Source organism: Pseudomonas sp. NY15435, assembly GCF_048068295.1.
Taxonomy (GTDB): Bacteria; Pseudomonadota; Gammaproteobacteria; order Pseudomonadales; family Pseudomonadaceae; genus Pseudomonas.
In genome coordinates this window covers 1-110,921 of the sequence record NZ_JBLUQA010000002.1, presented here as the reverse complement: position 1 = coordinate 110,921, position 110,921 = coordinate 1, and the positions used below count along the sequence as shown (strand labels likewise).

104 protein-coding genes and 1 pseudogene (1 of these 105 running past the window's edge) are annotated in these 110,921 nt (G+C 64.8%); 58 read left to right on the top strand and 47 right to left on the bottom strand.

Annotation, left to right across the window (positions count from 1 at the left end):
- The 4 genes from ACNFH5_RS04580 to leuA all read right to left on the bottom strand — a co-directional run.
- On the bottom strand, positions 1–161 hold the 5' portion of the coding sequence (locus ACNFH5_RS04580) for an OprD family porin (RefSeq protein ID WP_416744538.1). It extends 1,078 nt beyond the left edge of the window; the window shows 161 of its 1,239 coding nt (coding positions 1–161); its start codon is at positions 159–161; its stop codon lies off the left edge, out of view.
- Positions 162–242: 81 nt separating this feature from the next.
- Positions 243–1,610: a spinster family MFS transporter gene (locus tag ACNFH5_RS04575; RefSeq protein WP_416744537.1), complete on the bottom strand. Its 1,368-nt coding sequence runs from the start codon at positions 1,608–1,610 to the stop codon at positions 243–245.
- A gap of 262 nt (positions 1,611–1,872) precedes the next feature.
- A complete protein-coding gene (locus ACNFH5_RS04570) occupies positions 1,873–2,349 on the bottom strand; it encodes a hypothetical protein (protein ID WP_416744536.1) in 477 nt (158 codons plus the stop codon).
- An 81-nt stretch (positions 2,350–2,430) separates the two neighbouring features.
- Positions 2,431–4,101, bottom strand: coding sequence for a 2-isopropylmalate synthase (gene leuA / locus ACNFH5_RS04565; protein WP_416744535.1), 1,671 nt, complete (start codon positions 4,099–4,101; stop codon positions 2,431–2,433).
- A gap of 400 nt (positions 4,102–4,501) precedes the next feature.
- Between leuA and ACNFH5_RS04560 the strand changes: the two genes are divergently transcribed.
- The 5 genes from ACNFH5_RS04560 (at position 4,502) to ACNFH5_RS04540 (ending at position 9,766) form a co-directional block, all read left to right on the top strand.
- Positions 4,502–4,966: a DUF2946 domain-containing protein gene (locus ACNFH5_RS04560; protein WP_416744534.1), complete on the top strand. Its 465-nt coding sequence runs from the start codon at positions 4,502–4,504 to the stop codon at positions 4,964–4,966.
- 105 nt (positions 4,967–5,071) lie between these two features.
- Positions 5,072–7,183: a TonB-dependent copper receptor gene (locus ACNFH5_RS04555; RefSeq protein WP_416744533.1), complete on the top strand. Its 2,112-nt coding sequence runs from the start codon at positions 5,072–5,074 to the stop codon at positions 7,181–7,183.
- A gap of 52 nt (positions 7,184–7,235) precedes the next feature.
- Positions 7,236–8,606, top strand: a complete 1,371-nt coding sequence (locus ACNFH5_RS04550) for a PepSY-associated TM helix domain-containing protein (RefSeq protein WP_416744532.1) — start codon at positions 7,236–7,238, stop codon at positions 8,604–8,606.
- Between the two features lie 129 nt (positions 8,607–8,735).
- Positions 8,736–9,224 (top strand): copper chaperone PCu(A)C, encoded by a 489-nt coding sequence (locus tag ACNFH5_RS04545; protein WP_416744531.1) that lies wholly within the window; start codon positions 8,736–8,738, stop codon positions 9,222–9,224.
- Positions 9,224–9,766 carry a GNAT family N-acetyltransferase gene (locus ACNFH5_RS04540; protein ID WP_416744530.1) on the top strand — a complete coding sequence of 181 codons (543 nt, stop codon included), beginning with the start codon at positions 9,224–9,226 and terminating at the stop codon, positions 9,764–9,766. The genes ACNFH5_RS04545 and ACNFH5_RS04540 overlap by 1 nt, the downstream gene beginning before the upstream one ends.
- Here ACNFH5_RS04540 and ACNFH5_RS04535 read toward each other — a convergent pair.
- The 4 genes from ACNFH5_RS04535 to xseA form a co-directional block, all read right to left on the bottom strand.
- Positions 9,747–10,136, bottom strand: coding sequence for a DUF2809 domain-containing protein (locus ACNFH5_RS04535; protein ID WP_416744529.1), 390 nt, complete (start codon positions 10,134–10,136; stop codon positions 9,747–9,749). The two genes, ACNFH5_RS04540 and ACNFH5_RS04535, sit on opposite strands and share 20 nt — an antisense overlap.
- Positions 10,136–10,972 carry a peptidoglycan DD-metalloendopeptidase family protein gene (locus tag ACNFH5_RS04530; RefSeq protein WP_416744528.1) on the bottom strand — a complete coding sequence of 279 codons (837 nt, stop codon included), beginning with the start codon at positions 10,970–10,972 and terminating at the stop codon, positions 10,136–10,138. Before ACNFH5_RS04530 ends, ACNFH5_RS04535 begins: the two co-directional genes overlap by 1 nt.
- Positions 10,973–11,157: 185 nt before the next feature.
- A complete protein-coding gene (locus tag ACNFH5_RS04525; RefSeq protein ID WP_416744527.1) occupies positions 11,158–11,916 on the bottom strand; it encodes a M15 family metallopeptidase in 759 nt (252 codons plus the stop codon).
- Between the two features lie 6 nt (positions 11,917–11,922).
- Positions 11,923–13,302: an exodeoxyribonuclease VII large subunit gene (gene xseA, locus ACNFH5_RS04520; protein WP_416744526.1), complete on the bottom strand. Its 1,380-nt coding sequence runs from the start codon at positions 13,300–13,302 to the stop codon at positions 11,923–11,925.
- Positions 13,303–13,450: 148 nt separating this feature from the next.
- On the opposite strand from xseA, the gene guaB reads away from it, so the two are divergent.
- From guaB to tadA, 5 genes are all read left to right on the top strand, one after another.
- Complete coding sequence (guaB, locus tag ACNFH5_RS04515; protein WP_024762983.1) at positions 13,451–14,920, top strand: IMP dehydrogenase; 1,470 nt, start codon at positions 13,451–13,453, stop codon at positions 14,918–14,920.
- A gap of 3 nt (positions 14,921–14,923) precedes the next feature.
- Positions 14,924–15,088: a hypothetical protein gene (locus ACNFH5_RS04510; RefSeq protein WP_416744525.1), complete on the top strand. Its 165-nt coding sequence runs from the start codon at positions 14,924–14,926 to the stop codon at positions 15,086–15,088.
- A 43-nt stretch (positions 15,089–15,131) separates the two neighbouring features.
- Entirely contained in the window at positions 15,132–16,709 is a 1,578-nt protein-coding gene (guaA, locus tag ACNFH5_RS04505; RefSeq protein WP_045211294.1) for a glutamine-hydrolyzing GMP synthase, read from the top strand.
- 255 nt (positions 16,710–16,964) lie between these two features.
- A complete protein-coding gene (locus ACNFH5_RS04500; RefSeq protein WP_416744524.1) occupies positions 16,965–18,368 on the top strand; it encodes a multicopper oxidase family protein in 1,404 nt (467 codons plus the stop codon).
- Complete coding sequence (gene tadA / locus ACNFH5_RS04495; RefSeq protein WP_416744523.1) at positions 18,356–18,874, top strand: tRNA adenosine(34) deaminase TadA; 519 nt, start codon at positions 18,356–18,358, stop codon at positions 18,872–18,874. Before ACNFH5_RS04500 ends, tadA begins: the two co-directional genes overlap by 13 nt.
- Positions 18,875–19,037: 163 nt before the next feature.
- Here tadA and mltF read toward each other — a convergent pair whose 3' ends face one another.
- Positions 19,038–20,513: a membrane-bound lytic murein transglycosylase MltF gene (gene mltF, locus ACNFH5_RS04490; protein WP_416744522.1), complete on the bottom strand. Its 1,476-nt coding sequence runs from the start codon at positions 20,511–20,513 to the stop codon at positions 19,038–19,040.
- A 290-nt stretch (positions 20,514–20,803) separates the two neighbouring features.
- On the opposite strand from mltF, the gene purL reads away from it, so the two are divergent.
- The 3 genes from purL (at position 20,804) to ACNFH5_RS04475 (ending at position 25,632) form a co-directional block, all read left to right on the top strand.
- Positions 20,804–24,697 (top strand): phosphoribosylformylglycinamidine synthase, encoded by a 3,894-nt coding sequence (gene purL / locus ACNFH5_RS04485; protein ID WP_416744521.1) that lies wholly within the window; start codon positions 20,804–20,806, stop codon positions 24,695–24,697.
- 173 nt (positions 24,698–24,870) lie between these two features.
- Complete coding sequence (locus tag ACNFH5_RS04480; RefSeq protein WP_416744520.1) at positions 24,871–25,131, top strand: CDGSH iron-sulfur domain-containing protein; 261 nt, start codon at positions 24,871–24,873, stop codon at positions 25,129–25,131.
- Between the two features lie 183 nt (positions 25,132–25,314).
- On the top strand, positions 25,315–25,632 hold the full coding sequence (locus tag ACNFH5_RS04475; protein WP_416744519.1) for an NGG1p interacting factor NIF3: 318 nt from the start codon (positions 25,315–25,317) through the stop codon (positions 25,630–25,632).
- A gap of 44 nt (positions 25,633–25,676) precedes the next feature.
- Here the strand turns inward: ACNFH5_RS04475 and nagE are convergent, their stop codons facing one another.
- The 7 genes from nagE to ACNFH5_RS04440 all read right to left on the bottom strand — a co-directional run bounded on the left by nagE (position 25,677) and on the right by ACNFH5_RS04440 (position 34,232).
- On the bottom strand, positions 25,677–27,335 hold the full coding sequence (gene nagE, locus ACNFH5_RS04470) for an N-acetylglucosamine-specific PTS transporter subunit IIBC (protein ID WP_416744948.1): 1,659 nt from the start codon (positions 27,333–27,335) through the stop codon (positions 25,677–25,679).
- A gap of 131 nt (positions 27,336–27,466) precedes the next feature.
- Complete coding sequence (gene ptsP / locus ACNFH5_RS04465) at positions 27,467–29,980, bottom strand: phosphoenolpyruvate--protein phosphotransferase (protein WP_416744518.1); 2,514 nt, start codon at positions 29,978–29,980, stop codon at positions 27,467–27,469.
- Between the two features lie 11 nt (positions 29,981–29,991).
- The gene (locus ACNFH5_RS04460) at positions 29,992–31,014 is read right to left on the bottom strand and encodes an SIS domain-containing protein (RefSeq protein ID WP_416744517.1); all 1,023 of its coding nucleotides are present in this window, start codon (positions 31,012–31,014) and stop codon (positions 29,992–29,994) included.
- Positions 30,995–32,101: an N-acetylglucosamine-6-phosphate deacetylase gene (gene nagA / locus ACNFH5_RS04455; protein WP_416744516.1), complete on the bottom strand. Its 1,107-nt coding sequence runs from the start codon at positions 32,099–32,101 to the stop codon at positions 30,995–30,997. The genes ACNFH5_RS04460 and nagA overlap by 20 nt, the downstream gene beginning before the upstream one ends.
- A gap of 15 nt (positions 32,102–32,116) precedes the next feature.
- A complete protein-coding gene (locus tag ACNFH5_RS04450; protein ID WP_416744514.1) occupies positions 32,117–32,878 on the bottom strand; it encodes a GntR family transcriptional regulator in 762 nt (253 codons plus the stop codon).
- A 248-nt stretch (positions 32,879–33,126) separates the two neighbouring features.
- Entirely contained in the window at positions 33,127–33,627 is a 501-nt protein-coding gene (locus ACNFH5_RS04445; RefSeq protein WP_416744512.1) for a L,D-transpeptidase family protein, read from the bottom strand.
- 53 nt (positions 33,628–33,680) lie between these two features.
- Positions 33,681–34,232 carry an NUDIX hydrolase gene (locus ACNFH5_RS04440; protein ID WP_416744510.1) on the bottom strand — a complete coding sequence of 184 codons (552 nt, stop codon included), beginning with the start codon at positions 34,230–34,232 and terminating at the stop codon, positions 33,681–33,683.
- 135 nt (positions 34,233–34,367) lie between these two features.
- Between ACNFH5_RS04440 and ACNFH5_RS04435 the strand changes: the two genes are divergently transcribed.
- From ACNFH5_RS04435 to ACNFH5_RS04415, 5 genes are read left to right on the top strand one after another with little or no spacing between them, the layout of a single operon-like run.
- Entirely contained in the window at positions 34,368–34,964 is a 597-nt protein-coding gene (locus ACNFH5_RS04435) for a CoA pyrophosphatase (protein ID WP_017522246.1), read from the top strand.
- A gap of 40 nt (positions 34,965–35,004) precedes the next feature.
- On the top strand, positions 35,005–35,532 hold the full coding sequence (locus tag ACNFH5_RS04430; RefSeq protein WP_416744508.1) for a gamma carbonic anhydrase family protein: 528 nt from the start codon (positions 35,005–35,007) through the stop codon (positions 35,530–35,532).
- On the top strand, positions 35,525–35,713 hold the full coding sequence (locus tag ACNFH5_RS04425; protein WP_416744506.1) for a DUF1289 domain-containing protein: 189 nt from the start codon (positions 35,525–35,527) through the stop codon (positions 35,711–35,713). Before ACNFH5_RS04430 ends, ACNFH5_RS04425 begins: the two co-directional genes overlap by 8 nt.
- A 51-nt stretch (positions 35,714–35,764) precedes the next feature.
- Complete coding sequence (gene purT, locus ACNFH5_RS04420) at positions 35,765–36,946, top strand: formate-dependent phosphoribosylglycinamide formyltransferase (RefSeq protein ID WP_416744504.1); 1,182 nt, start codon at positions 35,765–35,767, stop codon at positions 36,944–36,946.
- Positions 36,943–37,671, top strand: coding sequence for an SGNH/GDSL hydrolase family protein (locus ACNFH5_RS04415; protein ID WP_416744503.1), 729 nt, complete (start codon positions 36,943–36,945; stop codon positions 37,669–37,671). The genes purT and ACNFH5_RS04415 overlap by 4 nt, the downstream gene beginning before the upstream one ends.
- Before the next feature lie 99 nt (positions 37,672–37,770).
- Here ACNFH5_RS04415 and ACNFH5_RS04410 read toward each other — a convergent pair whose 3' ends face one another.
- The 3 genes from ACNFH5_RS04410 to ACNFH5_RS04400 form a co-directional block, all read right to left on the bottom strand.
- On the bottom strand, positions 37,771–39,084 hold the full coding sequence (locus ACNFH5_RS04410; protein ID WP_416744501.1) for an MFS transporter: 1,314 nt from the start codon (positions 39,082–39,084) through the stop codon (positions 37,771–37,773).
- 285 nt (positions 39,085–39,369) lie between these two features.
- Positions 39,370–40,662: an HlyC/CorC family transporter gene (locus ACNFH5_RS04405; RefSeq protein WP_416744499.1), complete on the bottom strand. Its 1,293-nt coding sequence runs from the start codon at positions 40,660–40,662 to the stop codon at positions 39,370–39,372.
- 42 nt (positions 40,663–40,704) lie between these two features.
- Positions 40,705–41,505 (bottom strand): cytochrome C assembly family protein, encoded by an 801-nt coding sequence (locus tag ACNFH5_RS04400; protein ID WP_416744497.1) that lies wholly within the window; start codon positions 41,503–41,505, stop codon positions 40,705–40,707.
- A gap of 221 nt (positions 41,506–41,726) precedes the next feature.
- On the opposite strand from ACNFH5_RS04400, the gene ffh reads away from it, so the two are divergent.
- The 6 genes from ffh (at position 41,727) to ACNFH5_RS04370 (ending at position 45,771) form a co-directional block, all read left to right on the top strand.
- Positions 41,727–43,100 carry a signal recognition particle protein gene (gene ffh / locus ACNFH5_RS04395; RefSeq protein WP_138215401.1) on the top strand — a complete coding sequence of 458 codons (1,374 nt, stop codon included), beginning with the start codon at positions 41,727–41,729 and terminating at the stop codon, positions 43,098–43,100.
- A 144-nt stretch (positions 43,101–43,244) separates the two neighbouring features.
- Positions 43,245–43,493, top strand: coding sequence for a 30S ribosomal protein S16 (gene rpsP, locus ACNFH5_RS04390; RefSeq protein ID WP_192291507.1), 249 nt, complete (start codon positions 43,245–43,247; stop codon positions 43,491–43,493).
- 5 nt (positions 43,494–43,498) lie between these two features.
- A complete protein-coding gene (rimM, locus tag ACNFH5_RS04385) occupies positions 43,499–44,035 on the top strand; it encodes a ribosome maturation factor RimM (RefSeq protein ID WP_169937128.1) in 537 nt (178 codons plus the stop codon).
- 26 nt (positions 44,036–44,061) lie between these two features.
- Positions 44,062–44,805 (top strand): tRNA (guanosine(37)-N1)-methyltransferase TrmD, encoded by a 744-nt coding sequence (gene trmD, locus ACNFH5_RS04380; RefSeq protein ID WP_024766884.1) that lies wholly within the window; start codon positions 44,062–44,064, stop codon positions 44,803–44,805.
- Between the two features lie 43 nt (positions 44,806–44,848).
- Entirely contained in the window at positions 44,849–45,199 is a 351-nt protein-coding gene (gene rplS, locus ACNFH5_RS04375) for a 50S ribosomal protein L19 (protein ID WP_017522234.1), read from the top strand.
- A gap of 158 nt (positions 45,200–45,357) precedes the next feature.
- Positions 45,358–45,771: an acyl-CoA thioesterase gene (locus ACNFH5_RS04370; protein WP_416744493.1), complete on the top strand. Its 414-nt coding sequence runs from the start codon at positions 45,358–45,360 to the stop codon at positions 45,769–45,771.
- Between the two features lie 138 nt (positions 45,772–45,909).
- Here the strand turns inward: ACNFH5_RS04370 and ACNFH5_RS04365 are convergent, their stop codons facing one another.
- Positions 45,910–46,587: a hypothetical protein gene (locus ACNFH5_RS04365; RefSeq protein WP_416744491.1), complete on the bottom strand. Its 678-nt coding sequence runs from the start codon at positions 46,585–46,587 to the stop codon at positions 45,910–45,912.
- A 98-nt stretch (positions 46,588–46,685) separates the two neighbouring features.
- Complete coding sequence (locus ACNFH5_RS04360) at positions 46,686–48,530, bottom strand: cation:proton antiporter (RefSeq protein ID WP_416744489.1); 1,845 nt, start codon at positions 48,528–48,530, stop codon at positions 46,686–46,688.
- Positions 48,531–48,618: 88 nt separating this feature from the next.
- Between ACNFH5_RS04360 and xerD the strand changes: the two genes are divergently transcribed.
- The 5 genes from xerD (at position 48,619) to ACNFH5_RS04335 (ending at position 53,884) form a co-directional block, all read left to right on the top strand.
- The gene (gene xerD, locus ACNFH5_RS04355; protein WP_416744487.1) at positions 48,619–49,515 is read left to right on the top strand and encodes a site-specific tyrosine recombinase XerD; all 897 of its coding nucleotides are present in this window, start codon (positions 48,619–48,621) and stop codon (positions 49,513–49,515) included.
- Between the two features lie 247 nt (positions 49,516–49,762).
- Positions 49,763–50,491 carry a DsbC family protein gene (locus ACNFH5_RS04350; RefSeq protein ID WP_416744485.1) on the top strand — a complete coding sequence of 243 codons (729 nt, stop codon included), beginning with the start codon at positions 49,763–49,765 and terminating at the stop codon, positions 50,489–50,491.
- Positions 50,492–50,665: 174 nt separating this feature from the next.
- Entirely contained in the window at positions 50,666–51,970 is a 1,305-nt protein-coding gene (locus tag ACNFH5_RS04345; protein WP_296285349.1) for a homoserine dehydrogenase, read from the top strand.
- 51 nt (positions 51,971–52,021) lie between these two features.
- Positions 52,022–53,431, top strand: a complete 1,410-nt coding sequence (gene thrC / locus ACNFH5_RS04340) for a threonine synthase (RefSeq protein WP_413350657.1) — start codon at positions 52,022–52,024, stop codon at positions 53,429–53,431.
- 171 nt (positions 53,432–53,602) lie between these two features.
- Positions 53,603–53,884 carry a DUF3509 domain-containing protein gene (locus ACNFH5_RS04335; protein ID WP_045210456.1) on the top strand — a complete coding sequence of 94 codons (282 nt, stop codon included), beginning with the start codon at positions 53,603–53,605 and terminating at the stop codon, positions 53,882–53,884.
- A 557-nt stretch (positions 53,885–54,441) separates the two neighbouring features.
- On the opposite strand, the gene ACNFH5_RS04330 is transcribed toward ACNFH5_RS04335, so the two are convergent.
- The 5 genes from ACNFH5_RS04330 to ACNFH5_RS04310 all read right to left on the bottom strand — a co-directional run bounded on the left by ACNFH5_RS04330 (position 54,442) and on the right by ACNFH5_RS04310 (position 59,325).
- Positions 54,442–55,143, bottom strand: coding sequence for an ABC transporter ATP-binding protein (locus ACNFH5_RS04330; protein ID WP_045210454.1), 702 nt, complete (start codon positions 55,141–55,143; stop codon positions 54,442–54,444).
- A 3-nt stretch (positions 55,144–55,146) separates the two neighbouring features.
- Positions 55,147–55,914: a high-affinity branched-chain amino acid ABC transporter ATP-binding protein LivG gene (gene livG / locus ACNFH5_RS04325; RefSeq protein WP_045210453.1), complete on the bottom strand. Its 768-nt coding sequence runs from the start codon at positions 55,912–55,914 to the stop codon at positions 55,147–55,149.
- Positions 55,911–57,167 carry a high-affinity branched-chain amino acid ABC transporter permease LivM gene (locus tag ACNFH5_RS04320; protein ID WP_416744481.1) on the bottom strand — a complete coding sequence of 419 codons (1,257 nt, stop codon included), beginning with the start codon at positions 57,165–57,167 and terminating at the stop codon, positions 55,911–55,913. The genes livG and ACNFH5_RS04320 overlap by 4 nt, the downstream gene beginning before the upstream one ends.
- The gene (livH, locus tag ACNFH5_RS04315; protein ID WP_416744479.1) at positions 57,164–58,087 is read right to left on the bottom strand and encodes a high-affinity branched-chain amino acid ABC transporter permease LivH; all 924 of its coding nucleotides are present in this window, start codon (positions 58,085–58,087) and stop codon (positions 57,164–57,166) included. Before livH ends, ACNFH5_RS04320 begins: the two co-directional genes overlap by 4 nt.
- A gap of 116 nt (positions 58,088–58,203) precedes the next feature.
- Positions 58,204–59,325 carry a branched-chain amino acid ABC transporter substrate-binding protein gene (locus tag ACNFH5_RS04310; protein ID WP_045210450.1) on the bottom strand — a complete coding sequence of 374 codons (1,122 nt, stop codon included), beginning with the start codon at positions 59,323–59,325 and terminating at the stop codon, positions 58,204–58,206.
- A 309-nt stretch (positions 59,326–59,634) separates the two neighbouring features.
- Between ACNFH5_RS04310 and ACNFH5_RS04305 the strand changes: the two genes are divergently transcribed.
- Positions 59,635–59,952 carry a DUF2288 domain-containing protein gene (locus ACNFH5_RS04305; RefSeq protein ID WP_416744477.1) on the top strand — a complete coding sequence of 106 codons (318 nt, stop codon included), beginning with the start codon at positions 59,635–59,637 and terminating at the stop codon, positions 59,950–59,952.
- Positions 59,953–60,018: 66 nt separating this feature from the next.
- Entirely contained in the window at positions 60,019–60,384 is a 366-nt protein-coding gene (locus tag ACNFH5_RS04300; RefSeq protein ID WP_024766898.1) for a DUF5064 family protein, read from the top strand.
- A gap of 161 nt (positions 60,385–60,545) precedes the next feature.
- Here the strand turns inward: ACNFH5_RS04300 and phnE are convergent, their stop codons facing one another.
- From phnE to ACNFH5_RS04280, 4 genes are read right to left on the bottom strand one after another with little or no spacing between them, the layout of a single operon-like run.
- A complete protein-coding gene (gene phnE, locus ACNFH5_RS04295) occupies positions 60,546–61,316 on the bottom strand; it encodes a phosphonate ABC transporter, permease protein PhnE (protein WP_416744475.1) in 771 nt (256 codons plus the stop codon).
- Positions 61,313–62,155: a PhnE/PtxC family ABC transporter permease gene (locus ACNFH5_RS04290; RefSeq protein ID WP_416744473.1), complete on the bottom strand. Its 843-nt coding sequence runs from the start codon at positions 62,153–62,155 to the stop codon at positions 61,313–61,315. Before ACNFH5_RS04290 ends, phnE begins: the two co-directional genes overlap by 4 nt.
- The gene (locus tag ACNFH5_RS04285) at positions 62,149–62,955 is read right to left on the bottom strand and encodes a phosphonate ABC transporter ATP-binding protein (protein WP_416744471.1); all 807 of its coding nucleotides are present in this window, start codon (positions 62,953–62,955) and stop codon (positions 62,149–62,151) included. The genes ACNFH5_RS04290 and ACNFH5_RS04285 overlap by 7 nt, the downstream gene beginning before the upstream one ends.
- The gene (locus tag ACNFH5_RS04280) at positions 62,952–63,809 is read right to left on the bottom strand and encodes a putative selenate ABC transporter substrate-binding protein (protein ID WP_416744469.1); all 858 of its coding nucleotides are present in this window, start codon (positions 63,807–63,809) and stop codon (positions 62,952–62,954) included. The genes ACNFH5_RS04285 and ACNFH5_RS04280 overlap by 4 nt, the downstream gene beginning before the upstream one ends.
- Positions 63,810–63,974: 165 nt before the next feature.
- On the opposite strand from ACNFH5_RS04280, the gene ACNFH5_RS04275 reads away from it, so the two are divergent.
- Both ACNFH5_RS04275 and ACNFH5_RS04270 read left to right on the top strand, forming a co-directional pair.
- A complete protein-coding gene (locus ACNFH5_RS04275; RefSeq protein WP_416744467.1) occupies positions 63,975–64,874 on the top strand; it encodes an NAD(P)-dependent oxidoreductase in 900 nt (299 codons plus the stop codon).
- Entirely contained in the window at positions 64,871–65,662 is a 792-nt protein-coding gene (locus ACNFH5_RS04270; RefSeq protein WP_416744466.1) for a hydroxypyruvate isomerase family protein, read from the top strand. Before ACNFH5_RS04275 ends, ACNFH5_RS04270 begins: the two co-directional genes overlap by 4 nt.
- 12 nt (positions 65,663–65,674) lie before the next feature.
- Here the strand turns inward: ACNFH5_RS04270 and ACNFH5_RS04265 are convergent, their stop codons facing one another.
- Positions 65,675–67,837 (bottom strand): putative bifunctional diguanylate cyclase/phosphodiesterase, encoded by a 2,163-nt coding sequence (locus tag ACNFH5_RS04265; protein WP_416744465.1) that lies wholly within the window; start codon positions 67,835–67,837, stop codon positions 65,675–65,677.
- Positions 67,838–68,133: 296 nt separating this feature from the next.
- Here ACNFH5_RS04265 and ACNFH5_RS04260 point away from each other — a divergent pair, with 296 nt between their 5' ends.
- On the top strand, positions 68,134–69,792 hold the full coding sequence (locus ACNFH5_RS04260) for a phosphoethanolamine transferase (RefSeq protein WP_416744463.1): 1,659 nt from the start codon (positions 68,134–68,136) through the stop codon (positions 69,790–69,792).
- A gap of 78 nt (positions 69,793–69,870) precedes the next feature.
- On the opposite strand, the gene ACNFH5_RS04255 is transcribed toward ACNFH5_RS04260, so the two are convergent.
- The gene (locus ACNFH5_RS04255; RefSeq protein WP_416744461.1) at positions 69,871–70,323 is read right to left on the bottom strand and encodes a universal stress protein; all 453 of its coding nucleotides are present in this window, start codon (positions 70,321–70,323) and stop codon (positions 69,871–69,873) included.
- A 250-nt stretch (positions 70,324–70,573) separates the two neighbouring features.
- Entirely contained in the window at positions 70,574–73,426 is a 2,853-nt protein-coding gene (gene rapA / locus ACNFH5_RS04250) for an RNA polymerase-associated protein RapA (RefSeq protein ID WP_416744460.1), read from the bottom strand.
- Between the two features lie 223 nt (positions 73,427–73,649).
- Here rapA and ACNFH5_RS04245 point away from each other — a divergent pair, with 223 nt between their 5' ends.
- The 7 genes from ACNFH5_RS04245 (at position 73,650) to ACNFH5_RS04215 (ending at position 78,325) form a co-directional block, all read left to right on the top strand.
- Positions 73,650–73,955, top strand: a complete 306-nt coding sequence (locus tag ACNFH5_RS04245) for an aspartate-semialdehyde dehydrogenase (RefSeq protein ID WP_416744458.1) — start codon at positions 73,650–73,652, stop codon at positions 73,953–73,955.
- A gap of 48 nt (positions 73,956–74,003) precedes the next feature.
- Complete coding sequence (locus ACNFH5_RS04240) at positions 74,004–74,603, top strand: alpha-ketoglutarate-dependent dioxygenase AlkB family protein (protein ID WP_416744456.1); 600 nt, start codon at positions 74,004–74,006, stop codon at positions 74,601–74,603.
- The gene (locus ACNFH5_RS04235; protein ID WP_416744454.1) at positions 74,600–74,761 is read left to right on the top strand and encodes a hypothetical protein; all 162 of its coding nucleotides are present in this window, start codon (positions 74,600–74,602) and stop codon (positions 74,759–74,761) included. Before ACNFH5_RS04240 ends, ACNFH5_RS04235 begins: the two co-directional genes overlap by 4 nt.
- Before the next feature lie 215 nt (positions 74,762–74,976).
- Positions 74,977–75,087 carry a cytochrome c oxidase subunit CcoM gene (gene ccoM, locus ACNFH5_RS04230; RefSeq protein ID WP_024764625.1) on the top strand — a complete coding sequence of 37 codons (111 nt, stop codon included), beginning with the start codon at positions 74,977–74,979 and terminating at the stop codon, positions 75,085–75,087.
- Between the two features lie 182 nt (positions 75,088–75,269).
- Positions 75,270–77,258 (top strand): FUSC family protein, encoded by a 1,989-nt coding sequence (locus ACNFH5_RS04225; RefSeq protein ID WP_416744452.1) that lies wholly within the window; start codon positions 75,270–75,272, stop codon positions 77,256–77,258.
- Positions 77,245–77,454, top strand: coding sequence for a DUF1656 domain-containing protein (locus ACNFH5_RS04220; protein ID WP_416744450.1), 210 nt, complete (start codon positions 77,245–77,247; stop codon positions 77,452–77,454). The genes ACNFH5_RS04225 and ACNFH5_RS04220 overlap by 14 nt, the downstream gene beginning before the upstream one ends.
- Positions 77,455–77,467: 13 nt before the next feature.
- Positions 77,468–78,325, top strand: a complete 858-nt coding sequence (locus ACNFH5_RS04215) for an efflux RND transporter periplasmic adaptor subunit (protein WP_416744448.1) — start codon at positions 77,468–77,470, stop codon at positions 78,323–78,325.
- On the opposite strand, the gene ACNFH5_RS04210 is transcribed toward ACNFH5_RS04215, so the two are convergent.
- The 3 genes from ACNFH5_RS04210 to ACNFH5_RS04200 form a co-directional block, all read right to left on the bottom strand.
- Positions 78,306–79,484, bottom strand: a complete 1,179-nt coding sequence (locus ACNFH5_RS04210; protein ID WP_416744447.1) for an MFS transporter — start codon at positions 79,482–79,484, stop codon at positions 78,306–78,308. The two genes, ACNFH5_RS04215 and ACNFH5_RS04210, sit on opposite strands and share 20 nt — an antisense overlap.
- Positions 79,485–79,626: 142 nt before the next feature.
- Positions 79,627–80,097, bottom strand: a complete 471-nt coding sequence (locus tag ACNFH5_RS04205; protein WP_416744445.1) for a MaoC family dehydratase — start codon at positions 80,095–80,097, stop codon at positions 79,627–79,629.
- The gene (locus tag ACNFH5_RS04200) at positions 80,094–81,047 is read right to left on the bottom strand and encodes a lysophospholipase (protein WP_416744443.1); all 954 of its coding nucleotides are present in this window, start codon (positions 81,045–81,047) and stop codon (positions 80,094–80,096) included. The genes ACNFH5_RS04205 and ACNFH5_RS04200 overlap by 4 nt, the downstream gene beginning before the upstream one ends.
- Positions 81,048–81,353: 306 nt before the next feature.
- Between ACNFH5_RS04200 and fadD2 the strand changes: the two genes are divergently transcribed.
- Complete coding sequence (gene fadD2, locus ACNFH5_RS04195) at positions 81,354–83,042, top strand: long-chain-fatty-acid--CoA ligase FadD2 (RefSeq protein ID WP_416744442.1); 1,689 nt, start codon at positions 81,354–81,356, stop codon at positions 83,040–83,042.
- 76 nt (positions 83,043–83,118) lie between these two features.
- Here fadD2 and ACNFH5_RS04190 read toward each other — a convergent pair whose 3' ends face one another.
- Entirely contained in the window at positions 83,119–83,355 is a 237-nt protein-coding gene (locus tag ACNFH5_RS04190) for a YdcH family protein (RefSeq protein ID WP_416744440.1), read from the bottom strand.
- Positions 83,356–83,802: 447 nt separating this feature from the next.
- On the opposite strand from ACNFH5_RS04190, the gene fadD1 reads away from it, so the two are divergent.
- From fadD1 to hrpA, 5 genes are all read left to right on the top strand, one after another.
- Positions 83,803–85,488, top strand: a complete 1,686-nt coding sequence (gene fadD1, locus ACNFH5_RS04185) for a long-chain-fatty-acid--CoA ligase FadD1 (protein ID WP_416744439.1) — start codon at positions 83,803–83,805, stop codon at positions 85,486–85,488.
- An 84-nt stretch (positions 85,489–85,572) separates the two neighbouring features.
- Positions 85,573–87,258: a methyl-accepting chemotaxis protein gene (locus ACNFH5_RS04180; protein WP_416744437.1), complete on the top strand. Its 1,686-nt coding sequence runs from the start codon at positions 85,573–85,575 to the stop codon at positions 87,256–87,258.
- Between the two features lie 226 nt (positions 87,259–87,484).
- The gene (locus tag ACNFH5_RS04175) at positions 87,485–87,736 is read left to right on the top strand and encodes a GlsB/YeaQ/YmgE family stress response membrane protein (protein WP_416744436.1); all 252 of its coding nucleotides are present in this window, start codon (positions 87,485–87,487) and stop codon (positions 87,734–87,736) included.
- A gap of 11 nt (positions 87,737–87,747) precedes the next feature.
- Positions 87,748–88,224, top strand: a complete 477-nt coding sequence (locus ACNFH5_RS04170; protein WP_416744434.1) for a hypothetical protein — start codon at positions 87,748–87,750, stop codon at positions 88,222–88,224.
- A 165-nt stretch (positions 88,225–88,389) separates the two neighbouring features.
- Positions 88,390–92,451 carry an ATP-dependent RNA helicase HrpA gene (hrpA, locus tag ACNFH5_RS04165; protein WP_416744432.1) on the top strand — a complete coding sequence of 1,354 codons (4,062 nt, stop codon included), beginning with the start codon at positions 88,390–88,392 and terminating at the stop codon, positions 92,449–92,451.
- Positions 92,452–92,550: 99 nt separating this feature from the next.
- On the opposite strand, the gene ACNFH5_RS04160 is transcribed toward hrpA, so the two are convergent.
- The gene (locus tag ACNFH5_RS04160; protein ID WP_416744431.1) at positions 92,551–93,255 is read right to left on the bottom strand and encodes a glutathione binding-like protein; all 705 of its coding nucleotides are present in this window, start codon (positions 93,253–93,255) and stop codon (positions 92,551–92,553) included.
- A gap of 156 nt (positions 93,256–93,411) precedes the next feature.
- Between ACNFH5_RS04160 and ACNFH5_RS04155 the strand changes: the two genes are divergently transcribed.
- A complete protein-coding gene (locus tag ACNFH5_RS04155) occupies positions 93,412–93,849 on the top strand; it encodes an HIT family protein (RefSeq protein ID WP_416744429.1) in 438 nt (145 codons plus the stop codon).
- Positions 93,850–93,870: 21 nt separating this feature from the next.
- Here the strand turns inward: ACNFH5_RS04155 and ACNFH5_RS04150 are convergent, their stop codons facing one another.
- Positions 93,871–94,305, bottom strand: a complete 435-nt coding sequence (locus ACNFH5_RS04150) for a 3-isopropylmalate dehydratase (RefSeq protein ID WP_416744427.1) — start codon at positions 94,303–94,305, stop codon at positions 93,871–93,873.
- Positions 94,306–94,479: 174 nt separating this feature from the next.
- On the opposite strand from ACNFH5_RS04150, the gene ACNFH5_RS04145 reads away from it, so the two are divergent.
- Complete coding sequence (locus ACNFH5_RS04145) at positions 94,480–95,544, top strand: GGDEF domain-containing protein (protein ID WP_416744425.1); 1,065 nt, start codon at positions 94,480–94,482, stop codon at positions 95,542–95,544.
- On the opposite strand, the gene ACNFH5_RS04140 is transcribed toward ACNFH5_RS04145, so the two are convergent.
- Complete coding sequence (locus ACNFH5_RS04140) at positions 95,526–96,569, bottom strand: acyltransferase family protein (protein ID WP_416744423.1); 1,044 nt, start codon at positions 96,567–96,569, stop codon at positions 95,526–95,528. The two genes, ACNFH5_RS04145 and ACNFH5_RS04140, sit on opposite strands and share 19 nt — an antisense overlap.
- 88 nt (positions 96,570–96,657) lie before the next feature.
- On the bottom strand, positions 96,658–97,842 hold the full coding sequence (locus ACNFH5_RS04135; protein ID WP_416744422.1) for an MFS transporter: 1,185 nt from the start codon (positions 97,840–97,842) through the stop codon (positions 96,658–96,660).
- A gap of 114 nt (positions 97,843–97,956) precedes the next feature.
- Between ACNFH5_RS04135 and ACNFH5_RS04130 the strand changes: the two genes are divergently transcribed.
- Positions 97,957–98,859 carry a LysR family transcriptional regulator gene (locus ACNFH5_RS04130; protein WP_416744420.1) on the top strand — a complete coding sequence of 301 codons (903 nt, stop codon included), beginning with the start codon at positions 97,957–97,959 and terminating at the stop codon, positions 98,857–98,859.
- A 1-nt stretch (position 98,860) separates the two neighbouring features.
- Here the strand turns inward: ACNFH5_RS04130 and ACNFH5_RS04125 are convergent, their stop codons facing one another.
- Positions 98,861–99,373, bottom strand: coding sequence for an ankyrin repeat domain-containing protein (locus ACNFH5_RS04125; protein ID WP_416744418.1), 513 nt, complete (start codon positions 99,371–99,373; stop codon positions 98,861–98,863).
- A gap of 426 nt (positions 99,374–99,799) precedes the next feature.
- On the opposite strand from ACNFH5_RS04125, the gene ACNFH5_RS04120 reads away from it, so the two are divergent.
- The 3 genes from ACNFH5_RS04120 to ACNFH5_RS04110 are packed head-to-tail and all read left to right on the top strand — an operon-like array spanning position 99,800 to position 101,765.
- Complete coding sequence (locus ACNFH5_RS04120) at positions 99,800–100,921, top strand: beta-ketoacyl-ACP synthase III (protein ID WP_416744416.1); 1,122 nt, start codon at positions 99,800–99,802, stop codon at positions 100,919–100,921.
- Complete coding sequence (locus tag ACNFH5_RS04115) at positions 100,921–101,532, top strand: RNA polymerase sigma factor (RefSeq protein ID WP_416744947.1); 612 nt, start codon at positions 100,921–100,923, stop codon at positions 101,530–101,532. Before ACNFH5_RS04120 ends, ACNFH5_RS04115 begins: the two co-directional genes overlap by 1 nt.
- Positions 101,526–101,765: an anti-sigma factor family protein gene (locus ACNFH5_RS04110; protein ID WP_169937215.1), complete on the top strand. Its 240-nt coding sequence runs from the start codon at positions 101,526–101,528 to the stop codon at positions 101,763–101,765. Before ACNFH5_RS04115 ends, ACNFH5_RS04110 begins: the two co-directional genes overlap by 7 nt.
- A 111-nt stretch (positions 101,766–101,876) precedes the next feature.
- On the opposite strand, the gene ACNFH5_RS04105 is transcribed toward ACNFH5_RS04110, so the two are convergent.
- Positions 101,877–102,791 (bottom strand): DedA family protein/thiosulfate sulfurtransferase GlpE, encoded by a 915-nt coding sequence (locus tag ACNFH5_RS04105; RefSeq protein ID WP_416744414.1) that lies wholly within the window; start codon positions 102,789–102,791, stop codon positions 101,877–101,879.
- A gap of 301 nt (positions 102,792–103,092) precedes the next feature.
- On the opposite strand from ACNFH5_RS04105, the gene ACNFH5_RS04100 reads away from it, so the two are divergent.
- Positions 103,093–104,409: an OprO/OprP family phosphate-selective porin gene (locus ACNFH5_RS04100; RefSeq protein ID WP_416744412.1), complete on the top strand. Its 1,317-nt coding sequence runs from the start codon at positions 103,093–103,095 to the stop codon at positions 104,407–104,409.
- Positions 104,410–104,589: 180 nt separating this feature from the next.
- On the opposite strand, the gene ACNFH5_RS04095 is transcribed toward ACNFH5_RS04100, so the two are convergent.
- Positions 104,590–105,054, bottom strand: a complete 465-nt coding sequence (locus ACNFH5_RS04095; RefSeq protein WP_416744410.1) for a GNAT family N-acetyltransferase — start codon at positions 105,052–105,054, stop codon at positions 104,590–104,592.
- 145 nt (positions 105,055–105,199) lie between these two features.
- On the opposite strand from ACNFH5_RS04095, the gene ACNFH5_RS04090 reads away from it, so the two are divergent.
- Together ACNFH5_RS04090 and ACNFH5_RS04085 are read left to right on the top strand one after the other, a co-directional pair.
- Positions 105,200–106,339, top strand: coding sequence for an acyl-CoA dehydrogenase family protein (locus ACNFH5_RS04090; protein ID WP_416744408.1), 1,140 nt, complete (start codon positions 105,200–105,202; stop codon positions 106,337–106,339).
- Between the two features lie 42 nt (positions 106,340–106,381).
- Positions 106,382–107,563: a CaiB/BaiF CoA transferase family protein gene (locus ACNFH5_RS04085; RefSeq protein ID WP_416744407.1), complete on the top strand. Its 1,182-nt coding sequence runs from the start codon at positions 106,382–106,384 to the stop codon at positions 107,561–107,563.
- 6 nt (positions 107,564–107,569) lie between these two features.
- Here the strand turns inward: ACNFH5_RS04085 and ACNFH5_RS04080 are convergent, their stop codons facing one another.
- From ACNFH5_RS04080 to ACNFH5_RS04070, 3 genes are all read right to left on the bottom strand, one after another.
- Positions 107,570–108,067 carry a SprT family zinc-dependent metalloprotease gene (locus ACNFH5_RS04080; RefSeq protein ID WP_081515827.1) on the bottom strand — a complete coding sequence of 166 codons (498 nt, stop codon included), beginning with the start codon at positions 108,065–108,067 and terminating at the stop codon, positions 107,570–107,572.
- Between the two features lie 253 nt (positions 108,068–108,320).
- A complete protein-coding gene (locus tag ACNFH5_RS04075) occupies positions 108,321–108,917 on the bottom strand; it encodes a Yip1 family protein (RefSeq protein ID WP_024764594.1) in 597 nt (198 codons plus the stop codon).
- A 160-nt stretch (positions 108,918–109,077) separates the two neighbouring features.
- On the bottom strand, positions 109,078–109,674 hold the full coding sequence (locus ACNFH5_RS04070; RefSeq protein ID WP_416744404.1) for a DNA-J related domain-containing protein: 597 nt from the start codon (positions 109,672–109,674) through the stop codon (positions 109,078–109,080).
- Between the two features lie 33 nt (positions 109,675–109,707).
- On the opposite strand from ACNFH5_RS04070, the pseudogene ACNFH5_RS04065 reads away from it, so the two are divergent.
- Positions 109,708–110,256, top strand: a pseudogene (locus ACNFH5_RS04065) (hypothetical protein); the annotation flags it as partial.
- Positions 110,256–110,822: a hypothetical protein gene (locus ACNFH5_RS04060; RefSeq protein WP_416744402.1), complete on the top strand. Its 567-nt coding sequence runs from the start codon at positions 110,256–110,258 to the stop codon at positions 110,820–110,822. The pseudogene ACNFH5_RS04065 and the gene ACNFH5_RS04060, both read left to right, overlap by 1 nt.
- The last annotated feature ends 99 nt before the right edge of the window (positions 110,823–110,921 follow it).

Sequence of the window (110,921 nt, the reverse complement as noted above, 5' to 3'; positions counted from 1 at the left end):
CCGGCCTGGGATTGCGGGGCGTTGTCCTGGCGGTAGTCGCGCAGCATGTAGAAGTTGCGCAGGGTGGTGTCCAGGCGGCTGTCGTCGATCAGGTCGGCCTGGGCGCAGAGGGGCATCAGCGCGCTGGACAGCAGCGCACCGACAAAGCGAATACGGAACATCGTCATCTCCTGGGGGCCGTTCGCCGGGGTGCGGGTCGCCACGCCGGCGAACAGATGTGCGTCTTGTCGAGGCGGGCGCGGTCAGTTCGCGGTGGCGGCGCTGTCCAGCGGTGCGGCTTCAGGCTGGGCCGTCTGCTCCAGGCCCAGGCTGCGGCGGAAGTGCTTGCGCCCGTTGCCCAGCAACCACAGACAGAGCAGCCCGGCGAGGGTGACGATGATGCCGATGGAGGAGCCGACGGCCTTCGGGTCCTTGAAGTACTGATCGGTGAGCAGCGCCACCAGGGTGGTGCCGACGCCCAGGCCGATCAGGTTGGAGACCAGCAGGAACAGCGCCGACACCTGCGCGCGCAGGCGATTGGGCGTGAGCACCTGCATGGCGGCTGCCGAGGTGGAGATGCAGAAGGCGCAGAAGAACATCGCCGGGCCCATCAACAGCACCGACAACTGCAGGTTGCCGGCGGTGACCGAGCCTATGACGAAGGGAATGGTACAGGCCGCGCCGAGCATGCCGCTGATCATCGCGGCATCGCTGCGCCCGCGCTTCTGCAGCACGTCCACCAGCCAGCCGGCGCAGAACACCCCGGCGGTGTTGAGCACCAGCAGGATGCCGCCGAGGATGTAGCCGACCTCCAGTGGCGTCAGGCCGTACTGGCGGATATACATGGCCGGCGCCCAGCCCATCAGCGCGTACTGGCACATGGCGAAGAAGGAGAAGCCCAGATAGTGACAGGTGAAGGTCTTGCGGTGGCGGCGCAGGAAGCGCAGGCCGTCGCCGATGGTCGCCTTGTGCTGCGGGTTCGCCTCCTTGCGCGCCGGGTCGCGGATGGTCAGTGCGATCAGCAGCGCTACCAGCACGCCGGGCAGGCCGACGATGAAGAACGCGATCTGCCAGGAGCGCACCTGGCCCAGCCAGCCCATGTCGATGGCCGGCACGTCGCGCAGCGCCTCGATCACGTAGCCGCCAACGAGGAAGGCCAGGCCGCCGCCGAGAAACGCGCCCATGGAGTACAGCCCCAGCGCGCGGCCGAGTTTTTCCTTGGGGAACAGATCGGCGAGCATCGAGTAGGTCGCCGGCGTCAGCGCTGCCTCGCCGACGCCCACGCTCATGCGTGCCAGGAACATCTGCAGGAAGTTCTTCGACAGCCCGCACGCGGCGGTGGCGATGCTCCAGAACGCTACGCCGATGGCGATGATCTTCACCCGCGAGGAGCGGTCGGCGAGATACGCGATGGGCAGACCCATGAAAGCGTAGAACAGCGAGAAGGCCAGCCCGCTGAGCAGGCTGAACTGGGTATCGGTGATCTGCAGGTCGGCCTTGATCGGCTCGATCATCAGCGAAAGGATCTGCCGGTCAACGAAGGAAAAGATGTACGCCACCATGCACAGCACGACGACATACCAGGAATAACGCGGAGTGAAGACGGATTTCGAGTGGGATTGCGGGTTCACGGTTACTGGCTCCTGAAGCGGGTGAAGGCAGATGGCCAAGCACGTCGAGCTCGTTGTTGTTGTAGGTAACCGGGCGCCTCTGTACGCAAGGCAGGGGCGGCCGTAGGTGTCTGATTGCGTGACACGGTTTTTTGATTGCCTGCCGCTTTACGGCAGTGCACGCAAGACTAGGGAAGGGGGCAGGCGGGGGTAATCGGGGCGAGTACCAGCATTGCGGAGACTGCCCCCTAGGGAACTAGGGGGAATCTTTAGGCGGGACTGGTCAGATGAGGCCGAGCAGGGTGAGCACGAAGGCGCCGCCGAAGATTACGGCCATGACGGCGGCGAGGATCAGCAGACTGACGCCGAAGGCACGCCAGTTGGAGGCGAATTGGCCGCCCTGAGCCGCATGTTGCTCGACGGCGGCACCGAACTGCTGCTTGGCGTAGTGATACATGCCCAGGACTGCGGCAATGTTGATCGGCGTGGCAGGGACGTTTTCTGGCAGGAGCAGGCCTAACAGGAAGATGGCGATCAGGGCGCCGACACCGGCAATCCAGGTATTACGTACCTGGGGGTGGCGTCCCAGTCGTTTGAGGTTCTGCGCCATGACCCAGGCGCCGGCGACCGGCGTGCCGAAGAAGGTGGCGATGCCGACGGCGGCGAGACGGTAGAGCGGCTCGCCGGTGGCAACGGCGGGGCCATCCTGGAGGACTGCAGTCGGCGTCTGGAAGGGATTTTCCTGCGGCGTGATCGTCATTTTTCACTCCATTGAAAAAGCCCCGGACGCACGAAGCGTCCGGGGCAAAGGGACTTCCTTTTTGACCAGCGTAGACCAGGCTTACGCGGCTTTCGCGTGGCCCAGCGTCACCGCACGGTTCAGCGCACTGAACAGCGCACGGAAGCTCGCGGTGGTGATGTTTTCATCGATGCCGATACCGTGCAGCGAACGACCACCCTCGACACGCAGCTCGATGTAGGCGGCCGCGCGGGCGTTGGTGCCGGCGCCGATGGCGTGCTCGTTGTAGTCCATGATCTCGACGTCCACCGGCAGCGAAGCGACCAGGGCTTCCAGGGTGCCCTTGCCCTTGCCGTGCCAGCGGTGCTGCTCGCCCTTGTGGGTCACGTCGATGTCGATGGCGCAGACGCCGTTTTCTTCCTGCAGGCGGTAGTTCTTCAGGCCGAACGGGGAAACGGCCTGCAGGTACTCGGTCTGCAGCAGGGTGTAGATCTGCTCGGCGGTCATTTCCAGGCCAAGACGGTCGGTCTCGTTCTGTACCACCTGGCTGAATTCGATCTGCATGCGGCGCGGCAGGCTGATGCCGTATTCCTGTTCGAGCAGGAAGGTGATGCCGCCCTTGCCGGACTGGCTGTTCACACGGATCACCGCCTCGTAGCTGCGGCCGATGTCCGCCGGGTCGATCGGCAGGTACGGGACTTCCCACACGGCGTCTTCCTTCTGCTGGGCGAAGCCCTTGCGGATGGCGTCCTGGTGGGAACCGGAGAACGCGGTGTGGACCAGGTCGCCGACGTACGGGTGACGCGGGTGCACCGGAATCTGGTTGCACTCTTCCACCACCTTGCGCACGGCGTCGATGTCGGAGAAGTCCAGCTCAGGGTCGATGCCCTGGGTGTACATGTTCAGCGCCATGGTCACCAGGCACAGGTTGCCGGTGCGCTCGCCATTGCCGAACAGGCAGCCTTCGACGCGGTCGGCGCCGGCCATCAGGGCCAGTTCCGAAGCGGCCACGCCGGTGCCACGGTCGTTGTGGGTGTGCAGACTGAGCAGCACACTGTCGCGCTTGTTGATCTGGCGGCCGAACCACTCGATCTGGTCGGCATAGTTGTTCGGGGTGGCGCACTCGACAGTGGCGGGCAGGTTGAGGATCAGGCGGTTGGCCGGGGTCGGCTGGAACACGTCGATCACCGCATTGCACACCTCGACGGCGAAATCGGTCTCGGTGGAGCTGAACACTTCCGGCGAGTACTCGAAGCCCCACTGGGTTTCCGGCGCGGCTTCAGCCAGGCGCTTGATGGTCTGGCCAGCGGCCACGGCGATGGCCTTCACGCCAGCCTTGTCCTGGTTGAAGACAATCTTGCGGAAGCTCGGCGCGCAGGCGTTGTAGTAGTGGACGATGGCCTTCTTCGCGCCCTTGAGGGACTCGAAGGTGCGCTCGATGAGGTCGTCGCGGGCCTGGGTCAGCACCTGGATGGTGACGTCATCGGGAATGTGGCCGCCCTCGATCAGCTCGCGAACGAAGTCGAAGTCAGTCTGCGAGGCGGACGGGAAGCCCACTTCGATTTCCTTCAGGCCGACCTGAACCAGGCACTTGAAGAAGCGCATCTTCTTCTCCGCGTCCATCGGCTCGATCAGGGACTGGTTACCGTCGCGCAGGTCGGTGGACAGCCAGATCGGTGCCTTGTCGATGATCTTGTCCGGCCAGGTGCGGTCGGGCAGGGTGATCTGGGTGAAGGCGCGGTATTTCTTCGACGGGTCTTTCAACATGCTCATGAGCGGAATCCTTGTTCTCTGCGGCCTGCGGGCCTGCGCAAATAAAACGAAATGAGGCGAAACCGGGGGAGGGGGGGCTCAGCTACGCAGTCGCGGGCTGACCAGACGCAGGCAGGCGTGTTGGCGAAGCAGGATGAGGGTGTGTGCGGTTTTCATGAGTGCCAAGCTAATGGCCTGAGAGAGCTATGGCAAGCATTTGGGGAAATTTGGTAGAAAAAGTCTCTGCTGGGTATTTCATGATGATTAATTGTTGTGATGAGTGGTTTTTAGCAATTTTTCCTAGTGCTTAACGCTGTGCTTAACTGATTCTGCGTCTACTTGCCGCAGCGGAGCTTTGTAACTCCATGCGATCATTGCGCACCCGTCTGAGGCGGGTACCTTCCATCCGCAAGGACATTTCGTGATCCGTCGTACTCGACAAGGCGTAGGCACCTGGCTGGCGTTGTTCGCCATGCTGATGATCTATGTCGGCCCGCTGGTTTCCCAGTCGATGCCGATGGATCACGCCATGCCCATGGATCACGTCATGCCGATGGAGCATGGCAAGGCGCCGGCCCATGAAATGTCCCACGACATGGCCGGCATGGACGACATGGCCTGCTCCGACGGCCAACGCGCCGCGGGCCATCACGCCGCACCGGATTCCCATGGCGAGCAGCCGCTCACCGCCGACGCCTTCATGGAGAAGTGCGGCTACTGCAGCCTGCTGATCCACAGCCCGCCGTTGACGCCGCCGCCGGTAGTGCTCGACCACGGTGTCCCCGCCGTCGGCGCACCGGTTGCACTGTTCACTGCCTCCCGCATTCCCGCTTCGCCGGTCTTCCCCGGCGCCCGCTCCCGCGCTCCTCCGTTCCTGATCGGCTGACCCGCAATCCCGACTCCCCGACCCCGGCGCGGATGCCTGCATTCGCTTGCGCGCCGTGCGAGTACGCGTGGAGCGGGCGTCATCACCGATCATGGAATTCATGGAATGACCCGCATGCCCCTGCGCCGTCGGCACACTGCCGTCGGCCTGCGCGCCCTGTGCGCGCTGACCGCCCTTGGCGGTTTCACTGCCGTCCCTGTGCTGGCCGAGGAAGAAGATCACTCGGCGCACGCCACCAATGCGTCGGTTACCGAACTGTCGCCCAGCGTCATCACCGCCGTGGCGCAGAGTTCGCCGCTGACCATCGTCACCGACCCCAAGCAGCCGCGCCAGCCGATCCCCGCCAGCGATGGTGCTGACTACCTAAAGACCATTCCCGGTTTCTCCGCCATCCGCAACGGCGGCACCAATGGCGATCCCGTACTGCGCGGCATGTTCGGCTCGCGCCTGAACATCCTCACCAACGGCACTACCATGCTCGGCGCCTGCCCGGCGCGGATGGACGCGCCCACCTCTTATATATCGCCGGAAACCTTCGACAAGCTCACTGTGGTCAAGGGCCCGGAGACCGTGATCTGGGGCCCCGGTGCATCGGCCGGGACCATCCGCTTCGACCGTGAACCCGAGCGCTTCGGCGAGCTGGGAACCCGCGTCAATGGCAGCATCGTCGCCGGCTCCAACGGCCGCTTCGACCGCGTGCTGGATGCCGCTGCTGGCGGGCCGCTGGGGTATGTGCGGGTCACCGGCAATAAGTCGCAGTCCGATGACTACGAAGACGGCAGCGGCAATACCGTGCCCTCGCGCTGGAACAAGTGGAACGGCGACGTGGCCGTGGGCTGGACGCCGGACGCCGACACCCTCGTCGAACTCACCGCCGGCAAGGGGGACGGCGAAGCGCGTTATGCCGGGCGCGGCATGGACGGCTCGCAGTTCAAGCGCGAAAGCCTCGGCCTGCGCTTCGAGAAGTCCAACATCGGCGAGGTGCTCGACAAGCTGGAGGCGCAGGTCTACTACAACTACGCCGACCACGTGATGGACAACTACAGCCTGCGCACGCCCTCGGGTACCGGCATGATGGCCGGCCCCATGGCCTCCAACGTTGATCGACGCACCCTCGGCGGACGCCTGGCCGCCACCTGGCGCTGGGACGACTTCAAGCTCATCACCGGGGTCGATGCGCAGACCAACGAACACCGCGAACGCTCCGGCATGGGGATCAATACCTATGACGAGCAGCCGTGGGACAAGGACGCCGTGTTCCACAACTACGGCGCCTTCGGCGAGCTGACCTGGTACGCCGCCGAGCGTGATCGGGTGATCACCGGCGCGCGCCTGGACCGCGCTTCGGTCAAGGATCACCGGCAAAGCACCGGCTCGGGCATGATGGCGATGCCCAACCCCACCGCCGATGACACCCGCGCCGACACGCTGCCCAGTGGCTTTGCGCGCTACGAGCACGACCTGGCCGACACACCGACCACCCTCTACGTCGGCCTCGGACACGTGCAGCGCTTCCCCGACTACTGGGAGCTGTTCTCCCCGGACAAGGGCCCGAGCGGCTCGGTCAACGCCTTCGACAGCATCAAGCCGGAGAAGACCACCCAGTTGGACTTCGGTGCGCAGTACGAGGACGAGAAGCTCAAGGCCTGGGCGTCGGGCTACGTCGGCGTGATCCGCGACTACATCCTGTTCGATTACATGCCCGGCGGCATGATGGGCCGTACCTCCCAGGCTCGGAACGTCGATGCCCGCATCATGGGCGGTGAGCTGGGCGCGGCCTACGCACTGACCGGCAACTGGACCGCCGACGGCACCCTGGCCTACGCCTGGGGCAAGAACACCACCGACGACACCGCGCTGCCGCAGATGCCGCCGCTGGAGGCGCGTTTCGGCCTGAGCTACGAGGACGGTGACTGGAGCGCCGGCGGACTCTGGCGCGTGGTTGCGCACCAGGGCCGGATCGCTGAGAACCAGGGCAACGTGGTCGGTTACGACTTCGACGAAAGCCCTGGCTTCGCCGTGTTCTCGCTCAACGGCGCGTACAAGCTGAGCAAGAACCTCAAGGTCAGCACCGGCGTCGACAACCTGTTCGACAAGGACTACGCCGAGCATCTGAACCTGGCGGGCAACGCCGGCTTCGGCTACCCGGCCAACGACCCCGAATCGATCCATGAGCCGGGACGTACGTTCTGGACCAAAGTGGACTTCAGCTTTTAAGCCCGACCGGCCCCCGCCGGTTGGGGGCCTCCTTGCGTGAGGAGACCAACGAATGCAGCACAAGACATTCGATTTCTACAACCTGGCCTGGCGCTGGCACTTCTATGCCGGGCTGTTCGTCGCGCCGTTCATGATCCTGCTGTCGCTCACCGGGATCATCTACCTGTTCAAACCTCAGCTCGACCCGCTGATGTACAGCGACCTGCTGACGGTGAAGCCAGGCGAGGTACGGCTGTCCGCCGATGAGCAACTGATGCACCTGCATCACCAGAACCCGCAGTTGCAGGTCAGCCAGTACCTGCCGGCGCCGGCTGCCGACCGCAGCGCGCAGTTCGTTGCCCGGCTCGACGGGCGCGAGGTGAACGCCTTCATCGATCCGTACAGCGGCAAGCTGCTGGGTGTGCAGGACGCCAAGTCCAACCTGCAGGCCGTGGCCCGTGCGCTGCACGGCGAGCTGATGATCGGCACCATCGGCGACCGGCTGATCGAGCTGGCTGCGGGCTGGGGCATCGTGCTCGTCGTCTCCGGCCTGTACCTGTGGTGGCCGCGCAAGCGCTCGCTGCGGGTGCTGCTGTGGCCGGACCTGTCGCGCCGCGGCCGTGCGCTTTGGCGTGAGGTGCACATGGTGGTCGGCTTCTGGGGCTCGCTGCTGATGCTTTTCATGCTGCTCACCGGCATGACCTGGACCGGCTTCTGGGGAAAGTCCTTCGCCGACGTGTGGAACCGCTTCCCGGCTGCCATGTGGAATGAGGTGCCCAAGTCGGACCTGGAGGCGCGCACGCTCAACGAGGCGCACCGCCAGACCATTCCCTGGGCGATGGAAAACACCCCGATGCCGATGTCCGGCGGCGCCCATGCCGAGCACATGGCCCATGGTTCCGGCGGCATGGCGATGCCGCAGATCAGCCTGCAGCAGGTGGTCGACACCGCCGACCAGGCTGGTGTGACGCCGGGCTACGCCATCGCGCTGCCCAAGGGCGAGCAAGGCGTGTTCACCGTCTCGGTGTTTGCTGACGACTCGCGCAACGACGCCACCCTGCACATCGACCAGTACACCGGCAAAGTGCTCGCCGACGTGCGCTGGAAGGACTACGGCCTGGTGGCCAAGGGCGTTGAATCCGGGGTGATGCTGCACGAAGGCAAGATGTTCGGCCTGTTCAACCAGCTGCTCATGCTGGGCGTCTGCCTGATGATCCTGCTCAGCGCCGTCAGCGGCCTGTGGATCTGGTGGAAACGCCGCCCGCAGGGCCGCCTCGGTGTACCGCCGATGCCTCACGCGCTGCCGGTGTGGAAGGGCGGCGTGGTGATCATGATCATCCTTGGCGTTGCCTTCCCGCTGGTGGGCGCGTCGCTGCTGCTGGTGTGGGCGCTGGACTGGGCCGTACTGTCGCGCATCAAACCGCGCAGTCCGGCGCTGGGCTGATGCCGGCGCTGTTCCAACCTGACGCCTGCCGTGAGGCAGGCTATGCTGCGGCGCGATCGTTGCGCCCGCGGCGCCAAGCTCTTCCGCCGCTCCGGCGGACTCGATCACAAGCCAACTGGAGTCTCGAACATGCGTAAAACCCTGCTCGCTTTCGCTGTCCTGCTGGGCTTCTCCGGCGGCGCCATGGCCCACGAATACGAGGCCGGCAACCTGCATATCGACCACCCGTGGTCGCTGCTGCTGCCGGCCAACTCGGTGAACGGCGCCGCCTACTTCATCGTGCAGAACCATGGCCAGTCGGCAGACCGCCTGCTCGGCGCCGACACCGACCGCGCCGCCAGCGCCGAGGTTCACCAGCACGTGGAGAAGGACGGCATGATGAAAATGCAGAAGGTCGAAGGCGTGGACATCCCCGCCGGCGGCAAGATTGTCTTCGCGCCTGGCCAGTATCACCTGATGCTGTTCGGCCTGAAGAAGCCGCTCACCGATGGCGAGCGCTTCCCGCTGACCCTGCACTTCCAGAAGGCCGGCGACGTGAAGGTGGAGGTCGCGGTGCAGAAGGACGCACCGAAGGGCACTGACATGGGCCACGACATGCACGGCATGAAGATGAACTGATGAGCGACCGGCTCCTGCGCCCGCTGGTGTGGGCGCAAGACGGCGAGTGGCTGCTGGGTTTCGACGGCAGCTACTCGAGTGACTCGATCCTGCGCATCGAGAGCGCCGCCGATGGTTTCATCCTGCGCGAGGAACGACTGGCCGAGACGCAGACCAAGCGCTACCCCTTCGCCGACCTGAAGGACGACGTCACGGCGGCCGACTGGACTGCCGTGGTTGTCGACGAGGAAGGCGAACGCCTGGGCTTCGCCATCGCCCGCTACGAAATCTGGAATCGCCGCGCGGTGCTGGACGACCTGTTCGTCCTCGCCAGCGTGCGCGGCCAGGGTGTCGGCCGGCAACTGCTGGAAGGCTGCCTGGAATGGGCGCGCGGCACCGAGGCGCGCCATCTGTGGCTGGAAACCCAGAACCTCAATCTGCCGGCGGTGGGCTTCTATCGCTCCCGTGGCTTCGCCCTCAGCGGGTTGTCCACCGACCTCTACGACCCGGCACAGGTGCTGCCCGGCGAAATGGCGCTGTTCTTCAGCTACCCGCTGGCCTGAGCGCTACGCGCGCTTGCCGCGCGGCGAGGATCAGCACGCAGCCGATGCAGTAGGCCAGCACATCCAGCCAGTCCGGCGTGGCGCCCAACACGATGCGCAGTGCGCGGTTGCCGATCTGCCAGTGGAGGGTCGCGGCGAGGTACTGGCCGAACTCGATCAGCAGCCCGCAGCCCAGCGCCGCAGCGGCCAGCCAATGCGCTGGTGCATCCAGCACGGCGCGCAGCAGGCAATACAGCCAGATGACCGCCAGCACGTCGCCGCCGAAGCCGCGCAGCCAGCCGAGATTCGCCCCGGCCGTGGCCAGCCAGACGAGCACGGCGAACCAGAGCAGCGCGAAGATTGCACTGCGCCCCTCGAAACGAAGGCGCATCAGGGTTTGAAGGCGCCGATGAAGATCGCCGGATCGACGCGGGCATCGTTCAGGCTGACGTTCCAGTGCATGTGCGGCCCGGTGGCGCGGCCGGTAGCGCCAACGCGGCCGACCACCCCGCCACGCGCGACCTGGTCACCGAGCTTCACGTCGATCTTCGACATGTGACAGAACATGCTGATGAAGCCCTGGCCGTGGTCGACGAACACGGTGTTGCCGTTGAAGAAGTAGTTGCCGATCAGGATCACCTTGCCGGCGGCCGGGGATTTGATCGGCGTGCCGGCGGGCACGGCGAAGTCCAGCCCGGAGTGCGGGTTGCGCTCCTCGCCGTTGAAGAAGCGGCGCAGGCCGAAGGGGCTGGAGAGCGGGCCGCTGACCGGTTTGTCCAACACCAGGTTGCTCGGCGTGCCGGGGCTGAAGCTGCGGTAGGCGGCGGTCTGCTCGGCCAGTTCGCGGTTGATGCGCTTGAGGTCTTCGGGCAGCGGGTTCACCTGGCGGGTGTTCTTCAGGGTGATGCGCTGCTCTTTATAGTGCTTGCTGCCCACGCTGAAACCGAGGTTGCGGCTGGCGCCGGCCTGCTTCACGACGATCTGCTGACTGCCGGTCCTGGCGGTCAGCGGGATACCGACGATGGCGATCCAGTCGCGGCCTTCCTCGCGCACCACCAGCACCGGTTTGCCCTGGTAGGTAGCGGTGGGCACGGCGGCATCCTGGCCCAGTTGCACCACGGCGACGCCGCCGGGAACCGGCTTGTTCAGGGTGCGGCTGATGAAGCCTTCAGCGTGGGCGGACAGGGTGACGAGGGAGGCGATGAGCAGGCAGGAGAGTCGGAACATGGCGCAATCCGTGGACGTTTCGGCGGATGAAGCGGGCAGTCTACACGGGGCTATTCGGCGAGCGGGGCGATTTCGTCGAAAGCGGAACGTTGTGGCACGGCGCTTTTTTGTAGGACCGAGGGGGGCGCCCAGCCCTTGCTCGCGAACCCACCCCGCAGCGAAACCGTTCGCGAGCAAGCTCGCTCCTACAGGTTATGCAGGCCCTCGAGCTGCTGGCGCCACAGCTGCTCCAGCGACAGCACCTGCGCGGGACCATAGATGGCGTGGGGCTTGCCCAGGTGCGCGGCCCACAGCTGGTCGCCGTAGTCGTAGTGCCACCACTCGCTGGACAGGTTGCTGAAACCTGCCGCTTTCATGGCATTGAACAGAATTCGGCGGTTGCCGCGGATGCGCAGCTGTAGTTCGTCCGGCGCGTCGATCTCTTCGTAATGGCGGGTATAGGAACGTGGTGTGGCCTCGTCGAACAGGCTGCCCATGTCCAGCCAGCGGCCTTCGCCGTCGCACAGGGTCAGGTCGATGGCGCCGCCGGTCAGGTGTGGGCTGGGCGATTCGGTGCGGGTGCTGGGCGGCGCCACAAACTCGCGGGTGCGCCGGGTCAGCTCGGCCGGATCGGCGTCCGGATCATGCTGACGGAGGATGTCGTAGAGCGTGTCGTACAGGTGCTGCTGCACTGCAAAGGGTCGCCAGGCGTCGAGGATGACCAGGCGCAGGCCGTCGGGCAGCAGGCTGGCGGCCTGCAGCAGGCGCTCGAAGACTTCCGTGCGGGCATAACATTCCGGCTGGGCGTTGGGCACGCCGAGACGGTGATAGGCCGGCCATACCGCGAAACCCGTAGCAATGCCCATGGCCTGCAACGGTTGCTCGCACTCGACGATGGGCACGCGGAAGGCCTCGGCCCAGTCCGGATCGGGTTGCGGCAGGATCGGTGCGAGCAGGTCGGTCATCGGTTCTCAATCCAGCAGCGACAGGGTGACGGGCGCCTGGTGATTGTCTTCAACGCGTACCTCAAGCTCACCGTCGCCCAGCTTGGCCTTGAGGCGCTGACCGTTCTTCGTCTGCGTGGCGCTGCGGATGGCCTGGCCCTTGTCGTCCAGCAGGATGCTGTAGCCACGGCCGAGGGTCGCCAGCGGGCTGACGATGTGCAACGTCTGCATCAGGCCGTCCAGGCGCTGGCGCTGTTCGCGCAGGATCGCGTTGGTGGCGCGGGGTAGACGGGCGCTGAGGTTCTCCAGGCGCTGCCGAAGCAAGGCCAGGTTACGGCCGGGATGTTGCGCGGCGAGGCGCGTATCCAGCCGCGCGACGCGCTCCTGACGGATGTGCAGTTGGCGCTCGAAGGCGCGGCGCAGGCGCATGTCCAGATCGTCCAGGCGTTGGGACTGCTGGCGCAGGCGCTCGCCGGGGTGACGCAGGCGTCGGGCGGTGCCTTCCAGGCGCAGACGTTCGCGGGTCAGGCGGTCCTGGATGCGCAGGATCAGCCGGCGACGCAGGCTGTCCAGGCGTTGTTGCAGGTCGCCGCTGTGCGGCGCCAGCAATTCGGCGGCGGCCGAGGGAGTGGGCGCGCGCACGTCGGCGACGAAATCGCTGATGGAGACGTCGGTCTCATGGCCCACGGCGCTGACGATGGGGGTCACGCAGGCGGCAATGGCACGGGCCACCGGTTCCTCGTTGAAGCACCAGAGGTCCTCCAGCGAGCCGCCGCCACGGGCCAGGATCAGTGCGTCGAAGCCCTGGGCGTCGGCCAGCTTCAGCGCGCGGACGATCTGCCCGATGGCCTCGCGGCCCTGCACGGCGGTGGGAATCAGGGTCAGCTCGACCTGCGGTGCGCGGCGGCGGAACACGCTGATGATGTCGCGGATCACCGCGCCGGTGGGCGAGCTGATGATGCCGATGCGCCGTGGATGGGCGGGCAACTCCTGCTTGCGCTCGGCGGCGAACAGGCCCTCGGCGGCGAGCTTTTCCTTCAATGCCTCGAAGGCCAGGCGCAGTGCGCCGTCACCGGCCGGTTCGACGGTATCGGCGATCAGTTGATAGTCGCCACGCCCCTCGAACAGCGAGACCTTGCCTCGTACCCGCACGGCCAGGCCATCACGCAGGGCCTGGCGCACGCGCAGGGCGTTCTGCCGGAACAGCGCGCAACGCACCTGGGCGTTGCTGTCCTTGAGGGTGAAATACATGTGGCCGGACGCGGGGCGGGCGAGGTTGGAGATTTCGCCCTCCACCCAGACCTGCGGGAACACGTCCTCCAGCAGGTGGCGGGCGCGCTGGTTGAGCTGGCTGACGGTCAGAACCTCACGGTCGAGGCCCAGCCGTTGGAAGGGATCTTTCTGCATGGCGAAGGATGATAAGCGCGCCCGTGGACAGGGGCCAGCGCGCAAGATGGAGAAAGGCTTTATTCAGATCGTCTGGTCACGTTGAGCCGCAGCCCCCAGCTGGGATATAATGCCGCGCTTCCATTTTTCCCGATCGGGAGCCCCCGCCATGCTGCGCATCAGCCAAGAAGCCCTCACTTTCGACGACGTCCTCCTGATTCCGGGTTATTCGGAAGTCCTACCCAAGGACGTGAGCCTGAAAACTCGCCTGACCCGAGGCATCGAGCTGAACATCCCGCTGGTGTCCGCCGCGATGGATACCGTGACCGAAGCCCGCCTGGCCATCGCCATGGCGCAGGAAGGCGGCATCGGCATCATCCACAAGAACATGAGCATCGAGCAGCAGGCCGCCGAGGTCCGCAAGGTCAAGAAGCACGAGACCGCGATTGTTCGCGACCCGGTCACCGTGACCCCGTCGACCAAGATCATCGAGCTGCTGCAGATTGCCCGCGAGTACGGCTTCTCCGGCTTCCCGGTGGTGGAAGAGGGTGAGCTGGTCGGTATCGTCACTGGTCGCGACCTGCGCGTGAAGCCGAACATCGGCGACAGCGTCGCCGCGATCATGACCCCGAAGGACAAGCTGGTCACCGCTCGCGAAAACACCCCGCTGGAAGAGATCAAGGCCGCGCTCTACGAGAACCGCATCGAGAAGATGCTGATCGTCGACGAGAACTTCTACCTCACTGGCCTTGTGACCTTCCGCGACATCGAGAAGGCCAAGACCTACCCGCTGGCGTCCAAGGATGACCTGGGTCGCCTGCGCGTCGGCGCAGCCGTCGGTACCGGTGCAGACACTGGCGAGCGCGTTTCCGCGCTGGTTGCCGCTGGCGTTGACGTGGTAGTCGTCGATACCGCCCACGGCCACTCCAAAGGCGTGATCGACCGCGTGCGCTGGGTGAAGGAAACCTTCCCGCAGGTACAGGTCATCGGCGGCAACATCGCCACCGGCGAAGCCGCGAAAGCCCTGGCAGACGCCGGCGCCGACGCTGTGAAAGTCGGCATCGGCCCGGGTTCCATCTGCACCACCCGTATCGTTGCTGGCGTTGGCGTGCCGCAGATTTCCGCCATTGCCAACGTCGCCGCTGCCCTGGAAGGCACCGGTGTACCGCTGATCGCCGACGGTGGCATCCGCTTCTCCGGCGACCTGGCCAAGGCCATGGTGGCTGGCGCTTACTGCGTGATGATGGGTTCGATGTTCGCCGGTACCGAAGAAGCGCCGGGCGAGATCGAGCTGTTCCAGGGCCGCTCCTACAAGTCCTACCGTGGCATGGGCTCCCTGGGCGCCATGGCCGGTTCCACCGGTTCCTCCGACCGCTACTTCCAGGACGCCTCCGCCGGCGCCGAGAAGCTGGTGCCCGAAGGCATCGAAGGCCGCGTGCCCTATAAGGGCCAGCTGACCGCCATCGTCCACCAGCTGATGGGTGGCCTGCGCGCCGCCATGGGCTACACCGGCAGCGCCGATATCCAGGACATGCGCACCAAGCCGCAGTTCGTGCGCATCACTGGCGCCGGCATGGCCGAGTCCCACGTCCACGATGTACAGATCACCAAGGAAGCGCCGAATTACCGCGTAGGTTAAAAAATGACTTTGACGCTGCTGCGCTTGAACATGCTGCGTTGGAAAAACAGTCGAAATGCTCATTTGCTTCAGCAAACTCCGCTTTCTCCTGTTTTCCCGCCTTGCCTGTCCTGCGCTCGCGACGCGGCAATGCCATTTTTAAAAGTTGCAGGACACGGGGCTGCTTGATACAGCCCCGTGTCGTTTAAGAATTTCGCTACGAGAGATGGCCATGGCCCAAGACATTCACGCTCACCGGATCCTGATCCTCGACTTCGGCTCCCAGTACACCCAGCTGATCGCCCGCCGCGTCCGCGAGATCGGTGTGTACTGCGAAATCCATCCGTTCGACATGAGCGACGACGAAGTTCGTGCCTTCGCCCCGCGCGGCATCATCCTGGCCGGTGGCCCGGAGTCGGTGCACGAAGCCAACAGCCCGCGCGCGCCGCAGGCGGTGTTCGATCTGAAGGTGCCGCTGTTCGGCATCTGCTATGGCATGCAGACCATGGCCGAGCAGATGGGCGGCAAGGTGCTGGGCTCTGACCTGCGCGAATTCGGCTACGCCCGCGTCGACGTGGTCGGCAAGGCACGCCTGCTGGACGGCATCGAAGATTGCGTCAGCGAAGACGGCGTGTTCGGTCTCGACGTCTGGATGAGCCACGGCGACAAGGTCACCGAGATCCCGGCCGGCTTCCACATCCTCGCCAGCACCCCGAGCTGCCCGATCGCCGCCATGGCTGACGACGCTCGCGGCTACTACGGCGTGCAGTTCCACCCGGAAGTGACCCACACCAAGCAGGGCGGTCGCATCCTCTCCCGCTTCGTGCTGGACATCTGCGGCTGCGAAGCCCTGTGGACCCCGTCCAACATCGTCAACGACGCCATCGCCACCGTGCGTGCCCAGGTCGGCAACTCCAAAGTGCTGCTGGGCCTGTCCGGCGGCGTCGACTCCTCGGTGGTCGCAGCCCTGCTGCACAAGGCCATCGGCGACCAGCTGACCTGCGTCTTCGTCGACAACGGCCTGCTGCGCCTGCACGAGGGTGACCAGGTGATGGCCATGTTCGCCGAGAACATGGGCGTCAAGGTGATCCGTGCCAACGCCGAAGAGAAGTTCCTCAGCCGCCTGGCCGGCGTCAGCGACCCGGAGCAGAAGCGCAAGATCATCGGCGGCAGCTTCATCGAAGTCTTCGATGAGGAAGCCACCAAGCTGAAGGACGTGAAGTTCCTCGCCCAGGGCACCATCTACCCGGACGTGATCGAGTCGGCCGGCGCCAAGACCGGCAAGGCCCACGTGATCAAGTCGCACCACAACGTCGGCGGCCTGCCCGAAGACATGCAGTTCGAACTGGTCGAACCGCTGCGCGAGCTGTTCAAGGACGAAGTCCGCAAGATCGGCCTGGAGCTGGGCCTGCCCTACGACATGGTCTACCGCCACCCGTTCCCGGGCCCGGGTCTGGGCGTGCGCATCCTCGGCGAAGTGAAGAAGGAATACGCCGACCTGCTGCGTCGCGCGGACCACATCTTCATCGAAGAGCTGCGCAACTTCGACTGGTACCACAAGACCAGCCAGGCCTTCGTAGTGTTCCAGCCGGTGAAATCCGTCGGCGTGGTCGGCGATGGCCGTCGCTACGCCTGGGTCGTGGCCCTGCGCGCCGTGGAAACCATCGACTTCATGACCGCTCGCTGGGCGCACCTGCCGTACGAGCTGCTGGAGAAGGTCTCGAACCGTATCATCAACGAGATCGAAGGCATCTCCCGCGTCACCTACGACGTGTCGAGCAAGCCGCCGGCAACCATCGAGTGGGAATGATCGGAGACGTTTAACGTTTCCTTAACGAGGAAAGCGGCAATCTCGCCGCTTTCTTCGACAGGCGAGGACGCGGATGCCTGTCCTTGACCTGGCGCATGAGAGGCGTTAGCGCCTTCATGCACAGTTGCTTCTGCTTTCGTATCAAAAAAGCAGGACAGTGCAGCCGGCCGCAAGAGCCTGGCGCCGGGCGCGAACGCGCCAATCTCCGTGAAAGCCGATGGGGTCGCAAGTCCCTTGTTTGAGGAGTCTGGACCCATGTCGTTTACCCGTAGACAAATACTCGGTGGCCTTGCTGGCCTGGCCGTCGTCGGCCTGGGCGCCGGTGGCGCGCGCATCTGGCTGGCACGTCCGCAGGTCGCCGCCGAGCATGATTACGAACTGATCGCCGCGCCGCTGGACCTGGAGCTGGTGCCTGGCCACAAGACCCCCGGCCTGGGCTATGGCGGCCAGGCTCCCGGCGTGGAAATCCGCGCGCGCCAGGGCGACTGGCTGCGGGTGCGCTTCACCAACAAGCTGGACGAGCCGACCACCATCCATTGGCACGGCATCCGCCTGCCCATCGAGATGGATGGCGTGCCTTATATCTCGCAGCCGCCGGTGCAGCCGGGCGAGAGTTTCGTCTACCAGTTCAAGACGCCGGACGCCGGCAGCTACTGGTATCACCCGCACCTGATGAGCAGCGAGCAGCTGGGCCGTGGCCTGGTCGGGCCGCTGATCATCGACGAGCGCGAGCCGAGCGAGTTCACCAGCGAGAAGATCCTCAACCTGAAGACCTGGCATGTAGACGAGGAGGGCAACTTCACGCCCTTCAGCGTACCGCGCGAGGCTGCACGCGAAGGTACTCGCGGGCGCCTGTCGACCATCAACGGCGAACGCACGCCGGTGATCGAACTGCCGGCCGGCGAGATCGTCCGGGTGCGCATTCTCAACGTCGACAACACCGTGACTTACCGCCTCAACCTGCCGGACGCCGAGGCGAAGATCTACGCCATCGACGGCCACCCGGTGGAGCCGCGCGACTTCGGCAAGGGCCCGAGCGATCAGTACTGGATCGGCCCGGGCATGCGCCTGGAACTGGGCATCCGTGGCCCGGCGCAAGGCACCGAGCTTTCGCTGCGCAACGGCCCGGTGCGCCTGGCGACCATTCGTGGCGTGGCCAACCCCAAGGCGCCGACGGCCAAGTGGCCGGCGCCCCTGCCGCGCAACCCGGTAGCCGAGCCGGACCTGAAGAGCGCCGAGACCATCAACTTCAAGTTCGAGTGGGTCGGCGCCATGTCCGACTATTCCAAGGGCCAGTCGGCGCCTTCGCTGTGGCAGATCAATGGCGTGGCCTGGCAGGGCGGTGAAGAGCACAAGCACAACTCGCCGCCGCTGGCGAAGCTCAAGGAAGGCAACAGCTACATCTTCGTGCTGCGCAACATGACCCAGTACCAGCACCCGATCCACCTGCACGGCATGACCTTCAAGGTGCTGGATTCGGATCGCCGGGACATCATTCCGTACTTCACCGACACCTACCTGCTGGGCAAGAATGAGACGGCGCGCGTGGCGCTGGTGGCGGATAACCCCGGCCTGTGGATGTTCCACTGCCACGTGATCGATCACATGGAGACCGGGCTGATGGGAACCATCGCGGTGGGCGAGGCATGGTGCGGCTGACCAACAGCAAGGGGCACCCGACGGTGAAGGGGCTGGCGCCGGTCATCGACCGCAGCCAGGACATCCCCTTCATGCGCGAAGCCATGGCGCTGGCTGAGCAGGGCGCGGCGCTGGGCGAAGTGCCGGTGGGCGCCGTGCTGGTGCTGGACGGGAAGATCGTCGGCCGAGGCTTCAACCGGCCGATCACCTCCCACGACCCCAGTGCCCACGCAGAAATGGTCGCCATCCGCGAGGCCGCTGCCGCCGCGCAGAACTACCGTCTGCCCGGCAGCACCCTCTACGTCACCCTCGAGCCGTGCAGCATGTGCGCCGGCCTGCTGGTGCACTCGCGCATCCAGCGCGTGGTGTTCGGCGCCACCGAGCCCAAGTCGGGGGTGGTGGTCAGCCGGGGCAACTTCTTCGAACAGGACTTCCTCAACCATCGGGTGCTGGTGGAGGGCGGGGTCCTGGGGGAGGAGTGCAGCGCGATGCTCTCGGCCTTCTTCAAGGCGCGGCGCAAGGGCTGAGTTCGGCCTTTTTGTAGGAGCGAGCTTGCTCGCGAACGGCGCAACGCCAAGCCTATCGCGGACGGAGTCCGCTCCTACCCAATGCTCGACATCCGCGTAAGAGCGGACTCCGTCCGCGATCGATTCGACGTGGCACGTCGGCGACGTCAGTGGGTTTGAAGCCTCAGAGCTTCTGATCCCGCCCGTCATCGTCGTCAGGCTTGGTCTTGTTCACGCCGGGCAGGTGCAGGCCACTCTCGGCGAGCTGGCCGCCTTCCATCTGCGGCTGGGTTACCCAGGTCAGGATGTCGTAGTAGCGGCGCACGTTCTGCACGAAGTGAACGGTTTCGCCGCCGCGCGCGTAGCCGTAGCGCGTCTTGCGGTAGTACTGCTTCTGCGCCAGGCGCGGCAGCATCTTCTTTACATCGAGCCACTTGTTCGGGTTCAGGCCTTCCTGCTCGGCCATCTTGCGCGCGTCGTCCAGGTGCGCGCCGCCGATGTTGTACGCGGCCAGGGCGAACCACATGCGGTCCGGGTCCTTGATGCTGTCGGGCAACTCGTCCTTGATCTGCACGTAATACTTGCTGCCGCCCTGGATGCTCTGCTTCGGGTCCAGGCGGTTGGCCACGCCCATGGCCTGGGCGGTGCGGTTGGTCAGCATCATCAGGCCGCGCACGCCGGTCTTGGAGGTCGCGTCGGGCTGCCACATGGATTCCTGGTAGCCGATGGCGGCCAGCAGGCGCCAGTCGGCCTCCAGCTTGGTGCCGCTCTGGCGGAAGTGCGGTTCGTACTTGGGCAGGCGCTGTTGCAGGTGCTGGGCGAAGGTATAGGCGCCGACGTAGCCCAGGACGTCCACATGGCCGTAATAGCGGTCCTTCAGGCGTTGCAGCAGGCCGTCCTGCTTGGCCTTGTCGAGGAAGGCGTTGACCTTCTCCAGCAGGCTGTTGTCATCGCCGGCCGGCAGCGCCCAGGCCAGCCCCTTGGCATCGCCGAGATCGAACGCGACGCGCACGTTGGGGAAGTAGACCTGGTTCATCGCCAGTTCGTTGGAGTCCACCAGAGTCAGGTCGATCTCACCGACGTCCACCATGCGCAGCAGGTCGACCATTTCGTCGGCGTCGGATTCGCGGTATTCCAGCTTCGGGAACTGCTTCTTCAGCTCTGCCAGCTGCGCGGCGTGGCTGCTGCCTTTCAATACGACGATGCGCTTGCCGACCAGGTCTTCCGGGCGGGTAGGGCGCTGGGCGCCGTTGCGGTAGACGACCTGCGGGGTCACGTCGAGGTAGGAGTGCGAGTAGCGCACCTGGGAATCGCGATCGCCGCCCGGGGTCAGGCCGGCAGCCGCAAGGTTCGGCCCGCTGTCGCGGCCGATCCGGTCATAGAGGTCGTCGATGTTGTCGGCGGTTTCGATCTGCAGCTGTACACCCAGGCTGTCTGCAAAGCGCTTGGCCAGCTCGTACTCGAAACCGGTGTCGCCGTTGCGGTCCTGGAAGTAGGTGGCCGGACTGTTGCGGGTGATCACGCGCAGCACGCCGTCCTTCTGCACGCGCTCGAGGGCCGTCGGGGCTTTCGCCTCGCTACAGCCGGAAAGCAGCAGAAAGATACAGGTCGCCAAGATCCAGGCGGTGCAGCGCACACGGGACACAGTCAGGGCAAGCATCAGGGCAGTATACGCAAAGGCTGTTGTGCGCCATATCTCGACAGCTCGAAGCTTCTCTGCTAGCTGGGACACCGTTCGTCGGCATTTTTCGTGGCGAAGCTCGCTGGCGCGGGATTTTCCCCAGGCGGCTCGAAGGCGTTCGAAGATGAATGGCGATTTCCGCCGGAGTAGCGGCAAGTAAGGTGCTTGAAAGGTGCCGCCACGCTGCGCTTTACGGTAGAATGCACGGCCTCTGTGGGCCGGCCCGACCGGCCCCACATACTTCCCCGTCTCCAGAGGCTGTTCCGACAATGCTGATCCTGCGCGGTGCTCCCGCCCTTTCCGCTTTCCGCCACGGCAAACTGCTCGACCTGCTGACCCAGCATGTGCCCGCCGTCACCGGGCTGTATGCCGAGTTTGCGCACTTCGCCGAGGTCACCGGAGCCCTCAACGCCGAGGAAGAACAGGTCCTGGCGCGCCTGCTGAAATACGGTCCGAGCGTACCGGTGCAGGAGCCCGCGGGTCGTCTGTTCCTGGTGCTGCCGCGCTTCGGCACCATTTCGCCGTGGTCGAGCAAGGCCTCTGATATCGCCCGCAACTGTGGCCTGGCGAAGATCGAGCGCATCGAGCGTGGCATCGCCTACTACGTCACCGGCGAGCTGAGCGAGGCCGACGCACAAGCCGTCGCCGCCCGCCTGCACGACCGCATGACCCAGCTTGTACTGAATGAGCTCGAAGAAGCTTCCGCCCTGTTCAGCCACGCCCAGCCCAAGCCGCTGACCGTGGTAGACATCCTCGCCGGCGGTCGTGCCGCGCTGGAGAAGGCCAACCTCGAGCTGGGCCTGGCGCTGGCCGAAGACGAGATCGACTACCTGGTGAAGAGCTTCGTCGAGATGGGCCGCAACCCGCACGACGTCGAGCTGATGATGTTCGCCCAGGCCAACTCCGAACACTGCCGCCACAAGATTTTCAACGCCAGTTGGGACATCGACGGCCAGGCTCAGGACAAGAGCCTGTTCGGCATGATCAAGAACACCTATGAAATGCACCGCGAAGGCGTCCTGTCCGCGTACAAGGACAACGCTGCGGTGATGAAAGGCTACGTCGCCGGTCGCTTCTACCCGAACGCCGAGACCCGCCAGTACGGCGCCAGCGAAGAGCCGGTGCACATCCTGATGAAGGTGGAAACCCACAACCACCCGACTGCCATCGCTCCCTTCCCCGGCGCCTCCACCGGCTCCGGCGGCGAAATCCGTGACGAAGGCGCAACCGGTCGTGGCGCGAAGCCGAAAGCCGGCCTGGTGGGCTTCACCGTTTCCAACCTGAACATCCCCGGTTTCGAACAGCCCTGGGAAGTGCCCTACGGCAAGCCCGAGCGCATCGTTACCCCGCTGGACATCATGATCGAAGGCCCGCTGGGCGGCGCCGCGTTCAACAACGAATTCGGTCGCCCGAACCTCGCCGGCTACTTCCGCACCTTCGAGCAGGCCATCGCCACTCCGCGCGGTGAGGAAGTCCGTGGCTACCACAAGCCGATCATGATCGCCGGCGGCATGGGCAACATCCGCGAAGACCACGTGCAGAAGGGCGAGATTTCGGTCGGCGCCAAGCTGATCGTACTCGGCGGCCCAGCCATGCTGATCGGCCTGGGCGGCGGCGCGGCTTCCTCGATGGCCACCGGCGCCTCCGCCGCTGACCTGGACTTCGCCTCGGTGCAGCGCGAGAACCCGGAAATGGAACGCCGTTGCCAGGAGGTCATCGACCGCTGCTGGCAGATGGGCGAGAACAACCCGATCAAGTTCATCCATGACGTGGGCGCGGGCGGCATCTCCAACGCCCTGCCGGAACTGATCAACGACGGCGGCCGCGGCGGTCGCTTCCAACTGCGCAACGTGCCCAACGACGAGCCGGGCATGAGCCCGCTGGAAATCTGGTGCAACGAGTCGCAGGAACGCTACGTGATGTCGGTGGATGCCGCCGACTTCGAGACCTTCAAGGCCATCTGCGAGCGCGAGCGCTGCCCGTTCGCCGTGGTTGGCGAAGCCACTGAAGAGAAGCAACTGACCGTTGCCGACAGCCACTTCGGCAACAACCCGGTGGACATGCCGCTCGAAGTGCTGCTGGGCAAGCCGCCGCGCATGCACCGTTCGGTCACCCGCGAAGCTGAGCTGGGCGATGACTTCGCCGCCGCCGGCCTGGACCTGACCGAGTCCACCGAGCGTGTGCTGCGTCACCCGGCCGTTGCCAGCAAGAACTTCCTGATCACCATCGGCGACCGCACCATCACCGGCCTGGTTGCCCGCGACCAACTGGTCGGCCCGTGGCAGGTTCCGGTGGCCGACTGCGCCGTCACCGCCACCAGCTTCGACGTCTACACCGGTGAAGCCATGGCCATGGGCGAGCGCACTCCGCTGGCCGTGATCGACGCCCCGGCCTCCGGCCGCATGGCGATCGGCGAGACCATCACCAACCTGGCCGCCGCCAGCATCGACAAGATTTCCGAGATCAAGCTCTCCGCCAACTGGATGGCCGCTGCCGGCCACCCGGGCGAGGACGCGCGCCTTTACGACACCGTCAAGGCTGTCGGCATGGAGCTGTGCCCGGCGCTGGGCATCACCATCCCGGTGGGCAAGGACTCCATGTCCATGAAGACCCGCTGGCAGGATGGCGACGCCGAGAAGAGCGTGACCTCGCCGATGTCGCTGATCATCTCCGGTTTCGCTCCGGTCAACGACGTACGCAAGACCCTGACCCCGCAGCTGCGCCTGGACAAGGGCGAAACCGACCTGATCGTCATCGACCTCGGTCGTGGCAAGAACCGCATGGGCGGCTCCATCCTCGCCCAGGTCAACGGCCAGATTGGCCGCGCCGCGCCGGACGTCGACGATGCCGAGGACCTGAAAGCCTTCTTCGCCGTGATCCAGGGCCTGAACGCCGACGGCCACCTGCTGGCCTACCATGACCGTTCCGACGGCGGCCTGATGGCCACCGTGGTGGAAATGGCCTTCGCCGGCAAATGCGGCCTCGATCTGAACCTCGATGCGCTGGCCGATGGCCGTGACGAGCTGACTGCCGCCCTGTTCAACGAAGAACTGGGTGCGGTGATTCAGGTTCGCTCCGCCGCCACCCCGGAAGTACTGGCCCAGTTCAGCGCCGCCGGCCTGGAAGACTGCGTCGCGGTCATCGGCCAGCCGGCCAGTAGCGCCGACATCGTGCTCTCCTTCAACGGCGAGCGCGTCTACAGTGCCCAGCGTCGCAACCTGCAGCGCATCTGGAGCGAGACCAGCTACCGCATCCAGCGCATGCGCGACAACGCCGATTGCGCCGACCAGGAATACGATGGCCTGCTGGAAGACAACCCCGGCCTGTCGGTGAAGCTGAGCTTCGACGTCAACGACAACATCGCCGCGCCCTACATCAAGAAAGGCGTGCGCCCGCAGATCGCCATCCTGCGCGAGCAGGGCGTCAACGGCCAGGTGGAAATGGCCGCGGCCTTCGACCGCGCCGGCTTCGCCGCCGTCGACGTGCACATGAGCGACATCCTCTCCGGCCGCATCAGCCTGGAGCAGTTCAAGGGCCTGGTGGCCTGCGGCGGCTTCTCCTACGGCGACGTACTGGGCGCCGGCGAAGGCTGGGCCAAGTCGATCCTGTTCAACGCCCGTGCCCGCGACGGCTTCCAGGCCTTCTTCGAGCGCAAGGACAGCTTCGCCCTCGGCGTGTGCAACGGTTGCCAGATGATGTCCAACCTGCACGAGCTGATCCCCGGCACCGAGTTCTGGCCGCACTTCGTGCGCAACCGCTCCGAGCAGTTCGAAGCGCGCGTAGCGATGGTCCAGGTCCAGGAGTCGCAGTCGATCTTCCTGCAGGGCATGGCCGGTTCGCGTATGCCGATCGCCATCGCCCACGGCGAAGGTCATGCGGAGTTCGAAAGCGAGGAAGCGCTGCTGGAAGCTGACCTGTCCGGCACCGTGGCCCTGCGTTTCGTCGACAACCTGGGCAAGGTTACCGAGAGCTACCCGGCCAACCCGAACGGCTCGCCGCGTGGCATCACCGGCCTGACCAGCCGCGACGGCCGCGTCACCATCATGATGCCGCACCCGGAGCGCGTGTTCCGCGCCGTGCAGAACTCCTGGCGTCCGGACGAGTGGGAAGAGGACGGCGGCTGGATGCGCATGTTCCGCAATGCCCGCGTCTGGGTGGGTTGAGCCCGGTCTGATGCGATACGAAAAAGGGGAAAGCTTCGGCTTTCCCCTTTTTCTTTACGGGCCCTTGCAGGGACCATGGCTCTGGTGGGAGCGCGCTTGCTCGCGAATCGCGCCATAGCCGAACCCTGCGGGCGGGGCCTATTCCGACCCTGTTGCCGACGGTGGATCGCCAGGTGGATGACTTGCAGAAACTTCCCGAAGTTCGCACGGTTGAGCCGGGGCAGGTTCTGCGCCTGTGCCGCTGCGGGCGGTGCGCCTGCCTGCCGGATGCCGACGCCGATTGTGCCGACGCCCTGAAGTTGACCGTCGGGCGCGAACGCCATCTGTTGCTATGCCGCTGCGGGCTGTCGGCGGGCCTGCCGTTCTGCGACGGTTCCCACGCGCCGGCAGCACCTGGCCTGAAGGAACGTTGGCGCCGCTTCACTGGAAGGTGAGGTCGAAGTCCGTCACAGATTTCATACAAAGTCGTTCACAGACGAACAAGCCCGGAACCGGACGGTCGAACTTCCACGACGACCTGCAAGTCAGAAGAGGCAAAGTGCCACTATTTGTGGCAGCATTTGTCACCCGTGGCGTTCTTTGTCACGGCAGTGTCCCTGTTTCGATCGGAGTCTCCGATGTACAAACTGTGTTTCTACGTTCCGGAAAGCCATCTGGAACCGGTCAAGAAAGCGGTGTTCGCCGCCGGTGCAGGACGCATCGGCGCCTATGACAGCTGTTGCTGGCAGGCGCTCGGACAGGGACAGTTCCGCCCATTGCAAGGCAGCAATCCGTTTATCGGCCAGGCTGGCAGCGTCGAGCAGGTCGCCGAGTGGAAGGTTGAGATGGTGGTGGCCGACGAGTTGATCCATGACTCGGTGAAAGCGCTGAAGGCGGCGCATCCTTACGAGACGCCAGCCTTCGAGGTCTGGCGGCTATCGGACATGGTGTTCTGACCCAAGAAAAGGCGCCCGCAGGCGCCTTTTTTCATGCCCCGCGATCAGCCGCGCAGGCTGCCGAAGGACTGCCCCAGCGCCCCCGCGCGCGGCCCTACGAGCAGGTGATAGACGCCTTCAGCCACCTGGCTGATACCCAGGCAACCCAGTTCGGCGAGACGGCCTCGCTGCAACTGCTCACTGTTCTTCACGGCCACCCGCAAGCGTGTCAGCGCGACGGTCTCGACGCTGCACAAATTGCCCTGGCCGCCCAGCGCCTGCAGCCATTCACCGGTTTCCTGCGATGAGACGACTTCCACCGGTTGCGAGGCTGAATCCTCGTTGACGGGTTGGGCTGCACTCTCCTGCAGAATGCCTGCCGGTAGTGCGTGGCGGATCTCGTCGGCAATGCTGTCGGCTTCCGGGCCGACCACTACCTGCAGGCTGCCGGCCTTGCCGGGGCGGACCACGGCCATCGCGCCCAGCGCTTTGAGCTGCGTGTCCGAGGCTTTGCTGCGGTCCGTCAGCTTCAGGCGCAGGCGGGTTGTGCAGGCGTCCACCACCTCAAGGTTGGCGGCGCCGCCCAGCGCCTTGATGAACGCCGGTGCGCGCTGCTCGGAGGAACTGGCAGTCGTTTCGTCGTCGCTGTTTTCGTCGAATTCCTCGCGGCCGGGTGTCTTCAGCTGGAAGCGGCGGATGCAGAAATCGAACACGAAGTAGTAGGCAGCGGCATAGCACAGGCCCAGCGGCCAGAGCATCCAGCCGTTGGTGGACCTGCCCCAGCCCAGCGCCAGGTCGATGGCGCCGCCGGAGAAGGTGAAGCCCAGGCGGATGTTCAGCAGGTCAGTGATGGCCATCGACAGTCCGGTCAGCAGCGCGTGAAGCAGGTACAGCAGCGGCGCCAGGAACATGAAGGCAAATTCGATGGGTTCGGTCACGCCGGTGAGGAAAGCGGTCAGTGCCATCGATAGCAGCAGGCCGCCGACGAGCTTGCGCCGCTCCGGGCGGGCGTTGCGGTACATCGCCAGGCACGCGGCAGGCAGGCCGAACATCATCACCGGGAACATGCCGGCCATGAACTGGCCGCCCTTCGGGTCGCCGGCGAAGTAGCGGGCGAGGTCGCCGGTGATCTGTCGGCCGGTCTCCGGATCGGTGAAGGCGCCGAAGACGAACCACATCAGGTTGTTGAGGATGTGGTGCAGGCCGGTGACGATCAGCAGGCGATTGAGTACGCCGAAGGCGAAGGGGCCAAAGCTGCCGCTGCCCACCAGCAGGTTGCCCAGGTCATCGATCACATGCTGGACAGGCGGCCAGATCAGCCCGAACAGCACACCCAGGCCCAGCGCGGCGAGGCCGGTGGCGATGGGCACGAAGCGCCGGCCACCGAAGAACGCCAGGTACTGCGGCAGGGCGATGTCCTTGAAGCGGTTGTACAGAGCGCCGGCGACCAGGCCGCTGATGATCCCCGAGAGCACGCCCATGTTGATGCTGGGGTCGATGGCCTTGAGCGTCGACATCATCACCAGATAGCCCACGGCGCCTGCCAGGCCGGCGGTGCCGTTGTTGTCGCGGGCGAAGCCGACGGAGATGCCGATGGCGAAGATCAGTGCCAGGTTGGCGAAGATTGCATTGCCGGCATCGTGGATCAGCAGAATGTTCAGCAGGTCCTTGTCGCCCAGGCGTAGCAGCAGACCGGCGATCGGCAAGATGGCGATCGGCAGCATCAGGGCGCGCCCCAGGCGCTGCAGGGTTTCGATGAAGGCGCCGTACAACCGCGCGAGCAGCTGGCGCGGGCCTTGTGCGGTCTGGATCAGCTCAGTGGTCATGGTGTGGCTCCGATTCTTGTTCTGGGGCGTCAGGCCTGCGGCCACAGGCGTGCGCAGGCTTCCCGCACGGCGCGGGCGGAGCCCAGGGCCAGCAGTTCCTGGCTATGCCGGCGGCAGTGCTCGGCATCGAGTTCGCGCACCCGCGCCTTGATCTCGCCGACCAGGCCGGGGCTGACCGAGAGCTCCTGCACGCCCAGGCCGATCAGCACCGGCGTGGCCAGCGCTTCGCAAGCCAGGGCGCCGCAGACGCCGACCCAGCGGCCATGACGGGCGGCGCCGGTGCAGGTCTGGGCGATCAGCCGCAGCAACGCCGGGTGCAGCGCGTCGATGCGCGCGGCGAGCCCGGCATGGCAGCGGTCCATGGCCAGGGTGTACTGCGAAAGGTCGTTGGTGCCGATGGAGAAGAAATCGGCGTGCTCGGCCAACTGATCGGCCAATAGGGCCGCCGAGGGCACCTCGATCATCACGCCCAGTTCGGGGCGTTGCTCGATGCCCAGTTCCTGCGCCAACTGGTCCAGGCGCTGGCGGATGGCGATCAGCTCGTCCACCTCGCTGACCATGGGCAGCAGCACGCGGCAGCGTTGCAGCCCGGAGACCTGCAGCAGTGCGCGCAATTGCTGGTCGAGCAGATGCGGCAGCGCCTGGCCGAGGCGGATGCCGCGCAGGCCCAGCGCCGGGTTTTCCTCGGCGGGCAGCGGCAGGTAGGCGAGGTGCTTGTCGCCGCCGACATCGATGGTGCGGATGATCACCCGGCGCTCGCCCATGGCGTCCAGCACGTCCTGGTAGGCGCGCTGCTGCTCCTGCTCGTTCGGCGCCTGCTGGCGGTCGAGGAAGAGGAACTCGGTGCGCAGCAGGCCGACGCCATCGGCTCCGGCGGCAAAGGCTTCGGCTGCTTCTTCCGGGTTGGCGACGTTGGCGCCGACCTCGATGGACTTGCTGTCGCGGGTCTGAGCCGGTTGCTGGGCCTGCGCACGCTGGCGTTCGCGGGCTTGCTCGCGTTGTTCGAGCTGAACAGCGACCTGGGCGATCCGTTCGGCGCTGGGGCTGTATTCCAGTCGGCCGTGATCGGCATCCAGCACCAGCACTCGGCCTTCTTCCAACTCCAGCACCTGCGGGCCGAGAGCCACCAGGCAGGGCAGGCCCCTGGCGCGGGCAAGGATGGCGACGTGGGAAGTGGCGCCGCCTTCGGCCATGCACAGGCCGGCGACGCCAGCGCGGACCAGCGGGCCGAGGTCGGACGGGGTGATTTCATGGGCGGCCACCAGGCTGCCTGCCGGGACCGGCTGTTCGCCCTCGTTGTCGAGCAGGACGCGCAGCACGCGCTTCTCCAGGTCTCGCAGGTCATTGGCGCGCTCGGCCAGCAGTGGGTTACCCAGCGCCTGCAGAATGCCGCATTGCGCCTGCACGGTACGGTGCCAGGCGTGGGCGGCGCTGACGCGCTGATCGATCAGCAGGTCGGCGGCATCCAACAGACCGGGGTCTTCCAGCAGAGCGAGGTGGGCGGAGAAGATCGCTTCCTCGTCCGCGTGACCTTGTTTCCCGGCCTGTTGCAGTGTGGCGCGGACGTCATCGCGAACTCGTTCCAGCGCCTGATCCAGTTCGCGGTGCTGTTCGTCCGGCCGCGAATCTGCGCCGTCCTGCGGAAGCTGGATGGCGCCCAGACGCACCAGCGGGCCGCTGGCCACGCCAGGGGCGGCGCAGACGCCACCCAGTACGCCGGTTTCCTCCGTGCCTCGCGGCGCCGCTACCGGGACGGCGGCGACGGGAAGCGGATGGGGCTCGCCATCGGCGGTGCCCAGGGTTTTCAAGAGGGCGTGGAGCGCTGCTTCGCTGTCCTGGCCGCGGCAGATCACTTCCACTTCGTCCTGCTCGGCGACGCCCAGGCCCATGATGCCGACCAGGCTGTCGACGCTGGCGCTGCGCCCGCCGAAACGCAATTCGGCGCGGCTGGAGAATTCCTGGGCGGTCCTTCGCAGAAGTGCAGCGGGGCGGGCGTGGAGACCGCCGTGCAGCGCCACGCGGACGCTGCCACGGCTTTCACTGCCGCGACTGTGTGGTTCGTTGGATGCCGGCGCCGCACCGGTCCGGCTGAGTTGCAGCAGCGGCGCGCCGATGTCTACCGACGTGGTGGTCAGTGGGCGCAACTGGAAGCCGTCGCCGTTGGTGACGATCAGTACCGTGATCAGGCTCTTGCTGCCGCGCGCCACCTTGTCCAGGTCGAAGCGCAGCAGCGGCTGGCCTTCACTGACCCGCATACCTTCCTGCACCAGCGCTTCGAAGCCCTCTCCCTGCAGCTGAACGGTATCCAGGCCCAGGTGCAGCAGCAGTTCGGCGCCGTTGTCGGCCTTCAGGGTCACGGCATGGCGAGTGCGCGCGACGTGCATGACCACGCCGGCGCAGGGCGCATGCAGGCAGTCGTTAAGCGGGTCGATGGCGATGCCATCGCCCATGGCGCCACTGGAGAACACCGGGTCGGGGACCCGGCTGAGCGGCATCACGGGCCCGCTCAAGGGGGCTTTGAGGGCCAGATTGTTGTTGTTCATGGTGGCTGCGCTCAGTGGGTGCGGGTGACCTTGCTCAGGTGCCGCGGCTGGTCCGGGTTCATGCCGCGTGCTTCGGACAAGCCGGCGGCCATGACGTAGAAACTCTGGATCGCCAGGATCGGGTCCAGCGCCGGGTGGGCGGCGCTGGCGAGCGGCAGGTCACGCCCGGCGACATCGCCCGGGGCGGCCAGCAGGACCCGCGCGCCACGCTGGCGCATGTCCTCGGCCAGGGCCAGCAGGCCGGCCTGTTCGGGGCCTCGGGGGGCGAGGATGAGCAGCGGATAGTGCTCGTCCACCAGGGCCATCGGGCCGTGGCGGACTTCAGCGCTGCTGAAGGCCTCGGCCTGGATCGCCGAGGTTTCCTTGAATTTCAGCGCGGCCTCCTGGGCCACGGCGAAGCCAGTGCCGCGGCCGATCACCATCAACCGCTCGCAGTCGCGCAGGGTCTGCACGGCTGGCGTCCAGTCCAGTGCCGCGGCGCGCCGGAGGTCGTCGGCAAGGCCGGCTCCCGCTTCGAGCAGTGCCTGGTCGCGTTGCCAATGCGCCAGCAGGCGGGTGGCGGCGCTGAGGGTGGCGATGAAGCTCTTGGTGGCAGCGACGCTGCGTTCGGGGCCGGCACACAGCGGTGCGGTGAACTCGGCGGCAGCCTGCAGCGGAGAGTTCTCGGCATTCACCAGAGCGACGCTGAGGGCGCCGCGCTCGCGCAGGCGGCTCAGTGTGTCGACCAGGTCCGGGCTCTGGCCGGACTGGGAGAAGGCGAAGGCGACCTGACCGTCCACCTGCAGCGGCGCCTGGCGCAGGGTCACCACCGACATCGGCAGCGAGGCCACCGGTAGGCCCGCGTGCTGCATGGTCAGGTAGGCGAAGTAGCTGGCAGCGTGGTCGGAGCTGCCACGGGCGACGGTCATTGCCAGCTTCGGCGCGACGGCGCGCAGGCGCTCGCCAAGCGCCGGCAGGCTGCTGTCCAGTACGCTGAGCTGGTGTGCGACCACGTCGGCGGCGGACAGCGCTTCTTCAAGCATCAGTGAGGTCAAACTGGTCTCCTTCGACCCAGACGGTCTCGAGGGTCAGGGAACGGTCCAGGCGCACGATGTCGGCCCAGGCACCGGGGGTGAGGCGACCGCGCTCGGCGATGCCCAGGTAGTCGGCGGGGAACTGCGAGAGGCGCTGGGAGGCTTCGGCGATGGGCAGGCCGATCTTCACCAGGTTGCGCAGCGCCTGGTCCATGGTCAGCGTGCTGCCGGCCAGGGTGCCGTCAGGCAGGCGTACGCCACCCAGGCACTTGGTGACGGTGTGGCTACCCAGCTTGTACTCGCCGTCGGGCATGCCGGCGGCGGCGGTGGAGTCGGTCACGCAGTACAGGCACGGGATCGAGCGCAGGGCGACCTTGATCGCGCCGGGATGCACGTGCAGCAGGTCGGGGATCAGCTCGGCGAACTGCGCGTGGGCCAATGCGGCACCGACCATGCCGGGTTCGCGGTGGTGCAGCCCGCTCATCGCGTTGTACAGATGAGTGAAGCTGGTGGCGCCGGCTGCCATGGCTGCCACACCGTCCTCGTAACTGCCCAGTGTGTGGCCGATCTGCAGGCGCACGCCGCGCTCGGCCAATGCGCTGATCAGCGGCAGGTGGCCGGCGATTTCCGGGGCGATAGTGATGACCCGGATCGGTGCCAGGCGCAGGAACTCGTCCACTTCGTCGAGCACCGCGGCGTGGGCGAAGTTGGGCTGCGCACCGAGCTTGCCGGAATTGATGAATGGGCCTTCCAGGTGCACGCCCAGCACGCGCGCCGCCTGGCCGCGCGGCGCCTGGCAGTAGTCGCCCAGCGCACCGAGCACGCCGGCGATCTCGTCGCGCGGTGCCGTCATGGTAGTGGCGAGCAGCGAGGTGGTGCCGAAGCGCAGGTGCGTGCGCGCAATGGCGGCAAAGGCTTCGGCGCCTTCCATGATGTCGTGGCCGCCGCCGCCGTGAACGTGCAGGTCGATGAAGCCGGGCAGCAGGTAGGGCAGGTCGTTGTGCGACGGGTCGCCGAGGGAGCCGTCAATGCGCTGGATGCGGCCTTCCTGCAGGTGCAGGTGGCCCACGATCCAGCCCCGAGGGGTGAGGATGTTGCCTTTTAGCATGGGAGTCGTCCCGGATCAGCGCCGCAGTTCGGCGACGAAGTCGTAGTAGTCGTTGCGGCAGTAGGTGTCGGTCAGCTCGATGGCAGTGTTGTCTTCGAGGTAACCGATACGGGTCATCAGCAACATGGCGGTGCCGGGCCGGATGCCCACCAGCGCGGCTTCCTCGACCGAGGCGTTGACCGCCTGCACGTGTTGCAGGGCGCGGACCACCGGACGGCCGATGGCATCCAGGTGGGCATAGAGCGAGTCACCGACTGCCGACGGGTCGCCGAGCAGGCGCGCCGGCAAGCTGCTCTGCTCGATGGCCATGACGACGCCGTCGGCCTTGCGCAGGCGTTTCATGCGTACGACCTTCTCGGTGGGCGACAGGCCCAGGCGGATCACCTCTTCGTGGGTCGGCAGGCTGATCTCGCGTTCCAGCCAGGCAGAACTGGGGGTGAAGCCCTTGAGACGGAGCATTTCGCTGAAGCTGGAGAGGCGCGACAGCGGCTGCTCCAGGCGCGGGGTGATAAAGGTGCCGGAGCCCTGGATGCGATGCACCAGCCCTTGCTCGAGCAGGACCTCCAGTGCCTTGCGTGCGGTGACCCGGGACAGGCCGAGGTATTCGCTGAGATAGCGCTCGGAAGGCAGGGCTTCCTCGGCGCGCCAGTGCCCGGCGTGAATGGCGCTCTCCAGGCTGCGGGCCAGTTGCAGATAGAGCGGGGTGGACAGGCTCTCGTCCGGCCGCAGGGCCTGCAGGCGTTGCTCGGCGCTGATCTGGGTGGGCTGGCGGGTCATGGTCGGCTCGTTGGCGAGGTAGTGGAATTTACGCTAATACCACTTGGATACCACGTCAATGCCAGCTGGCCGGTCACCGGGGAGCTGGCCGACGAACTGCAGCCTGCGTCGCAATCGGCGAAAAGTGTGAGGAGTCGACGGTGAAAGGCTTGCGGAGGTTGGAGTTGTGCCCGGCGCGCAACGAAAAACGCCGCCAGGGCAGGGCCGTGGCGGCGTTTCAGACGGACACTGGTATCAGTGTGGTCGCGTCAGGGGCGGATCTCGATCAGCGTGCCGTCCTTGACCAGGCTCCAGACCTCGCGCATGTCGGCGTTGGTCATGGCGATGCAGCCGTTGGTCCAGTCCAGGGTCGAGAAGTACCATTCGGGGTAGTCGTCATCCATCGGCGTGCCGTGGATCATGATCATGCCGCCGGGCGACAGGCTCTTCTCCCGTGCCTTGGCCACGTCGCGGGCGTTGGGGTAGGAGATATGAATGGAGAGGTTGTACTTGTCGCTGGTCTTGCGCCAGTCGATCCAGTAGAAGCCTTCTGGCGTGCGATTGTCGCCCTCGGCCAGCTTCGGGCCCTGCGGGCGTTTGCCCAGGGACACGCGGTAGCTCTTGAGAACCTTGCCGTTGCTCATGAGGTGCAGTTTGCGCTCGGACTTGAGCACGAGAATCTTGTCGATGTGACCGTCGAGCGTGGGCGTCGCGTTGGCATGCGAGAACGCTGCGAAGGTCAGACAAAGTACGGCAATCAACCAGCGCATCGAGTGGTGTTCCCCGGTAGTTCCTAAAGCCTTAGAGGCGGTAAATGAGTCTATTAGTTCTTTTTCTGTACAAGCATTGGGAGAATCCCTTCGTTGCGTATCGGGTATTTCTGAAGCACTCGATCCGCTAGGAAATATTCTAAGGTACGACCCACAGTGGGGAAAGCCAGCTCACCCCACGGAATGTCGGATTCTTCGAAGAGTTGCACTTCCAGGCTTTCTTCGCCGGCGGAGAAGTCCAGATCGGCGAGTTCCGCGCGGAAGAAGATATAAACCTGGCTGATATGCGGCAGATCAAAGACCGTATAAAGCTGCAGGCCGTGAACGCGGGCATTGGCCTCCTCCAGGGTCTCGCGAGCGGCGGCTTGTTCCAGGGTTTCGCCGTTCTCCATGAAGCCCGCCGGCAGTGTCCAGAAACCCTGGCGCGGTTGAATGGCGCGGCGACAGAGGAGAATGCGCCCCTCCCAGACCGGCAGGCAGCCGGCGACGATGCGCGGGTTCTGGTAATGCACCGTCTGGCACTGGTCGCAGACGAAGCGCGGGCGGTTGTCGCCGCTGGGGACGCGCAGGCTGACGTTGGCGCCGCACTGGCTGCAGAATTTCATGCCGCTTCCTTGTTATTCAATGGAACAATCTTGCGCGTTGCGCGGGGCGCCCAGCAAGGGGCGGGGGTTGGGCAGGGGCGTCTTTCGTGCCATGATCCTTCAATTAGAAGAATCGGCCCCCGCAGGATGTTCGGCATGCTGGACCAGCTGCGCCAACGCATACAGACGCACACGCCAAGCGACCTTGAAACGGACCACAGCTTCCCGGAAGCGGCGGTCCTGCTCCCCATCACTCCCCAGGAAGAGCTCGTGCTCACCCTGCGCGCGACCGGGCTTTCGACCCACAGCGGCGAAGTTGCCTTCCCTGGTGGGCGGCGCGACCCGGAGGACGTGGACCTGATCCACACCGCCCTGCGCGAGGCCCAGGAAGAGATCGCCCTGCCGCCGGGCCTGGTGGAAGTAGTCGGGCCCCTGAGCACCCTGGTGTCCCGGCACGGCATCCTGGTCAAGCCATTCGTCGGTTTCGTCCCCGATTTCGTGGAGTACCGCCCCAATGACGGCGAGATCGACGCCGTGTTCAAGGTGCCGCTGGAGTTCTTCCGTGGCGACCCGCGGGAAACCACCCACCGAATCGATTATTTCGGCCGCAGCTGGTACGTCCCGAGCTACCTGTTCGAGGGCTACAAGATCTGGGGCCTGTCCGCGATCATGCTGGTCGAGTTGCTGAACCTGCTGTATGACGCCCGTATCGACCTGCACCAGCCGCCGTCGAAGTTCATCAAGTTGAGCTGAGACCCGAGAAGCGAGAGCGGCCCCCGCCTGAGGAGAAACCATGAAGTACCGCCTGGGCTCGTCCCGAGTCGAAACCCATCCGGAGAGCTGGATTGCCCCCAACGCCACGGTGGTCGGCAAGGTGCGCCTCGACGCCGGCGCCAGCGTGTGGTTCAACGCCGTACTGCGCGGCGACAACGAGCTGATCCACATCGGCGAGCACAGCAACGTGCAGGACGGCACCGTCATGCACACCGACATGGGCTTCCCGCTGACCCTGGGCAAGGGCGTGACCATCGGCCACAACGCCATGCTGCATGGCTGCCAGGTGGGCGACTACAGCCTCGTCGGCATCAACGCGGTGATCCTCAACGGCGCGAAGATCGGCAAGTACTGCATCATCGGCGCCAACGCGTTGATCCCCGAGGGCAAGGAAATCCCTGACGGCTCTCTGGTCATGGGCTCCCCCGGCAAAGTGGTACGCGAGCTGACCGAGCCGCAGAAGAAGATGCTCGAAGCCAGCGCCGCCCATTACGTCCATAACGCCCAGCGTTACGCCCGCGATCTGGTCGAGCAGGAAGATGACTGAAGAACGTCCCGTCGCCTCGCCCTGCGTGCATGTCTGCGCGCTGGACGATGCCGACATCTGCCTGGGCTGCCAGCGCAGCGCCGCCGAAATCACCCGTTGGGGCCTGATGGACAACGCCGAGCGCCGCGCGGTGCTCCAGCGTTGCGAGCAGCGCGCCCGTGAGCAGGGCGTGCTGGCCTAGCGCATCACGAGCTACCCCGTTTCGAACTTTCCCTTCCCGAGGTTTCCCGCAATGCCCCGTATTGGAACTCCCCTGTCGCCGAGCGCGACCCGCGTACTGCTCTGTGGCTCCGGCGAGCTGGGCAAGGAAGTGGCGATCGAGCTGCAGCGCCTGGGCTGCGAAGTCATCGCCGTGGACCGCTACGCGAACGCGCCGGCCATGCAGGTTGCGCATCGCAGCCACGTGATCAGCATGCTCGATGGCGTCGCCCTGCGCGCAGTGATTGAGCAGGAGAAACCGCACTACATCGTGCCGGAGATCGAAGCCATTGCCACTGCGACTCTGGTCGAGTTGGAGAGCGAAGGCTACACCGTCATCCCCACCGCCCGTGCTGCTCAGCTGACCATGAACCGCGAGGGCATCCGCCGCCTCGCCGCCGAAGAGCTGGGCCTGCCGACCTCGCCCTACCACTTCGCCGACACCTACGAGGACTACGCCGCTGGCGTTGCCGCCGTGGGCTACCCCTGCGTGGTGAAGCCGATCATGAGTTCTTCCGGCAAGGGCCAGAGCGTGCTCAAGTCCGACGCCGACCTGAAGACCGCCTGGGATTACGCCCAGGAAGGCGGCCGCGCCGGCAAGGGCCGGGTTATTGTCGAAGGCTTCATTGACTTCGACTACGAGATCACCCTGCTCACCGTGCGCCACATTGGCGGCACCACTTTCTGCGCACCCATCGGCCACCGCCAGGTGAAGGGCGACTACCACGAATCCTGGCAGCCCCAGGCCATGAGCCCGAAGGCGCTGGCCGAGTCCGAGCGTGTTGCCAGGGCGGTCACCGAGGCTCTGGGCGGTCGCGGCCTGTTCGGCGTGGAGTTGTTCGTCAAAGGTGACGAGGTGTGGTTCAGCGAGGTTTCGCCACGCCCGCACGATACCGGCCTGGTGACCCTGATTTCCCAGGATCTCTCCGAGTTCGCCCTGCATGCCCGCGCGATCCTGGGCTTGCCGATTCCGGTGATCCGTCAGTTGGGCGACTCCGCCTCGGCGGTGATCCTGGTGGAAGGCAAGTCGCAGCAGGTCTCCTTCGGCAATCTCGGTGCCGCCCTGAGCGAGCCGGACACGGCGCTGCGTCTGTTTGGCAAGCCGGAGGTGGACGGCCAGCGCCGCATGGGCGTGGCCCTCGCGCGCGACGGGTCGATCGACGCCGCCCGCGCCAAGGCCACCCGTTCGGCCCAGGCGGTCAAAGTCGAGCTGTGAGCCGCTGGGCAGGGCTGATGTGGTGGGCTGCTGCATTGCCGCTGCTGCCGCTGGCTCTGCCCATGGCCGTGCGTACCAAGCGCACGGCCTTGCGCCTGGCTCCCGCCGCAGGCGCCTGCGAAGGCGTTGCGGGGGCAGAGTTTCCTGGTGAACTCTTTCGTCTTCTCCTGCTGGGTGAATCCACGGTCGCGGGAGTTGGCGCGTCCTGCCTGGACTTTGCGCTGGCCGGCCGGCTGGCGCTGGCGCTATCGATCCGCCTGGAGCGCCCCGTTGCCTGGCGCGCGATCGGGGAGAACGGCATTACCGCTGCAGAGGCCTGCGAGCGCCTGCTACCGGTGGCGACTGATCAGGAGTACGAGCTGGTGGCGCTGGTCTTCGGCGTCAACGACACCACGCATTTCAGCACCGGCCAGCGTTGGCTGGGGGCTCTTGAGCATCTGATCGCGCATTTCCGTGGTCGCGGCGCACGGGTCGTCTGCACGGCCGTGCCGCCATTGCAGCATTTCACGGCCCTACCCTGGTTGTTGCGCCGGCTGCTCGGCTGGCGCGCAGCGCTGCTGGATCGCCAGCTCAGCCATCTGGCGCTGGCGCAGGGGGCGGGGTATTGCGGCGTCAGCCTGGAGATGCAGCCGCAGTTCCTCGCCATCGATGGCTATCACCCGTCGGCACTGGGTTATCAGGTCTGGGGCGAACACCTGGCCGACTGGCTGGTTACCCAGCGCTGACCCTCTTTTGTAGGAGCGAGCTTGCTCGCGAACCCGCATCACGCTGGGGCTGACGGTGCAATGCGTTCGCGAGCAAGCTCGCTCCTACAAGAATTGGTGTCAGCGAATGGCGTTCAGGTCATCGTGACGAGTTTCGCGCAGGCACAGCACCGCCAGCAGGCTGAGTGCCGCCGCAACCGATACGTAACCGCCCACCCAGCTCAGGCCGCCCATGCCCACCAGCTTCTGCGCGATGTACGGCGCCACCGAGGCGCCAAGGATGCCGCCTAGGTTGTAGGCCGCCGACGCGCCGGTGTAGCGCACATGGGTGGGGAAGAGTTCCGGCAGCAGCGCGCCCATGGGGGCGAAGGTCACGCCCATGAGGAACAGTTCCAGCGACAGGAACACCGCCACTTCCACCGACGAGCCCTGGCTGAGCAGCGGCTCCATGGCGAAGCCCGAGGCGATGGCAGCGATGGTGCCGACGATCAGCACCGGCTTGCGCCCGAAGCGGTCACTCAGCCAGGCCGAAACCGGCGTGGCGGCGGCCATGAAGAGCACCGCGATGCATAGCAGGCCAAGGAAGTCTTCGCGGCTGTAGCCCAGGGTGCTGACGCCGTAGCTCAACGAAAACACCGTGGAGATATAGAAGAGGGCGTAGCACACCACCATTGCCAGGGCGCCCAGCAGGGTCGGCCTCCAGTGTTTCGAGAACAGCTCGGCGATCGGCAGGCTGGAACGCTCGTGGCGCTCCATGGCCTTGGCGAACACCGGGGTTTCCACCAGTTTGAGGCGGACGTAGAGGCCGACGATGACCAGCACCGCGCTGAGCACGAACGGGATGCGCCAGCCCCAGGCGCGGAACTGTTCTTCGCTGAGCAGCATCGCGAGGCAGAGGAACAGACCGTTGGCGGCGAGGAAGCCGATCGACGGGCCCATTTGCGGGAACATGCCGAACCAGGCGCGGCGGCTCTTGGGTGCGTTCTCCGTGGCCAGCAGCGCCGCACCGCCCCATTCGCCACCCAGCCCAAGGCCCTGGCCGAAGCGCAGCACGCAGAGCAGGATCGGCGCCCAGGCACCAATGCTGTCGTAGCCCGGCAACAGGCCGATCAGGGTGGTGGAAATGCCCATCAGTAGCAGCGAGGCCACCAGGGTCGACTTACGCCCGATGCGGTCGCCGAAGTGGCCGAACAGCGCCGAGCCCAGCGGGCGGGCGAGGAAGGCGATGCCGAAGGTGATGAAGGCGCTGAGCGCCTGGGCGGTGCCGGAGGTCTGCGGGAAGAACACCGGGCCGATCACCAGCGCAGCGGCGGTGGCGTAGACATAGAAATCGTAGAACTCGATGGCGGTGCCGATGAAACTGGCCACCGCGACGCGGGTGGTGGAGTTGGTCTGTTCGGCCGGTGGTGCGGCTTCGAGGGTGGCGCTGGTCATGCGGGTCGGTCCCTGGCAGTCCTGCTCGGCGACGAATCTGCGGTCGTGTCCGGCATCATGAAGAAGCATCGCCGTAGCGCGAAAAGGAAGCGCGGCCCGTGTCGGGGCAGGGTGGGCGCGGCTCGCGGTGGGTCAGGGCGGGGCCGGCTGCTTCGCAAGGCAACGACGCGGGGTCGAGGCTCGGCGGGGCGTGCGATTGACTGGCCGGCGCAGCGTCGCGGGTAACGACGGGCGCAGGCGGGAGGCTGGGTAAGCCGCCTGGATTATAGGGGCGGGCGGGGCGGCTCAGGCAAGCTCGTCGGCGTAAGGCTCTCTTGGCGGAGCGCCAGGCAGCCACGCGCGCACACTTTTCACCCGGTTTTCGCCCGACTGGAGGATTTCCAGGCGGTAGCGGCCGATCTTCAGGCACACCGCGCAGTCGGGAATCTGCTCCAGTGCTTCGGTAACCAGGCCGTTGAGGGTCTTGGGCCCGTCACTGGGCAGTTGCCAGCCCAGCGCGCGGTTGACGTCCCGCAGGTTGGCCGAGCCGTCGATGACATAGGTGCCGTCGGCCTGGGGGTGGATGTCCGGGTTGCGCAGGGTGTTCTGGTTGCTGAACTCGCCGACGATCTCTTCGAGGATGTCTTCCAGGGTGATGATGCCGATCACCTCGCCGTACTCGTCGACGACGATACCGATGCGGCGCTTCTGCTTCTGGAAGTTCACCAGCTGGGTCGACAGTGGCGTGCTCTCGGGCACGAAGTAGGGTTCCAGGCAGGCGGCCTTGAGGCTGTCCTTGGTCAGCTGGTTATGGGTCAGCAGACGGGCAATCTGGCGCATGTGCACCACGCCCTCGACCTGGTTGATGTCGTTGCGGAACACCGGCAGGCGGGTGTGGGTGGTGTTGCGCAACTGGCCGATGATGGTTTCCAGTTCGTCGTCCAGGTCGATGCCCTGAACCTCGTTGCGCGGCACCATCAGGTCGTTCACCGTGATCTTTTCCAGGTCGAGGATGCTCAGCAGCATGTCCTGGCGGTTATTGGTGAGCTTCTCGCTGGAGTCGGTAACCACGCTGCGCAACTCGTCGTTGCTCAGTGGCTTGCTGCCGCGCTGGGTCGGGTCGAGACCGCCCATGCGCAGCAGGGCGTTACTAATGCCGGTCATCAGCCAGAGCAGTGGGCTGAACAACTTCTGCATCCACAGCAGTGGCAGGCTGGCGGGGAAGGCCACGCGTTCGGGGCGCAGGGCGGCGTAGGTCTTGGGCGTGATTTCGCCGAAGATCAGCAGGATCAGCGTCAGCGCCACGGTGGCGATGGCAACGCCGGCTTCGCCCCACAGGCGCAGTGCCAGCAGGGTCGCCAGGGATGAGGCGACGATGTTGACGAAGTTGTTGCCGATCAGGATGGTGCCGAGCAGGCGGTCGGTGCGCAGCAGCAGCCAACTGGTGCGCCGCGCCCCGCGGTTGCCCTGCTTGGACAGATGGCGCAGGCGGTAGCGGTCGAGGCTGAGCATGCCGGTCTCGACGCTGGAGAAGAATGCCGAGCAGAGGATCAGGAAGACCAGCAGGCCGATCAGGTAGCCGGGGTGGATCTCTTCCATGCGCGCAGGTCCTTCAGCGGCGCCCGAGCGCCACCGTTAGCGTCAGATGTGCAGGATGAATTCCTTGACCAGCTTGCTGCCGAAGTAGGCCAGCATCAGCAGGCAGAAACCCGCGAGGGTCCAGCGGATTGCCTTGTGGCCGCGCCAGCCGAGCTGGTGGCGGCCCCACAGGAGGACGCCGAAGACGATCCAGGCGAAGCAGGAGAGGATGGTCTTGTGCGCCAGGTGCTGGGCGAACAGGTTGTCGACGAACAGCCAGCCGGAGATCAGCGACAGCGAGAGCAGCGACCAGCCGCCCCAGAGGAAGCCGAACAGCAGGCTTTCCATGGTCTGCAGCGGCGGGAAGTTGCGGATCAGGCCCGACGGGTGCTTGTGCTTGAGCTGATGGTCCTGCACCAGCAGGAGCAGCGCCTGGACCACCGCGATGGTGAGCAGGCCGTACGCCAGGATCGACAGCAGGATGTGGGCGAGGATGCCGGGCTGCTCGTTGATCGGCTCGATGGTGCCGTGGGGCATCAGCGCGGCCAGCAGGGTGGTCAGCGCACCGAGCGGATAAAGGAAGATCAGCAGGTTGTGCACCGGGATGCGCAGGCACGCCAGCAGAGTCAGGGCGGTGACCGCGGCGGAAATCAGGCTGGCGGCATTGAAGAAGTCCAGCGTCAGACCCGCGGGCGTGAGCAGCTCCTGGCTCAGGGCGTAGGCCTGGCAGAGCAGGGCGACCAGGCCCAGCAGGAGGAGCAGCGGTTTCTGCGGCGGGGTGCGGCGGGCCAGGCTTGCGCCCTGGTAGGCGGTGGTGCCGATATAAAGGACGGCGGCGATCAGGCTGGGCAGCAGAGGTTGCATAAGTCCTTGGAACAGTCCTTCGACGGGGGACCCGAAAGGTGGTGAGTTTGGCACAGATCGCACGCGCCTAGAAAGCGGCTGAGAACAGTTCGCTTCTGGCCTGCGAAGCAGTCGGTCACATCGGGATCATCGGCGGTGTTGGCGTTGGCCGCACTTGGTTATAATCGCCCGCTTGCTGACAAGCCAAACCCTGGCCCGTCCGGGCCTGATTAGGAACGCGCATGTTCGAAAACCTTACAGATCGCCTCTCGCAAACGCTGCGCCACGTCACCGGCAAGGCCAAGCTGACCGAGGACAACATCAAGGACACGCTCCGCGAAGTGCGGATGGCCCTGCTGGAAGCCGACGTGGCCCTGCCGGTGGTCAAGGACTTCGTCGCCAAGATCAAGGATCGCGCGGTCGGCACCGAAGTTTCCAAGAGCCTGACCCCGGGTCAGGCCTTCGTGAAGATCGTCCAGGCCGAACTGGTCGAGCTGATGGGCGCGGCCAACGAGGACCTCGACCTCAACGCAGCCCCGCCGGCTGTCATCCTGATGGCCGGCCTGCAGGGCGCGGGCAAGACCACCACCGCCGGCAAGCTGGCGCGCTTCCTTAAAGAGCGCAAGAAAAAGTCCGTGCTGCTGGTATCTGCCGACGTCTACCGCCCGGCAGCGATCAAGCAGCTGGAAACCCTGGCCAACGACCTGGACGTGACGTTCTTCCCGTCCGACACCAGCCAGAAGCCGGTCGCCATCGCCGAAGCGGCGATCCGCGAGGCCAAGCTGAAGTTCATCGACGTCGTAATCGTCGACACCGCCGGCCGTCTGCACATCGACGCCGACATGATGGACGAGATCAAACAGGTCCACGCGGCGATCAAGCCGGTGGAAACCCTGTTCGTGGTCGACGCCATGACCGGCCAGGACGCCGCCAACACCGCCAAGGCCTTCAATGACGCGCTGCCGCTGACCGGCGTGGTGCTGACCAAGGTCGACGGCGACGCACGTGGCGGTGCTGCGCTGTCCGTGCGCGCCATCACCGGCAAGCCGATCAAGTTCCTCGGCATGGGCGAGAAGAGCGAAGCGCTCGATCCCTTCCACCCCGACCGCGTGGCCTCGCGCATTCTCGGCATGGGGGACGTGCTCAGCCTGATCGAGCAGGCCGAGCAGAGCATGGACCGCGAGAAGGCCGAGAAGCTCGCGAAGAAGATCAAGAAGGGCAAGGGTTTCGACCTGGAAGACTTCCGCGATCAGCTGCAACAGATGAAGAACATGGGCGGCCTGGGCAGCCTCATGGACAAGCTGCCGATGCTGGGCGGCGTCAACCTGTCGCAGATGGGCAACGCGCAGAACGCGGCGGAGAAGCAGTTCAAGCAGATGGAGGCGATCATCAACTCCATGACCCCCGCCGAGCGCCGCGATCCGGAAGTGATCAGTGGTTCGCGCAAGCGCCGCATCGCCATGGGTTCGGGTACCCAGGTGCAGGACGTTGGTCGCCTCATCAAGCAGCACAAGCAGATGCAGAAGATGATGAAGAAGGTCACCGCCAAGGGCGGCATGGCCAAGATGATGCGCGGCATGGGGAGCATGTTCCCCGGCGGCATGCCCAAGATGTAAGCCCGGACGGCTCGCCGCCCGGCGGGCAGGACGCGCTGCGGCTTGCGGCGCGGGGCTTTAGCTCATAGAATATGCGGCCTTTCGGGCTATGTGCCCGAGGGCTGCATTTATTTTTTGCAAGCAAACCATAGGAACAACGTACGCATGGTAACCATTCGTCTGGCTCGTGGCGGCTCCAAGAAGCGCCCGTTCTATCACCTGACCGTGACCAACAGCCGCAACGCTCGTGACGGCCGTTTCGTCGAGCGCGTCGGCTTCTTCAACCCTGTCGCCACTGGCGCCGAAGTCAAGTTCTCGGTCAACCAGGAGCGTCTGAACTACTGGCTGAGCCAAGGCGCTCAACCGTCTGAGCGTGTTGCTCAGCTGATCAAGGAAGCCGCCAAGGCTGCCTGAGATCGATGAACACGAATCCTGCTCCCGCCGAGGAGATGGTTGTTCTCGGCAAGATCGTATCGGTGCACGGTATTCGTGGTGAGGTGAAGGTGTATTCCTTTACTGATCCGTTGGACAACCTGCTGGACTATCGCCGCTGGACGCTCAAGCGTGGCAACGAAGTTCGACAGGCTGAACTGGTCCAAGGTCGCGTGCAGGGCAATGTCCTGGTCGCGAAGCTGAAGGGACTGGATGATCGCGAGATCGCCCGCACCTTCGCTGAATTCGAAATCCTGGTCCCGCGCAGCGAGCTGCCGGTGCTGGACGATGGCGAGTTCTACTGGAGCCAGTTGGAAGGTCTCAAGGTGATCGACCAGAACGGGCAACTGTTCGGGATTCTCGACCACATGCTGGAGACTGGCGCCAACGATGTGATGGTAGTCAAGCCCTGCGCAGGCAGCCTGGACGACCGTGAACGCCTGCTCCCGTATACGGATCAGTGCGTGCAAGCGGTGGACCTGGAAGCCGGCGAGATGCGGGTGGACTGGGACGCGGACTTCTAAGCCATGTGGATGAGAGCCCTCAGCCGATGTGGATAGGAGTCATCAGCATCTTTCCGGAGATGTTTCGCGCCATCAGCGACTATGGCATCACGAGTCGCGCGGTCAAGCAGGAGCTGATTCAGCTTCAGTGCTTCAACCCGCGAAGCAACACCGAGGACCGTCACCAGACGGTGGACGACCGGCCTTTCGGCGGTGGTCCCGGCATGGTGATGAAAATCAAGCCGCTCGAAGGCGCCCTGGGCGATGCCCGGCAAGCCGCAGGCGGACCGGTGAAGGTGATCTACCTTTCGCCGCAAGGTCGCAAGCTCACGCAGGCGGCTGTGAAAGAACTGGCGAACGAGGAACGACTGATCCTGATCGCCGGGCGTTACGAAGGCATCGACGAGCGCTTCATTGAAGAGCATGTCGATGAGGAATGGTCAGTTGGCGATTATGTCCTGTCCGGGGGTGAGCTTCCGGCCATGGTGCTGATTGACGCGGTCACGCGGTTGTTGCCCGGTGCATTGGGCCACGTGGACTCCGCCGAGGAGGACTCCTTCACGGATGGCCTGCTCGACTGTCCGCACTACACCCGACCTGAGGTGTACGCAGACAAACGTGTTCCTGAGGTGCTGCTCAGCGGCAACCACGAACACATCCGGCGCTGGCGTTTGCAGCAGTCCTTAGGCAGGACCTGGGAACGACGTGCCGATCTTCTGGATTGCCGCTCGCTTTCTGGAGAAGAGAAAAAGCTGCTGGAGGAATACATCCGCCAGCGGAACGATAGTTAACGTATCGATGGCGAGCGCCGAGCGCTTGTCTTAGGAGCACGAAATGACCAACAAGATCATTCAGCAGATCGAAGCTGAACAGATGAGCAAAGAGATTCCGGCGTTCGCCCCCGGCGACACCGTAATCGTCCAGGTTAAAGTGAAGGAAGGCGACCGTCAGCGTCTGCAGGCCTTCGAAGGCGTCGTGATCGGCAAGCGTAACCGCGGCCTGAACAGCGCTTTCACCGTTCGCAAGATCTCCAACGGCGTAGGCGTTGAGCGTACCTTCCAGACCTACAGCCCGCTGGTTGACAGCATCTCCGTCAAGCGTCGCGGCGACGTGCGCAAGGCCAAGCTGTACTACCTCCGCGAACTGTCCGGCAAGGCAGCTCGTATCAAGGAAAAACTGGCCTAATTCGCCGGTTGTTCCCGAAAAAAGCAGCCCACGGGCTGCTTTTTTCTTGCCTGGCGTTTTGACCTTTGGTCCGGCGCCTTCATCTGCCCCGGCAGCGCATTAGAAGTACAACACCCGCAGCACCGGCAGCCACACTCTTTGCACCAGGTAGCAGTGGCATGAGCCCCAGAGAGCAAGAAGTCCTCCGTCGCACGGAGCTGTCCGAAACCCGCGTGACCAAGGCGATTTTCCCGCCCACCACCAACCACCACAACACCCTGTTCGGCGGCACAGCGCTGGCCTGGATGGACGAAGTGTCGTTCATCGCCGCGACGCGCTTCTGTCGTCTGCCGCTGGTGACGGTGTCCACCGACCGAATCGACTTCAAGCACCCGATTCCCGCCGGCTCCATCGTCGAGCTGATCGGTCGCGTGGTGAAAGTCGGCAATACCAGCCTCAAGGTCGAGGTGGAAGTGTTCGTCGAGAGCATGGCAGCCGATGGCCGTGAGAAGGCCATCCACGGTCTGTTCAGCTTCGTCGCCATCGACGACGAGAAGCGCCCGGTGCCGGTCCTGCCCGGATTCGAGGCCTGAAATGCAAGAAGGCGCCCAAGGGCGCCTTCTTTCGTTTGAATTGTAGGAGCGAGCTTGCTCGCGAACAGTTTTGCCGGTCACATCGGTGTTGGGCGGTTCGCGAGCAAGCTCGCTCCTACAGATATCCATCCATCGATTTTAGTGGCGCAGGCTGATTTTCAGCGAGGCCTGGGACAGGTCGATGTTCTGCAGGCTCAGACTGCCCATGCTCTGGGTCTTCGGCGCGCCGGCGACGCGGATGTTGTCGAAGCGCACCTCGCCGATGGAGCTGGGCAGGCGCACGTTGATCGAGCCGTCCGGGTTCAGTGACGAGGAGGCATGCTGGGTGTCGTATTGCACGTCACGCAGTGAGGTCTCGGCATCCAGGCTGTCGACCACCGGCATCACCAGCCGAGACAGTTGCTTGATGGCACCGACGCCATCGCCACTTTCGGCACTGACCAGCAGGCTCTGCAGGGTATCGTCGAAGCCCTGGGCGCTGACATCGCTCATCTCGCGGTCGCTCAGTGGCTTCAGCCCCTTGGGCGCTTCGTGGCGGGTGATGCTGGTGGGGGCCTGGCGCTGTACATCGGCGCTGGCCAGTTGGAACGGGCTGAGCAGGGCGGCGACCAGCGTCGCGGCGAGGCGCAGGTTGTTCTGCTTCTTCAGCGCGCGGCCGAGCTGACGCTCGCTGATCCAGCCTTGCTGGATGAGGGTTTCACCCAGGCGCAGTCCGTTGGTGAGCTGGAGCTGGATGGCCTTATCCAGCTGTTGGGAGGTGATCAGACCCTTGCTGACAAGGATCTGACCGAGACGGGAGTTCTGTTGACTGGGCATGGCGTGAGCTTCGTGGGGCGCTATGATGGCGTGGTGCAATCATCGTCCTTCAGAAATTTCCTGTCACCAGCCTAAAGATAGGCAGACACAGCCGATCGTCAGGTTGTTTCGGCCCGCCCCGTTTCGTTTGCCCCCGCAGGGTTTCCGCTCGCTTCCTCGATCAGCGAAATCACCGTCCAGCCAGTGTCTGGTGCCAGCGGGCGCTCCGGGCTGGCAATGTGCAGTCGGCCATTCGGGTCCTTGGCGAACAGCAGCAGCGCGCGCTTATCGTGCTGGGCCTGGTAATCCTCCCAGCCGAAATTCTCGCTGAGCAAGGTCGAACGAATCTCCGCTCCGCGTGCGATCAGGCCGGCGATCTGTGGGTAGGTGATCGCCGATTGTCCCAGCGGGCGGCCGCGGTGGCGATCGCTGACGCGGTGCTTCTCGCTGCGTCGGCTGTCCTGGCTGCTGGGCAGGATGAAGCGCTGGCGCGGGTTGAACTCGTGGCGGAAGCTCATGCACATCAGTGCATTCAGTTCAGCGTTGGGCGACAGGGCCAGCAGGTGCCCCAGGCCGATCAGGTCCAGGTGCGCCTCGGCGTGCTGCGAGGCCGGGTTGCCGAAGTAGGTGGGCAGGTTGTCCATGCGCGCCGCGCGGGTGTTCTCCCAGCTCGAGTCGGTGAGCAGCACCTTCACCCCTGCGTGCTGCAGGCCGGCGCCAATGGCGCGGGCCACTGGGTTCGCACCGATGATCAGGAAGCCGGTGGGTACCGGCTCGGCGACTTTCAGCAGGCGAGCCAGGGGGCGTGCGGTGGCGCTCTGCAGGATCACCGTGCCGATGATCACCAGGAAGGTCAGCGGCACCAGCACGCCAGCCTGGGCGTGGCCTGCTTCCTGCAGACGAATGGCGAAGATTGCCGAGACTGCTGCGGCGACGATGCCGCGCGGGGCGATCCAGCTCAGTAGCGCTCGCTCGCGCCAGTTCAGCGACGAGCCGGCAGTCGCAATCACCACGTTCAAGGGGCGGGCGACGAACTGGATCAGCGCCAGCTCCAGCAGCGCGATCGGCCCCAGCCCCAGCAGAGCCGGTAGATCCAGCCGGGCGGCCAGCAGCACGAACAGACCGGAAATCAGCAGGACGCTGAGGTTCTCCTTGAAGTGCAGGATGTGCCTCACGTCGACGCCTTTCATGTTGGCCAGGCGCAGGCCCATTACTGTCACCGCCAGCAGCCCCGATTCGGACATCACCGAATTGGACAGGACGAAGACGCCCAGCACCACGGAGAGCGATGCGAGGTTGTGCAGGTAATCCGGCAGCCAGTGGCGGCGCAGCGCCACGCCCAGGGCCTGTCCGCCAATCAGCCCGGCGACGATGCCGGTGCCGATAACGCTGATGAAGGTCAGCAGGCTGTCCACCCAGCCTGAGCCGATGTCGCTGGCGGCGATGAAGGTGTACACCACCACGGCGAGGATGGCGCCGATGGGGTCGATGACGATGCCTTCCCAGCGCAGGATGTTGGCGATGGTCGCGTTGGGGCGAACCACACGCAGCATCGGCACTATCACCGTGGGGCCGGTGACTAGCGTCAGGGTGCCGAACAGCAGCGCCATTTCCCAGGTGAAGTCCAGCAGGTAGTGCGTAGCCAGGGCGATCACGCCCCAGGTGATCAGTGCGCCGATGGTGACCATCCGCCGGACCACGGTGCCGATTTCCTTCCATTCGTCCAGGTGCAGCGTGAGGCTGCCTTCGAACAGCACCAGCGCCACCGCCAGTGACACCAGGGGAAACAGCAGCGGGCCGAACAGTGCCTCGGGTGTCAGTACGTGGAGGATAGGCCCCATCAGGATGCCGCTCAGCAGCAGGAACAGGATCGCCGGCAGGCGCAGGCGCCAGGCCAGCCACTGGCTGGCTAGGGAGGCGGCGCCAATGCCGGCAAGAGCGTAATAGGTGCTGTGTTCATCCATGGAGCGGCGAAGTCCTTCGACAGAGTGGAGAGGGGAGTGGCGGATATGAAAGACTATCTCCGCCACATTGTCCTTTGCCATGGCCCCCATGACCCCGGTTCCACATTTTCTAATCGATCGCTTCCTCGATGCCCTCTGGCTGGAAAAAGGCCTGTCCGACAACACTCGCAGTGCCTATGGCAGCGATCTCGCGCTGTTCAACGGATGGCTGGGCGAGCGCGGCGTCGCGCTGGAGTCCGCAGGGCGCGACGTGATTCTCGACCACCTGGCCTGGCGCCTGGGCGAGGGCTACAAGGCTCGCTCGACGGCGCGCTTCCTCTCTGGGGTGCGTGGTTTTTACCGCTACTGCCTGCGCGAGGGACTGATTGCCGAAGACCCGACGCTGCTGGTGGATTTGCCTCAATTGGGTAAGCCGCTGCCCAAATCCCTCTCAGAAGCGGACGTTGAGGCCTTGTTGGCGGCGCCGGAGACCGACGATCCGCTGGGGTTGCGCGACCGCACCATGCTGGAGGTCCTCTATGCCTGCGGACTGCGCGTGAGCGAGCTGGTCGGGCTGACCCTGGAGCAGGTGAACCTGCGCCAGGGCGTGGTGCGCGTGCTCGGCAAGGGCAGCAAGGAGCGCCTGGTGCCGCTGGGCGAGGAGGCGATCCGCTGGATCGAACGCTACGTGCGCGAGGCGCGCGGTGACCTGTTGGCTGGCCGACCCAGCGACGTGCTGTTCCCCAGCCTGCGTGGCGAGCAGATGACCCGCCAGACCTTCTGGCACCGCATCAAACTGCACGCGAAGGTGGCCGGCATTGGCAAGAGCCTGTCGCCGCACACCCTGCGCCATGCCTTTGCCACCCATCTGCTCAACCACGGCGCCGATCTGCGCGTGGTACAGATGCTGCTGGGGCATAGCGATCTCTCTACCACGCAGATCTACACGCATATCGCCCGTGCGCGGCTGCAGGACCTGCATGCGCAGCATCACCCCCGCGGGTGAGCTTCGCTGCGCCGCTAGACATCCTTCGAATTGTGCGGCTCACGCCAGTGTTCAGCGTGATCTTTAGGCGCGAGCTTGCTCGCGAACCGGCCAGGGCGACGAGGCATCAAGCGATTCGCGAGCAAGCTCGCTCCTACAGAAAAGCCACGGAAGCAGGAAAATACCTGGAAGCTTCCCGCTACAGCCTTTGGCTCGGTCTTGCCGCCCCGGTGTGGTAGTCTTCGCCGACCGACATCAGGAGTTTTCCATGCGTTTGTCTCGACTTCTGGCTGCCGCGGCCCTTGGCCTCGTCAGCACCCTTGCCCTGGCCGCCGAGCCGGACCAGGCAATCCGCACCACCCTGCAGTCCCTGCAGCCTGACCTGCCCATCGAGAACATCTCCAAGGGTCCCCTGGAAGGCATCTACCAGGTGCAGCTCAAGGGCGGTCGCATCCTTTATGCCAGCGCCGATGGCCAGTTCGTCGTACAGGGCAATATCTACCAGGTGAAGGACGGCAAGCCGACCAACCTGACCGAGAAGGCCGAGAGCGCCGGCGTGGCCAAGACCATCAACGCCATTCCCGCCAAGGACATGGTGGTGTTCCCCGCCAAGGGCGAGACCAAGGCGCACATCACCGTCTTCACCGACACCACCTGTCCGTATTGCCAGAAGATGCACGCCGAGGTGCCGGAGCTGCAGAAGCGCGGCATCGAAGTACGCTACCTGGCCTTCCCGCGCCAGGGCCCGAACTCGCCGGGTGACCAGCAGCTGCAGGCTGTATGGTGCTCCAAGGACCGCCAGGCCGCGATGACCGACATGTTCCATGAGAAGGAAGTGAAGGCCGCCAAGTGCGAAAACCCGGTGGATGCACAGTTCGCCCTGGGCCAGATGGTCGGCGTGCAAGGCACCCCGGCAGTGATCCTCGCCGACGGCACCATGCTGCCGGGATACCAGCCGGCCGGCCAGATCGCCAAGCTGGCCCTGGAAGCCAAGTAAGCCGCGGCTTGCGCTCTGATTGACTAATACGGAACCGCTTCGTAATGTTCGGTTCCTTTTGACTAGGGAACAGGCACCTGGCCTGTTCTGACTTGGTGCCTGCTGCCGTGCCCGCCTCGTTGCGGGCATCGGCGCGTCAGGTGCCCCGATGCTGTAATCATGGGGAGTTTCAGCGTGAATCCGGTGAAAGTGGGAATCTGTGGGTTGGGGACCGTCGGTGGCGGTACCTTCAATGTACTCAAACGCAACGCCGAGGAGATTGCCCGCCGTGCCGGGCGTGGTATCGAGGTTGCGCAGATTGCCGCCCGTCGCCCCAATCCGAAGTGTGAAACCGGCAGTACCCCCATTACTGCCGACATCTTCGACGTGGCGAACAACCCGGAAATCGACGTCGTCATCGAACTGATCGGTGGTTACACCCTGGCCCACGAACTGGTGCTCAAGGCCATCGAGAATGGCAAGCACGTGGTCACCGCCAACAAGGCGCTGATCGCCGTGCACGGCAACGAAATCTTCGCCAAGGCCCGCGAGAAGGGCGTCATCGTTGCCTTCGAAGCCGCCGTGGCTGGTGGCATCCCGGTGATCAAGGCGATCCGCGAGGGGCTGGCCGCCAACCGCATCAACTGGCTGGCCGGCATCATCAACGGCACCGGCAACTTCATCCTCACCGAAATGCGTGAGAAGGGCCGCGCCTTCGCCGACGTGCTGAAGGAAGCCCAGGCGCTGGGCTACGCCGAAGCAGATCCGACCTTCGACGTCGAAGGCATCGATGCTGCGCACAAGCTGACCATCCTGGCGTCCATCGCCTTCGGCATCCCGCTGCAATTCGACAAGGCCTACACCGAAGGCATCACCCAGCTGACCACCGCCGACGTGAACTACGCCGAGGCGCTGGGTTACCGCATCAAGCACCTGGGCGTCGCCCGCCGTACCGACAAGGGTATCGAGCTGCGCGTTCACCCGACCCTGATCCCGGCCGACCGCCTGATCGCCAACGTGAACGGCGTGATGAATGCGGTCATGGTCAACGGCGATGCCGCCGGCTCCACGCTGTTCTATGGCGCGGGCGCTGGCATGGAGCCCACCGCTTCCTCGGTGGTCGCCGACCTGGTGGACGTGGTTCGCGCCATGACCGCCGACCCGGAGAACCGCGTGCCGCACCTGGCCTTCCAGCCGGACTCGCTCTCCGACCACCCGATCCTGCCGATCGACGCCTGTGAAAGCGCCTACTACCTGCGCATCCAGGCCAAGGACCATCCGGGCGTACTGGCCCAGGTGGCGACCATCCTCTCCGAGCGCGGCATCAACATCGAATCGATCATGCAGATGGAAGTCGAAGAGCATGACGGTCTGGTGCCGATGATCCTGGTTACCCACCGCGTGCTCGAATCCCGCATCATCGAAGCCATCGCCGCGCTGGAAGCGCTGGATGACGTCGTCGGCAATGTCGTACGCATCCGCGTCGAACAACTGAACTGAATCGACTGCGGCGGCGCCTGCGCGCTGCCGCCAACCCGAAGGTTTCAAACCATGCGTTACATCAGTACCCGCGGCCAGGCGCCCGCGCTGAACTTCGAAGACGTGCTGCTGGCTGGCCTGGCCAGCGACGGCGGCCTCTACGTGCCGGAAAACCTGCCGCGCTTCACCGTCGAGGAGATCGCCTCCTGGGCCGGCCTGCCGTACCACGAGCTGGCCTTCCGCGTGATGCGCCCGTTCGTTGCCGGCAGCATCGCCGACGCCGATTTCAAGAAGATCCTCGAAGAGACCTACGGTGTCTTCGCTCACAACGCCGTGGCGCCGCTGCGCCAGCTCAATGGCAATGAGTGGGTGCTCGAGCTGTTCCACGGCCCGACCCTGGCCTTCAAGGACTTCGCCCTGCAACTGCTCGGCCGCCTGCTCGACCACGTGCTGACCAAGCGCGGCGAGCGCGTGGTGATCATGGGCGCCACCTCCGGCGACACCGGCTCGGCCGCCATCGAAGGCTGCAAGGCCTGCGAGAACGTCGACATCTTCATCATGCACCCGCACAACCGTGTGTCCGAGGTGCAGCGCCGGCAGATGACCACCATCCTGGGCGAAAACATCCACAACATCGCCATCGAAGGCAACTTCGACGACTGCCAGGAAATGGTCAAGGCCAGCTTTGCTGACCAGGGCTTCCTCAAAGGCACTCGTCTGGTGGCGGTTAACTCGATCAACTGGGCGCGGATCATGGCCCAGATCGTCTACTACTTCCACGCTGCCCTGCAGCTCGGCGCACCGGCCCGGTCCGTGGCCTTCTCGGTGCCCACCGGTAACTTCGGCGACATCTTCGCCGGCTACCTGGCGCGCAACATGGGCCTGCCGGTCAGCCAGCTGATCGTCGCGACCAACCGCAACGACATCCTGCATCGCTTCATGTCCGGCAACCGCTACGACAAGGACACCCTGCACGCGTCGCTGTCGCCGTCCATGGACATCATGGTCTCGTCCAACTTCGAGCGCCTGCTGTTCGACCTGCACGGCCGCAACGGCAAGGCCGTCGCCGAGCTGATGGACAACTTCAAGGCCACCGGCAAGCTGGCCGTGGAAGATGACCGCTGGACCGAAGCGCGCCGCCTGTTCGATTCCCTGGCGGTAAGCGACGAGGAAACCTGCGAAACCATCGCCCAGGTCTTCGCCGAGTCCGGCGAACTGCTGGACCCGCACACCGCCATCGGCGTACGCGCCGCTCGCGAGTGCCGTCGCAGCCTGGCGGTGCCCATGGTCACCCTGGGCACCGCGCATCCGGTCAAGTTCCCGGAAGCGGTGGAGAAGGCCGGCATCGAGGCTGTTCCGGCACTGCCGGCGCACCTGACCGACCTGTTCCAGCGCGAAGAGCGTTGCACCGTTCTGCCGAACGAACTGGCCAAGGTCCAGGCCTTCGTCAGCGCCCATGGCAACCGCGGCAAGCCGCTCTAAAACGCGGCTCGCTGTTTGGAAAAGCCCGCCAACCGGCGGGCTTTTTCATGCCCGCATGAATGGGCCGTGAAACATGCCGTCATGACCAACGGTACTGAAACTCACGAACTTTATCGCCGAACGTGCGGTCTTCTTCCTGTGTTTTTTCATTTCGCAACAAGGAGATACGACATGGACCGGCTAAGCGCCCTGCTGACCGAGACCTTCGCTCCCTACGCTCCCTCCCTGGGCCCGGCACGCCCCGACGGCGGCCGAATTCTGACCCTCACCAACGATGAAGGAGACGTGGTACTGCGGCGAGTCATCGAGGGCCAGCATCTGGCCGACCATGACCAGAGTGCAGAAGCGGTGCAGACCATTCGCCGCGACCTGCTGATCTCCGAAGGTCGAATGGAGGACGACGTGGTCTCCCAATTGCGTCAGCGAGCACAGGTGCTGAGCTACGGCACCTGAGCGCGAGTAAACGAAAACGCCGCCCACTGGGCGGCGTTTTGGTTTCTGCATTTCAGAGCTTGCCCAGGTATTTGAGTCGGGAACGGATGGCGCCGCCGGAGCGCCCGTGCTCGCGGGTAATGGCTGCCAATGTCTCGCCAGCCTCGAAGCGCTCCAGCAAGGCATCTCTTCTGCTTGCTGCCAGGGGCTGCCGCCCTGTTGCGGCAATATGCGCGGCTTGGTCGGCAGGACCTCAATCGCGCGGATGGCGTGGAACAGGGCGCGGATCAGTTCCGGTGCGTGGCAGGGATTCGGTGTGCTAGTCGGCATTCATGGCGGCTCTCCTGGTTTGGTCTGTAGATGCTTGGCGCGCGCTATGTGCCGGGTCTGTCGGGAGAGAATGGAGGCACGGCGGAGTAGGGCAGGGAAAATGTAGGAGCGAGCTTGCTCGCGAATGGATTTCCATTCGGCGCCGTTGTTGGGGGTGGTTCGCGAGCAAGCTCGCTCCTACAGGACCCATCCAGGCAGGCAGCCATAAAAAACGGCCCCGAAGGGCCGTTTTTCATCGCGCGAAAGGATCAGCCGCCGAGGTACGCGTCGCGCACCTTGGGGTTCACCAGCAGGTTGGCGCCGGTGTCCTGCATGACGATGCGACCGTTCTCCAGCACATAGCCGCGGTCGGCGAGCTTCAGCGCCTGGTTGGCGTTCTGCTCGACGAGGAAGACGGTCACGCCTTCCTGGCGCAGCTGTTCGACGATGTCGAAAATCTGCTGGATGATGATCGGCGCCAGGCCCAGCGACGGCTCGTCGAGCAGCAGCAGCTTGGGCTTGCTCATCAGCGCACGGCCGATGGCGAGCATCTGCTGTTCGCCGCCGGACATGGTGCCGCCGCGCTGGTTGAAGCGCTCCTTCAGGCGTGGGAAGAGCCCCAGGACCTTGTCCATCTGCTCCTGGTAGTCACCCTTGCTGGTGAAGAAGCCACCCATGGCGAGGTTCTCCTCCACGGTCAGGCGGGCGAACACGCGACGGCCTTCCGGCACGACGGCGATGCTCTTGCGCATGATCACCGAGGATTCCTTGCCGACCAGCTCTTCGCCCATATAGGTGATGCTGCCGGAGGAGGCGCGCGGGGAGCCGCACAGGGTCATCAGCAGGGTCGACTTGCCGGCGCCGTTGGCGCCGATCAGGGTGACGATCTCACCCTGCTGGACTTCCATGCTGACGTCGTGCAGCGCCTGGATCTTGCCGTAGAAGGTGGAAACCTTGTCGAACTTCAGCATGACTCAGGACTCCCCCAGATAGGCTTTGATCACATCCGGGTTGCCGCGGATTTCCTCCGGGGTGCCGTCCGCGAGCGGGGTACCCTGGTTGATCACGTAGATGTGGTCGGAAATGCTCATCACCAGCTTCATGTCGTGCTCGATGAGCAGGACGGTGACGCCGTGCTCGGAGCGCAGCATGGCGATCAGCGCCTTGAGGTCCTCGGTTTCCCGCGGGTTCAGGCCGGCCGCCGGCTCGTCCAGCATCAGCAGTTGCGGACGGGTCATCATGCAGCGGGCGATCTCCAGGCGGCGCTGCTGGCCGTAGGCGAGGGTGCCCGCCGGGCGGTTGGCGATGTCCTTGAGGTTGACGATTTCCAGCCAGTGCGAGGCGTAGTCCAGGGCCTCGGCTTCCGCTCGGCGGAAGGACGGGGTCTTGAGCAGGCCGGCGAGGAAGTTGGTGTTGATGTGCCGGTGTTGCGCCACCAGCAGGTTCTCCACCGCGGTCATCTCCTTGAACAGACGCACGTTCTGGAAGGTCCGCACCACGCCCTTGTGGGCGATCTTGTGACCCGGCAGGCCCTGGATGGGCTCGCCGCGCAGCAGGATCTCGCCACCGGTGGGCGCGTAGAAGCCGGTCAGGCAGTTGAACACGGTGGTCTTGCCGGCGCCGTTGGGGCCGATCATCGAGATCACCTGTTTTTCCTGGACCTTCAGGGCCACGTTGTTGACGGCCAGCAACCCGCCGAAGCGCATGGTGAGGCCGGCTACTTCAAGAATCGGTCGGCTCATTTGCGCAACTCCAGGTGCGGGCGCTGCATGGGCAGCAGCCCCTGCGGACGCCAGATCATCATCAGCACCATGAGGGCGCCGAACATCAGCATGCGGTACTCGCTGAACTCACGCATCAGTTCGGGCAGCAGGATCATCACCACGGCCGCCAGGATGACGCCGAGCTGGGAACCCATGCCACCCAGCACCACGATGGCGAGGATGATGGCCGATTCGATGAAGGTGAAAGACTCCGGAGTGACCAGGCCCTGGCGCGCGGCGAAGAAGCTGCCGGCGAAACCGGCGAAGCAGGCGCCGAGGGTGAACGCAGAGAGCTTGATCAGCGTCGGGTTCAGACCCAGTGCGCGGCAGGCGATCTCGTCTTCGCGCAGGGCTTCCCAGGCGCGGCCCAGGGGCATGCGCAGCAGGCGGTTGATCACGAACAGCACCAGCAGCACCAGCAGCAGCGCAACCAGGTAGAGGAACACGACCTTGTAGTTCGAGTTGTAGGCGATGCCGAAGAACTCGTGGAAGGTCTGCATGCCCTCGGGAGCGCGGCGCTCGAAGGTCAGGCCGAACAGGGTCGGTTTCTCGATGTTGCTGATGCCGTTGGGGCCGCCGGTCAGCTCGGTCATGTTGCGCAGCAGGATGCGGATGATTTCGCCGAAGCCCAGGGTCACGATGGCGAGGTAGTCACCGCGCAATCGGAGCACCGGGAAGCCGAGGATGAAGCCGAAGAACGCGGCCATCAGACCGGCGATCGGCAGGCATACCCAGAAGCCCAGGCCGTAGTAGTGCGACAGCAGCGCGTAGCTGTAAGCGCCCACGGCGTAGAAGCCGACGTAGCCGAGGTCGAGCAGGCCAGCCAGGCCCACCACGATGTTCAGGCCCAGGCCCAGCAGGACGTAGATCAGGATCAGGGTGGCGATGTCCACCGCGCCGCGCGAGCCGAAGAACGGCCAGGCGAGAGCGACGAGAATCAGCACCATGATGATCTTGCGTTGCACGGAGGCGTGGGTCAGGCGCTCGGCCAGACGGGTATGCGGGTGCGACAAGGCTTGCTTCACGCTCCCGCCGAAGGCGAAGCGATCGCGCACCAGTTGCCAGACGAACATCAGTACGGCGCAGGCGGCGATGGTCCACAGGCGCGCGGGGCTGACGTTTTCCAGCTGCAGGCCGATGCCGATCACACTGAGCTTCACGCCCAGCACCGGGTAGGCCACGGCCATCACCAGCAGGGCGCTGAAGAAGGCGGTCTTGAGTTTCTGGCTCATACCTTTTCCACCTCCGGGCGACCGAGCAGGCCAGTGGGGCGGAAGAGCAGCACGAGCACCAGCAGGGTGAAGGCCACCACGTCCTTGTACTGGTCACCGAACACGTCGGCGCCGAAGGCTTCGGCAACACCCAGCACCAGCCCGCCGAGCATGGCGCCCGGAATGCTGCCGATGCCGCCCAGTACCGCGGCGGTGAACGCCTTGATGCCGGCGAGGAAGCCGATGTGCGGGTTGATCACGCCGTATTGCAGGCCCAGCAGCACCGCGGCCACGGCGGCCAGGGTGGCGCCGATGACGAAGGTCAGGGCGATGATGTTGTTGGTGTTGATGCCCAGCAGGTTGGCCATCTTCAGGTCCTCGGCGCAGGCGCGGCAGGCGCGGCCCAGGCGGGAACGGGAGATGAACATGGACAGGCCGTACATGGTCAGCAGGGTGACGATGAAGATCAGCACCTGCATGTACGAGATGGTCACGCCGGTCATTTCGTCGGCGCCGATCACGAAGTTGCCCGGCAGCAGGCTGGGAATTGCCTTGTCCTTGGAGTCCTGGGCGAGCAATACCTCGTTCTGGAGGAAGATCGACATGCCGATCGCAGAGATCAGCGGGATCAGCCGGTTGCTTCCGCGCAAGGGCCGATAGGCGATCCGTTCGATGCTGTAGCCGTACGCACTGGTGACGATGATGGCGGCGGCGAAGGTGCAGATGATGACGACAGGAAGACTCACGATTCCCATCATCGCCAGCCCCGTGATCACGATGAAGGCCACGTACGAGCCAATCATGTACACCTCGCCATGGGCGAAGTTGATCATGCCGATGATGCCGTAGACCATGGTGTAGCCGATGGCGATCAGGGCATAGGTGCTGCCGACGGTGAGGCCGTTGATCAGCTGTTGCAGGTAGTGATAGAGCTCAGGCATTACCTAACTCCTCGGGCGTCGCGTGAAGCGGCGCTTGTGGCGCGACGGACCCCCGGAATACTCGGATAAACAAAGCCCACTGCGGATGCAGTGGGCTTTGTGTGGCGGCGGGTGGCTTACTTGGCTTCGGTCTTGGTGCCGTCCTTGTGCCACTGGTAGACCACGAAGTTGAAGTTCTTCAGGTCGCCCTTCTCGTCGAAGGCCAGGTCACCGGTCGGGGTCGCGAAGGTGTTGGAGCGCAGAGCGGCGGCTACCTTGTCGGTGTCCTCGCTGCCGGCTTTCTTGATGCCTTCGGCGATGACCTGTACCGCGGCGTAGGCCGGGAACACGAACGGACCGCTCGGGTCTTCGTTCTTGGCCTTGAAGGCATCAACCAGCGCCTGGTTCTTCGGATCCTGGTCGAAGGATTTGGGCAGGGTCACGTACAGGCCTTCGGAAGCCGGGCCGGCGATGGCGGAGATTTCTTTGTTACCCACGCCTTCCGGGCCCATGAAGCCGACTTTCAGACCTTTCTCGGAAGCCTGGCGCAGGATCAGACCCAGCTCCGGGTGGTAGCCGCCGTAGTAGACGAAGTCCACTTTGGCTTGCTTGAGCTTGGCGATCATCGCGGAGAAGTCCTTGTCGCCGGCGTTGATGCCTTCGAACAGGGCGACCTTGATGCCAGCGTCTTCCAGGGTCTTCTTCACGGCAGTGGCGATGCCTTCGCCGTACTGCTGCTTGTCGTGGATCACGGCCACGGTCTTGGGCTTGATGTGCTCGGCGATGAACTTGCCGGCGGTCGGGCCCTGCAGGCTGTCCAGACCGATGGTGCGGAAGATCAGCTTGTAGCCGCGGGAAGTGATGTCCGGGCTGGTCGATGCGGCGGTGATCATCATCACGCCTTCGTCTTCGTAGATGTCCGAAGCCGGTTGAGTGGAGCTGGAGCACAGGTGGCCAACGACGAACTTGACGCCATCGTTGACGATCTTGTTGGCAACGGCCACGGCTTGTTTGGGATCGCAAGCGTCGTCGTAGACCACGCCTTCGAGTTGCTTGCCGTCGACGCCGCCAGCCTTGTTGATCTGCTCAATGGCCATCTTCGCGCCAATGAACTGCATCTCCCCATACTGGGCGACTGCGCCGGTCACCGGGCCGGCCAGAGCGATCTTGATGGTGTCCGCGGCCATGGAGAAGCTGGCAACGCCGGCCAGGGCCATGGCGGTGAACAGCTGGGAAAGACGCTGAGTACCCTTTTTCATAGTGCTCCACTCTTCTTGTGTTTTCGTTTTTGTAGTCCTGGTGGCCGAGGGGCTACCGGACCGGGATTGCCCCGGACAGGCCCACCGGCAACTGTACCGGTACAGTGTAGAGTGCCGCCTGACCGCTTGAAAAGCGGGGGGCGGCAGGCCATCCCTGGGCATGTCGCAAGATTGACACAAACGTACAGAAAAACGGCGCCTTCCGACTTTTCGCCGTGGGTTTTCCGCCACCATGGAAAACGCCGTCCGAACCTTGCCTGGCGCGGTCTCGGCGCTATCATGGCGCCGTTCGTTTACCAGGTGAGATTCATGACTGATCAAGCTAGCACCCTCTATGCCAAGTTGCTTGGCGAAACCGCGAAGATTTCCTGGCAGGAGCTCGCGCCCTTCTTCGCCCGTGGCAACCTGCTCAAGGTCGCGGGTTCTGCCGATCTGGTGGAGGTCGCAATGGGCGTGGCCGAGGACGACAGGGCGAAGGTGTCCGCCTGGCTGGCCAGTGGTGATCTGAGCAAAGTCGACGAGAAGCTGGCGCAGGACTTCCACGACCGCGACCCGGAGCTGTGGGCGGTGGTGATTGCCCCCTGGGTGCTGGTACAGGAAAGAGTTCGAAAAGAGTCCGTGCACTGACACAGGGCGATTTCCAATTCGCAAAGGCCGGCTAGACTGTCGGGATTCCATAGAAGGAGATTCGCCATGTTCGAACCGGGCCATCTGCATCTCCAGTCCCTACCGGGTCTGGGGCAGCAGGAGATCGACGCTCACATCAACTATGAAGTCCGCAAGGATGTGGAAAAAGGCACCATCGTTCACTTCGTCATGAAGGGCGAGATCGACGGCAATGCCTTCACCGAAGAATGGGACATGCCCAAGGAGCAGGCCTTCAACTTTGCCAGCGATGCCACTCGCATTGCGCAAAAGCATGGCCTGCATCCTCGGTTCGGCTCGATGGTGCGTAACCACAAGGAATACGACGCGATGTTCGAGGACATCCGCCAGAAGCTCGGCACCCAGCCTGGCGACCCGATCGACCTGGACAAGGTGATCCACGGCGATTCGTAAGGTCTGAATCCAATAAAGAGCCCGGCCAAGTGCCGGGCTTTTTATTGCCTGTGACGTCAACGCCGCCCTATGCAGGAGCGAGCTTGCTCGCGAACCCGCCTGACGCTTGTGCCACCGGTGAACGATTCGCGAGCAAGCTCGCTCCTACCGAGGTCTGGCGGCTAGTGACTCACCCAGCGCTGCCGCGCCCAGGCGCTCAGGCTGTCGACGCACAGCACCAGGAGCAGCATGGCGATGATCACCGTGGCGGCCTGGGCCTGTTGGAACAGGCTGAGGCTGAAATACAGCATCTGCCCCAGGCCGCCTGCGCCGACGAAGCCCAGCACGCTGGCCATGCGGATGTTGTTCTCCCAGCGATAGAGCATGTAGGCCACCAACTGCGGCCAGACCGCCGGGAGGGTGCCGTAGGCGAAAGCGGCAATGCGCCCGCCGCCAGCCAGGCGCACCGCCTCTGCCGGCGCGGTCGGGGTATTTTCCAGCGCCTCGGCGAACAATCGGCCGAGCACGCCGCCGGTATGCAGCGCCAGCGCGAGCGTGCCGGCGTTCGGGCCGAGCCCGGCGGCCAGCACCATCAGTGCGCCCCAGACCAGCTCCGGCACCGCGCGCAGGGCATTGAGCAGCAGTCGCGACAGGCTTTGCGCGACTCGCCCGAAGCGCCCGGCCGCCGGTAGCGCCAGTAGCATGCCCAGTAGCGCCGCGAGCAGGGTGCCGATGGCGGACATCGCCAGCGTTTCCAGCGCGCCGTGGCCGACCGAGGTGAGATGTGTTGCGCTCAGGTCGGGTGAGAGGAAGTCGCGGCCGTAGTCGAGCATCTGGCCGAGACCACGGGCGTCGAACAGCCCGCCGCTGTCCATGTCCAGGTAGACGAACGACGTGCCGACGGCGAGCAGGATCAGCAGCAGCCAGCCCAGGCTGCGCAGCAGGCCGGTCATTCCAGCCTCCCGCGCAGGAAGCGGCTGAGCAGGTCGGCGCCGAGCACCAGCACCAGGAAGGTCAGCAGGATGCTCGCTACCTCGCCGCCGGCGAACATGCGCAGCGACAGGTCGATCTGCTGTCCGAGGCCGCCGGCGCCGACAAAGCCCGTTACCACCGAGGCGCGGATCGCACACTCCCAGCGGTAGACGGTGTAGGAGATCAGTTCCGCGGCCGCCGAGGGCAGCACGCCGTAGGCGAAGGCCTGCAGCCGCGAGCTGCCGCCCAGCAGCAGGGCGCGGGTCGGGCGCGGGTCCACCGATTCGAAGATTTCCGCGTAGACCTTGCCAAGCATGCCGCCATAGGTGATGGCGATGGCCAGCACACCGGCAGTGGGGCCCAGGCCCACGGCGCGGACGAAAAGCAGCGCCCAGACGATCTCCGGCACGCTGCGCAGCACGATCAGCAAGCCGCGTACCGGCCAGCGCAGTGCTCGCGCCCACCAGGCCGGCAGGCCGCCGCGAGGCAGGGCGGAGATCGACAGTGCACGGGTCGCCAGTAAAGCCGCCGGGAAGGCGATCAGCCACGCCAGGGCCATGCCGGCGGTGGCGATGGCCAGGGTTTCCAGGGTGGCGCGGCCGAGTAGGGCGAGGAATTCCTCGTCATGGGCCGGCGGCCAGAAGCCACCGAGGAAGTTGGCCATGGTTCGCGCGTTGTCACCGCTGAACAGGCCGACGATATCCAGCTCGGATAGGCGTAGCCCCGGCCACAGCAGGGCGAGGGCGAGCAGGGTGAGTAGCAGGCGTGGCAGCGCCGCCGGGTCGCGGGGCGGGGCCTTCGTGAGCGCGGGGTTCAGCATCGCGGAATCTGTACCACCAGCGGCTGGCCGACCGGCGAGGAGGCAGGCGTCTGGCCCAGCTGCTCATTGGCATACAGTGCGCGCAGGTCCTCGGGGCTGACGCTCCCCGTGGCCTTGTCAAAGGCGATGCGGCCATCGCGTATGCCGACGATGCGCGGGAAATGCTCCAGCGCCAGGTCCACGGCGTGCAGGCTGGCCAGCAGCGTTACGTTGCGGCTTTGCGCCTCGCGGGTGAGCACGCCGAGGGTGTGGCCGGCGAGTACCGGGTCCATGGCCGAAACGGGTTCATCCGCCAGCAGCACTTCGGCTTGCTGGTACAAGGCACGGGCGATGCCGACGCGCTGCAGTTGGCCGCCGGAAAGCTGGTCGCAGCGCTCGAAGAGTTTGTCGCCCAGGTCCAGGCGTTGCAGCTCACTGCGGGCGCCAGCGCTGTCCAGCGGGTAGATCAGGCTCGCCAGGCTTTTGAGTAGCGGCCACTGGCCGAGGCGGCCGGCGAGTACGGCGGTGACTACGCGCTGGCGCGGCGGGAGAGGCGGCGCCTGGTGAATCAGCGCGATGCGGGCGCGCAGGTGCTGGCGCGCGCCGGCACTCAGAGCCCAGGGCTGGGCGTCGAGCAACTCGTAGCGCCCCGCCGAGGGTTGCAGGGAGGTTGCCAGGATGCGCAGCAGGGTCGTCTTGCCGGCGCCCGAAGGTCCGATGATCGCCACCCGCTCGCCGGCAGCGACGCTGAGGTCGATGCCGGCGAGCGAGCGCTGGCCGTTGGCGTGGATGTGCTCCACGCCGGTCAGTTTCAGGGTCACTTCAGCAGGCCGGCGGCGCGCGCCGATTCCTCGATGCCCTTGTAGTTCTCAGGCTGGGTTTCGATGAAGCGGCTGGCCGCCTGCAGGTCGAGGATTTCCTTGTCGCGCGGCTTGCTCGGGTCGAGGGCGAGGAAGGCTTTCTTGATCTTCTCGGCCAGGGCCGGATCGAGGTTGCCGCGCACGGTCCAGTTGTAGTCGTAGTAGGTCGGGGTGGTGGCGAAGACCTTCACCTTGTTGGTGTCGACCTTGCCGCTGTCCACCAGCTTCTGCCAGACGGAGGCGTTCAGCACACCGGCGTCGACCTTGCCGGCCTGGACCCAGGCCACAGTGGCGTCGTGGGCGCCGGAATAAGCGACGCGGGAGAAGAACTGCTCGGGCACCACGCCGTCCTTCTGCATGAAGTAGCGCGGCATCAGGCTGCCGGAAGTGGACGATACCGAACCGAAGGCGAAGGTCTTGCCCTTGAGGTCCTGGATCGATTTCACGTTCGGGGCGGCGGTGATGAATTTGCTGGTGAACTGCTGGTCCTGCTCGCGCTGTACCAGCGGGATGGCGTTGCCGGTCTTCAGGCGTGCCTGGACGAAGGTGAAGCCGCCCAGCCAGGCCATGTCCAGGCGATCCGAAGCCAGGGCTTCGACCACGCCCGCATAGTCGGAGACCGGGATGAACTTCACCGGCATGCCCAGTTGCTCTTCGAGGTAGGCGCCCAGGGGCTTGAACTTGCGCAGCAGCTCGGTCGGGGCTTCGTCGGGAATGGCGGAGACCTTGAGTTCCTTCGGTGTATCGGCGTGGGCGAAAACGGCGGACAGGGACAGAGCGAAACCGGCGGCGAGCGCCAGGGTGCGTTTGAGCATGGGGAGAGTTCTCCGGGTCAATGGCGGAAAAAACTCCGGGAGTATAGTGGCGTCGCGCCTGTTTGGCTGCCTTCCACTTCGTCGCGCCCGGTTCGGCAGGCAGGCGACGGCGCCTGTTAGAATGCCGGTCCCCGTACTTTCCCGCCCTTGTACCGGAGATCATCCATGTCGTCCGCCAGTCCCTCCCTTGCCTTCGCCGGCCTCGGCCTGATGGGTGTACCCATGTCCCGCCGCCTGCTCGCCGCCGGTTTTCCGCTGACCGTCTGGAACCGTTCCGCCGGCAAGCGCGAGCTGCTCGCCGCCGAGGGGGCGAAGGCCGTGGAGACGCCGGCCCAGCTGTGCGCCGAGGCCGAGGTGGTGATGCTCTGTCTGGCTGATACGGCCGCCGTGCGCGAAGTGGTGTTCGGCGCCGGTGGCATCGTCGAGGGCGCCCGCGCTGGGCAGTTGCTGGTGGACTTCTCCAGCCTGGAGCCGGCCGCAACCCGCGAAATGGCCGCCGAGCTTGAAGCGCGTACCGGCATGCGTTGGGTCGATGCCCCTGTTTCCGGCGGTACGCCGGGCGCCGAGGCCGGCACCCTGGCGATCATGGCCGGCGGCCGCGTCGAGGATGTCGAGCGCGTGCGGCCGATCCTCGCCCACCTCGGCCAGCGCCTGACGCGTATGGGGGATGTTGGCGCGGGGCAGGTGACCAAGGTGTGCAACCAGATGATCGTCGCCTGCAATGCCCTGGTGATCGCCGAAGTGGTGGCGCTGGCGGAGAAATCTGGCGTTGACGCGAGTCTGATCGCCCCGGCCCTGGCCGGCGGTTTCGCCGACTCCAAACCCCTGCAGATCCTGGCCCCGCAGATGGCCGAGAGCCGCTTCGAGCCCGTGAAGTGGCACGTGCGCACGCTGCTCAAGGATCTGGACACCGCCGTGAAGCTTTCCCGCGAGGAGGGCTCGGCCACGCCCATGAGCGGCCTCGCCGCGCAGCTGATGCGCCTGCATGGCAGCCAGGGCAATCTCGAACGCGACCCGGCTACGCTGGTCGAGCAATACCGTCTTTCGAAGGAATTCCCGCAATGAAACTCTGCGCCAACCTGTCCCTGCTGTTCACCGAAGTTCCGCTGCTGCAGCGCATCGACGCTGCCGCCAAGGCCGGCTTCGAGGGCGTGGAAATCCAGTTCCCCTACGACGTCCCCGCACAGGACCTGAAGGTCGCGCTGGACGAGGCCGGCCTGCCGCTGGTGCTGATCAACCTGCCGGCCGGTGACCTGATGCAGGGCGGGCCGGGCATTGCCGCCGTGCCGGAGCGCGCGGCGGAGTTCGAGGTGGCGCTGGCCAAGGCGCTGAACTACGCGCGCATCGTCAAGCCGCAGCACATCAACGTGCTGGCTGGCCGACTGGTCGAGGGGCTGGAGCGCGAGGTTGCCCTGCAGACCCTCGCCGAGCGTCTGCGCGCCACCTGCGATGCCTTTGCCGGCAGTGGCACCGATGTGCTGATGGAAGCCATCAACTGCCACGACATGAAGGACTTCCTGCTCAACACGCCCGAGCACCTGCAGGACATGCTCGAGCGCGTGGCGCGGGAAAACCTGCGTGCGCAGCTTGACCTCTACCACATGGCGCGCATGGGCCTGGAACTGGTGGATTGTATCTACGCGCTGATGGGCCAGATCGGCCACGTGCAGTTCGCCGACTACCCCGAGCGCGGCGAGCCGGGCTCGGGCGAGATGGAGTTCGAAGTACCCCTGCAGGTGCTCGACGACGTGGGCTACGACGGTTGGCTGGGCGCCGAGTACCGTCCCACCGGCACTACCGCCGATTCCCTGCGCTGGCTGCCGCGCTGGCGCGCTGGCAAGTTCGATTTCTGAGGCGGACCCGGCTCAGGCCTGGTTGCGCAGCAGCGCCGAGTCGCTGTCCTCGTGGTAGGCCTCGAGGAATTCCACCAGCGCGGATAAGGGCAGGGGCCGGCTGAACAGGTAGCCCTGCGCCAGCTCGCAATGGTTGTCGCGCAGGAACGCCAGTTGCTGCGCATGCTCCACCCCCTCGGCGATCACCTTCAGGTGAAGCTTCTGCGCCATGGCGATGATCGCTTGGGCGATCTCGCTGTCGCGGCGCGATTGCGGTACGTCGCGGATGAAGGAGCGGTCCACCTTCAGCGCATCCAGCGGCAACTGGCGCAGGTAGGACAGGGAGGAATAGCCGGTGCCGAAATCATCGATGGACAGGCTTACACCCAGATCGCGCAGGCGGTTGAGCAGCGGGATGGCTTGGCTGATGTTGGCCATCACGGCGTTCTCGGTGACTTCCATTTCCAGGTAGCGCGCAGCCAGACCGGTGTCGGCGAGGGTCTGCTTCACCTCGTCCACCAGGCTTTCGCGGCCCAGGTTGCTGGCGCAGCAGTTCACCGCGACCCGCAGGCCGCTGTAGCCCAGGTCGTGCAGGCGGCGCAGGTCCTCGCAGGCGCGGCGCAGCACCCAGGCATCCAGCGCGCCGATCAGGCCGTTGGCGGTCGCCAGGCCGATGAAGCGGTCCGGCGCCAGCAGGCCGTGGGTCGGATGTTTCCAGCGCACCAGCGCTTCGAGTTGCTCCACCTCGCCATGGTCGATGCGCAAGATCGGTTGGTAGTAGAGCACCAGTTCGTCGTCCCACAGCGCCTTGCGCAGTTCCTCTTCCAGTTGCAGTTCCTGGGTCGCCTTGGTCTTCAGGTGCGGGCTGAAGAAGTGCGTGGCGTTGCGGCCGTTGCCCTTGGACTGGTAGAGCGCGAGGTCGGCGTGCTTGAGCAGTTCCTCGGGCTGTTCGCCGTCGTTGGGAAACAGGCTGATGCCCAGGCTCATGGTCATCACCAGGCTGCGCCCGGCAGTGCTGATCGGCTCCTTCATGCGCTGCATGAGGCGCTGGGCGAGGATGCGCGCCTCGTGGTCCTCGCCCAGGTCGGCGAGGATGCAGAACTCGTCGCCGCCCAAGCGCGCCAGCAGGTCCGTACTGCGCAGCGCGCTGCGGATGCGCTCGGAAACGATGCACAGCAACTCGTCTCCGGCGGCATGGCCGAGGGAGTCGTTGACCCGCTTGAAGTGGTCCAGGTCCAGCATAATCACCGCCATGCCCTGGGCCTTCTGCCGGTTGCGTTGCAGGCGGGCCTCGAACTCGTCGTTGAGTGCGTTGCGGTTATGCAGGCCGGTAAGGCCATCGAAGCGCGCCAGTTTCTGCAGTGAGGCGTTGGCATTGTCCAACTGGTTGAGCAGGGCGTTGACCCGGCTCAGCTCGCTTTCCTTGCTTTCCAGGCTGTCCTCGATCCAGGCCGCCCAGAGTCCGGCCAGCACCACGGCCAGGGCCAGCAGGCCGACCATCAGCCCTAGCTGGATGGCGTTGTTGCGCCCCATGTCCGCCACCGGCGCTACCCAGCTGGGCAGGGTCAGCGTCAGCGCAGCCATGCCGGTGAAGTGCATGCTGGAAATGGCGCCGCCCAGCAGCAGGCTGGCGAGAATCTGGTAGATCCACTGGCGGCCCGCCGGCTGGCGGTTGAGCACCGGCGCGAGCACCAGCGCGACGAAGGCCACCAGCACGGCCATCAGTACCGAGAGGGTGACCAGCAGCGGGTCGTAGTGCTGCGTCGGTGGCGACTCGATGGCGGCCATGCCGGTGTAGTGCATGCCGGCGATGCTGGCGCCGATGCAGCAGGCGGCGAGCAGGTATTGCAGCGGGCTCAGCCCGGCGTGGGCGAGCAGGCGCATGGCAACCACGCAGATGGCGATGGCGATGAGCAGCGACAGCAGCGTCAGCCCGCCGGAAAAATGCAGCGGCACCGAGGCGTGGAAGGCCAGCATGGCGACGAAGTGCATCGACCAGATGCCACTGCCCAGGCAGATGCCGCCAACCCACTGCCAGCGGTGGGCGTGTTGCGGCGCGCGGGCCATTCGCGCAGTGATGTTCAGGGCTACGAAGCTGGCGACACAGGCGATCAGGATGGCCAGCAGGACCAGCCCGGGGTTATGGGAACACTCCAGCAGCACTGCATCGGGTACGGCGTCCTGGTGCCAATCCATGGGCGGGATACTCCGGATGTCGGGGAATGCGCAGGCAGATTGATATCACTTTGCTTTGAGTCTAGGAAGCCAACTTGACGCTGCAAGCAACGCGCTGACTTTTCGGCGCAAAGCCTGGCGGCACGCGACGCACGGTAGTGCCGAGTGCCCAGCTGATTGCAGATCCGACCACTGGCCGAAAGCTTGTAGCCAACTTGACACTTTTTTGACTAACTGCCCGCTAGAGTTGCGCCGCCGGCCGGCAGGGTCGGCGATCCCTTTTTCCTATCCGACTATCGATGTAAGGAGTGCGCTCGATGTCCGAGGGCAAGCGCCGCCTCTTCCCCCAGGTCAGCTCCGCGCGGCTGGTCCTGCTGTTCTCGCTGGCACTGGTGCTGTTCTACAACTTCGCCACCTGGCGGGCGCTGAACAGCCTGGTCCCCATGGAAGGCGCATGGGGCGTGGCGTTCTTCGCATCGTTCGCCTTCTTCCTCTGGGCGGCTTTCACGCTGCTGCTGACCCTGGTGTCGTTTCGCCCGTTGCTCAAGCCGGCGCTGACCCTGGTGGCGCTGGTGTCGGCGGCGGCGGCATATTTCATGAACTCCTACGGTGTCGTGATCGATACCGTGATGGTGCAGAACATCATCGAGACCAATCCCGGTGAGGCCGCCGCGTTGTTCAGCGCACGCATGGTCGGCTACCTGTTGGTGCTGGGCGTGCTGCCGGCGGTGATCATCTGGCTGACGCCGGTGCGCTACAGCCCGTTCTTCCGAGGTTTGCTGAACAAGGTGTTGGTGATCGTCGGTTGCCTGGTGGTGGTTGCCGTCTGCGTGGGGGCGTTCTATTCCACCTACGCTCCGGTGTTCCGCCAGGAAGAGAAGCTGACCCACTTCATCAACCCGACCAACTACATCTACGCGGTGAGCAAGTTCACCAAGCAGCGCCTGGGCATCAAGGAAAACCTGGTGGTGCAGCCCATCGGCGAGGATGCGGTGATGCCACGCAAGGTGAGCGCCGATGGCCGCAAGTCGCTGATGATCCTGGTCGTTGGCGAAACCGCCCGTGCGGACCACTTCTCCCTTAATGGATACGCACGCGACACCAACCCGGAACTGAAGAAGCTCGACATCCTCAACTTCACCAACGTCAGCTCATGCGGCACGTCCACCGCGGTGTCGGTCCCCTGCATGTTCTCCAAGTTCCCTCGCGAGGACTACAGCGACAAGAAGGGCAAGACCAACCAGGGCCTGCTGGACATCCTCCAGCGCGTCGGTGTGTCGGTGCTCTGGCTGGACAACAACAGCGACTGCAAGGGTACCTGCCTGCGCGTGCCCAACCGCGATATCCCGAAGGACCAGCCGGGGCCGTTCTGCGACGGCAAGAACTGCCTGGACGAAGCCCTGCTGCAGAACCTTCAGGCCTACATCGACGGCCTGAAGGACAACGCCATCATCGTCCTGCACGCCGACGGCAGCCACGGCCCGGAATACTACGACCGCTATCCCAAGTCGCTGGAGCGCTTCACCCCGGTGTGCCGCACCAACCAGTTGGGCAGCTGCAGCAGCGAGGAGCTGGTGAACGTCTACGACAACACCATCCTCTACACCGACTTCTTCCTGTCCAAGGTCGTCGAGCTGCTCAAGCAGAACCAGGAGCGCTTCGATACCTCGATGCTCTACGTCTCCGACCACGGTGAATCGCTGGGTGAGAATGGCGTCTATCTGCACGCCGCGCCCTATGCCATTGCGCCGAAAGCGCAGACCCACGTGCCGATGGTGATGTGGTTCGGCAATGGCGCCCTGGGCGGCATGGGCGTGGATCGCGGTTGCCTGGAGAAGAAAGCCTATGGCGCCGAGCTCAGCCACGACAACCTGTTCCACTCGGTGCTTGGCCTCTACGGCGTACACACCAGCCTGTACCAGCCGGACCTGGATATCTTCCACTCCTGCAAACGCGACATGACTGCCGCCCAGTAAGCCAGCGGCGAGTGACATGCGGCCATGAAAAAGGCCCTGCGGTGCAAACCGCAGGGCCTTTTGTCTTTCCGGGGACTGTTACTTCTCGCGAACCAGCAGCACCGGGCGGTTGCTGACGCGCAGCAGGCCTTCGGCCACGCTGCCCAGCATCAGGCGGCGCACGCCACGGCGACCGTGGGTGCCCATGACGATGACGTCGGCCTTGGAGGCTTCGGCCTCGATCTCGATGCGCTCGGCGATCTCTTCGCTGGCGCGTTCCTGGCAGACCCGCTCGAAGCTGGCCTTCACCGGGAACTCGGCAATCTTCTCCTTCGCCTTGCCGAGGATGTCATCGGCGGCCTTCAGCGCGGCCTCGCGCAGTGGTTCGGGGTTGTAGTACACGGCGTAGTCGGGCAGATGGCGCAGCGGGCTGTCGACGATAGTGACGACACGCAGCTCACCGCCGCTCAGTTGGGCCAGCTTGGCCGCTTCGACCAGGGCGCGGTCGGAAACCGGGCTGCCGTCCACCGCTACCAGAATGCGCTCGTACATGATGTGTTCCCTCAATGAGTGGCTTGGTAAGGAAACTCTATCCCCCCATGGGCGAGAATCCCTTGCGCAGCGTCAATGGTAGTCGGTGTGTCCGAATATGCCGGGAATAGAGCGGCGTAACCGTGGATGGACCGTTGCCGGGGCGGGTTCGCGAGCAAGCTCGCTCCTACAGGTTGCGGGAGTGCCTGCTTTTTGTAGGAGCGAGCTTGCTCGCGAACAACGCCCGCCCATGAAAAAAGCCTTGTTGCGATCAGCCGGCGACCAGCACGCGGATCGCCTCCAGGCGCAGGGAGGCCTTGTCCAGCATTGCCAGGCTGTCGTCACGCTGCTTGCGCAGGGCGTCCAGCTCGCTGTCGCGCACGCTGGGGTTGACGGCCTTGAGCGCGGTCAGGCGCGCCAGTTCCTCGTCCAGGGTTGCGGTCAGATGCTGGCGGGCGGCTTCGACACGTTCGGCATGGCGCGGGGTGATCTTGGTCTCGGCCACGGCGAATTGCTTGGCCAGGACGTCGCGCTGGGCCTGCACGAACTTGTTGGCGCTGGCGCGCGGTACGCTTTCCAGCTGGTCGTTCAGGGTGTCGAAGGACACGCGCGAGGACAGGTCGTTGCCGTTGGCGTCCATCAGGCAGCGCAGCGCCACCGGCGGCAGGAAGCGGCCCAGCTGCAGCTTGCGCGGCGCCACGGCTTCGCTGACGAACAGCAGCTCCAGCAGCACGGTGCCGGGCTTGAGCGCCTTGTTCTTGATCAGTGCCACCGAGGTGTTGCCCAGCGAGCCGGACAGCACCAGGTCCATGCCGCCCTGCACCATGGGGTGTTCCCAGGTGAGGAACTGCATGTCTTCGCGGGCCAGGGCCTGGGCGCGGTCGTAGGTGACGGTCACGCCTTCGTCGTCGCCCAGCGGGAAGCTGGCGTCGAGCATCTTCTCGCTCGGGCGCAGGATCAGGGCGTTCTCGGAGTGGTCTTCGCTGTCGATGCCGTAGGTATCGAACAGGCGCTCCATGTAGATCGGCAGGGCGAACTGGTCGTCCTGTTCTTCGATCTCGGCCACCAGCGCCTCGCCTTCGCCAGCGCCACCGGAGTTCAGCTCCAGCAGGCGGTCGCGGCCGTTGTGCATCTCGGCTTCCAGCGCCTCGCGGGCGGCGGTGCCTTCGGCCAGCAGGGCTTCGAAGGCGTCGTCGTCGCCACCGTCCAGCAGCTCCACCAGGCGCGGGCCGAGGCGGTGCTGCAGGGCGTTGCCGGTGGGGCAGGTGTTGAGGAAGGCGTTCAGCGCCTGGTGGTACCACTGGAACAGGCGTTCCTGAGGGCTGTTCTCCAGGTGCGGCACATGGATCTGGATGGTGTGCTTCTGGCCGATCCGGTCAAGGCGGCCAATGCGCTGTTCCAGCTGATCCGGGTGGGCCGGCAGGTCGAACAGCACCAGGTGATGGGCGAACTGGAAGTTGCGGCCTTCGCTGCCGATTTCCGAGCAGATCAGCACCTGGGCACCGAATTCTTCATCGGCGAAGTAGGCGGCGGCACGGTCGCGTTCGAGGATGCTCATGCCCTCGTGGAACACGGTGGCCGGGATACCGGACTTCAGGCGCAGGGCATCGCCCAGGTCCATGGCGGTCTCGGCGTGGGCGCAGATCACCAGCACCTTGTACTGCTTGAGCATCTTCAGGGTGTCGATCAGCCACTCGACGCGCGGATCGAAGCGCCACCAGCGGTTGTTTTCGTCGCCATCGTCAGCCTGGGCCTGGAAGCTGACCTCCGGGTAGAGGTCCGGGTGCTCGCCCAGCGGCAGCTCCATGTACTCGATCGGGTTGGTCAGCACGTAGGGGTGCAACTGGCGCTCCGGGAAGCCCTGCACGGCGGCACGGGTGTTGCGGAACAGCACGCGGCCGGTGCCGTGGCGGTCCAGCAGCTCGCGTACCAGGCGGGCGCGGGCATCTTCATTGCCGGCCTCGACGCTGGCCAGCAGATCGTCGCCATCGCTGCCGAGGAAGCCGTGGATGGCCTGGCGGGCGGCGGGGGAGAGGCTGCCCTGGTCAACCAGCTCCTGCACCGCCTCGGCGACCGGGCGGTACTGACTGCTTTCGGTGCGGAAGGCTTCCAGGTCGTGGAAGCGGTCCGGGTCGAGCAGGCGCAGACGGGCGAAGTGGCTGTCCAGACCGAGCTGTTCCGGGGTCGCGGTGAGCAGCAGTACGCCGGGGATGACCTGGGAGAGTTGCTCGACCAAACGGTACTCGGGGCTTGCCTGTTCCGGGTGCCACACGAGGTGGTGGGCTTCGTCGACCACCAGCATGTCCCACTCGGCGGCGAACAGCGCGTCCTGGGCTTTTTCGTCTTCGCGCAGCCACTCCAGCGCCACCAGGGCCAGCTGGGTGTCTTCGAAGGGGTTGCTGGCATCGCTCTCGACGAAGCGCTCATGGTCGAACAGGGCGACTTCCAGGTTGAAGCGCCGGCGCATTTCCACCAGCCACTGATGCTGGAGGTTTTCCGGTACCAGGATCAGCACGCGGCTGGCGCGGCCGGAGAGCAACTGGCGGTGGATCACCAGGCCCGCTTCGATGGTCTTGCCCAGGCCCACTTCGTCGGCCAGCAGGACGCGCGGCGCCATGCGGTCGGCGACTTCACGGGCGATGTGCAGCTGGTGCGCAATGGGTTGTGCGCGGGCGCCGCCCAGGCCCCAGAGCGAGGACTGCAGCAGGCGGGTGCGGTGTTCCAGGGTGTGGTAGCGCAGGCCGAACCAGGACATCGGGTCGATCTGCCCGGCGAACAGGCGATCGCTGGCCAGGCGGAACTGGATGAAGTTCGACAGCTGGGTTTCCGGGACGGTGTGCTGCTCGTTCTGCGCGGTGATGCCGTGGTAGATCAGCAGGCCGTCGACCTCGTCCACTTCGCGGACGGTCATCTTCCAGCCTTCAAAGTGGGTGATCTGATCGCCCGGCGCGAAGCGCACGCGGGTCAGCGGCGCATTGCGCTCGGCGTACTGGCGGGTATCACCGGTGGCGGGATAGAGCACCGTGAGCATGCGGCCATCCAGCGCCAGGATGGTCCCCAGGCCGAGTTCCGCTTCACTGTCACTGATCCAGCGTTGACCGGGTTGATACTGCGCCATGGACACCTCCCAAAAAAAGCCGGCTATGGTACCGGAACGCGCAGCGTTCAGCGATGGCCGTCGGCGCCTCCGGTCGTCCGAATCATCGGGAATGCCGGTTATTTGCGTGCACTCATCGCGAATCGTGGAAAGTGTAGCGAGGCGCTCTCAAGTCTGTAGCCGCTGCGCCGATAGCCTGACCAGAGGACTTGTCAGCGCCATTCCACAGGGTTTGCCCCAGGACCAGCCTATGCTGCCGCCGATTCCCCATAGTCTGGCACCCGTCACTGCTCAGCAGGACGTGCCCAAGCCGCGACCGGATGTCACCCCGGTGACTCCGCCTGCGCCCAGCGCGGGCAATGCCGGCGTGGAGCTGGAGCGCCGCCCGGACGAGCAGGCGCTGCGCGAGGAGTACCAGCGTCGGCGCAAGCGCCGTCAACTCGCCGACGGCACGCCCGAGGGCGAGGCGCTGGAAGAGCTGGAGGAAGTGGAGGAGTTGGGCGACGAAGTGCAGGCCGCGCCGCGCAAGGGGCTGTGGATCGATGTCGAGGTCTGACTTGCCAGGGGCGTAGACTGTGCCCCTCGCTGATTCCCCGAGCTGTCCATGCTGTTCGACGACGCCCCCATCCTGCTACCCGATGCCGAGCTGCGCCTGTTTCCCGACTGGTGTGCGCCGGAGCGCGCCGCCCGCTGGATGGAGCAACTGCTCGCGGAAACGCCCTGGGAGCAACCGCAAGTGCACCTGCATGGCCGTGACTACCCGGTGCCGCGCCTGGTCAACTGGTACGGCGATCCCGAAGCCTTCTATACCTATTCCGGCCTGACCCATGCGCCGCTGCCCTGGACGCCGTTGTTGGCGGAGATCCGTGCCGCGGTAGAGGAGGCCGCCGGTCAATCCTTCAATGGCGTGCTGCTCAACTACTACCGCGACGGGCAGGACTCGATGGGCTGGCACAGCGATGACGAACCGGAGCTGGGGCGCAACCCGCTGGTCGCCTCGTTGAACCTGGGCGGCACGCGGCGTTTCGACTTGCGGCGCAAAGGGCGAAACACAATCGAACATTCCATCGAACTGTCTGGCGGTTCACTGCTGGTCATGTCCGGCGCGACACAGCATTATTGGCAACATCAGGTTGCCAAGACGCGCCGTCCGGTCGCACCGCGCCTGAATCTGACCTTCCGCCTGGTGCATGCCTTGCCATGAGCAACGACGACAAGCTGATCGACTTTAACGCCGAGCGCGACAAGCGCATCCACGACGTGCACGAAAAGCGCCTGCAGGACGTGCGCAAGGCCTTCGAGCAGGCGCTGCCGCTGGGCAAGCCGCGCAAGAAGAACAAGAGCAAGCCGAAGAAACGCTGAGACTTACCCGCAGAATTCCCGCTTTTTTGCCGCCAGGGCCCGCCCTGCGCGGCTTCCCGCCGCACCATACCTCACCTGAAACTTGACCTGAGTCAGTGCTCCGGCCCTCCCCGGAAAGCGCCTTGCCGTCCATTGATCCAGGTCAATTTGCCCCGCCCGGCCGCCGGTAATCTGCACACATCCCCAGACGATGTAGGCAACAGGAGGCCAGCATCATGTTCATCGACGAAGTGGTTCTCGCAGGCATCCTTACCGTCGGACTGATGGTTGTTTTCTTCGGCGGGGTCGGAATTTTCATCTGGAAGGACAGCCACAAGAAGAGCTGATCCTTACAGAGTCACAGAGCACGCAAGGCACTTCGGGCGACTTAGGTCGCCCGTTTTTTTTGCCTCTACGAAAGTCGGGATGACATATTGTTAGCCTGCTAATAATATGATTGGTAACGATTCATCCATCCGGTTTGCCGGCTATCGTTAAGCGATAGACCCGGACCCTTTCGAGAGACCGCGTGCGACCTACGCTACAGGCATTCCTCGCGCCGGATACGCTGGCGCTGAAATTCGCGATCAAGACCCTCCTGGCCGGCGGCCTGGCGCTCTGGTGTGCCTTCCGCTTCGACCTGGAGCAGCCACAGTGGGCGCTGATGACGGTGTTCATCGTCTCCCAGCCGATGTCGGGCATGGTGGTGGCCAAAGGGTTGTTCCGCCTGATCGGTACCGTCGTCGGCACCGCCATGTCGGTGGTGATGATGGCATTGTTCGCCCAGACGCCCTGGCTGTTCCTGCTGGCCATCTCGCTCTGGCTCGGGCTCTGCACTGCCGCCTCGACCAGCCTGCGCAACCATGTTTCCTATGCCTTCGTGCTTTCGGGCTACACCGTGGCGATCATCTGCCTGCCGGCGATCAGTCATCCCCTGGAAGTGTTCGACCAGGCGGTGGCGCGCAGTACGGAAATCTGCCTGGGGATTCTCTGTGCCTCGGCGGTCAGCGCCATCCTCTGGCCGCGCCGCGTCGAGGCCAACCTGGACAAACAGGCCCATGCGACCTGGCTCACCGGCATGCAGGCCGCGCGCAGCGAGATCGATGCCGACGCGCGGCAGATCAAGGGGCTGCTGCAGGCGCTGGGCAAGATCGTCGAAGTCGATGTGCAGCGTGACCACGCCTGGTTCGAGGGCTATCGCGGACGCATGCGTTCGCGGGCGTTGCGGATTCTTTCCCGCGACCTGCTCAGCCTGCTGCGCACCGCGCGTGGCGTGGCTCGACAACGCAGCGTGCTGGATGCCGACGACCGCGCGCGCCTGCAGCCCTGGTTCGAGGAACTGCGCGCCACCCTGGAGGATCCGCAGGTCGACGCCATGCGCTCGTTGCAGGAGCGCCTGCAGGAGGCCGGGCTGGATGAAAAGCACTCCAACGACCTGCGCTACTGCCTGACTCGCTGCTCCTTGCTGTTGCTCAAGGCGCTGAACTCGGAGAAGACCATGCGCGCCGTGGCGGACGGACGGGTGGACGACGTCGCCACCGGCACGCTTTCCTGGCACCGCGACGGGCTGATGGCGCTGTTCTACGGCCTGCGCAGCGCGTTGGCGCTGCTGGGCATGTCAGCGTTCTGGATGGCTACTGCCTGGCCGGCGGCCACCGGCGGCATGCTGTTGGCGGCGGTGATCTGCAGTCTGTTTGCCAACCGTGACAACGCCGTCACCATCGGCCTGGGTTTCCTGCGCGGTATTCTCTATGCGATTCCGTCGGCGGCCATCGTCAGCCAATGGCTGCTACCGCAGTGGAACGGCTTCCCGTTGCTGTGCCTGGCGCTGGGGGTGCCGCTGTTCTTCGCCCTGCTGGGCATGGCGACACCGGCATTGGCGGGCACTGCGACGTCCTTTTCGATCCATTTCATTACCCTGGTGGCGCCGAGCAACGTCATGAAGTACGACCTGGCCAACCTGCTCAATTCGGCCCAGGGCATCGTTATCGGCGTGGGCTTCGCGGTGCTGGTGTTCCGCGTGCTCACCTTGCCGGCGGATTGGCTCAACCGCCGGTTGATCCAGGCCACGTGCGAAGACCTCGGGCGCCTGACCCGGCGGCCGCTGGGCGAAGCCGAGAACTGGTTCGGCGGGCGCATGGCCGATCGCCTGATCCGCCTGGCGCGGCACTACACCCTGCTGCCCAGGGAAGAACAGAAACGCTGGCAAGATGGCTTGCTGGCGCTGGACCTGGGCAACGAATTGATCCATCTGCGCTCCTGCCTCAGCGGAGCGCAAGGGCAACTGCGCAAGCGTCGCGACCAGTTCCTCGGCGCCCTGGGCAGTGTGCTGGAAAAGGGCCCCGGCGCAGGGCGCGAGCAGCGCCTGGAAAGCCTGTGCCCGCCCCTCGAGGAAGCGCTCGCGCACGACCTGCAGGGTGACAACGAACCCAACCGCCTGGCTCGCGCGGCGCTGGCGCAGTTGCGTCATACCTGGCGCCAATGGTGCCGCCTGGAGGACGCCAATGGGACTGCATGAGTACGGCTGGGGCGGCGTTTTCCTGAGCCCGCTGTTCATCTACGCGGTGTTGGCCCTGGGCCTGACCGTGGTTTTGCGCCTGCTGCTGCAGGCCACTCGCTTCGGCCGGTGGATCTGGCACGAAGCCCTTTTCGATTGCTCGCTGTTCGTGCTGATTCTCTGCGCCATCACCTGGGCGTTGAGCGGAGCACCCTGAGAGGAGAAGCTGTATGCGCGGTTACCTTCGCGTAGCGGTCACTATCATTCTGGTCATCGCCGCGGTCATGGCCGGCACCTGGCTGTGGCGTTACTACATGCTGTCGCCCTGGACCCGCGACGCGCGCGTGCGCGCCGACGTGGTGGTGATAGCGCCGGATGTTTCCGGCTGGGTCACCGACCTTGCCGTGCAGGACAATCAGCAGGTCAAGGCCGGCGACCTGATCATGCGTATCGACCACGAGCGCTACGCGGCGAACCTAGAGCAGGCCAAGGCCCTGGCCGAGACCCGGCACCAGCAATACCTGTTGCGTGTGAGCGAGGCGTCGCGGCGCAGCAAGCTCGGTATCGCCGCGATCAGTGCCGAGGACAAGGAAACCGCGCAGATCAACGCCGCCATCGCCAAGAGCGAATACGACGAGGCGCAGGCCCAGGTGCGTCTGGCGCAACTGAATCTGACCCGCAGCGAAATGCGCGCCCCGCGCGACGGCCAGGTCACCAACCTGCGCCTGGCCCAGGGCAACTACGCCCAGGCCGGCCAGGCGATGATGGCGCTGGTGGACCAGAAGTCCTTCTACGTCACGGCCTATTTCGAGGAAACCAAGCTGCCGGGCATCCGCGTCGGCCAGCCGGCCCAGGTGGTGCTGATGAGCGGCGACATCGCCATCGATGGCACTGTGGAAAGCATCAGCAGCGGCATCACCGACCGCAATGCGATCCCCGACAGCCAATTGCTGGCCAACGTCGAGCCGACCTTCAACTGGGTGCGCCTGGCCCAGCGCATCCCGGTGCGCATCCACTTGGACAAGGTGCCCGAGGGCGTACACCTGAGTGCCGGGATGACCGCCAGTGTCACCGTAAAGGAGCGCTGATTCCCTCCGCCTGGGGTTCGCGCCCGAACCAGCAGGACAGCGCTGCGCACAGCACCGACGCCGCTACCAGGCTGATACCGACCCAGGGCGTCCAGGCGATGCCGGCGAGGCTGATCACCGCGCCGCCCAGTGCCGCGCCGAGGGCCACGCCCAGGTGCATCGCCGATGTATTCAGCGCCACCCCTGCGCTGCCGCTGGCCGGGTCGCTGGCCAGCAGGTAGCTCTGCACGGCCGGCGAGATCATCCAGCTGATGGTGCTCCAGACCATCAGCGCACCGAGCAGCAGCCACGGATGACCGAGGCTCAGTGGAATCGCCAGCATCGCCAGGCCGAACAGCACCGGGACCACGACCAGCGCACGGCGATGGCCGAGGTGGTCGCTCAGCCAGCCCCCCAGGTAGCCGCCGCCTATGGCCGCCAGGCCGATCAGCAGCAGGGTCAGGGCGATGCCCTGGCTGTCGGTTATCCCGGCGACCTGCTGGAACCACGGCGTGATGTAGGCGAACAGGGTGAAGTGCCCGCCCAGCAGGAGGATCGACACCAGTTGCGCCAGGTTCAGCGCCGGGCTGCGCAGTTGGCGTTTGTAGGCTGCGCCATTGGCCGGACTATCCAGCGCCCGACGGGGCAGGGCGATCTGCAGCAGGACAGCCAGGGGCAGCGAGTAGAGGGCGATGGCGGCGAAGATCCAGCGCCAGCCGAACCATTCGTTGACCAGCACGCCGGCCGGCACGCCAAATACCAGCGAGCCGCTGATGCCCATGAAGATCAGCCCGAGGGCGCGGCCGCGTTGCGCCGGCGGCGCCAGCTCCACGGCCAGCAGGCTGGCCTGCATGATCAACAGGCCACAGCAGGCAGCCATGCCGATGCGCATCAGCAGCAGCGACACATAGCCGGGGCTCAGCGCGGCGCCGGCATTGAAGGCGGCGAATACGAGCAGGGTGATCACCAGCAGCCGGCGACAGTCGGCGCCACGGGTCAGCCAGCCGAGCGAGGGCGCGGCGATGGCGAAACTCAGGGAAAACAGGCTGGTGAGCTGCCCGGCGAGGCTGAGGGAAACCTGCAGGTCAGCCGCGAGCGAGGGCAGGATGCCGGTGAGGATGGCCTCGGCGAGGCCCGCGGCGAAGGTGCAGAGGGATAGCAAAAGCAGTCGAAGGTCCATGGCGGCTCCGATTCCCGGTGAGGGGTTTCGGGCACGAAGCCTTCGGTTATCCCGGATGGATGTGAGGTGACGAGGGCAGGGTAGTCGAGCGGAAAACTGTATACAAGTTTCCGGGGCCGGATGGCCGGCCCCGGAACATACGTCAGCCGACGGTGATCGGCGGCAGGGCAGGCAATTCGATGTTGAGCTTCTCTGCGGGGGCCAGCACTTCGGCCTCGCCTTTCACCACGGCTTTGCCGTCCTGGTTGAGCACCACGGTGCCGATGCGCACCCGGTTCTTCGGCAGTTTCTCCAGCACTTCCAGTTCCACGGTCAGCTGGTCACCGAGCTTCACCGGGCGGGTGAACGCCAGGTTCTGGCCGAGGTAGATGGTGCCCGGGCCGGGCAGGGTGGTAGCGATCGCCGCGCTGATCAGCGCACCAGTCAGCATGCCGTGGGCGATGCGTTCCTTGAACTGGGTGGTAGCGGCATAGTCGGCGTCCAGGTGTACCGGGTTGCGGTCGCCGGAGACCTCGGCGAACAACTGGATGTCGCGCTCGGTCACGTTGCGCTGGAAGTTGGCCTTCTGGCCGACTTCGAGTTCTTCATAAGGGACGTTCTGTACGGAAGTCATAAGGGCTCCTCGGATTTCTCGACCTGCGGGACCGGGCACTGCACGCCCAGCCAGTCGATCAGGTTGGCGGTGACCTCATCGCGGTTGCTCTCGTTGAACAACTCATGGCGAGCGTCGGGATAAAGCTTCAGTTGGACGTCACGAACCCCGGCACGAGTCATCGCCTGGGCAAGATCGCGCAAACGCTTGCCCTGGCTGACAGGGTCGCGTTCGCCGCCGATCACCAGTACGGGCAGGTCGTTGCGGATGGCTGCCAGATGTTCGATCGGCGTGATGTCTGCCAGTCCGCCGAGCAGGTCCAGCCATAGCTGGTTGCTGCAGCGGAAGCCGCACAGCGGATCGGCGACGTACTTGTCGACTTCGGCCGGGTCGCGGCTGAGCCAGTCGAAAGCGCTGCGATTGGGCTTGAAGGCCTTGTTGAACGAGCCGAAGGACAGGAAGTCGATCAGCGCGCTGCGCCCCAGCGGGCCCTGGCGCCAGTGCTCGAAGCGGGCGGTGGCCCGTGCGCTCTTGTACAGCGCCACCGGCTGGTAATTGGAGCCGGACAGTACTGCTGCCTTCACGTTGGGGCTGTGTTGCATGAGGTAGGCGCTGCCGATGTAGCTGCCCATGCTGTGGCCGAGCAGGATGATCGGCAGGTCCGGGTGCTCCTCGCGCACATGCTGGTTGAGCGTGTGCAGGTCGCCGATCACCTTGCCCCAGCCGCCACGGTCGGCGTAGTGGCCCAGCTCGCCATTCTCGGCGGTGCGGCCGTGGCCGCGCTGGTCGATGGCATAGAGGTGGTAGCCGGCGGTATTCAGGGCCAGCCCCAGGCGTTCGTAGCGGCCGGCGTGCTCAGCCATGCCGTGGGACAGCATCAGGGCGCCGCGGGACGGGCCTTCCGGCGCCCAGTGGCGGGTATAGAGCGGTGTCTCGTCGCTGGCGGGGAGCCAGTAGGCGGCGTAGGGCATGGGGTCCATCCTGTTTCTTGTTCGTCGATTCTTATTGGAATGGGGCCATGGAGCGGGCCGGACGGGGCGATTCTGCCACGCCGGGACATCTTCTGTATGGATTGCTGACAGCACCCGGCCGATGTCGTGTAAGGCCCGTCCTAGGCGGCCGTCGGCTCTATCCCGCGCCACGCCGGGATGGTGGCGCAAGATTCACGCAGTCTATGACGCCGTCTGGAGTCTTTGCGATGACCAAAGGAACTGCTAGCTTCCGTCGAATGACCGCAATGACGGTTCGGTTTCGCTCAGGTATGAGGACAAGAATAAATGCAACCTGATTTCTGGAACGACAAACGCCCGGCCGGCGTGCCCAGCGACATTGACCTGACCGCCTACAAATCGGTGGTGGAAGTCTTCGAGCGCTCCTGCAAGAAATTCGCCGACCGTCCGGCCTTCAGCAACATGGGCGTGACCCTGACCTACGCCGAGCTGGATCGCCTGTCCGCCGCCTTCGGCGCCTACCTGCAGAAGCACACCGACTTGAAGCCCGGCGACCGCATCGCCGTGCAGATGCCGAACATCCTGCAATACCCCATCGCCGTGTTCGGCGCCCTGCGCGCCGGCCTCATCGTGGTCAACACCAACCCGCTCTACACCGCTCGCGAAATGCGCCACCAGTTCAAGGATTCCGGCGCCCGCGCGCTGGTCTACGTGAACCTGTTCGGCAAGCTGGTGCAGGAAGTGCTGCCCGATACCGGCATCGAATACCTGATCGAGGCGCAGATGGGCGACCTGCAGCCCGCGCTCAAGGGCCTGCTGGTCAACACCGTGGTCAAGCACGTGAAGAAGATGGTGCCGGAGTACAACCTGCCCCAGGCCGTCTCCTTCAAATCGGCCCTGCGCCAGGGGCGCGGCCATGGCCTGCAGCCGGTCAAGGTCGGCCTGGAAGACATCGCGGTGCTGCAGTACACCGGCGGCACCACCGGCGTGGCCAAGGGCGCCATGCTCACCCACGGCAACCTGGTCGCCAACATGCAGCAGGTGCACGCCTGCCTGCAGCAGCACGGCCCGGACGGCAAGCCGCTGATGCAGGTCGGCAACGAGGTCATGATCGCGCCGCTGCCGCTGTACCATATCTATGCCTTCACCGCGAATTGCATGTGCATGATGGTCAACGGCAACCACAACGTGCTGATCAGCAACCCGCGTGACATCCCCGGCTTCATCAAGGAGCTGAAGAAGTGGCGCTTCTCCGCGCTGCTGGGCCTGAATACCCTGTTCGTCGCCCTGATGGATCGCCCGGAATTCAAGGAACTGGACTTCTCCAACCTGAAGGTCACCAACTCCGGCGGCACTGCGCTGGTCACCGCCACCGCCGAGCGCTGGAAGGCGATGACCGGCTGTACCGTGGTGGAAGGTTACGGCCTGACTGAAACGTCCCCGGTGGTCAGCACCAACCCTTACGGTGATGCGGCGCGTCTGGGCACTGTCGGCCTGCCGGTGCCGGGCACCGCGCTGAAAGTCATCGACGACGACGGCAACGACGTCGGCCTGGGCGAGCGTGGCGAGCTGTGCGTGAAGGGCCCGCAGGTGATGAAAGGCTATTGGCAGCGCCCGGACGCCACCGCCGAGGTGCTGGACGCCGAAGGTTGGCTGCGCACCGGTGATATCGCGGTGATCGACCCGGACGGTTTCACCCGCATCGTCGATCGCAAGAAGGACCTGATCATTGTCTCCGGCTTCAACGTCTACCCCAACGAGATCGAGGACGTGGTCATGGCCCACCCGAAAGTCGCCAACTGCGCGGCGGTCGGCGTGCCGGACGAGAAATCCGGCGAGGCGGTGAAGCTGTTCGTCGTCGCCCGCGAAGGCGGCGTGACCGTCGAAGAGCTCAAGGCCTACTGCAAGGAAAACTTCACCGGCTACAAGGTGCCCAAGCACATCGTGCTCAAGGACGCCCTGCCGATGACTCCGGTAGGCAAGATCCTGCGCCGGGAGTTGCGCGAAACCGCCTGACGCCAGCGTGAATGAAAAAGGGGCTGATCCAGGATCAGCCCCTTTTTATTTTTGGCGGGTAGACGGCCAGGGCCGATCAACCACCACAGCCGCCGCAGCAGCCGTCCTTTTTGCGCAGGATCTCGTAGAGATCGTCCTTGAGCTGCAGCTTCTGCTTCTTCAGTGTTTCGATGGTGTCGTGCGAGGCGGGAGTGATGCCGGCTTCCATGTTCTTGATCTCCTGGTCGAGATCGTTGTGGCTATGGAAGAGCTTGGCGAAATGCGGGTCTTCGGCTTTGAGGCGGGTAATCTTTTCACGGAATTCAGGAAACATGAGGGTTCTCCAGGAGAGTGCAGAAGCACTTTGCGGTATCCGCAACCGGCTTATGTTGAGGTAGATCACTGAAGGCTTCGCAACGATGGAGCTCCCCGAAACCGCCCAATCGAACGCGGACGAATCTTCCCAGTAACGGGACAGATCTGACCCAGAGCCCCCATCCTTTTTCCGGTTTCATTTCCCTGAAATCTACTTTGTCAGACAATCCAACAAGGCTGCGAGCCTTCTGGGACGGGCCTTTCCGACGAAAGGAAGGTTAGTGACCGAAAAGCCTGTCTCTGGTCATTTTTCTTACGGACGAGGCTGTGTTTGGTGCTGGTCGCTGTTTCCCAAAGCTGATAATCTCGGCCCGCTTTTCGCTCCCCGAGCAGGGGAAAGCGACATAAACACAACAAAGAACCGCGAACGCGGTAAAGATGAGCTGTTGCTTAGGAGTGGGCTTCCATGACCGACAATTTCTGGAAGGACAAATACCCAGTGGGGATCGCTGCCGAGATCAACGCTGACCAGTACCCGAACATCCTCGCGGTACTCAAAGAATCCTGCCAACGTTTTGCAGACAAGCCTGCCTTCAGCAACCTGGGCAAGACCCTGACCTACGGCGAGATGTACAAGCTCTCCGGGGACTTCGCCGCCTACCTGCAACAGAACACTGATCTCAAGCCCGGCGACCGCATTGCCGTGCAGCTGCCCAACGTGCTCCAGTACCCGGTCGTGGTCTTCGGCGCCATGCGCGCCGGCCTGGTGGTGGTCAACACCAACCCGCTGTACACCGCGCGGGAAATGGAGCACCAGTTCAATGACTCCGGCGCCAAGGCGCTGGTGTGCCTGGCGAACATGGCGCACCTGGCCGAGGAAGTGCTGCCCAAGACCGGTATCCGCAACGTCATCGTCACCGAAGTGGGTGACATGCTGCCGCCGCTCAAGCGCTTCATCGTCAATTTCGTGGTCAAGAACATCAAGAAGATGGTCCCGGCCTACACCATCCCCAATGCGCAGAAGCTCACCGACGTCCTGGCCAAGGGCCGTGGCAAGGCGGTGAAGGAAGTCTCGCCGCACAACGACGACGTCGCCGTGCTGCAATACACCGGCGGCACCACCGGCGTGGCCAAGGGCGCGATGCTGACCCACCGCAACCTGGTCGCCAACATGCTGCAGTGCAAGGCGCTGATGGGTGCCAACCTCAATGAAGGTTGCGAGATCCTCATCACCCCGCTGCCGCTGTACCACATCTACGCCTTCACCTTCCATTGCATGGCGATGATGCTCACCGGCAACCACAACATCCTGGTGACCAACCCGCGCGACCTGGCCAGCATGGTCAAGGAACTGTCGCAGTGGAAGTTCACCGGCTTCGTCGGCCTGAACACCCTGTTCGTCGGCCTGTGCAACAACGAGGGTTTCCGCAAGCTGGACTTCTCCGCGCTGAAGCTGACCCTCTCCGGCGGCATGGCGCTGCAACAGGCTGCTGCCGAGCGCTGGAAGGACGTCACCGGCTGCGCCATCTGCGAAGGTTACGGCATGACCGAAACCAGCCCGGTGGTGTCGGTGAACCCGTTCCAGAACATTCAGATCGGCACCATCGGCATCCCGGTTCCGTCGACCCAGTGCAAGGTCATCAGCGATGACGGCCAGGACCTGCCGCTGGGCGAGCGTGGCGAGCTGTGCGTCAAGGGCCCGCAGGTGATGAAGGGCTACTGGCAGCGCCAGGAAGCCACCGACGAGATCCTCGACAAGGACGGCTGGCTGCGTACCGGCGACATCGCGATCATCCAGGAAGACGGCTACATGCGTATCGTCGACCGCAAGAAGGACATGATCCTGGTGTCGGGCTTCAACGTGTACCCCAACGAGCTGGAAGACGTGCTCGCCACCCTGCCGGGCGTGCTGCAGTGCGCCGCCATCGGCATCCCGGACGAGAAGTCCGGCGAGGCGATCAAGGTCTTCGTGGTGTCCAAGCCGGGCGTCACCCTGACCAAGGAGCAAGTCATGCAGCACATGCACGACAACCTCACCGGCTACAAGCGTCCCAAGTCCGTGGAGTTCCGCGACAGCCTGCCGACCACCAACGTCGGCAAGATCCTGCGCCGCGAATTGCGCGACGAAGAGCTCAAGAAGATCAGGGCTTAAGCCGATATACAAGAAACCCGCCGCAAGGCGGGTTTTTTGATGGGGCAAGGAAGCCATGTCCCTTATCCGCTTGAGGTGAACGCCTTGAACACTGCCCTCCGTTTGCGCGCCAAGGTCCTGCTCCTGGCCATCGTGCCGATCCTGCTCCTCACCCTGCTGCTGTGCGCTATTTCCACCATCGCCTTGAAGCAACTGGCGAGCCAGCAGGAAGCGCAGATCCGCGAGAACCTCACCCAGGACCGCGAAGCCCAGCTGAAGAATTTCGTCGATGTGGCGCTGGCTGCCGTTGGCCCGGTCTATCAGGCCGCGACGCAGGGCGATGCCCAGGCGCGCGAGCAGGGCATCGCGATCCTCAAGCGCCTCGAATACGGCAAGGGCGGCTACTTCTGGGGCTATGACACTCGCTCCGTGCGCGTCTTCCAGGGCACCAGCGACGAGCGTCTGGGCGAGGACTTCAGCGGCTATCGCGACCCCAATGGTGTCTATGCCATCCGCGAACTGGTGGCGGCGGGGCAGAGCGGTCAGCACTACGTGCGCTACAGCTTCACCCTGCCCGGCGGCAACGCCATCGTGCCGAAGATCGGCTACGCCCACTTCCTGCCCAAGTGGAACCTGGTGTTCGGCACCTCGCTGAACCTCGATGATGTCGAGCGCGAAGTGAAGGAAGCCGGCGCCGCTTTCGATGCCAAGATCGACAACCTGCTGCTGCTCATGGGCGGCTCCGCGCTGGCGCTGGTGGTGGTGATCGGCCTGCTTGCCGGGCTGTTCAGCCGCACCATCGTCCAGCCCATCGTGCAGGTACGCGACAATCTCGACGACATGGCCGCCGGTGACGGCAACCTGACTCATCGCCTGAACTTGGGCCGCCATGACGAGTTGGGCGAACTGGCGGGTTCGTTCAACCGTTTCGTCGAGAAGATTCATGTACTGGTGCAGCAGGTCGCCGGCACCACAAACCAGTTGTCGGGTCTGGTGGGCGACGTGGCCCAGCAGGCGCAGCGCTCCGAGCGCGCAATGGACGGGCAGCGCCACGAGACCGACCAGGTTGCCACCGCCATCAACGAGATGACCGCCGCCGCCCAGGAAGTCGCGCGCAGTGCACAGCAGGCGGCCGATGCCGCCCAGCAGACCGACCGCGAAGGCCAGGCAGCCAAGCGCGAAGTGGACCTGTGCGTCTCGCAGATCAACGACCTGGTGGGCGAGGTGCGCAGCAGCAGCGACTCCCTCGACACCCTGCGTCAGGACGTGCAGGGCATCGTCGGCGTACTGGAAGTGATTCGCTCCATCGCCGAGCAGACCAACCTGCTGGCGCTCAACGCCGCCATTGAAGCGGCCCGTGCCGGCGAGGCCGGGCGTGGTTTCGCCGTGGTCGCCGACGAAGTCCGCGCCTTGGCCAGCCGCACCCAGCAGAGCACCGGGGAAATCCAGCAGATGATCGATCGCCTGCGCGGCACCACGGAAGGCTCGGTAAGCGCCATGCAGCGTGCCAGCGACATGGCGGAACGCACCCGTGGCCAGGCCAACCAGGCCGGTCAGTCGCTGGACGCCATCGCCCAACTGATCGGCACCATCAATTCGATGAACGCCCAGATCGCCAGTGCCGCCGAAGAACAGACCGCTGTGGCCGAAGAGATCAATCGCAGCGTGCACCAGATCGCTGGTGGCGTGGACAGCGTGGCGGACGACGCCGCCAAGGGCGCGCGCACCGCGACCGAGTTGAACGGCCTGGGCGAGCGCCTGCGGCAACTGGTGGGCCAGTTCCGCATCTGAGCTGACAGCGCCGCAACGTGGACGGATCGGGAGCGCTCAGCGGGGCGCTCCGATGGGCTACAGGCGCAATCGCCAGTGCGCATCCTTTCAATATCAACCACCGGCGCCACGGCGCTGGTGATAGTAACCATTCCCCGTCGCGCTTTTCGGAAATCACCGATATCTCCGCACCTGTGCCGCTCGTAGTCTCGGCCGCGCTTTTCCACTCTTGCGGAGATTTAGCGTCATGCACCTTATCTGGACGATCTGTATCGGCTTCGTTGCAGGGCTTGTTGCGCGGTGGCTGGCCCCCGGGAGCAACTCCCTGGGCTTCTTCATCACCGCAGCCCTGGGGATTGCCGGCGCGCTGCTGGCGACCTTCGCGGGCCAGGCATTGCACTTCTACCAACCCGGCGAGTCCACGGGCTTCATTGGCGCGGTCATTGGCGCAATAGTCCTGCTCGTCCTCTACCACGTGCTGTTCGTGAAAAAGAACTGAGAGAAGTCGCCATGAGCTTGATGGATTCGTTGTTGCAGCAGGTAGTGGGTGCCGTTTCCGAAGAGCACCTTGATAACGCGCCCGCCGGCGTATTGGGGCAAAGCCTCGCCGCCATGTTCCATTCCGATCAGACGCCGCCCTTCGCCAGCACGGTGAGCCAGCTGTTCGGGCAGTCCAACGATCTACAGCGCGCGGGTATGCTGAACCAGCTACTGGCTGCTGCCGGTCCCGCGTTACTCAGCCAGATGATGAGCGGCGGGCTGGGCAGGGTGCTGCAACCTGGCGCCACGCAAGTGACCCCGGAGCAGGCCAGCCAGTTGAGTCCGTCGGATGTGGAAGCCATGGCCGCCCAGGCGGAAAAGGCCAATCCCGGTGTGGTCGAAAGCATCGGTCACTTCTACGCCCAGCACCCCACGCTGATCAAAACCCTGGGTGGCGCCGCCCTGGCCATCGCCCTGGCCAAGCTGCGCGAGCACCAGCAGGGCTGAGTCGAGCCGGGGCGCAATGCCCCGCCAATCCGGGCCGCCATGTAATCGGCGTGGCGGCCCGTGCCGGTCTTTTGCGACAATTCCCCCATTGTCGCCATGACAGCCCACTTCAGGGACCGGCCCCGCACCTGCTCGCGCCGCTCCCGCCTGATGCCCGCGAAGCCGATGACCACAGACAGCACGCCGACTCCCGAACAGCTCCTGCAGCGCATGGATCACGCGATGATCCGCGACCGCCATCGCCTGCGCCGGCAGCTCCACGAACTGCGCAAGCAGCCTGATGAAGCCAAGCTCGCCCAGTGGGCCGAGCGTTTCCAGGCCTCCTGCGCCAAGGTCGAGGCGCGCCGCGCGAGCATCCCGAAGATCCGCTACGACGATAGCCTGCCGATCGCCGCCAAGCGCGACGAGATCAAGGCTGCGCTGGAAAAGAGCCAGGTGGTGGTGATCGCCGGCGAGACCGGCTCGGGCAAGACCACCCAGCTGCCGAAGATCTGCCTGGAGCTGGGCCGTGGCACGCACGGTCTGATTGGCCACACCCAGCCGCGCCGGCTGGCTGCGCGCAGCGTGGCGACCCGCGTTGCCGAGGAAATCGGCACGCCACTGGGTTCGCTGGTCGGCTACCAGGTGCGCTTCGAGGACCAGAGCGACGAAAACACGCTGATCAAGCTGATGACCGACGGCATCCTGCTGGCCGAGACCCAGCATGACCGCTACCTCGAACGCTACGACACGATCATCGTCGACGAAGCCCACGAGCGCAGCCTGAACATCGACTTCCTGCTCGGCTTCCTCAAGACGCTGCTGCCGCGCCGGCCCGACCTCAAGCTGATCATCACCTCGGCGACCATCGACCTGGAGCGTTTCTCCAAGCATTTCGGCGACGCACCGATCGTCGAGGTCTCGGGCCGCACCTATCCGGTGGAAACCTGGTACCGCCCGCTGGCGGCGGAAGTGGACGAGGACGGCGAGGCGCTGTTCGACGACCTCTCCGTGGACCAGGGCATCCTTCGCGCGCTGGACGAGATCGCCGCCCATGAGCGGGAAGTCGGCAAGCGCCCCGGCGACGTGCTGGTATTCCTCCCCGGCGAGCGCGAGATTCGCGATGCCGCCGACATGCTGCGCAAGGCCAACCTGCGCCACACCGAAGTGTTGCCGCTGTATGCGCGCCTGACGCCGGCCGAGCAGCAGAAGATCTTCGCGCCCATGCCGGGACGCAAGATCGTGCTCGCCACCAACGTCGCCGAGACCTCGCTGACGGTGCCGGGCATCCGCTACGTGATCGATAGCGGCACCGCGCGTATCAGCCGCTACAGCTATCGCGCCAAGGTCCAGCGCCTGCCCATCGAAGCCGTCTCGCAAGCCAGCGCCAACCAGCGCAAGGGCCGTTGCGGCCGGGTCGAACCGGGCATCTGCGTGCGCCTGTACAGCGAAGAAGATTTCAACGGTCGCCCGGCCTTCACCGACCCGGAGATCCTGCGTACCAACCTGGCGGCGGTGATCCTGCAGATGCTCCACCTGCGCCTGGGCGACATCGAGGCCTTCCCCTTCATCGAGCCGCCGGATGGCAAGGCGATCAACGACGGCTTCACCCTGCTGCAGGAACTCTCGGCAGTGAACCGCGAGGGCCAACTGACGCCGCTGGGCCGCCAACTGGCGCGCCTGCCCATCGACCCACGCCTGGGCCGCATGCTGCTGGAAGCGGCACAACTGGGCAGCTTGCCGGAAGTGCTCACGGTGGCCAGCGCGCTGTCCGTGCAGGACCCGCGTGAGCGGCCGATGGATCGCCAACAGGCCGCTGACCAGGCCCACGCGCAGTGGAAGGACCCTGACTCGGACTTTGCTGCGCTGATCAACCTCTGGCGCGGCTTCGAAGAACAGCGCCAGGCGCTGGGCTCGAACCCGCTGCGCAACTGGTGCCGGAAGAATTTCCTGAATTACCTGCGCCTGCGCGAATGGCGCGATGCGCACCGTCAACTGACGCTGATCTGCCGTGAGCTGCAGCTGCCCTTCACGAAGCCGGACCGTGGCACCGGGAGGAGCGAGCTTGCTCGCGAACAGCCCAACGCTGCGAAGTCCCAGGACAACAAGGGCGTCGGTAAAGACTCGAAGAGCGTTCGCGAGCAAGCTCGCTCCAACAAGGGAACGGAACCGGAGGCGAAGCAGCGCGACATCGACTACGCCGCCGTGCACAAGGCGATCCTCTCCGGCCTGCTCAGCCAGATCGGCCAGAAGGCGGAGGAGGGCGATTACCTCGGCGCGCGTCAGCGGCGCTTCTGGATTCATCCCTCCAGCGTGATCGGCCGCAAGAAACCGCAGTGGATCATGGCCGCCGAACTGGTGGAGACCACCAAGCTGTTCGCCCGCATGGTCGCGAAGATCGAGCCGGACTGGCTGGAGCCGCTGGCCGGTCACCTGGTGAAGAAGAACTACCTGGAACCGCACTGGGAAAAACGCCGTGGCCAGGTGGTGGCCTACGAGCAGGTCACCCTGTATGGCCTGATCATCATTGGCCGCCGCGCCGTGCATTACGGCCCGATCGATGCGCCGGTATCCCGCGAGATGTTCATCCGCGAGGCGCTGGTGCGCGGCGAGATCAACAGCCGTGCCAAGTGCCTGTCGGCCAACCGCCAGTTGCTGGAGAAGCTCGACGAGCTGGAAGCCAAGGCGCGCCGGCGCGACATCCTTGCCGACGAGGAAACCCTGTTCGCCTACTACGACGAGCGCCTGCCGGCAGATATCTACCAGTCCGCCAGCTTCGAGAAATGGTACGAGCGCGAGCACAAGGCGAAGCCGGACCTGCTGATCATGCGCGAGGAGGATGTCCTCGCCCGTGACGCCAGCGAAGTCACCGCCGGCCTCTACCCGGACCGCCTGCAACTGGGCGAGCTGCAATTGCCGCTCACCTATCACTTCGAGCCGGGCCACGTGCGTGACGGTGTCACCGTGCGCGTACCGGCGCCGCTGCTGCCACAGTTGGCCGCCGAACGCCTGGAATGGCTGGTGCCGGGGCTGCTGGAAGCCAAATGCATCGAATTGGTACGCAGCCTGCCCAAGGCGATCCGCAAGAACTTTGTGCCGGTGCCGGACTTCGTCCGCGCCGCGCTGGGCAAGATGGTCTTCGCCGAGGGCGCGCTCCCAGAATCCCTCGGTCGCGAGCTGCAGCGCATGACGGGCAGCCGCGTGTCGGAAGAGGCTTGGGCGGAAGCTGAAACCCAGGTGGAAAGCCACCTGCGGATGAACATCGAAGTGGTCGACGCCCGTGGCAAGTTCCTCGGCGAAGGCCGCGATCTTGCCGAGCTAACCGCGCGCTTCGCCGAGGCCAGCCAGGCCGCGTTGGCGATTCCGCAGGCGGACAAGCCGCAGAAACCGGTGGAGGCCAAGGGCTTTGGCGAAGTGGCGCAGAAGGTCCAGCAGAAGGTCGCCGGGCTGTCGATGACGGTCTATCCGGCGCTGGTGGAAGAAGCCGGCGTGGTCAAGGAGAACCGCTTCCCGACCCAGGCCGAGGCTGAATACCAGCATCGCCGCGCCCTGCAGCGCCTGCTCCTGCAGCAGCTGGCCGAGCCGGCAAAGTTCCTGCGCAGCAAGCTGCCGGGGCAGACCGACATGGGCCTGCTCTACCGCGAGCTGGGCCGCGTCGAATCGCTGGTGGAAGACATCCTGCTGGCCAGCCTGGACAGTGCCATTCTCGAAGGTGAAAGCAATCTGCCGCGCGACGGCGCCGGGCTTGCGTCACTGGCCGAGAAGAAGCGCGGCGCCTGGACCGAGCACGCCGAGCGCGTCGCCCGCCTGACCCTGGAAATTCTCAAGCTCTGGCACGGCCTGCAGAAGCGCTTCAAGGGCAAGGTCGACCTGGCCATGACCGTGCCGCTGAATGACGTGAAGGGGCAGTTGGCCAAGCTGGTCTACCCCGGCTTCGTGCGCGACACGCCGCTGGAATGGCTGAAGGAATACCCGCGCTACCTGAAGGCGATCGAACAGCGCCTGGACAAGGTTGCCGGACAGGTGCAGCGCGACCGCGTGTGGAGCGGCGAGATGGCCGGCTACTGGGAACAGTATTCGGCGCGCCTGGCCAAGCATGCCCAGGAAGGCAAGCGCGACCCGGAACTGGTGGCGTACCGCTGGATGCTGGAGGAGTACCGCGTCTCGCTGTTCGCCCAGCAGTTGGGGACGAAGCTACCGGTGTCGGACAAGCGCCTGTCGAAGCAGTGGAGCCAGGTCGAGGCCTGACGCTGGATTCCCTGTAGGAGCGAGCTTGCTCGCGGACCGTTTCCCGGCGGATCTGAAGCTGGGCGGGTTCGCGAGCAAGCTCGCTCCTACGCAACAGATTCAATCGCGCTTCGGGATATTCAGCCCACGCTGCACCGCCGGTCGCGCGAGGAAACGCTCCAGTACGCGCTTCACATTCTGGAAGTTCTCGAAGCCCACCAGTTCTCCCGCCTCGTAGAAACCAACCAGGTTGCGAATCCACGGGAAGGTGGCGATGTCGGCAATGGTGTAGCGCTCGCCCATGATCCATTCGCGTCCTTCCAGGTGGCCGTCGAGTACGGCCAGCAGGCGCTTCGCCTCGTCCACGTAACGTTGCAGCGGGCGCTTGTCCTCGTAGTCCTTGCCGGCGAATTTGTTGAAGAAGCCGATCTGGCCGAACATCGGGCCGATCCCACCCATCTGGAACATCAGCCACTGCAGGGTTTCATAGCGGCCGCTGGCGCCGGGGGCGAGCAGCGAGTCGGTCTTGTCGGCGAGGTAGACCAGAATCGCGCCGGACTCGAACAGCGCCAGCGGTTTGCCGTCCGGACCGTTGGGGTCGAGGATCGCCGGGATCTTGTTGTTCGGGTTCAGCGAAAGGAATTCCGGGCTCATCTGGTCGTTGCGCTCGAAGCTGACCAGGTGCGGCTCGTAAGGCAGGCCGAGCTCTTCGAGCATGATCGAGACCTTCACGCCGTTGGGCGTGGGCAGCGAATACAGCTGCAGGCGGTCAGGGTGTTCGGCGGGCCATTTGCGGGTGATGGGGAACGCGGAAAGGTCTGACATGCATACTCCGGTCAGGTGACTGAGGAAAAGCAGCGAAAGGCCTCAGGATAGACCTCCGCGCGTCGACGGTCATGACCCGCGCGCGACAAACCGGTATGGTGCGGGCCCATAGTCACGCTACCGGACCCGTCGCGGTCGATAGACAAGGAGCCCACCATGAGCCTGCAAGGCAGCTACGATCCGCAGAACATCTTCGCCCAGATCATTCGTGGCGAGGCACCCTGCTACAAGCTCTACGAGGACGACGACGTACTCGCCTTCCTCGATCTGTTCCCGCAATCCCACGGCCATGCCCTGGTGATCCCGAAGAATTCCCCGGCGCGCAACATTCTCGAAGTCGACCCCGATGCACTGGCCAAGGTGATGCGCGTGGTGCAGCGGCTGACCGGCGTGATCGTCGAAGAACTCAACCCCGATGGTGTGCAGGTCGCCCAGTTCAACGGTGCGCCGGCCGGTCAGACGGTGTTCCACATCCACGTGCACATTGTTCCGCGCTATGCCGGCGAGGGCCTGGGCATCCATGCGGCGAACAAGGCCGACGCAGGAGAGCTGGAGAAGCTGCAGGCGCGCCTCGTCGCCCGACTGAACGGCTGAGGCGCACCCGCGCGGTCGGGCTTACTCGACAGCCGGCTTGATGTCGAAACCGGTACGGTTGTCGCTGACGATGCGGAAGGTGTTGTCGCCACCGGGGATCAGCGGCACGAGCAGTTCGCGGCGCAGCATGGCCTTGCTGCACAGGCCTTCGCCGTCCTTGTCGCCGATGATGCCGACCACGTGCTTACCCGCCGGCACGTGGAAGCTGGCCGACTCGCCCTTGCCGATCCGCGCCGCGATTTCATGGTCGATGGTGAGGGCGACATAGCAGCCGCCGCCGATGTAGCCCACGTCGCGGGTGACGTCGACCTTGACGCTGTCCTTGCCCGGCTGCTGGTAGGCCAGCAGGCGGTCGGTGGGGACGGGGTGGACTTCATCGCTCTGGTACGAGGCACAGCCGGACAACACCCCTGTGGAAATGGCGAGCACGGACAGGACGGCAAGGATCGAACGCATAGACTTCCTCCATGGACAATGCAGCCTAGGCTAGCCCATCCGACCGGTTTCCGTCGGCTTGGCTACGCGTTGTGGGAAATTGGAGTAGTCTTCAGAAAACCTGAGTCGGGCTGGAGTGCCCGGATGCCGCCATTTCGGCCGAACCGCCGGGCGGTCGAGCCAAGGAGCAGGGCGATGCACCGCAACAGCGATCCCGACCACCTGTTCGAGTCCAGCGCCGGACCGACCGGCCTGGAGGAAGCAGACCATCGTCTGCTGATGCGGCTGATCTTCACCTGTACCGGCGCGACTCTGGGGTTGTTCTCGACTCTCCAGTTCTTCGCCGGTAACTACTGGCTGGCCGGGGCCGAGTTGATCACCTGTGGCCTGCTGCTGTGGGCCACCCAGCGGCTCAAGCGGGTCACGCGCCTGGTGCCGTGGATCATCGCCTACCTGCTGCCGACCTTCTGCTTCATCCTCTACATCATCGTCATGCCCAACGCTTCGGCGACGGCCTTCGTCTGGGTCTACCTGATGCCGGTGATGGCCTATCTGCTCCTGGGAAAAGTGCGCGGCTTCCTGCTCGCCGTGCCCTTCATGCTGATCGCCACGGTAATGTACCTGCACGCCAACCAGGTCCGGCTGGACGCGCCGGGGTTGATCGACATCGGCAACGGGGTCTTCTGCGGCGTGCTGGTGATCGCCTTCATGCACGTTTACGAAGAGCGCCGCGCCGCCGCCTACAAGCAACTGCGGCACCTGGCGCTGACCGACGCGCTGACCGGCGTGGCCAGCCGCGAGAGCTTTCAGCGCACCTTGCGCCGTTGCATCCAGGAGGCGGCGCGCTACGAGACGCGGCTGGTGCTGGTGGTACTGGATGTCGATCACTTCAAGAGCATCAACGACCAATGGGGCCACGATGCCGGGGACAAGGCACTGCAGCATCTGTGCAACCGCCTGCGCCACCGCCTGCGCGCCACAGACTTGATCGGCCGGCTGGGCGGCGAGGAGTTCGGCCTGCTGCTGCCCTTCACCGACCGCTTCGACGCCAAGCCGCTGGTGGAGTCCCTGCGCCGAGAGATCGACGAGGGACCGTTGATGTACCACGGCCAACGCATCCCGATTTCCGCCACATTCGGGCTTGCCGAATGGCCCGGCGATGGCCTGGATGCGGACGAGCTCTACCGCTGCACCGACCGCCGCCTGTATCGCGGCAAGGCCGAGGGGCGCAATCGGCTGGTCTACAGCGACCCGGTCTGAGCACGCCTGGCCGCCAGCGGCTCGGCGATGCGCGCATAAGCCGTGCGCAGCTGGCGGGCCATCTTGCGTTCCACCCATTCATAGCTCAGCCAGGAGAGCAGCAGGATGGCCGGCACGCTGAAGATCAGCGTCTGGTACGGCGTCAGGCCCAGTCGCTCATGCAGCCAGTAGGCGGCGAGCCAGAGCACGATCACGTGCAGCAGATACACCGAGTAGGACCAGTCGCCCAGCGCGTGCAACACCCGGTTGCGCTCGAACAGCGGCTCCAGCGCCACGCACGCGGCCAGCAGCGCGGCCGCAGGCAGGCCCCAGGTCAGCAGTCGCCATGGATGGTCGGCCGGGAACAGCAAGAGGGTCGTCACTGCTCCGGCGGCCATCAGCAGTGCCAGCGGGCGCGGCCAGTTCAGCCAGCCGCGCCGGTACAGCGCCGCGAGTGCAAGGCCGAGCAGGAACTCGAAGATGATCGGGTTGCGGTAGAAGTTGCTGAGCCACGGCTCGCGCGCCAGCACCTGCGCCACCAGCAGCACCAACGCGGTCACCAGCCAGGGCCGCCAGCGTTCGGCCACCAGGAAGGAGAGGGCGAACAGACCGTAGAAGAGCATCTCGAAGTTCAGCGTCCAGCCTACCGGCAGCACCGGATACATCCCGAAGCCGCCGGGGTTTTCGCTGGGGATGAACAGCAGCGAGAGCAGCAGTGATTTGCCGCCGACACCGTAGATCGGCATCACGTCGGCAAAGGCGTAGATGATCAGCGCGGTGATCGCCGTGTACAGCCAGTAGGCTGGGGCGACGCGGGCCAGGCGTTGGACCAGGAAGGTCACGGGTGAAATCGGCCTGCCGGCGCTGGAAAGATGAATCACGAAGCCGCTGAGGACGAAAAAGATATCCACCCCGACCTGGCCGCGGGTGGAGAGCAGTTTGCCGCCGAGGCTGTCGGCGCGGAAATCGAAGAACACCTGCATGAAGTGATGGAACACCACCAGCCAGGCGGCCAGTGCCCGCAGTGCCTGAAGCGAAACCAGCATGGGTGGGCGAGCCCTCCGTCTGTGGATAAAAGAAAAGGGGCGCGACAGTGCGCGCCCCTATCCTCGACAGTACGGTTTCGCCGATCGTTCACCGGGCCTGCTGGACGGTTGCCGCCGGCATTGCCGGTTCGCGTTCCAGGCGCAGGCAGATCAGCGCTGTGGCGATGGCTGCCGCAGGCAGCAGCGCACCGACCCAGGGCAGCGCGGCGAGGCCGGGGCCGTGGTCGATGGTCATGCCGCCCAGCCAGGCCCCCAGCGCATTACCCAGGTTGAACGCGGCGATGTTGAAGCTTGCCGCCACGCTCTGGCCGGCGCCGTGGGCCTTCTCCAGCACCCACATCTGCAGCGGTGGCACGGTGGCGAAACCGGCGGCGCCGAGCAGGGCGATGAAAATGACAACCGCAACCTGATTCTCCAGTGCGAAGCTCATCAGCCCCATGACCACCGCCAGTGCCACCAGGCTGCCGAGTAGAGCGGGCAGCAGCCGACGGTCTGCCAGTTTGCCGCCCAACAGGTTGCCCAGCACCAGGCCGCCGCCGAACACCAGCAGCACCGGCGACACCGCGCTTTCGGAGAAACCGGCGAGGCGAGTCAGCAGCGGCGAGACATAGCTGAACACGGTGAACACGCCGCCGAAGCCGAGCACGGTGGTCAGCAGGCCGAGCAGCACGGCCGGGCGCTTCAGCACGCGGAAGTCGTCGCGCAGGTTGCCGGCGGCCGGTGGTGCGCCGTTGCGCGGCAGGTAGATCGCCAGGATCGCCAGGGCGAGCACGCCGATGCCGGTCACCACCCAGAAGGCCGCACGCCAGCCATAGAGTTGGCCGAGCCAGGTGCCCAGCGGCACACCAAGAATGGTGGCGACGGTGAGGCCGGTGAACATCAGGGCGATGGCCGAGGCGCGGCGTTCGGCCGGCACCAGGCTGGTGGCGACCACCGAGCCGACGCCGAAGAAGGTGCCGTGAGCGAACGAGGTCAGCACCCGCGCCGCCATCAGCGTGGCGTAGTCCGGTGCCAGGGCACAGGCCAGGTTGCCGAGGGTGAAGATCACCATCAGCCCGAGCAGCGTACGCCGTTGCGGCCAGCGCGCGGTGAGGGCGGTGAGCAGCGGCGCGCCGAGCACCACGCCCAGGGCGTAGCCGGAGATCAGCAGGCCGGCGGCGGAGATGGACACACCGAAGTCATGGCCGACCTCCAGCAACAATCCCATGATCACGAATTCGGTAACGCCGATGCCAAAGGCACCGGCGGTCAAGGCGTACAAGGCAATGGGCACGGTGGCTCTCCCAGGCTGATTTGCAAAAAGAGTGAAGAATGGCGCCACCTTATCCCCGTGCGTATTGCTGATATAGACTGCTCATAAGCAAATCACCTGTGAATTGAATTCAACATGGCGCGACCTGACGTCAACCGCTTCGGCGAAATGGAAGTCTTCATCCGCGTGGTGGAAACCGGTGGTTTCACCGCTGCCGCGCAGCAGTGCGGGATGACGCCTTCGGCAGTCAGCAAGCTGGTGGCGCGCCTGGAGGATCGCCTCGGCGCGCGGCTGTTCAACCGCTCCACCCGGCGCCAGCAGCTCACGGCGGAAGGCGCGGCGTTTTACGAACGCAGCCTGCGCATCCTCTCCGATCTCGACGAAGCCGAACGCGAAGCCTCGGCCAGCGCCGAGCCGCAGGGCAGAGTACGGATCAGCTGCAACCTGCCCGTCGGCCGGCAGTTCCTGATTCCCGCGTTGCCGCTGTTCTTCGAGCGCTTCCCCGGCGTCAACCTCGACCTGCAACTGACCGATGAGGTGGTGGACCTGCTGGAGGTGCGCGCCGACGTCGCCGTGCGCAGCGGCCCGCTGCGGGACTCGCGGCTGGTGGCGCGTTCGCTGGGGGAGTCCGGGCACAAGGTCATTGCCGCGCCCGAATATCTGGCCAGGCACGGTACACCGCTTCATCCACGGGACCTTGCGCAGCACAATTGCGTAGGCTTCGCCTATCGACGTGTCGAGCCGGACTGGCCGTTTCTTGGCAAGCCGTCGGAGCAAGCCGAGCCGAGCGGCAATGTGCAGGCCAGCGATGGCGACAGCGTGCGCCATCTGGCGTTGGCGGGCCTGGGGTTGGCGCGGCTGGCGGAATTCCAGGTGCGCGAGGACATCGCGGCCGGGCGGCTGGTGGAGGTGCTAGGGGACTTCAATCCCGGCGACCGCAAGCCGATGCATGCGCTTTACCTCGGCAAGCCCGGGCATCTTCCGGCGCGGGTGCGCGCGGTGCTCGACTTCCTCGCCGAGCACGTGCGCATCGACTGACTCAGGCCGCTTCGAGCAGCGCAAGGGTCTCGGCCGCGCCCATCATCTTCGCCGCGGCCAGCGGGGTCAGGCCGCTTGCGTCACGCGCCTCGCGGTTGGCGCCGTGTTCCAGCAGGCAGCGGACGATCTCCGGGCGATTGAACATCGCCGCCATCATCAGCGCGGTCTTGCCATCCGGCGAGGCGCCTTCCACCTGGGCGCCATGGCTGAGCAGCAGGCGCACCATCTCCAGATCACCCTTGAAGGCGGCGCCGGCCAGCGGCGTCTGCCCGGCGTTGTTGCGCAGGTCCGGGTCGGCGCCGTGATCGAGCAGCACGCCGACGGTGTCGTGATGCCCGTAGTAGCTGGCCAGCATCAGCAGGCTGTCGCCCTTGTGGTTGCGCAGATTGGCCGGCAGGCCCTGGTTCAGCAGGTTGGCCAGGCGCTCGATATCACCCTGGCGTGCGAGGTCGATTACCTGGTTGGCGAACTCCAGGGTCTGTTCATCCATTTCCGGTCGGTTCTCGGCGCTCATCCTGAAGTCTCCTTGGCAAAGTCGGGAATGCACTGAAGGATAAGGAGTAGCGCGCTGCAGCGCGCCAACACTGTGCCTATGGTGCCGGTGAAAAATTTCAATCCGTTGCTTCAGGGCAGGTGTGGCGTGATTCGCGTCCGTAAACTTGCGCAAATGCCGCCTTCGTACGGCGGCTTTTCGGCGAAAATTGCAGCATAATCGGCGGTCAGTGGTTGCACCTGCGGTGTTACCGCGAGCCGCCGGGCGGCCAGATGTGCCGCTCGCCGCGCGGGATGGCAAACTGCCCGGTTGCAGGGGACGCCACCCCGCAGCCTTCGCGCCCAGCGCGAAAGCCCAAGAATATTCAGTGCCGGCCAGTGTGCGGGCACCTTGATGCCTAACCCAGCCGCCCGGCCCGGCGGCTTTGAGAATTGAAGAGGATTGACCGTGCATAAAGTCGTGATCAGCGGAACCGGCCTGTATACCCCGCCGTTCAGCATCTCCAACGATGAACTGGTGGAATCCTTCAACGCCTACGTCCGCAGCTACAACGACCAGCACGCTGACGCTATCACCAAGGGCGAAGTGGAAGCTCTCTCCGAGTCCAGCTCGGCGTTCATCGAGAAGGCTTCCGGCATCAAGAGCCGCTTCGTGGTGAACAAGGAAGGCATCCTCGATCCGCAGCGCATGGCGCCACGCATTCCGGAGCGCTCCAACGACGACTGGGGCATCCTCTGCGAGATGGCTTCCGCCGCTGCCAAACAGGCCCTGGAGCGCGCCGGTCGCAAGCCCGAGGACATCGACGGGGTGATAGTCGCCTGCTCCAACCTGCAGCGCGCCTACCCGGCGGTGGCCATCGAAGTGCAGGCCGCCCTCGGTATTCAGGGCTTCGGCTATGACATGAACGTCGCCTGCTCCTCGGCCACCTTTGGCATCCAGGCCGCAGTCAACAGCGTGCAACTGGGCCAGGCCCGCGCCATCCTGATGGTCAACCCGGAAATCTGCACCGGCCACCTGAATTTCCGCGATCGCGACAGCCACTTCATCTTTGGCGACGCCGCTACCGCCGTGGTCATCGAGCGCGCCGACCAGGCGACCTCCAAGCACCAGTTCGACGTGGTGAGCACCAAGCTGCTGACCCAGTTCTCCAACAACATCCGCAACAACTTCGGCTTCCTCAACCGCGCGGCGGAAGAGGGCATCGGCAACCGCGACAAGCTGTTCGTGCAGGAAGGCCGCAAGGTGTTCAAGGACGTCTGCCCGATGGTGGCCGAGCTGATCGGTGAACATCTGGCGCAAAACGACATCCCGGTCAGCGACGTGAAGCGCTTCTGGCTGCACCAGGCCAACCTGAACATGAACCTGCTGATCACCCGCAAGCTGCTCGGCCGCGACGCCGAGGCGCACGAAGCGCCGGTGATTCTCGACACCTACGCCAACACCAGCTCGGCCGGTTCGGTCATCGCCCTGCACAAGTACCAGGACGACCTGCCCGCCGGCTCCATCGGCGTGCTGAGCTCCTTCGGCGCCGGCTACTCCATCGGCAGCGTGATCCTGCGCAAGCGCTGATCGTGCCCGTCGACGACAGCGAGCTGTTGTCGCGCCTGCTGGCCGGCGACCAGCAGGCCTTCCGTACCCTGGTAGCCACCTACCAGGGTGCGATGCGCGCCGTGGCCATCGCCATCGTCGGTGCAGCCCATGCCGACGAAGTGGTGCAGGACGCCTGGCTCGCCGCCGTGCGCAACCTGGATGGCTTCCAGGGTCGTTCCAGCCTCAAGACCTGGCTGCTGACCATCACCGCCAATACCGCCAAATCCCGCCTGCGCAAGGTCCGTCGGGACGTATCGCTGGACGATCTGCCCGCCCCCCACGGCAGCATCGACGAAACCCGCTTCGCCGCCGACGGCCACTGGAGCCCGGCGCCGCTGGCCTGGCACGAGGACTCGCCAGAGGCCCTGCTGGCCGAGGACGAACTGCGCCAGTGCCTGGAAAAGACCCTGCTCAGCCTCTCCGAACTGCAGCGCAGCGTGTTGCTGCTGCGCGAACGCCAAGGTCTGGAGTTGGAAGAGATCTGTAATCTGCTGGAAGTTTCGCTCTCCAATGTCAGGGTGCTGCTGCATCGCGCGCGGCTGAAGGTGTTCGCCACCGTGGAGCACTTCGAGGAGACCGGGGAATGCTGACCTGCAAGGAACTGGTGGCGCGCTCGAGCGACCTGCTGGACGAGCAGCTGGGCTGGCGGGAAAAGCTGGCACTGCGCCGGCACCTGCTGCTGTGCCGCCACTGCCGGCGCTATCTGCGGCAGATGCGTCTGACCCAGGCGACCCTGCGCCTGCTACCAGAACCGCCTCGCCCGGACTCGGAGCGCCTGGCTGACCATCTCGCCGAGCTTCGCCGGGACAGCGCGCGGCGCTGAACGTTGGCTCACTCCTATGCTGGCGATTGGCGTAGGAGCGGATTTATCCGCGATTTCTTCACGACGGATGCCCATCGCGGACGGAGTCCGCTCCTACGCCAGGTTTCAGACCTACGTCGGAATCTGTGCCCGCCAAGCATCCAACCCGCCCGACAGCGCCCACGTACGCGGGTGTCCGAAGGCCTGCAGCCGCTCCGCCAGCATCGCTGCGGAAAGCTCGTGGGGGCAGGCGCAATAGATCACCACGTCCTTGTCCTCCAGGCTGCCGCGCAGCTCGTCCAGCGCACCGTCCAGGCTGAAGGCGATGGAGCCGGGGATCGCCTCGTCATCGAACTGCGCGCGTACGTCGAGAATCAGCGGCGGCTCGCCGGCGTCCAGCCGTGCACGCAATTCGTCGACGCTGATGCGTGGAATCCGCGCGGTGCGCTTGAGCAGGCTGAAGCGCTGCCAAAGCTTCCAGGCGATGAACAGCGCGAAGGCGCCCAGTAGCGCAGCGACACCAACGCTCGCGTATTCGGTGAGCAAGCCGAGGATGCGGTCCACGGCACTGCTGAAGATGCTCCCGAGCATCAGCGCCGAACCGGCCCATAGCGCCGCTCCTGCGCAGTCATAGGCGAGGAAGCGCGGCAGTGGCGTGCGGGTCATGCCGGCCATGGTGGTGGTCAGCGCGCTGGCACCGGGGAGGAAGCGCGAGATCAGCAGCGCCCGCGGACCGATGCGCAGGTACAGGCTCTGGCTCTGGCGGATGCAACTGTCAGGCGACAGCGAAACCTTGCACACGCTGCGCAGCATGAATCCGCCGTAGCGCCGGCCGGCGCAGAACCAGATCAGGTCGGCAATCAGGCAGGCGCATATGGCCACCGCCAGTGCCTGGCCCAAGGGAACGCCGCTGCCTTGCAGGGCCAGTGCGCCGGCGACGATCAGCGCCGGGTAAGCCGGAATCGGCAGGCCCAACTGCTCCAGCAGTACGTTGAAGAACAGTAGGGTGAGGCCGTGCTGCTGAATCAGGGGTTGCAGTTCGTGCATGGGAAAGCCTGAGCGAAGAAGGTCTTTCGGCGGAAGACGACAGCATACCGGCAAAGCGGACTTCAGAAAGTGCCTGCAAGCCTAGGGAGCCGTGGCTTGGCACCTTTATGCCATAAGGAAATCAAAAGTTCCTTTGTAATAAAAGTTTTATCTACGAGCAACCGATCTGAAATAACCCCTCGCCAAGATTCCCAGCAACACAAACGGGGGCCGCCAGAACGGCCTGTGCGAGTCCTTGGGGGGCGCGCAGCAGCCAGGCACTCGGCGTGTTCAACGCAAATACCATTAAGGGGAATCTTCGATGATCCGTAAGCACTTCGCCGGTTACGCCGCCACTGCCCTGGCACTGGCCGTTTCCGCCCAGGCTTTCGCAGGCACAGTTACCACCGATGGCGCCGATATCGTAATCAAGACCAAGGGCGGTCTTGAGGTCGGCACCACTGACAAAGAATTCAGTTTCAAGCTTGGTGGCCGTCTGCAAGCGGATTACAGCCGCTTCGATGGTTTCTACACCAAGAACGGCAACAACGGTGACGGCGCCTACTTCCGCCGTGCGTACCTGGAGCTTGGCGGCACTGTCTACAAAGACTGGAAATACCAGATTAACTACGACATGTCCCACAACTCCGGTAACGCTGACAACGGTTACTTCGATGAGGCTTCCTTCAGCTACACCGGCTTCAGCCCGGTAACCCTGAAATTCGGCCGCTTCGATCCGGACTTCGGTCTGGAAAAAGCCACCAGCTCCAAGTGGGTGACCGCCACCGAGCGTACCAGCGCCTACGAACTGGCTGACTGGATCAACACCCACCAGGACGGGATGGGTGCCCAGGTTGGCGGCGTCGTCGCCAACATGGCTTACCTGGACGCCGGCGTATACGCCAAGGACGCCGACGACACCGACGGCGACAGCGTCAAGCAGTTCAACTTCCGTGGTGTGTTCGCTCCGCTGAACACTGACGGCAACGTCCTGCACGTTGGCGTGGATTACGCCTACCGTGACCTGGATGACACCGCCTTCGACTCCCGCATCCGTCCGCGTCTGGGCATGCGTGGTATCGCCACCAACGGCGGTAACGACGCTGGCGACAACGGCAACCGTGCCACCTTCGGCGGCGCCACCCTGAGCCCGGCCGGTTCCTACAAGGATGACTCCACCTGGGGTGCTGAATTCGCCTACGCCTTCGGCCCGTTCTCCGCTCAGGCCGAGTACCTGAAGCGCAAGCTGAAGGCTGATGCCGACGCTTACGAAGACATCAAGGCTGACGGCTACTACGGTCAACTGGCCTACACCATCACCGGTGAATCCCGCGTGTACAAGCTCGATGGCGCCAAGTTCGACACCATCAAGCCGTCCAACAAGGAAATCGGTGCCTGGGAAGTCTTCTACCGTTACGACCACATCAAGGTTGATGACCCGAACGTGGTCGTGGCCACCGCCACCCGCGACGTGGGCGACACCAAAGCCAGCACCAACACCATCGGTGTGAACTGGTACGCCAACGAAGCCGTGAAAGTGTCCCTGGACTACGTTCACGTCAGCACCGACGGCATCCGCAACGCCAATGGCGACGACGACGGCAACGGTGTCGTAACCCGCCTGCAGTACGTGTTCTAAGAACTACAGTTCTACCGTTTGACTCCTTTGTGTGAACCCCCGCCTCGGCGGGGGTTTTTTTATACGCGTCTGCAAAGGAGCGAACGTTCTTTGTAGGAGCGAGCTTGCTCGCGAATCTGCTGCACTGGGAATTCGCAGGAAACTTCGTTCGCGAGCAAGCTCGCTGCTACACGGTTTGCCTCAGCGAAAACCGGGTCCCGCTGGCCGTCGGCGGAATTCGAACTCGAGCAGCTCATCGAACGGGTTGCCCATTTCCAGTCGCGTCCAGCCCAGCTTGATGAGGAAGGCCAGCGCTCCCAGGTTGTCCGGCCTCACGCTGGCGCGCCACAAGGGGCTGCTCTGCAGTTCCGCTCGGCTCATCACCAGCCTCATCACCGCACGCCCGATGCCCGAGCCGCGCAACTCCGGGCGCACGGCGAGGTCGGTGACGAAGTAGTACGGATGCGCCGGGGTGGGCAGGCAAACTCCCACCACTGCGATCAGCAGGCCGCCCCGCAGAATGCTGTACTGGGCCTTGTCCGCATCCTTCAGCACATGTTCCAGCCAGTAGCGATCCATCGGGCCCAGTTGCGCGTAGAGCAGCGGATCGTCGAACCAGCTTTCGTACGGCGGGATATCCTCCGCCTGGAAAGGTCGAATCTGCATGCGGGCGCTCTCCGGTGCAGCTTTGGGATGTTTCACACTCGCATCTGCTGGGCGATTGCGTCAATCGACCCTGAGCGCTCGCGTCATTGAGGCCGCGCGCGGCCAGCACCTACCCTGCGGGCACTCAACCCACCGGGAGTCGACCATGCTGCGCAATCACTTCGAGACTGAGCACAACCTGTTCCGCGATGCGTTCCGATCCTTCCTCAACAAGGAAGTGGTGCCTCACCAGGAGGAATGGGAGGATGCCGGCGTGGTGGACCGCAGTGTCTGGCGCAAGGCGGGGGAGATGGGCTTCCTGCTGCCCTGGGCGGAAGAGGAATACGGTGGAGCCGCTCTGAAGGATTTCCGCTACGAACAGATCATGTGTGAGGAATTGGCTGCCATCAACGAGCCGGGTTTCATGATCCCGCTGCATTCGGCGCTGTGCGGCCCCTACATCGCCGAGTACGGCAATGCCGAGCAGAAGGCCCGCTGGTTACCGGGGATCATTCGTGGCGAAAGCATCCTGGCGGTGGCGATGACGGAACCGTCGGCCGGCTCGGACCTGGCTGGCATGCGCACCACGGCGGTGGACAAGGGCGACCATTTCGTTCTCAACGGCTCCAAGGTATTCATCTCCAACGGCCTGCTGGCGGACCTGGTGATAGTCGCGGCGAAGACTGATCCTTCGAACAAGCACGCCATGGGGCTGTTCGTGGTTGAACGCGGCATGGAAGGCTTCGAGCGCGGGCGCAATCTGAAGAAACTGGGCATGAAGAGCCAGGACACCGCCGAGCTGTTCTTCAACGACGTGAAAGTGCCGAAGGAAAATCTCCTGGGCGACGCCAAGGGCGGCTTCTTCTACTTGATGAACATGCTGGCCCAGGAACGCCTGACCAACGCCTGTGGCGCGGTGGCCGGCGCCGAGGCCGCGCTGAACGCGACCGTCGAGTACGTGAAGGAGCGCAAGGCGTTTGATCGCCCGATCGCGCACTTCCAGAACACTCGCTTCAAGCTCGCCGAGATGCGTACGCAGATCGACGTGGCACAGGTCTTCACCGATCGTTGCGTAATGGACCACAACCAGAAGAAGCTCACTCCCGAAGTGGCCGCCGAGGCCAAGCTGTTCACCACCGAACTGCTCTGCAAGGTGGTGGATGAAGGCGTGCAACTGCACGGCGGCTGGGGTTACATGTGGGAGTATCCGATCTGCAAGATGTACGCGAACGCGCGCATCCAACGCATCTTCGCCGGTACTTCGGAGATCATGAAAGAGATCATCAGCCGCGGCATGAAGCTCTGAGGCGCGGCGCCCACGTATCGATTGAGCGAAACAGGAGTGCCCATGAACGGCCCGCTCGCCTCACTGAAGATCCTCGATTTCTCCACCCTGCTGCCGGGGCCGTTCGCTTCGCTGCTGCTGGCCGACATGGGGGCCCAGGTGCTGCGCGTGGAGTCGCCCACGCGCATGGACCTGGTGCGGGTCCTGCCACCGCACGTGGACGGCACGTCCGCCAGCCATGCCTACCTCAACCGCAACAAGCGCTGCATTGCACTGGATCTCAAGCAGGCCGAGGCGGTGGAGGTGGTGAAGCAACTGGTGCAGGAATACGACATCGTGCTGGAGCAGTTCCGCCCTGGCGTGATGGACAAGCTGGGCGTGGGCTACGAGGCGCTCAAGGCGATCAACCCGAAGCTGATCTACGTGTCGATCACCGGCTACGGCCAGACCGGGCCGCTGCGCGACCGCGCCGGGCATGACATCAACTACCTGGCCCTGGCCGGCGTCGCCAGCTACACCGGCCGCCGCGAGAGCGGCCCGCTGCCACTGGGCGTGCAACTGGCGGACATCGGCGGTGGTTCGCTGCATGGCGTGATGGGCCTGCTGGCGGCGGTCATCCACCGGCAGCAGACGGGGGAGGGGCAACAGGTCGACGTGAGCATGACCGACTGCGCCTTCAGCCTGCATGGCATGGCCGGCGCGGGCTATCTCGCGGCGGGCGTGGAGCCGGAGATGGAAGGCCTCGCGCTCAACGGCGGCAGCTTCTATGACTATTACCGCACCCGCGATGGTCGCTGGTTCTCGGTGGGTAGCCTGGAACCGCAGTTCATGCAGCAGTTTTGCGCTGCCATCGGCCGTCCGGAACTGGCCGCGCGCGGGCTGTCAGCCAAGCTGGATGAACAGCAGGCGCTCAAGCGCGAGATCGCCATTGAGTTCGAGAAGCAGGATTTTGCCTACTGGCAGGAGCGTTTCGCCGCACTGGACGCCTGCGTCGAACCAATGCTGTCACTGGGCGAGGCGGTGGAGCATCCGCAACTGGTCGCGCGCGGGGTAGTTACCCAGGTGCCCAACGGGAAGGGCGGCGAGCAACGGCAGATGGCCTGCCCGATCCGCTTCTCCGCAGGCCTGCCCGAGCCGCGCCATATCGGCGCTGCGTTGGGCGCGCACACGGCTGAGGTGATGGTGGAGCTGGGGTATAGCGACGAGCAGGTCGCAGCGCTCAAGGCGGCGAAGGTCATCGCCTGAGCGGCTTCACTCGCGGCGGGTTTCGCCGGTGAATATCAGCGTCGCGCGACAGCGCCGGCAATAGTAGCGGCGGCCCTGTGCAACCAGGTTGTGACGCTGGGAGGAGAAGGGGAACTCGTTCCCCTCGCCGCAGTGACAGCGATACAGGTAGCGGGTGGCGCGGCGACGCTTGATCTCATAGGTGTGGCAGCGGTCGGGCGGCAAGCCGTAGATGCCGCGCATGATCAACTGCCATTCCTCGCCGTGCGGGCGGATGCGCGGGCCGAACATCTGGTGGGCGATCAGGTGCGCCACTTCATGGGCCACGGTCTGCTGCAGGAAGTGTTCGTGGTTTTCCCGGTACAGCTGCGGGTTGAAGCGCAGCAGGTTTTCATCCAGGTGGGCGACGCCGGCCTTCTGGCCGCGTAGCCGGAAGCTCACTTCCGGGCGGGGAAAGCGCCGCTGGAAGAAGGCTTCAGCCTGCTGGTAGCAGGCTTCGACGCGAGCGTTGAGCTGTTCAGGCATACAGTGGTTCTCCGACGGGGGCAGATTATGCCGCAGTCGGAGCGCGGGTGGAGGATTTCTCGCGGCCGCTCGTCCGGGGTGCAGGTTCAGGCAAGCCGGGCGAGTTTCAGGCAAGCATTGTCCTGTAGGAGCGAGCTTGCTCGCGAACCACCCAGCGATGGGGCCATCGGCGAGCCTGTTCGGTAAGAGCCAAAAACAAACCGGGCCAAAAGGGCCCGGTTTGTTTTACAGAGAGTTCTTGCAGAGAGTGGATTCAGGTGTATTCCGGGCCGACGCCGCTGCCCCAGAGGATGACCGACAGGGCCATCATCGCCACCAGCACCACCAGTCCTACCGCCAGCACCGAGCTGGAGAACAGGAAACCTTCATCCTTGGGAATATTCATGAAGGTCGGGATGCCGACGTAGAGCAGGTAGACGGTGTAGCAGATTGCGGCGGTGCCGATGATCATGCCCAGCCACAGGTGCGGATAGAGCGCCGCCAGGCCACCGATGAACAGCGGAGTCGCGGTATAAGCAGCAAACACGATGCATTGGGTCAGCGATGGCGACGCGTCGTACGTACGAGCCATCCAGTGGATGAAGGCGCCCATCACGGCGACGCCGGCGAGCATGGCGATGTAAGTCATGATGGTCAGCTGGATCGCGCTGGCGGCCGTCAGCTTGACCGGTCCTGCATTGCCCAATACCCAGCCGACCTGCGTGGTGCCGATGTAGGCGGAAATCACCGGGATGGCAGCGAGGATCAGGACGTGGGTGAGGTACATGTGGCTGATGGATTCTTCTTCGCCACGGATGTCCTGCCATTCCTGATCGGGATGGGTGAAGAGCCCCCACACATGATGGATCATGTCAGCATTCTCCTCTTCTTATAGAAGGTCGCCCCCCAGCAAGGCGCCTGATTCGCGTAGCCAGCGACATCCGGTGCCCGGCCGACCTATGCGACCTTACGTCGCAGTATAGGAATGGCTGCAAGCCACGTCGTCCGTGGAGTTAGAGCAAATGGGAGTTTCACGGGCGGCTGTAATAGCGCTCCAGAATTTCCATGGCCTTGTTGATCGACTGCAGGCGCGTGGTGCTGCCGCCCCGATCCGGGTGGTGCTGGCTGACCAGCTGGCGGTAGCGCAGCTTGATCAGCGCGTAGTCCACCGGGCCGTCTTCTAGCTCGAAGAGGGCCAGCGCCGCGGCTTTTTCCTCGTTGCCCTGCATGCGCGTCCAGAAGCTTTCCAGCAGCTTCTCCACGTCGCGCTCGGTGGTTTCCTTCAGATGCTTCTCGTCGAGGTAGTAGGCGCGCAGTGCGTCCAGCTCGCCGAGCGCCTGCACGCCATTCCTGTAAGGAGAGAGGCGGATCTGCAGCGGGCCGATCTCCAGATGCGCCGAGTTCTCCTCCCAGAGCCGATCGCGCAGGCGATACAGCGCGTTGAACACCATGAAATGGGTACGGAACAGCACCAGCTTGTCAGTCAGCGGCAGGTTGGGCACATGGGTGGAATGCCGTGCCTTCAACTGCTGAATCAACTGGAATTCGGAGATACCTTCAGGCGCCTCCCGTAGGAGCTGCAGGAGATGGTCTGTCAGGTCGTGGGAAGGATCGAGATCGGGCGTCATGCTGTCAGATTAGCAGTAGCCCGATATAGGGGCCCCTTCGGCGATGGTGAACCGGCCTACAACCCGCTGGAAATCGTGTGGCGTATCGAGTTCCGCTTCCACCATTCGGTGGTTCAGCAGTTCTCAGAAGGGTCCACGATGACTTCTGGCGAGGTGATCGGCTGCCGCACTTATGCGGGGCTGTGCCCGCACCTGCAAGGGTTGTGGAGCTACGCCTGTGAGAGCTTCCGGCTCTTGGACAGCGCTAAGGAGTTCAATCCGTTCTGGTCGCTTATCACCCTGGATACCCAGGTGCAGGTGGAGGCCGATCCTCTCATTGATCGCACCGAGTACCGCTGTTACTACAAGACTGCTCAGGGCTTCTCGGGGAAGAACTGCGAGATGTTCCTGGGGCAGTTCGCTAGCCTGATTGCACGGGAGCGCGTACCACCAAAAAAAGCCTTAGAGGTCGGGCTTACTTTGCCCTTTTGGCACGTGATCGAGGATCACTACACCGCCAAGGGCTACAGCACTCGCGACCTCGAAAGACACATCATTGGACTCATAAATGATCGGTACTTGAAGCGGGGGTACGCGATCTGATGGCGATCACCAAGCTGGACGATGGTCGCTGGTTCGTCGACGTCGAACCGATCAAGGGAAAGCGCTTCCGCAAGCGGTTCAAGACCAAGGGCGAGGCCCAACGTTTCGAAGCGTCAGTGCGCGCAAAGCTGGCGGTCACGCCGGAGTGGAATCCCAGGCCGAAGGACACGCGCCGACTGTCTCAACTCATAGAGCGTTGGTACGAGCTGCACGGGCATGCGATCACTAGCGGTCGACGTCGCAAGAACATGCTGCTGTTCATTGCTGCAAAGCTGGGGAACCCCATCGCCCAGACATTTACCGTCTCGGACTTGGTGGCATTGCGTAAGGTGGAGTTGGAGGAGGGGGCGCTCCCGCGTTCGATCAACGTGCGGTACTCGTACCTCAAGTCCATCTATACCGAGCTGCGCCGACTCGGTGACATCGACTACGCCAATCCCTTGGACACATTGAAGCTGCTGAAGCCTCAGCAGGAGGTGGTTTCGTTCCTGTCGAAAACCCAATTCGCGACCCTGGTGTCTGCACTGCGGGACTATTCGACGTTCCCACACTTAGGGAAACCCTGAAGAAGACTTCCCGAATCTGGTGAAATACGCCGATCCCGTATCCTGAGTTTCCCGATGAAGCAGTTGACCTTCGCCGACGCCGAATACGCCGGCAAGCGC

Excerpts from the sequence above, each read along its gene's own strand:
- ACNFH5_RS04220 (WP_416744450.1), top strand. The coding sequence starts at position 77,245 with ATGGGACTGCATGAGTACGGCTGGGGCGGCGTTTTCCTGAGCCCGCTG.
- ACNFH5_RS04305 (WP_416744477.1), top strand. The coding sequence starts at position 59,635 with ATGACTGATCAAGCTAGCACCCTCTATGCCAAGTTGCTTGGCGAAACC.
- ACNFH5_RS04310 (WP_045210450.1), bottom strand. The coding sequence starts at position 59,325 with ATGAAAAAGGGTACTCAGCGTCTTTCCCAGCTGTTCACCGCCATGGCC.
- ccoM (WP_024764625.1), top strand. The coding sequence starts at position 74,977 with ATGTTCATCGACGAAGTGGTTCTCGCAGGCATCCTTACCGTCGGACTG.
- leuA (WP_416744535.1), bottom strand. The coding sequence starts at position 4,101 with ATGAGCATGTTGAAAGACCCGTCGAAGAAATACCGCGCCTTCACCCAG.
- fadD2 (WP_416744442.1), top strand. The coding sequence starts at position 81,354 with ATGCAACCTGATTTCTGGAACGACAAACGCCCGGCCGGCGTGCCCAGC.
- tadA (WP_416744523.1), top strand. The coding sequence starts at position 18,356 with ATGGTGCGGCTGACCAACAGCAAGGGGCACCCGACGGTGAAGGGGCTG.
- livH (WP_416744479.1), bottom strand. The coding sequence starts at position 58,087 with ATGCCTGAGCTCTATCACTACCTGCAACAGCTGATCAACGGCCTCACC.
- ACNFH5_RS04140 (WP_416744423.1), bottom strand. The coding sequence starts at position 96,569 with ATGCTGGTTTCGCTTCAGGCACTGCGGGCACTGGCCGCCTGGCTGGTG.
- mltF (WP_416744522.1), bottom strand. The coding sequence starts at position 20,513 with ATGCTTGCCCTGACTGTGTCCCGTGTGCGCTGCACCGCCTGGATCTTG.
- ACNFH5_RS04540 (WP_416744530.1), top strand. The coding sequence starts at position 9,224 with ATGAGCGACCGGCTCCTGCGCCCGCTGGTGTGGGCGCAAGACGGCGAG.
- ACNFH5_RS04090 (WP_416744408.1), top strand. The coding sequence starts at position 105,200 with ATGCTGCGCAATCACTTCGAGACTGAGCACAACCTGTTCCGCGATGCG.
- ACNFH5_RS04145 (WP_416744425.1), top strand. The coding sequence starts at position 94,480 with ATGCACCGCAACAGCGATCCCGACCACCTGTTCGAGTCCAGCGCCGGA.
- ACNFH5_RS04095 (WP_416744410.1), bottom strand. The coding sequence starts at position 105,054 with ATGCAGATTCGACCTTTCCAGGCGGAGGATATCCCGCCGTACGAAAGC.
- ACNFH5_RS04060 (WP_416744402.1), top strand. The coding sequence starts at position 110,256 with ATGGCGATCACCAAGCTGGACGATGGTCGCTGGTTCGTCGACGTCGAA.
- ACNFH5_RS04350 (WP_416744485.1), top strand. The coding sequence starts at position 49,763 with ATGCGTTTGTCTCGACTTCTGGCTGCCGCGGCCCTTGGCCTCGTCAGC.
- ACNFH5_RS04260 (WP_416744463.1), top strand. The coding sequence starts at position 68,134 with ATGTCCGAGGGCAAGCGCCGCCTCTTCCCCCAGGTCAGCTCCGCGCGG.
- ACNFH5_RS04085 (WP_416744407.1), top strand. The coding sequence starts at position 106,382 with ATGAACGGCCCGCTCGCCTCACTGAAGATCCTCGATTTCTCCACCCTG.
- ACNFH5_RS04265 (WP_416744465.1), bottom strand. The coding sequence starts at position 67,837 with ATGGATTGGCACCAGGACGCCGTACCCGATGCAGTGCTGCTGGAGTGT.
- ACNFH5_RS04320 (WP_416744481.1), bottom strand. The coding sequence starts at position 57,167 with ATGAGCCAGAAACTCAAGACCGCCTTCTTCAGCGCCCTGCTGGTGATG.
- ACNFH5_RS04365 (WP_416744491.1), bottom strand. The coding sequence starts at position 46,587 with ATGCCCAGTCAACAGAACTCCCGTCTCGGTCAGATCCTTGTCAGCAAG.
- ACNFH5_RS04270 (WP_416744466.1), top strand. The coding sequence starts at position 64,871 with ATGAAACTCTGCGCCAACCTGTCCCTGCTGTTCACCGAAGTTCCGCTG.
- ACNFH5_RS04205 (WP_416744445.1), bottom strand. The coding sequence starts at position 80,097 with ATGACTTCCGTACAGAACGTCCCTTATGAAGAACTCGAAGTCGGCCAG.
- ACNFH5_RS04255 (WP_416744461.1), bottom strand. The coding sequence starts at position 70,323 with ATGTACGAGCGCATTCTGGTAGCGGTGGACGGCAGCCCGGTTTCCGAC.
- ACNFH5_RS04175 (WP_416744436.1), top strand. The coding sequence starts at position 87,485 with ATGCACCTTATCTGGACGATCTGTATCGGCTTCGTTGCAGGGCTTGTT.
- ACNFH5_RS04570 (WP_416744536.1), bottom strand. The coding sequence starts at position 2,349 with ATGACGATCACGCCGCAGGAAAATCCCTTCCAGACGCCGACTGCAGTC.
- ptsP (WP_416744518.1), bottom strand. The coding sequence starts at position 29,980 with ATGAACAACAACAATCTGGCCCTCAAAGCCCCCTTGAGCGGGCCCGTG.
- ACNFH5_RS04330 (WP_045210454.1), bottom strand. The coding sequence starts at position 55,143 with ATGCTGAAGTTCGACAAGGTTTCCACCTTCTACGGCAAGATCCAGGCG.
- ACNFH5_RS04070 (WP_416744404.1), bottom strand. The coding sequence starts at position 109,674 with ATGACGCCCGATCTCGATCCTTCCCACGACCTGACAGACCATCTCCTG.
- rimM (WP_169937128.1), top strand. The coding sequence starts at position 43,499 with ATGAACACGAATCCTGCTCCCGCCGAGGAGATGGTTGTTCTCGGCAAG.
- ACNFH5_RS04425 (WP_416744506.1), top strand. The coding sequence starts at position 35,525 with ATGACTGAAGAACGTCCCGTCGCCTCGCCCTGCGTGCATGTCTGCGCG.
- ACNFH5_RS04235 (WP_416744454.1), top strand. The coding sequence starts at position 74,600 with ATGAGCAACGACGACAAGCTGATCGACTTTAACGCCGAGCGCGACAAG.
- ACNFH5_RS04510 (WP_416744525.1), top strand. The coding sequence starts at position 14,924 with ATGACTTTGACGCTGCTGCGCTTGAACATGCTGCGTTGGAAAAACAGT.
- ACNFH5_RS04475 (WP_416744519.1), top strand. The coding sequence starts at position 25,315 with ATGTACAAACTGTGTTTCTACGTTCCGGAAAGCCATCTGGAACCGGTC.
- ACNFH5_RS04190 (WP_416744440.1), bottom strand. The coding sequence starts at position 83,355 with ATGTTTCCTGAATTCCGTGAAAAGATTACCCGCCTCAAAGCCGAAGAC.
- nagE (WP_416744948.1), bottom strand. The coding sequence starts at position 27,335 with ATGCTGCCGATCGCCATCTTGCCGATCGCCGGTCTGCTGCTACGCCTG.
- ACNFH5_RS04240 (WP_416744456.1), top strand. The coding sequence starts at position 74,004 with ATGCTGTTCGACGACGCCCCCATCCTGCTACCCGATGCCGAGCTGCGC.
- ACNFH5_RS04170 (WP_416744434.1), top strand. The coding sequence starts at position 87,748 with ATGAGCTTGATGGATTCGTTGTTGCAGCAGGTAGTGGGTGCCGTTTCC.
- ACNFH5_RS04290 (WP_416744473.1), bottom strand. The coding sequence starts at position 62,155 with ATGCTGAACCCCGCGCTCACGAAGGCCCCGCCCCGCGACCCGGCGGCG.
- nagA (WP_416744516.1), bottom strand. The coding sequence starts at position 32,101 with ATGCTAAAAGGCAACATCCTCACCCCTCGGGGCTGGATCGTGGGCCAC.
- ACNFH5_RS04360 (WP_416744489.1), bottom strand. The coding sequence starts at position 48,530 with ATGGATGAACACAGCACCTATTACGCTCTTGCCGGCATTGGCGCCGCC.
- ACNFH5_RS04405 (WP_416744499.1), bottom strand. The coding sequence starts at position 40,662 with ATGGAAGAGATCCACCCCGGCTACCTGATCGGCCTGCTGGTCTTCCTG.
- ACNFH5_RS04530 (WP_416744528.1), bottom strand. The coding sequence starts at position 10,972 with ATGTTCCGACTCTCCTGCCTGCTCATCGCCTCCCTCGTCACCCTGTCC.
- livG (WP_045210453.1), bottom strand. The coding sequence starts at position 55,914 with ATGAGCCGACCGATTCTTGAAGTAGCCGGCCTCACCATGCGCTTCGGC.
- ACNFH5_RS04075 (WP_024764594.1), bottom strand. The coding sequence starts at position 108,917 with ATGATCCATCATGTGTGGGGGCTCTTCACCCATCCCGATCAGGAATGG.
- fadD1 (WP_416744439.1), top strand. The coding sequence starts at position 83,803 with ATGACCGACAATTTCTGGAAGGACAAATACCCAGTGGGGATCGCTGCC.
- ACNFH5_RS04535 (WP_416744529.1), bottom strand. The coding sequence starts at position 10,136 with ATGCGCCTTCGTTTCGAGGGGCGCAGTGCAATCTTCGCGCTGCTCTGG.
- ACNFH5_RS04555 (WP_416744533.1), top strand. The coding sequence starts at position 5,072 with ATGACCCGCATGCCCCTGCGCCGTCGGCACACTGCCGTCGGCCTGCGC.
- ACNFH5_RS04545 (WP_416744531.1), top strand. The coding sequence starts at position 8,736 with ATGCGTAAAACCCTGCTCGCTTTCGCTGTCCTGCTGGGCTTCTCCGGC.
- purT (WP_416744504.1), top strand. The coding sequence starts at position 35,765 with ATGCCCCGTATTGGAACTCCCCTGTCGCCGAGCGCGACCCGCGTACTG.
- xerD (WP_416744487.1), top strand. The coding sequence starts at position 48,619 with ATGACCCCGGTTCCACATTTTCTAATCGATCGCTTCCTCGATGCCCTC.
- xseA (WP_416744526.1), bottom strand. The coding sequence starts at position 13,302 with ATGCAGAAAGATCCCTTCCAACGGCTGGGCCTCGACCGTGAGGTTCTG.
- ACNFH5_RS04435 (WP_017522246.1), top strand. The coding sequence starts at position 34,368 with ATGCTGGACCAGCTGCGCCAACGCATACAGACGCACACGCCAAGCGAC.
- ACNFH5_RS04100 (WP_416744412.1), top strand. The coding sequence starts at position 103,093 with ATGATCCGTAAGCACTTCGCCGGTTACGCCGCCACTGCCCTGGCACTG.
- ACNFH5_RS04210 (WP_416744447.1), bottom strand. The coding sequence starts at position 79,484 with ATGGACCTTCGACTGCTTTTGCTATCCCTCTGCACCTTCGCCGCGGGC.
- rpsP (WP_192291507.1), top strand. The coding sequence starts at position 43,245 with ATGGTAACCATTCGTCTGGCTCGTGGCGGCTCCAAGAAGCGCCCGTTC.
- ACNFH5_RS04105 (WP_416744414.1), bottom strand. The coding sequence starts at position 102,791 with ATGCACGAACTGCAACCCCTGATTCAGCAGCACGGCCTCACCCTACTG.
- ACNFH5_RS04275 (WP_416744467.1), top strand. The coding sequence starts at position 63,975 with ATGTCGTCCGCCAGTCCCTCCCTTGCCTTCGCCGGCCTCGGCCTGATG.
- hrpA (WP_416744432.1), top strand. The coding sequence starts at position 88,390 with ATGACCACAGACAGCACGCCGACTCCCGAACAGCTCCTGCAGCGCATG.
- phnE (WP_416744475.1), bottom strand. The coding sequence starts at position 61,316 with ATGACCGGCCTGCTGCGCAGCCTGGGCTGGCTGCTGCTGATCCTGCTC.
- ACNFH5_RS04280 (WP_416744469.1), bottom strand. The coding sequence starts at position 63,809 with ATGCTCAAACGCACCCTGGCGCTCGCCGCCGGTTTCGCTCTGTCCCTG.
- purL (WP_416744521.1), top strand. The coding sequence starts at position 20,804 with ATGCTGATCCTGCGCGGTGCTCCCGCCCTTTCCGCTTTCCGCCACGGC.
- ACNFH5_RS04445 (WP_416744512.1), bottom strand. The coding sequence starts at position 33,627 with ATGCGCTGGTTGATTGCCGTACTTTGTCTGACCTTCGCAGCGTTCTCG.
- ACNFH5_RS04200 (WP_416744443.1), bottom strand. The coding sequence starts at position 81,047 with ATGCCCTACGCCGCCTACTGGCTCCCCGCCAGCGACGAGACACCGCTC.
- ffh (WP_138215401.1), top strand. The coding sequence starts at position 41,727 with ATGTTCGAAAACCTTACAGATCGCCTCTCGCAAACGCTGCGCCACGTC.
- ACNFH5_RS04550 (WP_416744532.1), top strand. The coding sequence starts at position 7,236 with ATGCAGCACAAGACATTCGATTTCTACAACCTGGCCTGGCGCTGGCAC.
- guaB (WP_024762983.1), top strand. The coding sequence starts at position 13,451 with ATGCTGCGCATCAGCCAAGAAGCCCTCACTTTCGACGACGTCCTCCTG.
- ACNFH5_RS04370 (WP_416744493.1), top strand. The coding sequence starts at position 45,358 with ATGAGCCCCAGAGAGCAAGAAGTCCTCCGTCGCACGGAGCTGTCCGAA.
- guaA (WP_045211294.1), top strand. The coding sequence starts at position 15,132 with ATGGCCCAAGACATTCACGCTCACCGGATCCTGATCCTCGACTTCGGC.
- ACNFH5_RS04110 (WP_169937215.1), top strand. The coding sequence starts at position 101,526 with ATGCTGACCTGCAAGGAACTGGTGGCGCGCTCGAGCGACCTGCTGGAC.
- ACNFH5_RS04160 (WP_416744431.1), bottom strand. The coding sequence starts at position 93,255 with ATGTCAGACCTTTCCGCGTTCCCCATCACCCGCAAATGGCCCGCCGAA.
- trmD (WP_024766884.1), top strand. The coding sequence starts at position 44,062 with ATGTGGATAGGAGTCATCAGCATCTTTCCGGAGATGTTTCGCGCCATC.
- ACNFH5_RS04400 (WP_416744497.1), bottom strand. The coding sequence starts at position 41,505 with ATGCAACCTCTGCTGCCCAGCCTGATCGCCGCCGTCCTTTATATCGGC.
- ACNFH5_RS04430 (WP_416744508.1), top strand. The coding sequence starts at position 35,005 with ATGAAGTACCGCCTGGGCTCGTCCCGAGTCGAAACCCATCCGGAGAGC.
- ACNFH5_RS04125 (WP_416744418.1), bottom strand. The coding sequence starts at position 99,373 with ATGAGCGCCGAGAACCGACCGGAAATGGATGAACAGACCCTGGAGTTC.
- ACNFH5_RS04525 (WP_416744527.1), bottom strand. The coding sequence starts at position 11,916 with ATGACCGACCTGCTCGCACCGATCCTGCCGCAACCCGATCCGGACTGG.
- ACNFH5_RS04080 (WP_081515827.1), bottom strand. The coding sequence starts at position 108,067 with ATGCCTGAACAGCTCAACGCTCGCGTCGAAGCCTGCTACCAGCAGGCT.
- ACNFH5_RS04500 (WP_416744524.1), top strand. The coding sequence starts at position 16,965 with ATGTCGTTTACCCGTAGACAAATACTCGGTGGCCTTGCTGGCCTGGCC.
- ACNFH5_RS04450 (WP_416744514.1), bottom strand. The coding sequence starts at position 32,878 with ATGACCCGCCAGCCCACCCAGATCAGCGCCGAGCAACGCCTGCAGGCC.
- ACNFH5_RS04335 (WP_045210456.1), top strand. The coding sequence starts at position 53,603 with ATGGACCGGCTAAGCGCCCTGCTGACCGAGACCTTCGCTCCCTACGCT.
- ACNFH5_RS04245 (WP_416744458.1), top strand. The coding sequence starts at position 73,650 with ATGCTGCCGCCGATTCCCCATAGTCTGGCACCCGTCACTGCTCAGCAG.
- thrC (WP_413350657.1), top strand. The coding sequence starts at position 52,022 with ATGCGTTACATCAGTACCCGCGGCCAGGCGCCCGCGCTGAACTTCGAA.
- ACNFH5_RS04440 (WP_416744510.1), bottom strand. The coding sequence starts at position 34,232 with ATGAAATTCTGCAGCCAGTGCGGCGCCAACGTCAGCCTGCGCGTCCCC.
- ACNFH5_RS04215 (WP_416744448.1), top strand. The coding sequence starts at position 77,468 with ATGCGCGGTTACCTTCGCGTAGCGGTCACTATCATTCTGGTCATCGCC.
- ACNFH5_RS04130 (WP_416744420.1), top strand. The coding sequence starts at position 97,957 with ATGGCGCGACCTGACGTCAACCGCTTCGGCGAAATGGAAGTCTTCATC.
- ACNFH5_RS04410 (WP_416744501.1), bottom strand. The coding sequence starts at position 39,084 with ATGACCAGCGCCACCCTCGAAGCCGCACCACCGGCCGAACAGACCAAC.
- ACNFH5_RS04300 (WP_024766898.1), top strand. The coding sequence starts at position 60,019 with ATGTTCGAACCGGGCCATCTGCATCTCCAGTCCCTACCGGGTCTGGGG.
- ACNFH5_RS04150 (WP_416744427.1), bottom strand. The coding sequence starts at position 94,305 with ATGCGTTCGATCCTTGCCGTCCTGTCCGTGCTCGCCATTTCCACAGGG.
- ACNFH5_RS04155 (WP_416744429.1), top strand. The coding sequence starts at position 93,412 with ATGAGCCTGCAAGGCAGCTACGATCCGCAGAACATCTTCGCCCAGATC.
- rplS (WP_017522234.1), top strand. The coding sequence starts at position 44,849 with ATGACCAACAAGATCATTCAGCAGATCGAAGCTGAACAGATGAGCAAA.